General features: G+C 64.6%; 102 protein-coding genes and 3 tRNA genes. 58 read left to right on the forward strand and 47 right to left on the reverse strand.

Translation table 11 applies throughout. The annotated features are described in order from the left end of the window. The 4 genes from MTBLM5_RS03605 to MTBLM5_RS03620 form a co-directional block, all read left to right on the forward strand. On the forward strand, positions 1–1,293 hold a 1,293-nt coding region (locus tag MTBLM5_RS03605; RefSeq protein ID WP_217424965.1), incomplete at its 5' end, for a hypothetical protein. Between the two features lie 138 nt (positions 1,294–1,431). Further along, a complete protein-coding gene (locus MTBLM5_RS03610) occupies positions 1,432–2,817 on the forward strand; it encodes a hypothetical protein (RefSeq protein WP_217424966.1) in 1,386 nt (461 codons plus the stop codon). Further along, the gene (locus MTBLM5_RS03615; protein ID WP_173974440.1) at positions 2,814–8,279 is read left to right on the forward strand and encodes an ATP-binding protein; all 5,466 of its coding nucleotides are present in this window, start codon (positions 2,814–2,816) and stop codon (positions 8,277–8,279) included. Before MTBLM5_RS03610 ends, MTBLM5_RS03615 begins: the two co-directional genes overlap by 4 nt. 6 nt (positions 8,280–8,285) lie before the next feature. Beyond that, positions 8,286–8,717: a very short patch repair endonuclease gene (locus MTBLM5_RS03620; RefSeq protein ID WP_173974441.1), complete on the forward strand. Its 432-nt coding sequence runs from the start codon at positions 8,286–8,288 to the stop codon at positions 8,715–8,717. Positions 8,718–9,189: 472 nt separating this feature from the next. On the opposite strand, the gene MTBLM5_RS03625 is transcribed toward MTBLM5_RS03620, so the two are convergent. Continuing rightward, positions 9,190–9,280 (reverse strand) — tRNA-Ser (locus MTBLM5_RS03625). Between the two features lie 197 nt (positions 9,281–9,477). Between MTBLM5_RS03625 and MTBLM5_RS03630 the strand changes: the two genes are divergently transcribed. The 6 genes from MTBLM5_RS03630 (at position 9,478) to MTBLM5_RS03655 (ending at position 18,361) form a co-directional block, all read left to right on the forward strand. After that, positions 9,478–9,762, forward strand: a complete 285-nt coding sequence (locus MTBLM5_RS03630; protein ID WP_173974442.1) for a hypothetical protein — start codon at positions 9,478–9,480, stop codon at positions 9,760–9,762. Positions 9,763–9,876: 114 nt separating this feature from the next. Further along, a complete protein-coding gene (locus MTBLM5_RS03635) occupies positions 9,877–10,815 on the forward strand; it encodes a histone deacetylase family protein (protein ID WP_254430891.1) in 939 nt (312 codons plus the stop codon). Between the two features lie 4 nt (positions 10,816–10,819). Further along, positions 10,820–11,266: a bacteriohemerythrin gene (locus tag MTBLM5_RS03640; protein WP_173974443.1), complete on the forward strand. Its 447-nt coding sequence runs from the start codon at positions 10,820–10,822 to the stop codon at positions 11,264–11,266. A 166-nt stretch (positions 11,267–11,432) separates the two neighbouring features. Next, positions 11,433–12,380: a hypothetical protein gene (locus tag MTBLM5_RS03645; protein WP_173974444.1), complete on the forward strand. Its 948-nt coding sequence runs from the start codon at positions 11,433–11,435 to the stop codon at positions 12,378–12,380. Positions 12,381–12,445: 65 nt separating this feature from the next. Further along, a complete protein-coding gene (locus MTBLM5_RS03650; protein WP_173974445.1) occupies positions 12,446–14,506 on the forward strand; it encodes a CHASE2 domain-containing protein in 2,061 nt (686 codons plus the stop codon). Between the two features lie 24 nt (positions 14,507–14,530). Further along, the gene (locus tag MTBLM5_RS03655; protein WP_254430892.1) at positions 14,531–18,361 is read left to right on the forward strand and encodes a CHAT domain-containing protein; all 3,831 of its coding nucleotides are present in this window, start codon (positions 14,531–14,533) and stop codon (positions 18,359–18,361) included. Between the two features lie 77 nt (positions 18,362–18,438). Here the strand turns inward: MTBLM5_RS03655 and MTBLM5_RS03660 are convergent, their stop codons facing one another. The 10 genes from MTBLM5_RS03660 to MTBLM5_RS03705 all read right to left on the reverse strand — a co-directional run bounded on the left by MTBLM5_RS03660 (position 18,439) and on the right by MTBLM5_RS03705 (position 28,601). Next, positions 18,439–18,645, reverse strand: coding sequence for a cold-shock protein (locus MTBLM5_RS03660; RefSeq protein ID WP_173974446.1), 207 nt, complete (start codon positions 18,643–18,645; stop codon positions 18,439–18,441). A 214-nt stretch (positions 18,646–18,859) separates the two neighbouring features. Then, positions 18,860–19,258, reverse strand: coding sequence for a DUF1842 domain-containing protein (locus MTBLM5_RS03665; RefSeq protein ID WP_173974447.1), 399 nt, complete (start codon positions 19,256–19,258; stop codon positions 18,860–18,862). Between the two features lie 166 nt (positions 19,259–19,424). Next, positions 19,425–20,168, reverse strand: a complete 744-nt coding sequence (locus MTBLM5_RS03670) for an SDR family NAD(P)-dependent oxidoreductase (RefSeq protein ID WP_173974448.1) — start codon at positions 20,166–20,168, stop codon at positions 19,425–19,427. Beyond that, the gene (gene sppA / locus MTBLM5_RS03675; protein ID WP_173974449.1) at positions 20,165–21,916 is read right to left on the reverse strand and encodes a signal peptide peptidase SppA; all 1,752 of its coding nucleotides are present in this window, start codon (positions 21,914–21,916) and stop codon (positions 20,165–20,167) included. Before sppA ends, MTBLM5_RS03670 begins: the two co-directional genes overlap by 4 nt. A 73-nt stretch (positions 21,917–21,989) precedes the next feature. Further along, positions 21,990–23,318: a methyl-accepting chemotaxis protein gene (locus MTBLM5_RS03680; protein WP_173974450.1), complete on the reverse strand. Its 1,329-nt coding sequence runs from the start codon at positions 23,316–23,318 to the stop codon at positions 21,990–21,992. A 210-nt stretch (positions 23,319–23,528) separates the two neighbouring features. Then, positions 23,529–24,725, reverse strand: coding sequence for a hypothetical protein (locus tag MTBLM5_RS03685; RefSeq protein ID WP_173974451.1), 1,197 nt, complete (start codon positions 24,723–24,725; stop codon positions 23,529–23,531). Between the two features lie 71 nt (positions 24,726–24,796). Next, a complete protein-coding gene (locus tag MTBLM5_RS03690; protein WP_254430893.1) occupies positions 24,797–25,852 on the reverse strand; it encodes a hypothetical protein in 1,056 nt (351 codons plus the stop codon). Between the two features lie 307 nt (positions 25,853–26,159). Beyond that, positions 26,160–26,960 (reverse strand): type I methionyl aminopeptidase, encoded by an 801-nt coding sequence (map, locus tag MTBLM5_RS03695; RefSeq protein WP_068499715.1) that lies wholly within the window; start codon positions 26,958–26,960, stop codon positions 26,160–26,162. A gap of 10 nt (positions 26,961–26,970) precedes the next feature. Beyond that, a complete protein-coding gene (gene sfsA / locus MTBLM5_RS03700) occupies positions 26,971–27,684 on the reverse strand; it encodes a DNA/RNA nuclease SfsA (protein ID WP_173974453.1) in 714 nt (237 codons plus the stop codon). 5 nt (positions 27,685–27,689) lie between these two features. Continuing rightward, on the reverse strand, positions 27,690–28,601 hold the full coding sequence (locus MTBLM5_RS03705; RefSeq protein ID WP_173974454.1) for a methyltransferase domain-containing protein: 912 nt from the start codon (positions 28,599–28,601) through the stop codon (positions 27,690–27,692). Between the two features lie 40 nt (positions 28,602–28,641). Between MTBLM5_RS03705 and MTBLM5_RS03710 the strand changes: the two genes are divergently transcribed. Genes MTBLM5_RS03710 through MTBLM5_RS03720 form a run of 3 tightly spaced genes read left to right on the forward strand, consistent with a single transcriptional unit; the run spans position 28,642 to position 30,523 of the window. Then, entirely contained in the window at positions 28,642–29,379 is a 738-nt protein-coding gene (locus tag MTBLM5_RS03710; RefSeq protein ID WP_173974455.1) for a ComF family protein, read from the forward strand. Between the two features lie 40 nt (positions 29,380–29,419). Continuing rightward, the gene (gene grxC / locus MTBLM5_RS03715; protein WP_173974456.1) at positions 29,420–29,686 is read left to right on the forward strand and encodes a glutaredoxin 3; all 267 of its coding nucleotides are present in this window, start codon (positions 29,420–29,422) and stop codon (positions 29,684–29,686) included. Further along, positions 29,687–30,523, forward strand: coding sequence for a carbon-nitrogen hydrolase family protein (locus MTBLM5_RS03720; protein ID WP_173974457.1), 837 nt, complete (start codon positions 29,687–29,689; stop codon positions 30,521–30,523). A gap of 61 nt (positions 30,524–30,584) precedes the next feature. Here the strand turns inward: MTBLM5_RS03720 and MTBLM5_RS03725 are convergent, their stop codons facing one another. Next, positions 30,585–31,103 (reverse strand): bifunctional 2-polyprenyl-6-hydroxyphenol methylase/3-demethylubiquinol 3-O-methyltransferase UbiG, encoded by a 519-nt coding sequence (locus MTBLM5_RS03725; protein WP_173974458.1) that lies wholly within the window; start codon positions 31,101–31,103, stop codon positions 30,585–30,587. Between the two features lie 36 nt (positions 31,104–31,139). On the opposite strand from MTBLM5_RS03725, the gene MTBLM5_RS03730 reads away from it, so the two are divergent. Both MTBLM5_RS03730 and MTBLM5_RS03735 read left to right on the forward strand, forming a co-directional pair. Continuing rightward, the gene (locus MTBLM5_RS03730) at positions 31,140–31,553 is read left to right on the forward strand and encodes a DUF1178 family protein (protein WP_173974459.1); all 414 of its coding nucleotides are present in this window, start codon (positions 31,140–31,142) and stop codon (positions 31,551–31,553) included. Position 31,554: 1 nt separating this feature from the next. Then, on the forward strand, positions 31,555–32,592 hold the full coding sequence (locus MTBLM5_RS03735; protein ID WP_173974460.1) for an SGNH/GDSL hydrolase family protein: 1,038 nt from the start codon (positions 31,555–31,557) through the stop codon (positions 32,590–32,592). Between the two features lies 1 nt (position 32,593). On the opposite strand, the gene MTBLM5_RS03740 is transcribed toward MTBLM5_RS03735, so the two are convergent. The 4 genes from MTBLM5_RS03740 to MTBLM5_RS03755 form a co-directional block, all read right to left on the reverse strand. After that, positions 32,594–33,472, reverse strand: a complete 879-nt coding sequence (locus tag MTBLM5_RS03740) for an ABC transporter permease (RefSeq protein ID WP_173974461.1) — start codon at positions 33,470–33,472, stop codon at positions 32,594–32,596. A gap of 14 nt (positions 33,473–33,486) precedes the next feature. After that, complete coding sequence (locus MTBLM5_RS03745) at positions 33,487–34,461, reverse strand: ABC transporter permease (RefSeq protein ID WP_254430894.1); 975 nt, start codon at positions 34,459–34,461, stop codon at positions 33,487–33,489. After that, on the reverse strand, positions 34,434–36,080 hold the full coding sequence (locus MTBLM5_RS03750; protein ID WP_173974462.1) for a peptide ABC transporter substrate-binding protein: 1,647 nt from the start codon (positions 36,078–36,080) through the stop codon (positions 34,434–34,436). Before MTBLM5_RS03750 ends, MTBLM5_RS03745 begins: the two co-directional genes overlap by 28 nt. Positions 36,081–36,175: 95 nt before the next feature. Further along, a complete protein-coding gene (locus MTBLM5_RS03755) occupies positions 36,176–36,490 on the reverse strand; it encodes a hypothetical protein (RefSeq protein WP_173974463.1) in 315 nt (104 codons plus the stop codon). A 94-nt stretch (positions 36,491–36,584) separates the two neighbouring features. Between MTBLM5_RS03755 and MTBLM5_RS03760 the strand changes: the two genes are divergently transcribed. Beyond that, positions 36,585–37,208, forward strand: a complete 624-nt coding sequence (locus tag MTBLM5_RS03760; RefSeq protein ID WP_173974464.1) for an SUMF1/EgtB/PvdO family nonheme iron enzyme — start codon at positions 36,585–36,587, stop codon at positions 37,206–37,208. Between the two features lie 204 nt (positions 37,209–37,412). On the opposite strand, the gene MTBLM5_RS03765 is transcribed toward MTBLM5_RS03760, so the two are convergent. After that, entirely contained in the window at positions 37,413–37,841 is a 429-nt protein-coding gene (locus MTBLM5_RS03765; protein WP_216635783.1) for a response regulator, read from the reverse strand. A 200-nt stretch (positions 37,842–38,041) separates the two neighbouring features. Here MTBLM5_RS03765 and MTBLM5_RS03770 point away from each other — a divergent pair, with 200 nt between their 5' ends. Further along, complete coding sequence (locus MTBLM5_RS03770; RefSeq protein WP_173974465.1) at positions 38,042–38,839, forward strand: sulfite exporter TauE/SafE family protein; 798 nt, start codon at positions 38,042–38,044, stop codon at positions 38,837–38,839. A 294-nt stretch (positions 38,840–39,133) separates the two neighbouring features. Here the strand turns inward: MTBLM5_RS03770 and murA are convergent, their stop codons facing one another. From murA to MTBLM5_RS03785, 3 genes are all read right to left on the reverse strand, one after another. Next, a complete protein-coding gene (gene murA / locus MTBLM5_RS03775; protein ID WP_068499747.1) occupies positions 39,134–40,432 on the reverse strand; it encodes a UDP-N-acetylglucosamine 1-carboxyvinyltransferase in 1,299 nt (432 codons plus the stop codon). Between the two features lie 76 nt (positions 40,433–40,508). After that, a complete protein-coding gene (gene dcd, locus MTBLM5_RS03780; RefSeq protein WP_068499750.1) occupies positions 40,509–41,063 on the reverse strand; it encodes a dCTP deaminase in 555 nt (184 codons plus the stop codon). Positions 41,064–41,096: 33 nt separating this feature from the next. Continuing rightward, the gene (locus MTBLM5_RS03785; protein WP_173974466.1) at positions 41,097–41,294 is read right to left on the reverse strand and encodes a hypothetical protein; all 198 of its coding nucleotides are present in this window, start codon (positions 41,292–41,294) and stop codon (positions 41,097–41,099) included. A 126-nt stretch (positions 41,295–41,420) separates the two neighbouring features. Here MTBLM5_RS03785 and MTBLM5_RS03790 point away from each other — a divergent pair. The 5 genes from MTBLM5_RS03790 (at position 41,421) to MTBLM5_RS03810 (ending at position 45,587) form a co-directional block, all read left to right on the forward strand. After that, positions 41,421–41,496, forward strand: a tRNA-Thr gene (locus MTBLM5_RS03790). Positions 41,497–41,684: 188 nt separating this feature from the next. Then, positions 41,685–43,421 carry a hypothetical protein gene (locus MTBLM5_RS03795; RefSeq protein WP_173974467.1) on the forward strand — a complete coding sequence of 579 codons (1,737 nt, stop codon included), beginning with the start codon at positions 41,685–41,687 and terminating at the stop codon, positions 43,419–43,421. Between the two features lie 23 nt (positions 43,422–43,444). After that, positions 43,445–44,041, forward strand: a complete 597-nt coding sequence (locus MTBLM5_RS03800) for a hypothetical protein (protein ID WP_173974468.1) — start codon at positions 43,445–43,447, stop codon at positions 44,039–44,041. Between the two features lie 79 nt (positions 44,042–44,120). Then, positions 44,121–44,663, forward strand: coding sequence for a BPSL0067 family protein (locus tag MTBLM5_RS03805; RefSeq protein ID WP_173974469.1), 543 nt, complete (start codon positions 44,121–44,123; stop codon positions 44,661–44,663). A gap of 51 nt (positions 44,664–44,714) precedes the next feature. Next, a complete protein-coding gene (locus tag MTBLM5_RS03810) occupies positions 44,715–45,587 on the forward strand; it encodes a hypothetical protein (protein WP_173974470.1) in 873 nt (290 codons plus the stop codon). Positions 45,588–45,599: 12 nt separating this feature from the next. Here the strand turns inward: MTBLM5_RS03810 and MTBLM5_RS03815 are convergent, their stop codons facing one another. Next, positions 45,600–47,018 (reverse strand): MFS transporter, encoded by a 1,419-nt coding sequence (locus tag MTBLM5_RS03815; RefSeq protein ID WP_217424967.1) that lies wholly within the window; start codon positions 47,016–47,018, stop codon positions 45,600–45,602. 118 nt (positions 47,019–47,136) lie between these two features. On the opposite strand from MTBLM5_RS03815, the gene MTBLM5_RS03820 reads away from it, so the two are divergent. The 8 genes from MTBLM5_RS03820 to MTBLM5_RS03855 all read left to right on the forward strand — a co-directional run bounded on the left by MTBLM5_RS03820 (position 47,137) and on the right by MTBLM5_RS03855 (position 57,346). Further along, on the forward strand, positions 47,137–48,069 hold the full coding sequence (locus MTBLM5_RS03820; RefSeq protein ID WP_173974472.1) for a LysR family transcriptional regulator: 933 nt from the start codon (positions 47,137–47,139) through the stop codon (positions 48,067–48,069). Positions 48,070–48,306: 237 nt separating this feature from the next. After that, complete coding sequence (locus MTBLM5_RS03825) at positions 48,307–49,356, forward strand: extracellular solute-binding protein (RefSeq protein ID WP_173974473.1); 1,050 nt, start codon at positions 48,307–48,309, stop codon at positions 49,354–49,356. Next, positions 49,353–51,068, forward strand: a complete 1,716-nt coding sequence (locus MTBLM5_RS03830) for a diguanylate cyclase (RefSeq protein WP_173974474.1) — start codon at positions 49,353–49,355, stop codon at positions 51,066–51,068. Before MTBLM5_RS03825 ends, MTBLM5_RS03830 begins: the two co-directional genes overlap by 4 nt. Before the next feature lie 348 nt (positions 51,069–51,416). Next, positions 51,417–52,532 carry a site-specific integrase gene (locus tag MTBLM5_RS03835; RefSeq protein WP_173974475.1) on the forward strand — a complete coding sequence of 372 codons (1,116 nt, stop codon included), beginning with the start codon at positions 51,417–51,419 and terminating at the stop codon, positions 52,530–52,532. A gap of 397 nt (positions 52,533–52,929) precedes the next feature. Then, the gene (locus tag MTBLM5_RS03840) at positions 52,930–54,066 is read left to right on the forward strand and encodes a DNA adenine methylase (RefSeq protein ID WP_173974476.1); all 1,137 of its coding nucleotides are present in this window, start codon (positions 52,930–52,932) and stop codon (positions 54,064–54,066) included. Continuing rightward, positions 54,063–54,773 (forward strand): hypothetical protein, encoded by a 711-nt coding sequence (locus tag MTBLM5_RS03845; RefSeq protein ID WP_173974477.1) that lies wholly within the window; start codon positions 54,063–54,065, stop codon positions 54,771–54,773. The genes MTBLM5_RS03840 and MTBLM5_RS03845 overlap by 4 nt, the downstream gene beginning before the upstream one ends. Continuing rightward, entirely contained in the window at positions 54,694–55,749 is a 1,056-nt protein-coding gene (locus tag MTBLM5_RS03850; RefSeq protein WP_256367158.1) for a beta-ribofuranosylaminobenzene 5'-phosphate synthase family protein, read from the forward strand. The genes MTBLM5_RS03845 and MTBLM5_RS03850 overlap by 80 nt, the downstream gene beginning before the upstream one ends. After that, positions 55,739–57,346 (forward strand): non-canonical purine NTP pyrophosphatase, encoded by a 1,608-nt coding sequence (locus tag MTBLM5_RS03855; RefSeq protein ID WP_173974479.1) that lies wholly within the window; start codon positions 55,739–55,741, stop codon positions 57,344–57,346. Before MTBLM5_RS03850 ends, MTBLM5_RS03855 begins: the two co-directional genes overlap by 11 nt. 112 nt (positions 57,347–57,458) lie before the next feature. Here the strand turns inward: MTBLM5_RS03855 and MTBLM5_RS03860 are convergent, their stop codons facing one another. Genes MTBLM5_RS03860 through MTBLM5_RS03875 form a run of 4 tightly spaced genes read right to left on the reverse strand, consistent with a single transcriptional unit; the run spans position 57,459 to position 58,811 of the window. Next, on the reverse strand, positions 57,459–57,758 hold the full coding sequence (locus tag MTBLM5_RS03860) for an addiction module antidote protein (RefSeq protein ID WP_173974480.1): 300 nt from the start codon (positions 57,756–57,758) through the stop codon (positions 57,459–57,461). Positions 57,759–57,767: 9 nt separating this feature from the next. Beyond that, complete coding sequence (locus MTBLM5_RS03865; RefSeq protein WP_173974481.1) at positions 57,768–58,067, reverse strand: DNA-binding transcriptional regulator; 300 nt, start codon at positions 58,065–58,067, stop codon at positions 57,768–57,770. A gap of 59 nt (positions 58,068–58,126) precedes the next feature. Beyond that, positions 58,127–58,447, reverse strand: a complete 321-nt coding sequence (locus MTBLM5_RS03870; RefSeq protein WP_173974482.1) for an XRE family transcriptional regulator — start codon at positions 58,445–58,447, stop codon at positions 58,127–58,129. Position 58,448: 1 nt separating this feature from the next. Continuing rightward, on the reverse strand, positions 58,449–58,811 hold the full coding sequence (locus tag MTBLM5_RS03875) for a type II toxin-antitoxin system RelE/ParE family toxin (protein WP_173974483.1): 363 nt from the start codon (positions 58,809–58,811) through the stop codon (positions 58,449–58,451). 1,433 nt (positions 58,812–60,244) lie between these two features. On the opposite strand from MTBLM5_RS03875, the gene MTBLM5_RS03880 reads away from it, so the two are divergent. From MTBLM5_RS03880 to MTBLM5_RS03890, 3 genes are all read left to right on the forward strand, one after another. Next, on the forward strand, positions 60,245–61,297 hold the full coding sequence (locus tag MTBLM5_RS03880; protein WP_173974484.1) for a protein rep: 1,053 nt from the start codon (positions 60,245–60,247) through the stop codon (positions 61,295–61,297). Then, entirely contained in the window at positions 61,294–61,593 is a 300-nt protein-coding gene (locus MTBLM5_RS18705) for a hypothetical protein (RefSeq protein ID WP_217424968.1), read from the forward strand. The genes MTBLM5_RS03880 and MTBLM5_RS18705 overlap by 4 nt, the downstream gene beginning before the upstream one ends. A gap of 244 nt (positions 61,594–61,837) precedes the next feature. Further along, positions 61,838–62,143: a hypothetical protein gene (locus MTBLM5_RS03890; RefSeq protein WP_173974485.1), complete on the forward strand. Its 306-nt coding sequence runs from the start codon at positions 61,838–61,840 to the stop codon at positions 62,141–62,143. A 115-nt stretch (positions 62,144–62,258) separates the two neighbouring features. On the opposite strand, the gene MTBLM5_RS03895 is transcribed toward MTBLM5_RS03890, so the two are convergent. Then, positions 62,259–62,351: transfer RNA gene (locus MTBLM5_RS03895), tRNA-Ser, on the reverse strand. Positions 62,352–62,415: 64 nt separating this feature from the next. Beyond that, complete coding sequence (locus MTBLM5_RS03900; protein ID WP_173974486.1) at positions 62,416–63,033, reverse strand: glutathione S-transferase family protein; 618 nt, start codon at positions 63,031–63,033, stop codon at positions 62,416–62,418. Between the two features lie 363 nt (positions 63,034–63,396). Between MTBLM5_RS03900 and leuA the strand changes: the two genes are divergently transcribed. The 7 genes from leuA (at position 63,397) to MTBLM5_RS03935 (ending at position 70,187) form a co-directional block, all read left to right on the forward strand. Then, positions 63,397–65,055: a 2-isopropylmalate synthase gene (leuA, locus tag MTBLM5_RS03905; RefSeq protein WP_173974487.1), complete on the forward strand. Its 1,659-nt coding sequence runs from the start codon at positions 63,397–63,399 to the stop codon at positions 65,053–65,055. A 138-nt stretch (positions 65,056–65,193) separates the two neighbouring features. Then, positions 65,194–65,892 (forward strand): outer membrane protein, encoded by a 699-nt coding sequence (locus tag MTBLM5_RS03910; RefSeq protein ID WP_173974488.1) that lies wholly within the window; start codon positions 65,194–65,196, stop codon positions 65,890–65,892. A gap of 70 nt (positions 65,893–65,962) precedes the next feature. Then, positions 65,963–66,655 (forward strand): molybdate ABC transporter permease subunit, encoded by a 693-nt coding sequence (gene modB, locus MTBLM5_RS03915; RefSeq protein ID WP_173974489.1) that lies wholly within the window; start codon positions 65,963–65,965, stop codon positions 66,653–66,655. A 4-nt stretch (positions 66,656–66,659) separates the two neighbouring features. Further along, positions 66,660–67,754 (forward strand): molybdenum ABC transporter ATP-binding protein, encoded by a 1,095-nt coding sequence (gene modC, locus MTBLM5_RS03920; protein ID WP_173974490.1) that lies wholly within the window; start codon positions 66,660–66,662, stop codon positions 67,752–67,754. Between the two features lie 58 nt (positions 67,755–67,812). After that, positions 67,813–69,195 carry an ATP-binding protein gene (locus MTBLM5_RS03925; protein WP_173974491.1) on the forward strand — a complete coding sequence of 461 codons (1,383 nt, stop codon included), beginning with the start codon at positions 67,813–67,815 and terminating at the stop codon, positions 69,193–69,195. Continuing rightward, complete coding sequence (locus tag MTBLM5_RS03930; protein WP_173974492.1) at positions 69,192–69,641, forward strand: response regulator; 450 nt, start codon at positions 69,192–69,194, stop codon at positions 69,639–69,641. Before MTBLM5_RS03925 ends, MTBLM5_RS03930 begins: the two co-directional genes overlap by 4 nt. 108 nt (positions 69,642–69,749) lie before the next feature. Next, positions 69,750–70,187, forward strand: a complete 438-nt coding sequence (locus tag MTBLM5_RS03935; protein ID WP_173974493.1) for a hypothetical protein — start codon at positions 69,750–69,752, stop codon at positions 70,185–70,187. 70 nt (positions 70,188–70,257) lie between these two features. Here MTBLM5_RS03935 and purS read toward each other — a convergent pair whose 3' ends face one another. The 5 genes from purS to MTBLM5_RS03960 all read right to left on the reverse strand — a co-directional run bounded on the left by purS (position 70,258) and on the right by MTBLM5_RS03960 (position 74,957). Continuing rightward, positions 70,258–70,500 (reverse strand): phosphoribosylformylglycinamidine synthase subunit PurS, encoded by a 243-nt coding sequence (gene purS / locus MTBLM5_RS03940; RefSeq protein ID WP_068502868.1) that lies wholly within the window; start codon positions 70,498–70,500, stop codon positions 70,258–70,260. Positions 70,501–70,563: 63 nt separating this feature from the next. Beyond that, positions 70,564–71,328 (reverse strand): phosphoribosylaminoimidazolesuccinocarboxamide synthase, encoded by a 765-nt coding sequence (gene purC / locus MTBLM5_RS03945; protein ID WP_068502871.1) that lies wholly within the window; start codon positions 71,326–71,328, stop codon positions 70,564–70,566. Between the two features lie 128 nt (positions 71,329–71,456). Then, the gene (locus MTBLM5_RS03950; RefSeq protein ID WP_173974494.1) at positions 71,457–72,104 is read right to left on the reverse strand and encodes a hypothetical protein; all 648 of its coding nucleotides are present in this window, start codon (positions 72,102–72,104) and stop codon (positions 71,457–71,459) included. After that, entirely contained in the window at positions 72,101–74,116 is a 2,016-nt protein-coding gene (locus tag MTBLM5_RS03955) for a methyl-accepting chemotaxis protein (protein ID WP_173974495.1), read from the reverse strand. Before MTBLM5_RS03955 ends, MTBLM5_RS03950 begins: the two co-directional genes overlap by 4 nt. Before the next feature lie 97 nt (positions 74,117–74,213). Then, complete coding sequence (locus MTBLM5_RS03960) at positions 74,214–74,957, reverse strand: NRDE family protein (RefSeq protein WP_173974496.1); 744 nt, start codon at positions 74,955–74,957, stop codon at positions 74,214–74,216. A 121-nt stretch (positions 74,958–75,078) separates the two neighbouring features. On the opposite strand from MTBLM5_RS03960, the gene MTBLM5_RS03965 reads away from it, so the two are divergent. Next, positions 75,079–75,405, forward strand: a complete 327-nt coding sequence (locus MTBLM5_RS03965; RefSeq protein ID WP_068502878.1) for a DUF1476 domain-containing protein — start codon at positions 75,079–75,081, stop codon at positions 75,403–75,405. Here the strand turns inward: MTBLM5_RS03965 and MTBLM5_RS03970 are convergent. Both MTBLM5_RS03970 and MTBLM5_RS03975 read right to left on the reverse strand, forming a co-directional pair. After that, complete coding sequence (locus tag MTBLM5_RS03970; protein ID WP_173974497.1) at positions 75,402–76,037, reverse strand: YjbE family putative metal transport protein; 636 nt, start codon at positions 76,035–76,037, stop codon at positions 75,402–75,404. The genes MTBLM5_RS03965 and MTBLM5_RS03970 overlap by 4 nt on opposite strands. 33 nt (positions 76,038–76,070) lie before the next feature. Continuing rightward, on the reverse strand, positions 76,071–77,264 hold the full coding sequence (locus MTBLM5_RS03975) for a nucleoside recognition domain-containing protein (protein WP_254430895.1): 1,194 nt from the start codon (positions 77,262–77,264) through the stop codon (positions 76,071–76,073). A gap of 115 nt (positions 77,265–77,379) precedes the next feature. Here MTBLM5_RS03975 and MTBLM5_RS03980 point away from each other — a divergent pair, with 115 nt between their 5' ends. Genes MTBLM5_RS03980 through hrpB form a run of 3 tightly spaced genes read left to right on the forward strand, consistent with a single transcriptional unit; the run spans position 77,380 to position 80,756 of the window. Next, complete coding sequence (locus MTBLM5_RS03980; RefSeq protein ID WP_173974498.1) at positions 77,380–77,970, forward strand: hypothetical protein; 591 nt, start codon at positions 77,380–77,382, stop codon at positions 77,968–77,970. A 4-nt stretch (positions 77,971–77,974) separates the two neighbouring features. Next, complete coding sequence (locus tag MTBLM5_RS03985; RefSeq protein WP_254430896.1) at positions 77,975–78,256, forward strand: SemiSWEET family sugar transporter; 282 nt, start codon at positions 77,975–77,977, stop codon at positions 78,254–78,256. Between the two features lies 1 nt (position 78,257). After that, a complete protein-coding gene (gene hrpB, locus MTBLM5_RS03990; protein ID WP_173974500.1) occupies positions 78,258–80,756 on the forward strand; it encodes an ATP-dependent helicase HrpB in 2,499 nt (832 codons plus the stop codon). Positions 80,757–80,856: 100 nt separating this feature from the next. On the opposite strand, the gene MTBLM5_RS03995 is transcribed toward hrpB, so the two are convergent. The 3 genes from MTBLM5_RS03995 to purM all read right to left on the reverse strand — a co-directional run bounded on the left by MTBLM5_RS03995 (position 80,857) and on the right by purM (position 87,992). After that, on the reverse strand, positions 80,857–86,214 hold the full coding sequence (locus MTBLM5_RS03995) for a diguanylate cyclase domain-containing protein (RefSeq protein WP_173974501.1): 5,358 nt from the start codon (positions 86,212–86,214) through the stop codon (positions 80,857–80,859). Between the two features lie 84 nt (positions 86,215–86,298). Beyond that, the gene (gene purN, locus MTBLM5_RS04000; RefSeq protein WP_173974502.1) at positions 86,299–86,943 is read right to left on the reverse strand and encodes a phosphoribosylglycinamide formyltransferase; all 645 of its coding nucleotides are present in this window, start codon (positions 86,941–86,943) and stop codon (positions 86,299–86,301) included. Then, the gene (gene purM, locus MTBLM5_RS04005) at positions 86,943–87,992 is read right to left on the reverse strand and encodes a phosphoribosylformylglycinamidine cyclo-ligase (RefSeq protein WP_173974531.1); all 1,050 of its coding nucleotides are present in this window, start codon (positions 87,990–87,992) and stop codon (positions 86,943–86,945) included. The genes purN and purM overlap by 1 nt, the downstream gene beginning before the upstream one ends. 120 nt (positions 87,993–88,112) lie before the next feature. Between purM and MTBLM5_RS04010 the strand changes: the two genes are divergently transcribed. Genes MTBLM5_RS04010 through MTBLM5_RS04025 form a run of 4 tightly spaced genes read left to right on the forward strand, consistent with a single transcriptional unit; the run spans position 88,113 to position 91,712 of the window. After that, entirely contained in the window at positions 88,113–89,189 is a 1,077-nt protein-coding gene (locus tag MTBLM5_RS04010) for a DUF2066 domain-containing protein (protein WP_254430897.1), read from the forward strand. Beyond that, complete coding sequence (locus MTBLM5_RS04015; protein ID WP_173974504.1) at positions 89,186–90,250, forward strand: AI-2E family transporter; 1,065 nt, start codon at positions 89,186–89,188, stop codon at positions 90,248–90,250. Before MTBLM5_RS04010 ends, MTBLM5_RS04015 begins: the two co-directional genes overlap by 4 nt. After that, complete coding sequence (locus MTBLM5_RS04020) at positions 90,247–90,933, forward strand: DnaA ATPase domain-containing protein (RefSeq protein ID WP_173974505.1); 687 nt, start codon at positions 90,247–90,249, stop codon at positions 90,931–90,933. The genes MTBLM5_RS04015 and MTBLM5_RS04020 overlap by 4 nt, the downstream gene beginning before the upstream one ends. Further along, complete coding sequence (locus MTBLM5_RS04025) at positions 90,933–91,712, forward strand: SDR family oxidoreductase (RefSeq protein WP_173974506.1); 780 nt, start codon at positions 90,933–90,935, stop codon at positions 91,710–91,712. Before MTBLM5_RS04020 ends, MTBLM5_RS04025 begins: the two co-directional genes overlap by 1 nt. Before the next feature lie 57 nt (positions 91,713–91,769). Here MTBLM5_RS04025 and MTBLM5_RS04030 read toward each other — a convergent pair whose 3' ends face one another. After that, complete coding sequence (locus tag MTBLM5_RS04030) at positions 91,770–92,996, reverse strand: S41 family peptidase (protein ID WP_173974507.1); 1,227 nt, start codon at positions 92,994–92,996, stop codon at positions 91,770–91,772. Positions 92,997–93,055: 59 nt separating this feature from the next. Beyond that, positions 93,056–93,319 carry a hypothetical protein gene (locus tag MTBLM5_RS04035; protein WP_173974508.1) on the reverse strand — a complete coding sequence of 88 codons (264 nt, stop codon included), beginning with the start codon at positions 93,317–93,319 and terminating at the stop codon, positions 93,056–93,058. Positions 93,320–93,547: 228 nt separating this feature from the next. Between MTBLM5_RS04035 and MTBLM5_RS04040 the strand changes: the two genes are divergently transcribed. Together MTBLM5_RS04040 and MTBLM5_RS04045 are read left to right on the forward strand one after the other, a co-directional pair. After that, positions 93,548–93,847 carry a hypothetical protein gene (locus tag MTBLM5_RS04040; RefSeq protein ID WP_173974509.1) on the forward strand — a complete coding sequence of 100 codons (300 nt, stop codon included), beginning with the start codon at positions 93,548–93,550 and terminating at the stop codon, positions 93,845–93,847. Beyond that, the gene (locus tag MTBLM5_RS04045) at positions 93,828–94,241 is read left to right on the forward strand and encodes a hypothetical protein (protein WP_173974510.1); all 414 of its coding nucleotides are present in this window, start codon (positions 93,828–93,830) and stop codon (positions 94,239–94,241) included. Before MTBLM5_RS04040 ends, MTBLM5_RS04045 begins: the two co-directional genes overlap by 20 nt. Before the next feature lie 98 nt (positions 94,242–94,339). On the opposite strand, the gene MTBLM5_RS04050 is transcribed toward MTBLM5_RS04045, so the two are convergent. From MTBLM5_RS04050 to coxB, 4 genes are read right to left on the reverse strand one after another with little or no spacing between them, the layout of a single operon-like run. After that, the gene (locus tag MTBLM5_RS04050; protein WP_173974511.1) at positions 94,340–95,140 is read right to left on the reverse strand and encodes a cytochrome c oxidase subunit 3; all 801 of its coding nucleotides are present in this window, start codon (positions 95,138–95,140) and stop codon (positions 94,340–94,342) included. Next, a complete protein-coding gene (locus MTBLM5_RS04055; protein ID WP_173974512.1) occupies positions 95,137–95,676 on the reverse strand; it encodes a cytochrome c oxidase assembly protein in 540 nt (179 codons plus the stop codon). Before MTBLM5_RS04055 ends, MTBLM5_RS04050 begins: the two co-directional genes overlap by 4 nt. A 4-nt stretch (positions 95,677–95,680) precedes the next feature. After that, positions 95,681–97,255 (reverse strand): cytochrome c oxidase subunit I, encoded by a 1,575-nt coding sequence (gene ctaD, locus MTBLM5_RS04060; protein WP_173974513.1) that lies wholly within the window; start codon positions 97,253–97,255, stop codon positions 95,681–95,683. Beyond that, complete coding sequence (gene coxB / locus MTBLM5_RS04065) at positions 97,252–98,064, reverse strand: cytochrome c oxidase subunit II (RefSeq protein WP_173974514.1); 813 nt, start codon at positions 98,062–98,064, stop codon at positions 97,252–97,254. Before coxB ends, ctaD begins: the two co-directional genes overlap by 4 nt. Positions 98,065–98,242: 178 nt before the next feature. Here coxB and MTBLM5_RS04070 point away from each other — a divergent pair, with 178 nt between their 5' ends. Next, positions 98,243–98,617 (forward strand): rhodanese-like domain-containing protein, encoded by a 375-nt coding sequence (locus MTBLM5_RS04070; protein ID WP_173974515.1) that lies wholly within the window; start codon positions 98,243–98,245, stop codon positions 98,615–98,617. An 18-nt stretch (positions 98,618–98,635) separates the two neighbouring features. Here the strand turns inward: MTBLM5_RS04070 and MTBLM5_RS04075 are convergent, their stop codons facing one another. Next, positions 98,636–100,204 (reverse strand): ATP-binding protein, encoded by a 1,569-nt coding sequence (locus MTBLM5_RS04075; protein WP_173974516.1) that lies wholly within the window; start codon positions 100,202–100,204, stop codon positions 98,636–98,638. A gap of 266 nt (positions 100,205–100,470) precedes the next feature. Between MTBLM5_RS04075 and MTBLM5_RS04080 the strand changes: the two genes are divergently transcribed. From MTBLM5_RS04080 to MTBLM5_RS04095, 4 genes are all read left to right on the forward strand, one after another. After that, the gene (locus tag MTBLM5_RS04080) at positions 100,471–100,779 is read left to right on the forward strand and encodes a c-type cytochrome (protein ID WP_173974517.1); all 309 of its coding nucleotides are present in this window, start codon (positions 100,471–100,473) and stop codon (positions 100,777–100,779) included. Between the two features lie 15 nt (positions 100,780–100,794). Further along, entirely contained in the window at positions 100,795–102,069 is a 1,275-nt protein-coding gene (locus tag MTBLM5_RS04085) for an NAD(P)/FAD-dependent oxidoreductase (RefSeq protein WP_173974518.1), read from the forward strand. Positions 102,070–102,324: 255 nt separating this feature from the next. Beyond that, complete coding sequence (locus MTBLM5_RS04090; RefSeq protein WP_173974519.1) at positions 102,325–103,005, forward strand: c-type cytochrome; 681 nt, start codon at positions 102,325–102,327, stop codon at positions 103,003–103,005. Between the two features lie 107 nt (positions 103,006–103,112). After that, positions 103,113–103,616: a NapC/NirT family cytochrome c gene (locus MTBLM5_RS04095; RefSeq protein WP_254430898.1), complete on the forward strand. Its 504-nt coding sequence runs from the start codon at positions 103,113–103,115 to the stop codon at positions 103,614–103,616. 52 nt (positions 103,617–103,668) lie between these two features. On the opposite strand, the gene MTBLM5_RS04100 is transcribed toward MTBLM5_RS04095, so the two are convergent. Continuing rightward, a complete protein-coding gene (locus MTBLM5_RS04100) occupies positions 103,669–104,568 on the reverse strand; it encodes a sulfite exporter TauE/SafE family protein (RefSeq protein ID WP_173974521.1) in 900 nt (299 codons plus the stop codon). Positions 104,569–104,701: 133 nt separating this feature from the next. Between MTBLM5_RS04100 and MTBLM5_RS04105 the strand changes: the two genes are divergently transcribed. After that, a complete protein-coding gene (locus tag MTBLM5_RS04105; protein WP_173974522.1) occupies positions 104,702–105,379 on the forward strand; it encodes a response regulator transcription factor in 678 nt (225 codons plus the stop codon). After that, positions 105,366–106,736, forward strand: coding sequence for a HAMP domain-containing sensor histidine kinase (locus MTBLM5_RS04110; protein ID WP_173974523.1), 1,371 nt, complete (start codon positions 105,366–105,368; stop codon positions 106,734–106,736). The genes MTBLM5_RS04105 and MTBLM5_RS04110 overlap by 14 nt, the downstream gene beginning before the upstream one ends. Here the strand turns inward: MTBLM5_RS04110 and MTBLM5_RS04115 are convergent. Then, positions 106,717–106,893, reverse strand: coding sequence for a hypothetical protein (locus MTBLM5_RS04115; protein WP_173974524.1), 177 nt, complete (start codon positions 106,891–106,893; stop codon positions 106,717–106,719). The two genes, MTBLM5_RS04110 and MTBLM5_RS04115, sit on opposite strands and share 20 nt — an antisense overlap. Positions 106,894–106,963: 70 nt before the next feature. Next, entirely contained in the window at positions 106,964–107,284 is a 321-nt protein-coding gene (locus MTBLM5_RS04120; RefSeq protein WP_217424969.1) for a c-type cytochrome, read from the reverse strand. A gap of 147 nt (positions 107,285–107,431) precedes the next feature. Here MTBLM5_RS04120 and MTBLM5_RS04125 point away from each other — a divergent pair, with 147 nt between their 5' ends. Then, on the forward strand, positions 107,432–109,555 hold the full coding sequence (locus MTBLM5_RS04125) for a hybrid sensor histidine kinase/response regulator (RefSeq protein WP_173974526.1): 2,124 nt from the start codon (positions 107,432–107,434) through the stop codon (positions 109,553–109,555). Positions 109,556–109,557: the final 2 nt, after the last annotated feature.

A 109,557-nucleotide genomic window follows, 5' to 3' on the forward strand; every position in this document is an offset into this window, starting at 1 on the left:
CCGTTCTGCGGCAGCCGGAAGATACTGGCTGGCCGTCGCGAGACCGGATCACTGCTACGGATGCTGCGATGGTTCGAGTTGGGCACAGGCAAGCGGTGGACGTTCCGAGACCTCTTTTCCCTAATGTCCTACCTGCTAGCAGGCAATGGCGGGGGGCGCCGGGAGGGAGCGGCCGATCCGTGCGCCTGGGCCGCGGCCTTGGATAAGGCAGACAAGGAGCGCGCGCTGGGAAAGCCGCGACGGGAAACGTCGGCAGCGCTGTTCTGGCTTGCCGCCGCCCAGTACCAGCATGCGCTCTTTCATCGCTGGGATCGCGGGCTCGCCGCGTCGCTGCTCCAGGACATCAAGGAACTCGGCCTCCAGGACGACCATACTGCCATGGGGCTGTACTTCTTCCTGCAGTCCAGGAATGCCGGATGCGTTCCTGCGACCATCGCGCCGCTCTTGGATACGTTTGTCGAACTGCTGGACCCAGCCATGGCGCCGCCCGACGCGAAGATTGCCCTTTGGGGGGCGGAGGTGGCGCTCGGCGACTTCGATATCCGCTATAGCAGGTCGGTGCGCGAGGGGCTGGACTACTCGGCGAAGCACCGCGCACTTTCCCCAACTGAACGAGCACTCCTGGAACGGCTTTCCGCCCTCGACGAGCGCCTGGGCGATCCACGCGTGCGGAGAAAGCGCCCGACGGCGGCGAGTCGGATGCAGTGCATCCTCCGGGACTTCGCGTGCCGCCTTACGCGCCGGAGTGTCGGCGTCCGCCACGCCAGCGTCCCTGACGCCGACACGTTCGAAGCGTTCCAGCGGGTGGTTGCGGACGTGGACGGGCTTGGCCACGACCTCCGGGAGATCGCCATTCGCATCGAGGAGCTTCTGAACCACGACAAGAACTTCGAGGTTTCCCTGACGACAACGTTTGGCCAGCCCCTGCCGCCCCCGCGCCGCAGGGCAATGCTCATCGTACCTGGGCTGAGGGTCTACGCGAGGACATCTAGCCACGAGGGGCGGCCACGTCCCACGCTATGCTACCTCGATGTTGAGGCGGGGCGCTCACTGCAACCCATTGCCCTTACCTATGACCTGTTCAAGGCCGTCAGGGATCTGGAGCGTGGACTTTCGCCGGCTTCGCTTCCCAGCAGTGTCCTCGCCATGCTCGACACCACCCGTGCCAGGATGGCGGGAGTGATCGTCAGGGATAGGACAGTCCAGGACCGCCCGACAATCGTGCTTGGCGAGTCGGTAACCGTGGAACGACACCGCGGGCGGTTCATCTCCACCAAGCGGGGGGCGCGCTGATGAGCCTGGCGGAATTCAAAACTTCCCCCTGGGCCAAATCGCACCTGGGTTACTCTGGATCCACGCTTTCGCTCACGCCGGCGCCCGAGTATGCAAATTCCGAGGTCTTGGTCCACAGGTCTGTACCGTGCCATCGGCTTGGACGGCATCAGCGAAGGGATGGTCCCCGGCCTTGGCAAGGAGCTTGACCGACTGGTAGGGCAAAGCCGCGATCGCGGCACGAGCCCGGCCGGCGCATCCATGGACGGGGACGCGTTCCATTCATTGCTACGGGACGTGCTCGAGAGCCCAAAGCTTCCAAACCAATCGACGAAACGATTCCTCCAGGTTTCGCCCCTAGTCGGCGAGGCTGCGACCTTCTCCGGGTCGGCCCGCCTGGCGGGCAATCCATGGCCAGCGGGTGCCCTGGTCCGGCGGATGGTGTGGCTGGGCTCGCCTGACGCCGATAGCGCGGCGTCAACATGGGACATGCTCTTCACCGCGCTTGGCGTGGACGACGAGGATGACGTGTTCGCGCGCTTTCTCCGCGACGAGCTTGCCGCCTGGACCAACAAGCCGTGGGGCCCCAAATGCGTCCTGCCCGAACCTGGCAAGGTCGCGTGCCTTCCCGCCGGCGAGCTCACTGGGCTTGCCTCTCCGGCACGGCAGTTTGCCCGTGACCTCGGGGCAATCGTCGCAGCCAAGCCCCTGCTGACCCGGCGCCAGTGGATCAGCCTGCTCGAGGCCCTTGTTCGCATTGCGGCGGTTGCCCATGTCGCCTGGGCCTGCGAAGTCCAGAAGCACATTTGGGGGATGTTGCGCGGCGTACTCGCCGGTGATGCACGGCCGGACGACGTCCGGGCGAGGATCTATCCCCGTGACCTGGGGTACCTCCGCTATGGAACGAGCGCCGTGTCCGAATTGAAGGACCGCACGTCACGGTATCTCCGCGCACGTCTGGGGATAAACTGCCTGCTGTGGTCCCTGGAGGATGCCGGGGTTCCATTCGAGGGGAGCCTTTCATCCGCCAATGAAGTCTCGGCGCTGTGCAGGCACGTCGAGGATTGCCGCTCGGTTCTTGGCGAGGTGATCCCGCTGGCCGACGACTTGGCGGACCGGGAGGCCCGGGCGCTGTTGTGTGGCAAGGGCGTGGGGTCGAATGTCATGGAGTTCGCGCGCCACGTACTCTACCAGCGGCAGGCAGCAAATCCACTCCTTAGGGGTTACGACCAGGGCTACGTGCTCCGGAAGCGCAGTGCCGCGAAGTCAAGCCAATGGATCTGCGCCCCCGGCCCGGTGGCGGTCCTGGCCCTGGTCCACTGCTCCCTCGCCGGGCTCGCCGGGCCACGTTCGGTACACCGTCTCGCACAGCACATGGCTGCGTATGGGATCGTCGTGGACCACCGCGAGATTGCCAAGAACGAGCTCGGCCACCAGCTTCGCATGCTCGGGCTTGTTCTGGATAGCCCGGATGCCGAAAGCGGCATGCTCCTCGTTCCGCCGTTCCAGGGCGTGCAACCTGGCCAGAAAGGGGGACGGGCATGAGCGCCCTGGCAAATTGGCTCGCTGGCCTTGTCCGCGCACGAGTGACTGAACTCGCACCGGCCGGGGAAGCGCGTTTGATCTTCCACGGGCCGCCGCTAGAAATTCTCAATCAGGTTTACGATTGCCTTGCAGTCGATCCGGTGCCGGTCGGACTGCCCGTGCTGCTGCACGTGCCGGAGCTTGAGCCTGGGCAGGCAAATCCCGCGATCGGCCATTCGGGCCATTGCGACGAAAGTCATCTCCTCGACCTGCGGAATTCACCAACCGCGTCCAGCTACCTCGCGCTGGTGCCGCCAGGCCAGCATGCCATCCTCTCCGTGTCGTCGACGACCGACGAGTTCGGCATGTCGGCCGCCAGCAGCGGCGGGAACGTGACCTTCGAGGATTGGTTCGCCGATCCCTTTGTCCAGCGAGTTGTCGAAGCCGCCCTTGAGGCGACTGGCGTCGTACCGGGCCAGTTCGACGAGGCTCGCGGCCTTGTCGTGAGGGCATTGCGGTCGGTGGACGATGTCAACCTCAACCCCGAGAGGCACGCCCGTCGCTCCGCCTGGCGGCTCCTGTCCCGCCTCTTTTCCGCCCGTGGCATTGCACTGCCTGCCGCGCGCGCGATCAGCCTCGCCTGCGGGGTTCCCCCCATGGAAGCGGACGTGCTGTCGGCAAGCCAGCAGCACGCCAGCCTGGGTGGCGTGACCTCGGCCCTGTCGGAGGGGTTCTGCTCAGGCTTGCAGGACGCGATGGAGAATGCGACGCCGGAGCAGAGGCTGTGGCTCGAGGGCTTCCTGGCACACATCCGCGTCTGCGACGTGCCCACTGCCTTGGAGCGGGCGCCCGAGGCATTCTACGCGCCCAGCGCCGACCTTGAACTGGTCGCCCCGCCCGCCTGGTGGTCGGGGCTGACGGCGGAGCTTTGGGCTGAACTTCTTAGCGACGAGCCCGAAATTAGCGGGGACATCCGCATCGAATGCAGCAATCCCTTGCTGCCTGCCTCCAAGGGGATTCCCCTTCTGGTCGAAGGGACGGTGGAGCTTCTTGTCCAGGTCGATACCCCCGACGCCCGCCAAGTTACGGTCACCCTCAGCCGGACTCCAAAGGGCCCGAGCGGATTCCCGGCGGAGATTGATGTCGAGGGCGAGGTTTCGTTTAGGGACGACCAACCTCCGGTGCATCGATCGCCGATCCATTACAAGGCCGCCGCCAAGGACTTTCGTCCGGCATCGATCAGGGTGATTTCGCTCGCGACCTGGCGCCCCGGGATCTTCGTGGCCTGCAGGGTTGCCCGCAAGATCGCGGCGCCAAAGGCTCCCGCCCGCCGTGCACGGGTGCCCAACTGGGAAACCAGCATCGCCCTTCCCGGGCCCGGGCGGTATGAACTGCTCGTCTTCCTGGCGCCGGGGAGTTCCATTGCCAGCCAGGCAATTGGCACTGCCAGCGGCGAGGCAAACGGTAGCGAGGAACAACAGGAGCTAGTGATACGGGAAATGCAGCCCGGCCTTCACCAGATGGAGGTCGAGGCGGATGGCTCCTACCAGATCGACATCCCATTCGAGCGATCGCAGCCGGACGGAAAGGCGATCGCCGAGACCTGCCGCGTGTTCCTGACCTGCGAGGATGTCGTCGAGGAGGGTTGCCAGAGCGAGTTCGAGCGCCTAATCAAGCTAAACAGGCGGCAAGTGGCCCCTTCCGGAGCCAAGTCCGTCGTCCAGTTGAACCGGAGCGCCCGGACGAGCAGCCTCCAGGGCTGGATGCTCCAGGAGGACGCGGTCGACCATTCGTTCCTGCCATTGGTGATCTCCGACGATTACTCGGAGCACTGGATGCAGCCAAAGTGGTCAGAGGAAAGTGGCCGGGGCCGTATCCTCTCCAGCGGTGCCTTCCTCAAGGACCCTCGCCCTGCCACAAGCGACTTCCAGCCGCCACAGCAATTTGTCTCGGCGCGCAGGGCCCTTGCGTTGCTCATCCGCGGCGAGGACGACCAGTCCGGCCTGCTGGAAGCCGCCCCCCTCGGCGAGTGGCTGCGGCGGCACGAGACGTTCCCGGGGCTCGTCGAAAGTTATCTCGATGCCTATGCAAGCTGGCTGAGGGCCTGTCCAGAGGTCGCAACCTGGGTCGATGTCGTTGCAGTTTGCTCCCTTGAAGCTGGCGGCCGTACGCTCTCCCGCGTGCCGGATGCACTCCTGCTTTCCCCCCTCCATCCCTTGCGCCTCGCCTGGCATGCCGTCGCGCAGGGCGTACTGGAGGAGGCCGCCACGGGCAGCCTGCCTTGCCCCGCCGCTGGCATCCTCGATCCGGGCATGGTGCCCGATGTCCTCAGGATGCCGCTGGTCTCTCCCGAGGGCATAGAATGGGTAACCTTCCTGTCGGCCGAGTCCAATTCCGATTATTGGTCCGTCCTTTGGAACGGCACGCGGCTTTCCAGCTTGCCTGAGCGCTCAAGGCAGCCACCCTTCGGCGGTGCCCTGGGCCTGTCTGTTGGCGGTGTCTCGACAGGGTTCAGCGCCGGTCAGGTAGCGAGGGCACTTGACGACGTTTCCAACGTACTTTGCGCAAAGCCAGTCATCGGGGTTGTCGTGGCAAGCGCCGGAGCTGCGACCGATTCGTGCAATGACGGGCTTGTGGCCTGGTCCGCCGCTCGCTATTCCGAGGGCGACCGGCCAAACCGGCGTTCCTCGTCGGGCCCCCGCCGCCTGGATATCTACGATACCCGCGACGAGGGTTCGCGGCCAGACGAGGCAACGATCGCGAACCTGTCCGAGGATACTGGCAACAGCGTCCGCTGGTTCGCCGGCTCCCCAAGGAACGTCCCTCTCGACCTTGGGATCATCGCGCAACTTGATTCGTCCGAGCCAGAGGCAGCCCAGACTACAACCATGTCGGCCCTGGGCGCCGGTGGGCTAATCCGCCACCGCGTTCGTCGCCAGCTCCCAAATGCGTTCCTGAGCGAGTCGCGGCAGGCCCGGACCGCGGAACCGTCGGGCGACCCGCTTGCGGACAAGGTCGCCGCTTGCCTGGCCGCGATGGAGAACATGGGCGACCGGCCGATCGGCCTCCGCTTCGCCCCCAACGTCCACGCGATAGGGGAAATGCTTGATGAAAACCGCGCTGACTTCGTCGCGGTGTCGTCCTCGTCCGTGGACCCGGCATGCTTCCTCGGCGACTGGCTCCCAAATTCTTACTTGTGGGACTACGACCTGCCTTCGTATTCGCAGCGGGCCGGCGACACAAATGGCTACTATCTGCTTTCCCGGGTCAAGCCGTCGGACCTTGACGGCCTGAGGAAGGTGATCTCCCGCCTTCCAGGATGCGAATCGCTTGGAGACGAGGAGGTCGGGAGAATCCTGCTGGAGGTCGCCCGCCGCGGAATCCCGACCATCCGCGGCCTATCAGGCGATGATACCGGGGCCATAGGCGATCTTGGCCTGTTCGTCGCCGCCCGCCTCCTACAGGACCGTTTCCGCATTGGTTCTTGCCCTGACAGCCTACTGCCTGTCGTTGCCGGGACCAGGGACGAGCCGGAAATAGCGCTGCTAATGCCGGTCGACCCATTTCGCGGCTACCTTGACGACCTTGCGCGCGCCATTAACAAGGACCGAGTAGAATTCTCGCTGAACAGGCCAGACCTCCTTGTCGTCTGCGCTACCTTGAATGGCGGGCGAGCCCGAATCCACCTCACTCCGGTGGAGGTAAAATGCCGCCTCGGGCAGCCATTTCCCCCGGGTGAGGTCGCAGACGCCCTCGGGCAGGCGCGGGCACTATCCGATCTCCTGGCGAAGCTGGCTTCCCATTCCGACCGGCTGTCGGCCTGGCGCCTCGCCTACCAGCACCTGCTGCTGTCGATGATAGGCTTTGGCATGCGCGTCTACAGCCAGCACGGTGATATCGCGGGGACGTCAGCCGAGTGGGCGAGCTTCCACGAACTAATTGCCAACGCCATCCTCGGCGACGACACAGCGGTGACGGTCGATGGACGAGGCCGTCTGGTAATCATCGACGACAGCCTTGCCAGCGACGCTCGCGACAGCGACGGCGACGGCTTCGAGGAGACGATCGTCATTGGCATGGAGGATGCGGGGCGCATCGTGGCAGGCGACGCCGATGCGTTCTACGAGAGTGTGCGTGCGCGGCTGGGCGACTGGCATTTCCGGGGGGCTTCCCTCGTCTCGGCCTCCGCAGGAGCCCAAGGAGCTGGCGATGCCCAGGGCGAGGATGCGGCCCCGGTGGAAGAGGACCCGCGCCCTGAGGCCGAGGCTCCGCCAGCATCCTCGCAAGCGGGGCAGCCGGATCAGTCTCCACGTCCGGAGCCCCCCGCCCAGGCGATCGCGGCCGGCGGCGCGGGGGTCGCCCTCGCGGTGGGGAGCACCGTCGATGGCTTCGAGCGGAGGCAGGTTTCCCTTGCGCTTTCCGATACGCGCCTCAACCAGCTCAACATGGGCGTTGTGGGCGACCTCGGCACCGGAAAGACCCAGCTCCTCAAGTCGCTGGTGCACCAGATAGCCTCGGCGGCTCCCACGAATCGCGAGATCCGGCCACGCATACTGGTCCTCGACTACAAGCGGGACTACAGCAGTCCGGATTTCGTCGAGGCAACCGGCGCGCGGGTCGTCAGGCCGCATCGCCTTCCCCTGAACCTTTTCGATACGAGTGTGATCGGCGAATCAACTGTGCCCTGGCTGGATCGATTCCGCTTCTTTGCCGACGTGCTCGACAAGATCTACTCCGGTATTGGGCCGGTGCAGCGGGACAAGCTCAAGAAGGCGGTCAAGTCTGCCTACGGGCGTTGCCCTGGAGGGAGCGCGCCGACCATCTACGACGTTCACGCAGAGTATGCGGCCTTGCTCGACGGGAAGTCCGATTCGCCTATGGCGATCATCGACGACCTCGTGGACATGGAGATTTTCGAGCAGGCAGCGGACAAGACCCGTCCATTCGGCGACTTCCTCGACGGCGTCGTCGTTGTTTCCCTCGATGCGCTGGGGCAGGACGACCGCAGTAAGAACATGCTCGTCGCCATCCTGTTGAACATGTTCTACGAGAACATGCTCAGAACGCCCAAGCGGCCGTTCATTGGCACGGCACCACAGCTCCGGGCGATCGATTCCTACCTGCTGGTGGACGAAGCCGACAACATCATGCAGTACGAGTTCGACGTATTACGAAAGCTTCTGTTGCAGGGTCGGGAGTTCGGCTGCGGGGTGATCTTGGCTTCCCAGTACCTCCGGCATTTCAAGGTCAATGCCACGGACTACCGCGAGCCCCTCCTGACGTGGTTCATACACAAAGTACCAAACATCACTCCGGGCGAACTCGGCGCGCTTGGGCTGGCGGCCTCGGCGGCCGAGGTCGCCGAGCGGGTGAAGGCGCTGCCGAACCATCATTGCCTTTACAAGTCTTTCGATTCACCCGGGCAAGTCATCCGGGGGTTGCCGTTCTTCGAGTTTGTGTCGGCCGGTGGAGCGGGGGCCTAGCATGCCATGGCCGACTTTCTCTCGCCGGAACAACGCTCGGAAAGGATGTCGCGGATCCGCTCCAAGGACACCATCCCCGAACTAGCGCTTCGCCGCGAGCTCCACAGGCAGGGGCTGCGCTACCGCCTGGACAACTCCCACTTGCCGGGCAAGCCTGACCTGATGTTCCCGCGCCATCGAGCCGTGGTGTTCGTCCACGGATGCTTCTGGCATCGTCATGTAGGCTGCAAGGTCGCCAGCATGCCCAAGTCCAACACGGACTTCTGGAAGGCCAAGTTCGAACGCAACGTGGAACGGGACAGCCGAGTAGCGAAGGCGCTCGCCGCAATGGGCTGGCGTGTATTCGTAGCCTGGGAATGCGAACTCCAGTCAAAGGCCCCGATCCAGATAACAGCGGAGCGAATTGCCCGTGAAATTTCCGCGGAAGCATCCAGGTGAAGAGATTTCAGCCCCCTCTGTGTCAATCGGCAGCGAAAGCTGCCCCCCTTTGGCCCTGGAATCGGCGTGCTATTTTGACCCCCTGTCCGGCGGTAGCGGCTTGCCCAGGTAGGTAGCCCATAGGAGGTGTCCATGTGGACGGGGACAACACGTCCTCGGAGGTCTGGGGGGTAACCGTGAACTACGGCCTCCCCCAATTCGTCTCCGGCATCCCCCGCCAGTCAGTAAAAACTGCGGAAAGGTCAACAGCTTGGCGCGCTGCAACCCATTGATTCTCCAGGCATCTGCAAACCCGTATCGTTTGGCGGCAGTCAACAGCTCGCGGAGAATACGGGGCAGAGAGAAGAGAAAATTGGCCGAAATTCGGTCGCCACAAGACCACACGGTCAACAGCCACTGGCCGCGAACGGCGCGGAACCTGGGGATTTCGCCCCAGGCACTCGGCATCAGAGATTCTATTCTTTAGAAATAGTGGCGGAGGGAGTGGGATTCGAACCCACGATACGCTTTTGACGTATACACACTTTCCAGGCGTGCGCCTTCGACCGCTCGGCCATCCCTCCGCATGCGGGCGGGTGTGACACCCGGCCGGCAAGGTTGCGGAACATACACGCAAGGGCAGGGGCGCGCAACCCCGTTCAGGGATAGATCCTGTCTGAAAAAACACCAGAATTCGACGAAAACTATTGAACTTTCAGTCGGTAGGGTGCAAACCTGATGCCCTGTATAAAAACAGCGCACTATTGCCGCCGGGTGTCGAATGGTTTTCGGTCGAATCCTTGGGTGGGTCCTGCTTGTCTTTACCGGCGTGATGGCCTCGGCCGACGCGGTGATGGCGTTGGGGCCAGCCGATTATTCCAGCATCCTGACCTCGGATGTGCTGACCCTGCTGACCGGCGGTGCCGCCGAACCGGCCGAATCCAGCCCGACCTTCGCCGCGCGCCTGTTGGACCTGCCGGCCTGGGTGGTGATGGGAACCCTGGGCACCACCTTGCTGGTGGCCTGCCGCCCGCGCACCAAGCGCTATCGCTTCCGCCGCAAATAGCCATGCGTGGATATCGGGGCTGATCGGCGGGTGTTCCCGCTTGTCGAACGATTCAAAAAGGGCCACTCTTTCTCCCCTATTCAACAAGGATAGATTTAGGGAGGGGGAGGTTCATTGTCTTCGACGGTGATCTATACGCATCCCGTGTGTCTGGACCATGACACCGGCGAGTACCACCCGGAATGCGCCGACCGCATTCGCGCCATCAACCACATCCTCGACCACGAGGAATTCATGTACGTCCCGCGCGAAGAGGCCCCGCCCGCGACGGTCGAGCAGATTCTGCGCGCCCATCCGCAAGGCCATTACGACCGCGTGATGGCGGCGGTGCCGGCCGACGGCTTGTTCGAGATCGACGGCGACACCATGCTGTCGCCCCGTTCCGGCGAGGCGGCCTTGCGTTCCGCCGGCGGCGCCTGCGCGGCGGTCGATGAAGTGGCGACCGGACGAGCCCGCAACGTCTTCGTCGCCACCCGCCCCCCCGGACACCACGCCGAACGCGAGCGGCCGATGGGGTTCTGCCTGTTCTCGAATGCCGCCATCGCCGCGCTGCACGCCCGCGACGCCCACGGCTTCAAGCGGGTGGCGGTGGTGGATTTCGACGTCCATCACGGCAACGGCACCCAGGACGTGCTGTGGGACAAGCCGGGCACCTTCTACGCCTCGACCCACCAGGCCGACGCCTTTCCCTATACCGGCACGCCCGAGGAAACCGGCGGCGAGGGCGGCGCGGTGGTGGTCAATGTCCCGCTGCCCGCCGGCACCGGACCCGAGGCCTTCCGCGCCGCCTATACCGACATCATCCTGCCCAGGCTGGCGGCCTTTGCGCCCGACTTCCTGATTCTTTCGGCCGGGTTCGATGCCCACGCCGCCGACCCGATGGCGCATTTCCGTCTGCAGGTCGGCGATTTCGCCTGGCTGACCCGGCAATTGCTCGACATCGCCAAAGCCCATGCCGGCCGGCGGGTGGTGTCGTTGTTGGAAGGCGGTTACGACACCCGCGCCCTGGCGGCGTCGGTCGCCGCCCATATCCGTGTCCTGATGGAAGGCTGACGCCATGAGTTTTATCGAATGGACCGAGGAGATGTCGGTCAAGGCGCCGGTGCTGGACGGCCACCACCGCATGATCATCGATTGCCTGAACCAACTGCACCCATTGTTGGAGACCAAGGGCGACGGGGCCGACATCCGGGCGGTGATGGCCAAGCTCGAAGATTTCGTGCTGGTCCACTTCGCCGAGGAAGAGCGCGAGATGAAGCAGGCAGGCTTCCCCGACTGGCGCGCCCACAAGGACCTGCACGACCGCATGTACGACGTGGTCTTTTCGCTGAAGTCGGACATCGAGCGCGGCAAGGTGCTGGATGCCCGCCACCTTTTCGATCTTCTCAACGACTGGTTGGTCACCCACATCCTGGGCGAGGACCAAAAGTACGTTCCGTTCATCGCCGGGCACGATCATCAGCCGGTGGCGCAGTGGCGGCGGTCCAACGGAAAGGACGTCTGACCCGACGGGAATAAAAATCATCGCCTCTAGGGTCTTTGCTCTGTGTCACGCACAGGGGAAAATCTGGTATCCTTGGGGCACCAGTGAACTCTACCGCCGGAACGGGGCGACGTGTCCTGGGTGTCGGCGTCTTCCATCAACAGAATGGCGAAGGGGAGAACCCACCATGATCAGACTTATGAAGGCCTTTGTCGCGCTGGCTATCGGGGCGACCGTGGCCGGATGGGCGGCTGGGGCTCTGGCCGCCGATCCGCCTGTTTCGATGCTGATTCAAGCGACCGGTACGGTCGAGGTCAGCAAGGACGGGGCCAAGTGGACCCCGGTGACCCGCAACAAGTTCCTGTTTGCCGGCGACATGGTTCGGACCGGCGCGGACGGCGGCGGCAAGCTTGTCGATCAGGCCAGCAACATGGCCCAGAGCGTCGGCGCCAATGCCGAGGTCAAGGTCGAAGCGACCGGAATCAAGGCGGTGAAGGGTGCCCTGTCGGCTCCCGAGCCGGCGTCTGGCGATCTGGTCGCCGGTCTTGGCAACCGCTTCGCCGAGGCCCAGCGCTATACCACCGTGCGCCGCGCCGTCGCCAAGGATGCCGGCGAGATCAAGCTGCGGCTGATTTCGCAGGTCACGCTGTCGGCGACCTATCCCGACCTGGTGTGGGAAGGCTATGGCAAGCAGTACGGTTACGTTCTGTCCATCGGCGGCAAGGACATTCCCGTGGCCGGCGCCGAGGGCGACATGGTCCGCTTCAAGGTGCCGGAATTGGCGCCGGGCAAGCACACCTTTACCGTCTCGGTCACCGAGGGCGGCAAGAAGGTCGCCGACGCCGAGAAGGAAGGGGTCATCGTGTGGCTGTCGGCCGCCGAGGACAAGGCCCTGGCCGACGAACTGGCCAAGGTCAAGGCCGCCACCGGCTCCGACGACTTCACCGCCGCCAGCTTGCTGGATTCCAAGGGTGTGACCGTCGCGGCGATGGACCTTTACCGCAAGTACTTCGACGCCAACAAGACCGACAACGAAATGCGCCCGTTGTTGATCAAGGCCTACAATGACCTCAAGCTCAAGGACTTGCGGCAGAAGGAAGCCCTGGTCTACAACGAGCAAATGCAGGCCAACTGACGGCTTGGCCGAAACGCCCCGCCGGTTCGCCGGCGGGGTTTTTTGTCGGATGGATGGGGGGCGGGATGGGGAACTTGTTCAAGCGCTACGATGTCCTGATGACGATCGTGCTGTTCTTGCTGGCCATACCGGCCCAGCATTTCGAATGGTTCGCACTGATCGAGGACCAGACACTGTCGTTTCGTCACCAGCTGCGGCTGGCCTATGGCGATCCGAAGGAATTGGCCTTCTCGAAGAACGACATCGTCCTGGTCAACACCGACGAAGCCTTCTTCCGCGCTTATAAGAGCTTTCCGCTCCGGCGCACCGACATTGCCCAGATCATCAAGAACGTCCACGACCTTGGCGCCAAGACCGTCGCGGTCGACATGCTGATGGACTTCCCCAGTTCCTATGGCGAGGACCCGGCCTTGGCCGAGGTGCTGGCCGGGGCCGGCAACACGCTTCTGGTGGCCCAGGCCGAGTTCGACCACGGCAAGTTCGTCAAGATCAACCGGCCGGCGCCGACCCTGGATGCCGCCTCGCGCAGCGCCTATACGAATATCAGCTCGAATTCGACCCTGCTGACCATGCTGTCGCGCCTGAAGGTGTACCCCGAGGTGGCGAAGCTGGAAGACGGCTGGCCGTTCTCGGTGCAGGCGGCGGCGATGTATCTGGGGGTCGAGCCCAAGCTGGTCGGTACCGATCTGATGCTGGGCGAGTTGAAGGTACCGCTGGACAGCGGCAACCGCCTTTACATCGACTTCCCGCCGCTGCCCACCGGCAGCCGGTTCCTGTCGCAGACGTCGGGCATCAGCGCGCTGGAGTTCCTGGACATCTCGGCCCTGGACGAGAACGAGCGCGAGGAACTGGCCTATTGGGTGCGCGACAAGATCGTGATCATCGGCGACACCTCGGAAGTGTCGCACGATTGGTTCGACACCCCGGTCGGCATGGTCTACGGGGTGGAAATCATCGCCGACACCATCCACACCCTGCTGAAGGGCGGCCCGCTGCGGCCGCCATCGTCGGAAGTCGAGGCCCTGGCCATCATCGTCATCCTGGCCCTGATGCTGGCGGTGGCGCGGATGCGCAGTCCGCTGCTGCGCGGCCTGTCGGCCGGCACGATCCTGCTGGGATGGAGCTTTGTCGCCAGCATGGCCTATGCCAAGGCCGGCACGGTGCTGCCGATGTCCTATGTGCTGCTGGCCGCCTTTCTCAGCTATCTGTGGATCGAGTACCGCTATTACATGCTGGAACGCGACCAGAAGCAGCAGATTTCCAAGACCTTCGGCCAATACATCCCGTCCGAACTGGTGGCCGAGATGAACAAGAGCGGCCAGCAGGTTTCGGTGGGCGGCGAATCGCGCGAGATGACCGTGCTGTTCTCGGACGTGCGCGGCTTCACCACCATCTCGGAAGGTCTGTCGCCGCAAGAGCTGACCACCTTGATGAACGCCTTCCTGAGCCCGATGACCCACATCATTCATGACCATCGCGGCACCATCGACAAGTATATGGGCGACGCCATCATGGCCTTCTGGGGGGCGCCGCTGCGGGACGAGGACCATGCCCGCCACGCCATCCAGGCGGCGCTGCGCATGCATACCGGCATGGAGGAACTGGCCGAAAGCTTCGTGGCGCGCGGCTGGAAGCCGTTGAAGATCGGCATCGGCCTCAATACCGGCGTGATGAATGTCGGAAACATGGGATCCGACTTCCGACTGGCCTATACGGTGCTGGGCGACGCGGTCAATCTGGGCTCGCGCCTGGAAAGCCTGACCAAGCAGTACGGCGTCAACATCATGATCAGCGAGTTCACCAAGGCCAAGGTGCCAGATCTGATCACCCGCGAACTGGATTGCGTGCGCGTCAAGGGCAAGGACACGCCGGTCCGCATCTTCGAGCCGGTCGGCTTCGAGGGCGAGGTCGATGCCGAGACGCTGTCGCGCATCAACCGCCACCAGGAAGGCCTGCACCTTTACACCCAGCAGAAATGGGACGCCGCCCGGGTCACTTTCCAGGGCCTGCTGACGGAAGAGCCGGATCGCAAGATCTACCAGATCTATCTCGACCGCATCGAACATTTCGTCGCCGAGCCGCCGGGGGCGGATTGGGACGGGGTCTATACCCACAAGGAAAAGTAACGGGCTTCAACGGGAGAAACCGGTATGGCCGCACGTCGCACCCTTGCCTTCCTCGCCTGCGCCACCGCCTTGGGGGCGGTGCTGGCGGTCGCATCACCCCAGCCGGCCTTCGCCCAGGGGGCGGCCCCGGGGCTGGCGGACCGGGCCAAGCAGGCGCTGGGCAAGGGCAACGCGGCCGAGGCCTTCACCTTGTACAAGAAGGCCCACGAGGCGGCGCCCACCAACCTGGATTACGCCCACAACGCCGCCGCCCTGGCCATGCAGTTGGGCGATGTCGAATCGGCGGCCAGCCTGTTGCAGGCCGCCCACAAGATCGCCGTCGGCGCCGGCAAGCGCGACGATGCGGCGGCCTATGCCGCCGAGGTGGCCAAGCTGCGGGAAGCGGTGCCGCCGGCCATGGCCGAGCGCCAGGCCAAGGCGTCGGCCGTTCCCGCCGGCCGCGAGTCCGCGGTCGGCATGTGGAACCGCATGCGCCAGGCGGCGATGGCCGCCGCCAGCCAGGGCAATCTGGACCGCGCCCAAGAAGTGGGCGCCCAGGCCCTGTCGGTCGCCACCGACAATTTAGGCCCGGACCATATCGCGACCATCTTCAGCGGCTCGGATCTGGGGCAAATCCAGATGGCGGCCGGCAAGATCGAGCCGGCCGGGGCCAGCCTGAAGGCGGCCATCGCCGCCGCCGAGCGCGCTTTGGGGGCGGGGCATCCGGAAACCTTGAAGATCCAGGGACATTTGGCCGCCCTGGAAACGGCCCAGGCCCGTTTCCCCCAGGCCGCTCATATTCAGGGCGAGATGGCCAAGGCCGCCGGCCAGGCGCTGGGGCCGATGCACGATCTGACCTTGTCGGCCCAGGCGGCGCAGGCCCGCTCGCTACAGAATTCCGGGCGCTATCCCGAGGCTGAAAAGCTGCTGAACGCCGCCTGTGCGGCGCGCGCCAAGTCCTATGGCGAGGTCCATCCCAAGACCGGCACCTGCGTCGCCCAACAGGCCGAACTGGCCCGCCAGATGGGCGAGTACGACAAGGCCCAACCCTTGATCGCCAAGGCGCTGTCCATTCAAGACAGCGCGCTGGCCGCCGGCGACCCGGCCGGCTTCTCGACCCGCTCGGAAGCGGCCGCCATCGCCTTTCGCATGGGCCGGCTGGAGGAAGCCCAGGCCATGATGGAAGCCCTGGTCAAGGATGCCCAAACCGCCGGCGACGTCGAGACGGCGATGGCCATCAAGGGCGAGTTGGCCGAGGTGGTCGACGAGCGCGGCGACCATGCCCGCGCCGAAGCCCTGGCCAAGGAAGTCCTGGACCATCAGACCAAGACACTGGGCAACGCCCACCCCAATACCGTCGCCACCTTGTCGTCCTTGGGCGCGATTTATCGCAAACAGGGTCGGCTGGCCGAAGCCGAGGCGGTGTTCAAGGAAGCCTATGAGCGCTTCGAGAAGGTGCTGGGCCTGGACCATCGCTCGACCATCGTGGCGGCCAACAATCTGGGCGAGATCCTGGAGAAGCAGGGCCTGTACGATCAGGCCGAGCCTTACCTGCGCACCGCCGTCGAGGGCAGCCGCAAGGTGCTGGGCGATTCCCACCCCTCGACCCTGGTCAGCATGAACAACCTGGCCCTGTTGAACGAGAGCCAGGGCAATTTCGACAAGGCCGAGGCGTTCTATAAAAGCGCCATCATCGTCTTCACCAAGAAGATGGGGGCCAATCACCCCGACACCTTGGCCTTCGTCAACAATCTGGCCTACCTCTATCTGCTAAAAGAGGAATTCGCCAACGCCGAGCCCTTGTTCCGCCAGGTGGTGGCGGCCTGGACCAAGTCCTATGGTCCGCGCCACATCAACACCTTGAAGGCGCGCAACTCGCTGGCCCGGACCATGCACCGCCAGGGCAAGCTGGCCGAGGCCGAGGCCTTGTTCCGCGAGGTGTTGAAGGCCAGGTCCGACGTGCTGGGGCCGAAGCATCTGGACGTGCTGCGCTCGCAGATCGACCTGGGCAACTTGCTGCGGACCGCCAAGCGGCTGGACGATGCCGATTCCATGCTGACCAAGGCCGCCGCCATGGGCGAAGAGGTGCTGGGGCCGCTGCATCCCTATACCTTCGAGGCGATGAACGGCCTGGCCGACGTCAAGGTGGATAAGGGCGACCTGAAAGGTGGCCTGGGGGTGCGCTCGACCATCTTCGCGCGCCGCACCGACTTCCTGAACCGTATGCTGTACGTCACCGGCGACAATGCCCGTGAAGGCTATGTCCGGCTGCATCAGCCGGAACTGGCGGCCTATATGGAGCTTTTGTCGCGGCTGGATCCGGAAACCGCCGGCAAGGGGTTGCTGGAAGTCAGCCTGAACCGCAAGGGCATCTTGTTCAAGGTGGCGTCCGAGCTGGCCCAGTTGGGCCGCCTCAGCAAGAACCCCGAACTGGACAAGCTGAATTCCGAACTGACCGAGGCGCGCAAGAAGCTGGCGGCGCTGACCCTGTCGGGGCCGACCGAGGAAACCAAGGACCGCCACGCCGAGATCCTGCACGAGCTGGAAGAGCGGATCAACCGCCTGCAATCCGACCTGGGCCGCGCCAGCGTGCGGTTCCAGAAGACGGTCGAACGGATCAAACTGGAAGAACTGGTCGAGTTCCTGCCCGAGGATTCGGTACTGGTCGATTTCCAGCTGTTCACCCATGCCGGCAAGCAGAAGCTGGTGGCGGCGACGTTGCGCAAGGACGGCGGCAAGCCGGTCTACAGCATGATCGCCTATGACGATCCGGCCAAGATCGACGCCGCGATCCAGAAATACCGCACCGACATCCAAAGCGAAGAAATCGACCTCGATGAGCTGCTCGAGGTCGGGCAGAAGACCTATGGCCTGATCTGGGCGCCGTTGGCCGACAAGATCGGCAAGAAATCGTCGGTCTTCCTGATTCCCGACGGCATGCTGAACATCCTGCCCTTCACCGCCCTGGTGGAAAAGAACGGCAAGTACCTGATCGAGCGTCTGGACCTGCACATCTACACCACGGCGCGCAACCTGCTGCCCAACAAGCTGCCGCCGGCCACCGGCGGGATCATGATCAATGCCGGCCCCGACTATAATACCGAGGCGGTGACCGGGAAGGAGAACCTGGAAAAGGCCCGGTCGCGCGGCTCGTCGGTGGCGGGCGGCCTGCGCGGCATGTCGTCGGGCATGCGCGGCCTGAAGTTCGACCCGCTGCCGGGTGCCGAGAAGGAAGGCCAGCTGATCCGTCAAAAGGTCACGGTGGTCGGCAAGACCAGCACCATCTACAGCAAGCTGGACGCCCAGGAGCGCGTGCTGCGCGACATGGAACGCCCGCCCGAGGTGCTGCACATCGCCACCCACGGCTTCTTCCTGAAGCCCGACGATACCCTTCGGAAGCGCCTGTTGAAGCTGCAGCGCGGCGGCGACATCCAATTGCCGCCGCCGGGCGACAACCCGCTGCTGCGATCCGGTCTGGCCTTTGCCGGCATCAACGCCAACGCCCAGCTGCTGGGCGAGATTGACACCGACAATGACGGCGTGTTGACCGCTCTCGAGGTGCTGGGGCTGGATTTGACCGGCACCAAGCTGGCGATCCTGTCGGCCTGCGAAACCGGCCTGGGTGAAATCCATGAAGGCGAGGGCGTCTACGGCCTGCGCCGCGCCTTCCAAGAGGCCGGGGCAGGTTCGGTGGTGTCGTCCCTGTGGGAAGTCAGCGACGCCGGCACCCAGACCCTGATGAACGCGCTGTATGGCCGCCTGCTGGCCGGCAAGAGCCCGCATCAGTCCCTGCGCGAGGCCCAATTGGAGATGCTGCGCATCGGCCAATGGAGCTCGCCCTATATCTGGTCGGCCTTCTTCATGGTCGATGGCTGATCGACTGGGGCGGTGGTCAACGAAAAAGGCCCGGTCCCCAAAGGGGCCGGGCCTTTCCGTTGGCTAAGCCTGACGGCTTAGACGGCGCGGATGTTCACCGCAGCCATCTTGCCGGTGCGACCACGCTCCAGCTCGTAGGACAGCTTCTGACCTTCGTTCAGGCCGCTCATGCCGGCGCGCTCGACGGCCGAGATGTGGATGAACACGTCGGCCGAGCCGTCCTCGGGCTGAATGAAGCCGAAACCCTTGGTGCTGTTGAACCATTTCACGGTGCCAGTGGACATTAGATCCTCCATTGCTGGCGTGGCTCCGCGCCCGGTGGTGCGGAGCATCAAATCAGGTATGGGGAAGTCCAGGAGTGGCGGCCTTCGAAAAGGCGGCGTCGCGGGGGTTGCCCTAACTATTCGACCCGCAGATGGTGACAGCTTCCGACTCGTTTCGCAAGGGCGAAATAGAATCGCCGGAAGGGCGGCCCGTGCCACCCTTCCGGCGACGGCTCTATTCCGCGGCGACCTGACCGATGGCCGGGGCGGTCTTGATCGGCGTGGTGAAGCTGATGGTGCCCTGGGCCGTGTCGGTGAACAGGTGCACATTGGCGACGCCGGTCTGCCAATCCTCGCCGACCACGGCCATGACCGACAGGTTGCGGCCCACCATGCCCGACTGGCTCTGCAGATCCATGCGGAAGTGGGTGTTGTTGGGCATCACCGTCATGGTGATCACCGGGCCGCTGACCGGCATGCGCACGTCCAGCGGCGGGTTGGTGGCCTGGGTGACGGTGGCGATGCCCGACGCGGTCTTGTGCACGGTATCGACCACCAGCTGCATCGACAGCACGCAGCCGCCGGGCATGGTTTCGGACGAGACGTAGGAAACGAGGAACGTACCGACAGTCATGGTGTGTGTCCTTCCTGCATGTTGTTTTCCTTGATGCCCGAAGGGTGGATGCAGCCACCGCTTTAGGTGGGAACATGCTAGCTCATACACACGTCAAAATAGAGTCCAATAATGTGACAAATCAGTACCGATTGCATGCGGTTCGATGCAATCGAAAGTGGAATGGCTAATAGAGGTGCTGGCCGCCGGTGACGAAGATCTCGCTGCCGGTGACATAGTCGAAGTCGGGACCGCACAGGCGGAACACCGTGCCGGCGACGTCTTCGGGAGTACCCATGCGTTCCAGCGGGATGCGCGGGACCAGCGCCTCGTATTCGGCGGAAATCATTTCGGTGCGAATTTCGCCCGGGGCCACCGCGTTGACCCGAACCCCCAACTGAGCCAGTTCCACCGCCATCTCGCGGGTCAGGCCCGACAGCGCCGCCTTCGAGGTGGAATAGGCCGAGCCGGCGAAGGGGTGAACGTAATGGCCGGCGATCGAGGTGATGTTGACGATGGCCCCCTTGCCCTTGTGCAGCGCCCTGGCGAAGCCGCGCGCCAGCCGAAGGGGCGCGAAGAAGTTCAGCTCGAATACTTCCTTCCAACCGTCGATGGGGCCGTTCAGCACCCCCAGTCGTTCCTTATAGGGGGTCTTGGGGCTGACGCCGGCATTGTTGACCAGCGCGTTCAGCGGCGCGTCGCCCAACCAGGCATTGGCGGCGGCGATGAAGGCGTCGGTGCTGGCCGGATCGGCCAGGTCGGTGACGACGTGATGGACCCAGTTGGGGTCCGATCGGCACGCCGCCGGCATCTCGGCCCGGGCGCAGGTGATCACCCGCCAGCCTTCGGCCAGGAACCGCCGGGCGATGGCGTGACCGATGCCGCGGCTGGCTCCGGTGACGACCGCTGTCAGCGGGCGCTGATCACTCATGGCCGCACCGGCATGCGCAAGGTGCCGGCCTGCGGGTCCAGAATATCCATCTGGTCGGCGACCGGGACGATGATGCGGGCGATCCTGGCCATGGCGCGGGTCGATTCGTCGCTGGCCAACCCGCCGCCCAGCACCTTGCCCAGCATTTCCCACGGCTTTTTCGGCTCGGGGAAGGCGACCAGCTTCACCGGCGCGTCGCGCTCCAGCCCGGCCACCTCGCGAACCTGTTCCAAGGTGGTGTTCCAGCCGCCCAACACATCGACCAGCCCGACATTCTTGGCGTCGGCGCCGCTCCACACCCGGCCTCGCGCGACGGACTCGATCTTATCCTGGGCGATCTTGCGGCCGTCGGCGGCCTTATGGGTGAAGTCGGCATAGATGTGGTCCATCATGGCGTTGACCCGCTCCAGCGCCTGGGGCGAGAAGGCGCTGTTGGTGCTCCACATGGTGGCGTTGTCGCCCCGGTGCAGTTCATCCCAGCTGACCCCCAGCTTCTGCCAGAATTCGGTCAGAACCGCCTTGCCGGAAAACACCCCGATCGAGCCGGTGATGGTCCCCGGCTGGGCGACGATGCGGTCGGCGCCCATGGCGACGAAATAGCCCCCCGAGGCGGCGGCCCCGCCCATCGAGGCGACCACCGGTTTGCCGGCGGCGCGGGCCCGGCGCACCTCGTTCCAGATGGTGTCGGAGGCCACATACGAGCCCCCGGGGCTGTCGATGCGCAAGATGATGGCCTTGACCGCCGGATCCTCGACGGCGTCGCGGAAGGCCTGGGCGATGGTGCCGGCATGGAAGCCCTGCTCGGTGCCGAACGGGCTTTCTTCATCGCCACGGACGATGGTGCCGCTGCCGGTGATGACCGCCACCTTGGTCCCGCTCGCCTTGGGCTGGCGGGCGCCATAGGCGGCCAGGTCGACCTTCTTGATCTTGGAATCGAAGGCGGCGGCACCCCATGCCTCGTCACGATAGCCCAGATGATCGACCAGGCCGGCCGACAGGGCCTCGGCTGCCAGGAACGGGCCCTTGCCGAACAGGGCGCGCACCTTTTCCGCAGGCATCTTGCGGCTTTCGGCGATGCCTTGGATGACCTGATCGCTCCAGGAATCCAACAGGCCGTTCAGCGTCTCGGCCTGGGCCGGCGAATAGCGCTTTTCGGTGAAGGTTTCGGGGGCGGTCTTGTATTCCTTGCGGGCGACCACCTGCGGCTGGATGCCCAGCATATCAAGCGTGCCCCGGAGGAACGGCGATTCGGCGGCGAAGCCGGTCAGGCCGACATCGCCCGACGGCTGCAGCCACACCTTGCCGAAGGCCGAGGCGACATAGACCGCCAGCGTGCCGTTGCCGAACTCGCCCATGGATTCGGCGAACAAAACCGCCTGTTTGCCCGATTCCTTGAAGCGGCCGACGGCGGCACGAATCTCTTGGGCTTCGGCCATCGACAAGTGGGTCTGGCCGATGGTGGCGAACAGGCCGGCCACCTGCGGGTCGCGGGCCGCCGCGTCCAGGGCCTGGACCAGCTCGCGCAGGACGTATTCGCGTTTGCCCGACAGCATGGCGAACGGATCGGCCGAGGCCGTCTCGTGGATCTTGGATTCAAGGTCCAAGGTCAGGACCATCTTCTTGGGCAGGGCCGGCTCGACCTTATCGTGCAGCGCGGAAAACCCCCAGACGGCGCCGATCAGTCCGGCGACCACCAGAAGGCCGATCACCGCGAAGGTGCCGACGATGAAACGAAGCACACGGCGCATGATCGGCTATCCTTGCAATGACGAACATCCGCCATCGGGTGTAGGCGCAGCCGGGCCCTCGGTCAATGGGGCGTTAACTATAAACCGCGGCCAACTCGTCCAGCAGACGCTGCACTTCCTTCGACGGCTCCTCGATGGCGGCGACCAGTTCGACCGCGTCCTCGAACTTTCCATCGGCGTACAATTGCGCCGCCTGGATGCCCATGTCGTGGACGCGCTTGTGCGGGGCTTCCAGCGCCAGAAAGGCCGGATGGGACTTCATCGACGCGTCCTGGACCTGATCGTACCACTTGCCCAGGCGGCATTGGTGGTGGTTGGCCAGTTCGTGCGGATTGAGCTTGGCCCGGTCCACCAGCATCTCGGCCAGGCGGCGACGCCACACCATGTGGTCGGACTTGGCCAGCAAGATCACCGCGTTCTTCATCTCGACTTCGATCAGGCTGGTCAGCATGTCGGTCAGGCTGGCGCTGGCGACCGACGCGGTATCGATCAACTTGTTGATGGAATCGGTGTCGGACTTCGACCGTTCGGTGGCCAATTCCAGGTTGCTGGCGATTTCCTGGGCGGCCTGGCGTTGCTGGCCCAGATGGTCGGCGATTTCCTGCATAAGCGCGGTGACGTCGCGGATTTCCTCGGAAACCTGGCGCATCTTGCCGACCGAGGACAACACCGCCTGCTCGCCCTGGCGCACCGCTTCGGCGCCTTGTTCCATGCCGGCCAGAATGGCGTCGGTTTCGGCCTTCAGGCCGCCGATGCGGTCGCGGATATCGGTGGTGGCCGTCGCCGTCTGGTTGGCCAGGGCCTTGACCTCGTTGGCGACCACGGCGAAGCCCTTACCGGCCTCGCCGGCACGGGCCGCCTCGATGGTGGCGTTCAAGGCCAGCAGGTTGGTCTGGCGGGCGATCTGTTCGATCTGCTTGACGATGGCGCCGATCGAGGCCGAGGTTTCCGACAGCCGCGCCACCCGTTCGGCGGTGTCGTTGACGGTGACCACCATGTCGCGCATGGTCGAGACCACCAACTCGTTGCTGCGCGCCCCTTCGTCCGAGATGTCCTGCACCGAATGCGCGTTCGAGGCCGCCAGTTCCGAGGTGCGGCTGATGGCCTGGACGGTGGCGACCATTTCCTCGGTCGAGGCCGAGATGGTGGCCATACGCTGGCTCATCTCGCGAATCGACCGCATGGTCTGCACCGACTGGGTGACGGTGTCGTTCAGGAAGATCGACATGCCGACCGAGTGGCGCAAAAGCCCCTTCGAACGACTCTCGAGCTTGTCGGCCAGTTCGCGCAGCTTGGTCGGAAGGCCCTCGGGGCCATCCGGCAGCGACAGATACTTGCCGTCGATCAGGCGATCGACCAGATCGTTCAGGTCAGACAAAGGCACAGGGGGTTCGGCATTCATGCTGGGGCTCCATGCATGGAATTTGCCAAACCATACCCCCGGAGCGCAGGAACGCAAATAAAAGCTACGCTAAAATTAGAGTAATTCGAAACTGGTGGGGTGATTCTGAAAAACGCGGCCTTCTGCGAATTTCAGAATCACCCCACAATTCAACAAGATAGTGGCCTGCTTATCCCCGGAATTCGCGATGCGAATTTCGGGGGCAGGACACTAGCCGGTCTTCTGGGCGGCGGCGGCGAACAGGCGGGTGATGAAGTCGGCAATCTGACGGTTGGTGCTGGCTTGGCCCAAATTCGCCGCTTGCGCGCGCTGGACGATCTTGGCGACATAATCGGGGCGGCCGGGCACGCCGAAGGCTTTCTCGAAATTTTCGTCACCCAGGGCGGCGTTGGCGCTCATCAGGAACACCGCCAATTGATCGACGCGCAGGGCGAGGTCGCCCACCAGCTTCTTTCCGACCGATGCGCTGACGATGCCCAGCTTGCCGGTGACGCTGATGGCGTTGGCGGCGTTGGGAATGACCTCGCGGACCTTGGGGTCCAACAGGGCGTTGGCGAAGGCCTTGGCCTGCAGCCGCTTGCCGTCGGGAGTCAGGATTTCCGACAGCCGGGCTCGCTCGTCCTTGTCGGCGCTTGGGCGGCTGATCTCGATCTTGGCCATGCCGTCACTCAGCCGCTCGGCCCCGGTCACGGAAACCGGCAGCGAGGCGGGGGCGGTGGGGGCGACCTGGAAGCCCGCGGTCTGGGCGTCGCTGACCACCGGAGTCGGAGGCGGCGGGTTGTCGGGGTCCGAGCGCAGGCGCCGAATGTCCTCGGGCAGGCGGTATTCCAGCAGGCGCTCGCCCAGCCGGCGGACCATGCCGGGATTCATCTGGACATATTCCGGGATGATCGGCACCTGCCAATCATGCAGCAAATATTCCTGAAAGGCGTTGTAAAGAACCTCGCCCTGGGTCAGCGGCCCCGATGTGGTGCGGGGGTGGTGGCGGGTGACCAGCGAGCGCAGCTTGGCGAACAGACCCCGGCGCGAGTTGGGGGCCTTTCGTTTCCTGGGCTTGGTCGATCCGTCCAGGCGCAGGCGGAAGTGGCGCTTGGCGGCGGTGCGCACCACCATGGCGATGACGTCGTCCAAGCTGCGACCGCATTCCAGCAAGGCGTCGGCGTCTTCGACGGTGACCTTGTGGCGGTCCACCAGCAGGTGGCGAAACTGATCGGTGTTGGCGCGAAACGCCATGAAACAGCGGTTCAGCAGATCGACATCGTCCAAGATGGTGTCGAGTGCGGTGCGGCGCGGCAAAGCGCGCACCTCGGGCACCAGTTCGGCCAAGGCGCCGACCACCGGGCCTTGCAAAGTGGCGGTGATCTTTCTGACGACGTTCAAATGGTCGCGCGACTGGTTATCGGGCATCAGGGTGCTCGTGGATCTGCCTGTTGCCGATCATGTGGGAATGACCTTACTTAATCGCTAGCGCTGGCGACCTATGACTGACGGACGAACAACCGCCGGGTGAAGGCGGCGCAATCGGCCAGACTGGTCTTTTGCGAAATGCCTTGCTGGCGGGCCTTCTGGGTCAGACGCATCAACATCGCCGGGTCGCCGGGATGGCCGAAGACGCGGGCGAAGGTGTCGGGGCCGGCCACTTCGTGGGCGACCAGCAAGATCAGCGCCAGTTGGTCCATGCGCAGCCCCAGTTCGGCGACCAGGATCTTGGCGGTGCCGCCGCCGACGGCGCTCAAGGCCTCGGTCATCAGCGACATCCGCCGGCCGCTTTTGACCAGCGAGCGCAGGGTTTCCTCGCGCAGGGCGAAGTTGAAGGCCTCCGTGCGCAGGCGTTGGCCCCCCGGGGCCAGAATGTCGGACAGGCGCGCACGTTCGTCCTTCGAGCCGGCGGTGGGCGGCTCGGGCGCGTCGGGGACGTCGAACAAGGCGGCGGCCTCGGCCGGGTCGTCGACGATGCGGCGCAGATGATCGGGGTCGCGCAGTTCCAGGATTTTCGGCCCCAGGGCGCGGGCCAGGTTGGGGGTCATGTCGGCATAGGTCGGCACCAGCGGCACCTGCCATTCGTGCAGCAGGTTGGCCTTCAGCGCGTCGTACAACTCGTCGGCGCGGGCGCGCTGGGCGGCGTCCGCAGCCGGCGGTGCCTTGGGCTTGGCCGGCGCGCAGGGGCCGACCTTCAGCATGGCGGCGACCTTGGTCATCAGTCCGACCGGCTCGGATTCAGCCATCTGGGGGCGCGGGCACAGCCGGGCGCGGAAATGGCGCTTGGCGGCGGTGCGGACGATCATCGCCACCACCTGTTCCAGGGTGCGGCCACACGACAACACCGCGCCGTCGTCGGTCACCGGCATTTTTGCGGCATCGACCAGGACCTGCGAAAACTTGGCCCGTTGTGCGCGGAAGGCGGAAAAGCAGCGCTCGAGCAACGTCAGATCGCCGAGCGCCCGCTGATAGGCCTGATCGCGCGGAATGTTTTTCAATTCCGGGACGAACGGCGCCAGGATTTCGACGACGGAGCCCTGCAGGGTCTCATTCACACGGCGAACCGCTTCGCCAGCATCAACCGATAATGCCCCCACCGACATGCTGCCCCCACAATCTCGAAGCCCCATCCCCCCGGATAGTCGCTTGGCCTTCTTGATTTTGGCGGAAATCCTGAGACTTTCGCATAGGTAATATTCCGCACCTGTGCGTTCCATGTCAATAGAATGTAAACCCAGTGTCCTGCCCCCCCGAAATTCGCATGGCGAATTCCGGGGATGAGCAGGCCACTATCTTGTTGAATTGTGTGGTGATTTTGAAATGCGCAGAAGGCTGCGTATTTCAAAATCGCCACACTAGACGCTAGTAGGGGGGGCAGTGCAGCCCGGCCGGCGAGGCGGTGAAGATTTCGCAGCCGGTGGCGGTGACGCCGATCGAGTGTTCGAACTGCGCCGACAGCGACTTGTCCTTGGTCACCGCCGTCCAGCCGTCGGCCAGGATCTTGGTGTCGGCGCGGCCGGCATTGATCATCGGCTCGATGGTGAAGAACATGCCTTCCTTCAAGACGATGCCCTGTCCGGGCACGCCGTAATGCATGACGTTGGGCGGCTCGTGGAAGGTGCGGCCCAGGCCGTGGCCGCAGAAGTCGCGCACCACGCTGAAACGCTGCTTCTCGACATGGTTCTGGATGGCCCAGCCGATATCGCCCAGGGTGGCGCCGGGCTTGACGATGTCGATGGCCAGCATCAACGCCTCGTAGGTGATTTCCACCAGCTTGCGCGCCTTGATGCCGACCTTGCCGACGTAATACATGCGGCTGGAATCGCCGTGCCAGCCATCGACGATGGGGGTGACGTCGATATTGACGATGTCGCCGTCTTCCAGGCGCTTGTCGCCGGGAATGCCGTGGCACACCACGTGGTTGACCGAGGTGCAGATCGAGCGGGGAAAGCCGCGATAGTTCAAGGGCGCCGACACCGCGCCGCGGGCGGCGATGAATTCGGCACACAGGCGGTCGATCTCGGCGGTGGTGACGCCCGGCTGCACGAAGGGGGTGATGTAGTCCAGCGTCTCGGCGGCCAGCTTGCCAGCCTTGTGCATGGCGTCGAAATCGGCCCGGGGGTGCAAGATGATCCGGCTCGCCTCGCGGTCTTCGCGTTCCATGGGATGCTGCTTAACTCGTCTGTTCCAAATGCAGGGGCAGGGGCGATCCGATGTCGATGCCGTCCAGCCCCATGCGGCAGGTATAGCAGATCGTCTCGACGCCGTCGCCTACCGCCTTCTTCAGTCCGGCGGCATAGGTCGGGTCGATGTCGGCGGCCGGGCGGAAGCCAGAGCAATCCTCGCGCTGGACCAGATACAGCATGACCGCGCGGTCGCCCAAACGGACCTGGTCGGCCAGTTCCTCGAGATGCTTGGCGCCGCGCTGGGTGACGGCATCGGGAAATTCCGCCCAGTCTCCCCGCTTCAGGTGGACGTTCTTGACCTCGACCCAGCAGGGCGGGCGGCCGTCGGCCTCGAGCAGCAGGTCGATGCGCGAGTTGCGGCTGCCGTAACGGACCTCGCGGCGGACCCGGTCATAGCCGGTCAGTTCCGGGATCGATCCGGCGCTGATGGCGTCGGCGGCGATGCGGTTGGGGTGGGCGGTGTTGACGCCGACCAGATGGCCGTCGATCTCGACCAGTTCCCAGCTCCAGGCCAGCTTGCGGGTCGGGCTATCCGAACGGGACAGCCACACCCGGCTGCCCGGCTCCGAGGTGCCCAGCATCGAGCCGGAATTGGCCAGGTGCGCGGTGATTTCGGCTCCGTCGTCGAAACGGACATCGGCCAGGAAGCGCTTGTAGCGCTTGATCAGGGTGGCGGGCACCAGGGGTGTGGGAAAGCGCACAGGCATCAATCCGTCTGTGGCCGAAGCGGCGCGCAGGGGTTGTTCAGCGCGGTGACCAGCGAGGTCTGGGCCGAACCGGGAGCCAGCGGCTTGGGCTGGCTGGGGTGCGGCTTCCAGGCGGTCATGGTCAACAGCTGGAAGGTGGCCGGCATCCGGCCCGAGGCGTCGGCGAAGCGTTCCGGATAGCGGGCCAGGGCGGCAAACAAGGTGGCGCGCCGGGTCAGGCCCTTGCGCTGCTGGGCCACCGCGTTGGTCTCGCCCATGCCGCGCAGGTCGGCCAGCAGGCTCATCGGGTCGGCGTAGCTGATGGTCAGATGCTCGGAATCGGCCACCGGCAGGGCGAAGCCCGCCCGCTGCAGCAGGCCGCCCAAATCGCGCACCTCGGCCATCGGCGACACCCGGGGGCTTAAGCCGCCTTCGACGCTGATCTCGGCGTCGGCCAGGGCCTGGCGCAGTTCCATCAAGGTGTCGCCGCCCAGCATCACCGCCAGGAACAACCCGTCCGGCTTCAGGACCCGGCGGATCTGGACCAGGGTGCCGGGCAGGTCGTTGACCCAATGCAGCGACAGGCACGACAGCACCAGATCGAAGGAATCGTCGGCGAAGGGCAGCCATTCCTCGTCGGCGGCCAGGGTGATCCGTCCGCTTCGCGCCGCGCGCCCGGCCATGGCCGGCGACAGGTCGCATTGCACCAGCGTCTCGATGCCGCCGCGCTTGCCCAGCGTCTGGCCCAACTCGCCGGTGTGACACCCCAAATCCAGGGCCACCGGAAAGCGCCGGGTGACGTCGTCCAGGCGGTCGGCCAGGCGCTCGGCCGCCTCGCGCACCAGGAAGTCGTGGGACGGGAAGGTCTTGGCGGCGCGGTCGCGCCGCTTGCGCAGCAGCGAGCGGTCGAAAATGGTGATAGGATCAGCCATCCATCCATATGACATAGTCGGTGCTGCGGGGGGAAGTGGGATGAGGGGGGCAAGACGGTGGGTCAGGCTTGCGCTCGACGCAGTGCTGCCGCCCTTGTGCCCGTCCTGCGGGGCCATGGTCGGCGAACCCGGCGCGCTGTGCCCGGATTGCTGGGGGCAAATCACCTTCCTGTCCGCGCCCTGCTGCGACGCTTGCGGCCATCCCTTCGAAATCGATGCCGGACCCGGTTCCCTGTGCGGCCTGTGCGCGCGCGCCGCGCCGCCATGGGCGCGGGCGCGGGCGGTGTTTCGCTATGACGATGCCTCGAAGCCCTTGGTGCTGCGCTTCAAGCATGCCGACCGGCTGGAAGGGGCGCCGACCTTCGCCCGCTGGCTGGCGCGCTCGGGTGCTGATCTGATCATGGATGCCGATTTGATCGTGCCGGTGCCGCTGCATCGGCTGCGGCTGCTGTCCCGGCGCTACAACCAGGCGGCCGTGCTGGCCAATGAATTGGGCCGGCTGACCGGCAAGCCGGTGGCCCCCGATCTATTGGTGCGCACCCGCGCCACCCCGGCCCAGGGCCATCTGGGCCGCGATGAACGCGCCGCCAACGTCAAGGGCGCCTTCGCCGTGCGCCCGTCCTGGCGCCACCGGCTGACGGGAAAGCGGGTGCTGCTGGTCGACGATGTCTTGACGACGGGCGCGACGGTGGGCGAATGCGCCCGAATCCTGGTCACGACCGGCGCGCATGGCGTCGATGTCCTGACGCTGGGGCGCGTGGTGTTGCCCCACGCCTGACCCGCGCTATATAAAGGACGCCTGATTGACGGAGTATCAGATGCCCGCCCTTGAGATCGAAATCTACACCACCCGCGTCTGCCCCTATTGCGTCCGCGCCAAGAAGCTGTTCCAGAAGAAGGGCGTTTCCTACAAGGAAATCGACGTCTCGGACGACGAGCAGATGCGCGAGTTCATGATCAACCGCTCGGGTGGCAAGCGCACCGTGCCGCAGATCTTCATCAACGGCACCCATGTCGGCGGCTGCGACGATCTGTACGATCTGGACTCCGATGGCAAGCTCGACCCCATGCTGGCGGGCGCCTAGGTGAAGGGCGAGGTCTTCAAGGCGGCCTGTCTTCAGGTCAACGCCAGCAACGATCTGCAGGCCAATATCGACGAGGCCAGCCGCCTGTGCGTCGAGGCCCGCGCCGCCGGCGCCGAGCTGATCTTGATGCCGGAAAACGTGGCGATGATGGAATGGGGGCGGTCGAACATCGTCCTCAAGGCCATGCCCGAGGACCAGCATCTCGCCCTGAAATCCTTCCAGTCCCTGGCCCGCGAGCTGGGCTGCTGGCTGCATGTCGGCTCGCTGGCGGTCCTGGTCGATGACGGCATGGTCGCCAACCGGACCTATGTGATCAATCCGTCCGGGCTGATCTCGGCCAAGTACGACAAGATCCACATGTTCGACGTCGATCTGGGCCTGGGCGAGGTCTACAAGGAATCGGCGACCTTCCGCCCCGGCGACAGTGCCCAGGTGGCTCGTCTGCCGTGGGGGCGGATGGGCCTGTCGGTGTGCTACGACCTGCGGTTCCCCCATCTGTACCGCGCCTATGGCCAGGCCGGCTGCAGTTTCCTGGCGGTGCCGGCGGCCTTCACCCGCACCACCGGCCGCGCCCACTGGCATGTGCTGCTGCGCGCGCGCGCCATCGAGACCGGTTGCTACGTTTTCGCCCCGGCCCAGTGCGGCACCCATGTCAACAATCGCGAGACCTATGGCCACGCCCTGATCGTGTCGCCGTGGGGCGAGATTCTGGCCGATGCGCCGGAACAGCCGGGCTTCGTCATCGCCGACATCGACATCAAGGACGTGATCGAGGCCCGGCGCAAGGTGCCGTGCCTGGAACATGACCGCCCGTTTTCGCTGCCGCCCAAGGGCTGATCAGTCGTTCGTGCAAAAGTCCCTCGGCTTCGCCTCGGTGTACTTTTCCCCGACGAACCGATCACGACAGGGCGAACGGCCCCGGCCCGTTGACGGCGCAAATGCGCTGGATGACGGCGCGGCCGTCCCTGATGCCGTGCTCGTAGGCGACGATGGTCAGGCCAGAGCAGGCTTGCAGCAACTCGCCGGGGGCCAGCAGGAAATCGGGGTTGCGTGGCCGGCCGAAGGCCTCGTTGCCGTGGGCGAAGGTCTCGTAGATCAGCACGCCGTCGGGGGCCAGGGCGGCACGGATCGCCGGCAGCAGCGGCCGCCACAGATAGTTGGTGACAATGATGCCGGCGAACTGGCGCCCGGCCAGCGGCCAGCCCGCATCGGTTTCCATGTCGGCGCCGATCAGTTCGGCGCCGTCGGCGCGGGTGTCGGCAATGTCGCGGTCGATGCCGGTGACCGGGTGGTCCAGGTCCCGAAACAGGCGGCAATGGCGCCCCTCGCCGCAGGCGACGTCCAGCACCGGGCCGCCCCGGGGCACCAACGGCGCGAAACGCCGGACCCATGGAGAGGCGTCGGAATGGTGGGGCATGGACGAAGCCTTTGCGAATGAGGTATGGAAGGAACCATGATCCTCTTCGAATTGCGTTGCGGCAACGACCATCATTTCGAGGCGTGGTTCCGCGATAACGCCACCTATGATTCCCAAGTCGCATCGGGGGCCGTCGCCTGCCCGGTGTGCGGCGATGTGCGGGTGTCCAAGGCGATCATGGCGCCCCGGCTGAACCGGGCCACCGGCGCCAAGCTTGACGCCCACGACACCGCCCAGGAAATGCGCCGCCTGCTGGGCCAGATCCGCTCGGCCGTCGAGGCCAGTTGCGACTATGTCGGCGACAAGTTCGCCGACGAGGCCCGCAAGATCCATTACGGCGAGGCCGAAGCCCGGCCGATCTATGGCGAGGCCACGGCCGACGAATCCAAGGCGCTCGAGGAAGACGGCGTCGATTTCGCCCGCATCCCCTGGGTCGGGCGGGAAAATTGACGTGCGCCACGCGGCTCGGATCATCGCCGTCAACCTGGGCCTGCTGCTGGCCGCGATCATCGCCGCCGAGGCCGTGTTCGGGACCTGGCTGATCGAGGACCCCTTGAGCCGGGTCAATATCCAACGCAACGCCTTCGTCAAGGTCGATGCGCGCGACCTTTACCCGGGTGGGGCGGTGTTTCACTTCACCCGGGATGAATTCGGCGTGCGGGGCGGCGGGGGCGCCCCTCATGCCATCGATATCCTGACCATCGGCGGCAGCACCACCGAGCAGCTTTATCTGCCCGACGACTTGACCTGGCAATCGGTGCTTTCCCGCGAGTTGAAGGCAGCGGGGCGGCCGGTGACCATCGCCAATGCCGGCATCGATGGTCAAAGCACCATCGGCATGCTGCGCAATTTCGAGGCGTGGTTCCCCCATGTCCCGGGCTTGCGTCCTCGGCTGGTGCTGGCCTATGTCGGCATCAACGACGCCTATTTGCGGCCAAAATCCACCGACCGGCTGGGATTTTCCAGCCACTTCAAGAAGCTTCAGCAGAATTCGGCGGTTCTCAGGCTATGGGAAACCGCGCTGGGGGCGCTGAATGCCCGGAAAGCCAAGCTGAATCATGGCCGTGTCGATTGGTCCCGCGTGGAATGGAGCGAAACCGCGCGCTTTTCCGACACCCGCTCGGCCTGGCCGGACTGGCAGCCGGCGGCCTATCGGCAAAGGCTGACCGACATGGTCGCCGCCATCCGCTCGATGGGGGCGCAGGCGGTGCTGGTGACGCAACGCCGGGGCGACATCCGGCAGCGGGACGGACGCCTTGAAGGGGTGGTCGGCGAGGATGGGCTGACAGGCCTGGACCATGCCCGATTGCTGGCCGAGGCCAATCAGGTCACCCTGGAGGTCTGCGGCGAGACCGGAGCGATCTGCCTGGACCTTGCCGCCGAGATCGATTTCGGCGACGGCGATTTCTACGATTTTTTGCACAATACGCCGAACGGGGCGGACAAGATCGGCCGCTGGCTGGCCGGGCCGCTGCTGACGCTTCTGTGACCTAATCGCGCGATCGCTGGTCCAGGGCGCGTTGCAGCCCGTCACCCACGCGGTTGACGGCCAGCACGGTGACCAGAATGATCAGGCCCGGCCACAAGGCCAGGGTCGGGGCCGAGGCGACGGTGCCGACCGCGCCGGTCAGCATGTTGCCCCAGCTGGCCAAGGGCGGGCGCACGCCCAGGCCCAGGAACGACAAGGCGCTTTCGATCAAGATGACGTGGCCGACGCTCAGGGTGGTGGCGACGATCACCGGCGACGCCACATCCGGCAGGATGTGACGAAGCATGATGCGCACCGGGCCGGCCCCGATGGCGCGGGCGGCGCGGACATGGTCGCGGGCCTGCACCGACAAGGTCTCGGCCCGCACCAGGCGGGCCACCTGGGTCCAGCCGACCAGGGCGACGATAAAGACGATGCGGCCGATGGCGAAGCCTTCCGAGTTCACGGTCTCGGCGGACAGGCCCAGCTTGGCCGGATCGATGGCCGCCAGCACGATCAGCAGCGGCAACAGCGGCAGCGCCATCACCCCGTCGGTCAGCCGCATCAGCCCGGCATCGACGCGGCCGCCGAAGGTTCCCGACAGCAAGCCGATCAGGGTGCCCAACAGGGCCGCCAGCGCCGCGGTGGCGCCGGCGACCGCCAGAGACACCCGCCCGCCATGGAGCAGGCGGGCGGCGACGTCACGGCCCAATTCATCGGTTCCCAGCGGATGCTCCCACGATGGCGCGGTCAGCATCGCCGTCAGGTCCAGCGCCTCGGGGTCCTGGGCCAGCCAAGGCGCGGTCAGGGCGGCCATGGTCAGGGCGGCCAGCACGGCAAGTGCTGCCAGGGCCGGGCGGTCGGCCAGGAAGCGGGCCAGGATGCGCTGTCTTGGACTCATGCGCTGTCTTGGACTCATCGGCGGCGCACCCGGGGGTCGAGCCAGGCATAGGCCAGGTCGGCCAGGATCGAGCCGGCCAGGGTCATGGCGGTCGCCAGCAGCAGGCCCGACAGCGCCAGATTGAAATCGTTGCCCATCACCGCCTCGAAGATCAGCCGGCCCATGCCCGGCCAGGCGAACACCGTCTCGGTGATCAAGGCCCCCGAGAACAGGCCGCCCACTTCCAGGGCGACGATGGTGGTGACCGGAATGGCGGCGTTGCGCAATTGGTGATGCAGCAGCACGCGGGTCGGGCCGCAGCCCTTGGCGATGGCGGTGCGAATGTAATCAAGCCCGGCCTGTTCCAGCATGGCGGCGCGCATGTGGCGGACATACTGGCCGGTGCCCGCGATGGCCAGGGTCAGCGTCGGCAGCACCAGATGGCGCAGACGGTCCACCAGCCCGCCGCCGCCATCCTCCAGGCTGTGCATGCCGCCGGCCGGCAGCCAGCCCAGTTGCACGGCGAACAGCACCATCAGCATCAGCCCCAGCCAGAAGGTCGGCACCGACACCGAGACGAAGGCCAGCAGGTTGGCGGCGCGGTCGATCCAGCCGCCCGGCCGGCTGGCGGCCCAGATGCCCAACGGCAGGGCCACCATCAGGGCCAGGACCAGCGCGGCCACCATCAAAAGGGCGGTATTGGCGATGGCCGGGGCCAGGATATCAAGGACCGGGCGGGCGAACAGGCGGGAATAGCCCAGCTCGCCCTGGCCGATCTGGGCCAGCCAGCGCAGATAGCGCTCGGTCCACGGCCGGTCCAGGCCGTAAAGGGCCTTCAGGCGGACGGCATCGGCGGCGCTCAGGTGCGGGTCGGCGGCGATCATCAGGTCGATGGGGTCGCCCGGCATCAGCCCCATCAAGCCGTAGATGACGAAGCTCATCACCAGCAAGACGGCGGCCGACTGGCCCAGGCGGGCGGCGATCACCCCCACCGCCAGGTCTCGATCCACAGGGTGCTGGGGTCCTGGTGGCCGGTCGGCGTCACCCCCTTCAGGGCCTTGGGCAGGATGAAGGTGTCGGCGCGGAAGAACAGGGGCAGGGCCGGCAATTCCTCGGCATAAAGATGCTGCAACTGGCGCCACAGCTCGACCCGCTTGGTGCGGTCCAGCTCGACCTCGATGGCGTCGAGCAGCTGGTCCATGCGCGGATTCTTGTAGCCGGGATAATTCTGGCCGGCCCAGGCATTGGCTTCGGCCGGGATCTGGCTGGAATGCAACGTGGTGCGCGGCACGCTTTCGGGCGCCGAGTACCAGGCATACATCACCAGGCCGGGGAAGCGGCGCTGGGTCAGGGTCTGGCCGAACAGCACGCGCGGCGGCTCGGTCCTGATGCGCAAGTCGATGCCCAGCTTCTTCCATTGCGCCTGCAGCACCTGGGCCACCAACTCGCGGGTGCGGTTGCCGGCGGTGGTGGCCAGTTCGATATACAAGGGCTCGCCCTTGGCGTTGCGGCGGATCGGCCCGCTTTGCATTGTCCAGCCGGCTTCGTCCAGCAGGCGGGCGGCCTTGGCCGGGTCGAAGGAATATTTCGGCACGTCGTCGGCATGAACGCCGTCCAGCGGGTTGACGGCGGTATGGGCCACCGGCTGGCGGCCGTCGAACAATTGCTTCGAGATCGCCGCGCGGTCGGTGCCGTACATCAAGGCCTGGCGCAGCCGCAGGTCGGCCAGCATCGGTACCGACAGGTTGGCGTCCAGATGCTCGTAGACCAGGCTGGATTTGTAGGTGATGGCGAAGCGCGGATCGTTGCGCCTGGCGAACGCGATGGCCTGGTCCAAAGGCAGGCCCAACTCGCCGGGGATCATGTCGATGCCGCCCGACAACAGATTGGCTTCCAGGGCCGGAGTGTTCTCGACCGTCTTGACGACGATGCGGGCGAAGGCCGGTTTGGCGCCCTTCCAGTGGGAATTGGGTTCCAGCACGATATGGCTGCCCTGCACCGCCTGGGTGACGCGGTAGGGGCCGTTGTAAAGGCCCGGGTTGGCGCTGTCCTGGTCGTAGGCGGTGCGGTTCCGGTACTCGGCCGGCGCGGCCAGGAAACGCTTCTTCTCGACATGGGCCGGCAGCAGGGCGAAATCGTTGATGGCGTTGTAGTCGAAGGTCAGGCGGTCGAGATGCAGCACGAAGCTCCGCTTGTCCTTGGATTCGATCTTCAGGATGCGGCGATAAAGCTCGGCATTGGCGATGCCCGATTGCGGGTGGCGGCCGACCTCCCAGGTGAAGACGACGTCGTCGGTGGTGACCGGGGTGCCGTCGGCCCAGACGGAATCGGCCCGCAGGGTGTAGGTGAGCGCCACGCCCTGTTTGCCGTCGGCGGTCTTTTCCGGCACCGCCAGCTTGTTGTCGATGGTGGGAAGCGTCTCGCACAGCATGCAGATCAGCTTCCAGTCGGGGCCATAGGCGGTGATCGGCCGCCGGGCCATGGCCAGCACATAGGTCTTGGCCAGCATCGATTCGATGCCCGGATGCAGCGTCACCGGATATTGGGTGATGCCGATAACCAGATCGTCCTTCGCCCGGGCCGGAACGGCCAGCAGCAAAAGCGACAACAGGGCGAGCAGGCGGATCATGCCGGTCTCCGGGCGAGGTGGACTGGCCCGATCCTACACCGGCCGATGGCCCAAACAAAGCTGTGCCGCCCCGGCCGGAGCGGCACAGCGATCGATTACTTGGTCGGAGCCTGCTGGTTATAGGGGCACCAGGCCGGCAGCTTGGTGGTATCGACGGTGCCGTCGGCATTCAGCGGCGGACCCATGCGGCCGGGGCCGAAGGTCTGGCCGGGGGCGGCGGCACGGTTCATCATCATCGGTCCGGGGCCGAACTGGCCGCTCTGGCGGGCCTTGATCATTTCCTCGTGGCGCCAGCCGGGGCCATAGCCGGGGCCGACACTCTTCGGGGCGGTATCTTCGGCGGCGGCGGCGCAGCCGGCCAGAAGCAGCAGACCGGCGAAGGCGGCGATGGTCTTGGTCAGGGTCTTCATGGCATCCTCCTGTGGTCCAAATTCTTCCTTGGATCCCATGAGACGCCTTGCCGGTAACGCCATGACGGGCCGGTTGGTAACGGAGTGTAACGCGGTGCTTCGACTGGTTTTGGCGATGGTTCTGCTGGCCGTTCCAGCCATTGCCGCCCCCTATCCCGACATGGTGGACCTGCCCGGCCGCCCGCTGGCCATGGCCCGTACCGAGACCACCGTCGGCCAGTGGCGGGCCTGCGTCGAGGATGGCGGCTGCCCGGCCAAGCCGACCTTGCGCTGGTCCGAGCCCGATCACCCGATGACCGACGTCACCCTGGCCGATGCCGAGGCCTTCGCCGCCTGGCTGAGCCGGGCCACCGGCCGTCACCACCGCCTGCCGACCATCGAAGAATGGGAAATCGCCGCCCGCGCCGGCACCACGACCGCCTTTGCCTGGGGCGAGACCATGCAACCCGGGCGCGCCGTTTGCTACGGCTGCGATCCCCGCTTCGACCACCGCCCGGCCCCGGTGGCGACCATGGCCGCCAATCCGTGGGGTCTGTTCGACATGCATGGCAATGTGTGGGAATGGACCCAGACTTGCGCCGATTCCGGGTGCCGGACCCGCTGGGTGGCCGGCGGCTCGTGGTATTTCGTGCCGCACCAGTCGCGATCCGATGGCCGCTCGGCCCAGGATGCGCGGCTATGGAGCTACGACATCGGCTTTCGGGTGGTCAGGGATTAAGCCTTACCAGGCTGCGGAAAAACTCGGCGTTCCTGTCAGTTTGCTCAATCCGTCATGGCCGGGCTTGACCCGGCCATCCACGTGTCCTCGCAAAAATTCCATTGAAAACAGATAGTTATGCGGCGCCGCGTGGATGCCCGGATCAAGTCCGGGCATGACGAAGAGGGGCTTTCGGACACCAGATCGGTGTTTTTCCGCAACCTGTTACGCCGCGTGCGGATGGGGCAAGGTGGCGACCGACAGCCAGAATTGCTTGAACTGGCGCACCGTGTGGATGAAGTCGTCCAGATTGACCGGCTTCGAGATGAAGGCGTTGACCCCGGTGGAATAGCAATAATCCACGTCCTCGCGCTGGGTCGAGGTGGTCAGCGTCACCACCGGTATGGTTTTCAGCGACGGGTCGGACTTGATGGCGCGCAGCACCTCGCGGCCATCCATCTTCGGCATGTTGAGGTCCAGCAGCACGATATCGGGGCGCGGCTTGTCGGCATAGGCCCCGTTGCGATGCAGGAAGGCCATGGCTTCGACGCCATCGATGACATGGTGAAGGGTGTCGAGCGGCGCTTCCTCCCGCAGGGCTTCCTTGACCAGGCGCGCGTCACCCCGGCTGTCGTCCACCAGCAAGATTTCCATGGGACGGCTCCCCACCATACTGAATCGGCCTCTCGATACGCACAATCTATCCATTGATTAGGATAGGGGAAAAAACCAGATACTTCAACGGTCCGGCCGGGGCGGGCGAATATCCCCATAAAATGCACGGGGAAAAACATCTTAACATCACCAGATTGATAGAGTAGTCTGGTGAACAAGGTGGAAATCTGGAAAAGCCCATGATCGAGCTGTTGAATGGCCTCAACCCCCTTTATTCCCTGTCGGGTCTGGGTGTCGGCATCCTGGTCGGCCTGACCGGGGTCGGGGGCGGCTCGTTGATGACGCCATTGCTGATCCTGGCCTTCGGCTTCCATCCGGCCACCGCCGTCGGCACCGATCTGCTGTATGCCGCCGTCACCAAAAGCGGCGGCACGGTCGTCCACGGGATGAACCGCAACGTCGATTGGCGGCTGGCCGGCTGGCTGGCGTTGGGCAGCGTGCCGGCGACCGCGGCGACCTTGGCCCTGCTGTTTCACTTGGGCGTGACCGGCAAGCAGGCCGGCGGATTGATGTCGGCCGGGCTGGGGGTGGCGCTGCTGCTGACCGCGCTGGCGATCTTCTGTCGCGGCCGCCTGCTGCGCTGGGCCGAAAGCCGGCCGCGCCGGCTGTCGCCAGGCGCCACCATCCGCACCACTGTCTTGCTGGGCGCCATCATGGGGCTGTTGGTTTCGGTATCGTCGGTGGGTGCCGGCGCCATCGGCGTGACCGCCCTGTTGCTGCTTTATCCCGGCCTGCCGACCGCCCGCATCGTCGGCACCGACATCGCCCACGCGGTGCCGCTGACTTTGGTGGCCGGCATCGGCCATTGGATGCTGGGTTCGGTCGATTGGCTGTTGCTGATTTCGCTGCTGGTCGGTTCGCTGCCCGGCATCGCCATCGGCTCGGCCCTGGCGGTGCGGGTGCCGGAAGCAGTGCTGCGCCCGCTGCTGGCCACCGTGCTGGTGGTGATCGGCGGCAAGCTGCTGCTGTCGGCTTAAGGGGCTTTGTGCGCGAAGCGCTGCCCGTGCCGGGCCGGCTCAAACGCCGCCGGGCTTGATGCTGTGCCAAAAAGCCCGAGCGGCGATTGAGCCGCCCGGGATCGGGCGTGCCAAAGGCATAACAACGAAGCGCGCCCGTGCCGGGCCGGCTCAGACGCCGCCGGGCTTTGTGCTGTGCCGGAATTTGGCGCTGCGCCAAAAAGCCCGAGCGGCGACTGAGCCGCCCGGGATCGGGCGTGCCAAAGGCATAACAGCGAAGCGCCGCCCGGCACGGGCGCGCCACAGGCAAAACCCTTACTCGGCGGCGTCGCCCTTCAAGCGTTCGATTTGCGCGCCGCAGGCCGCCAGCTTTTCTTCGACCCGTTCATAGCCGCGATCCAGGTGATAGACGCGGTTGACGATGGTCTCGCCTTCCGCCGCCAGGCCAGCCAGGATCAGGGACGACGACGCCCGCAGGTCGGTGGCCATCACCGGAGCGCCCGACAGCCGGGGCACGCCCCGCACGATCGCCGAGGCGCCATGGACATTGACCCGCGCCCCCATGCGCATCAGTTCGGGAACATGCATGAAGCGGTTCTCGAAGATGGTTTCGGTGATCATGCTGGCGCCCTTGGCGGTGGCCATCAGCACCATCAACTGGGCCTGCATGTCGGTGGGAAAGCCGGGATAGGGCTCGGTCATGATGTCGGTGCCGACCAGGTCGCCGGTGTCGGCCTTGACCCGCATGCCGCGCGGGGTTTCTTCCACCGAAACGCCGCATTCGGTCAGGGTCTTGATCACCGCTTCCATCAGGTCGAAGCGGGCGCCGACCAGTTCGACGTCGCCCCGGGTGATGGCGGCGGCCACCGCGTAGGTGCCGGTCTCGATCCGGTCGGGCACCACCGAATATTCGGCGCCATGCAGGCGATCGACGCCCTCGATGCGCAGCGTGCCCGATCCGATGCCGGAAATCTTCGCCCCCATCGCCACCAGGCACAGGGCCAGGTCGGTAACCTCGGGCTCGCGGGCGGCGTTGGCGATCACTGTCTCACCCTCGGCCAGGGTGGCGGCCATCATCAAATTCTCGGTGCCGCCGACGGTGATCTGCGGGAAAATGATGTGAGCGCCCTTCAGGCGGCCCTTGACCCGGGCATTGATATAGCCTTCCTGCAGCTCGATCTCGGCACCCATCTGCTCCAGCGCCTTGAGGTGCAGATCGACCGGCCGGGTGCCGATGGCGCAGCCGCCGGGCAGCGACACCTTGGCCTGGCCGCAGCGGGCCAGAAGCGGCCCCAGCACCAGCACCGAGGCGCGCATCTTGCGCACCAGATCGTAAGGCGCGGTGGTGTTGGTGATGGTGCCGGCGGTCAGCTCCAGCACCCGGCCGGTATGGCCGCCATGGCGGGAATCGCCATTCAGCGCCAAGGTCACGCCGTGCTGGGCCAGCAGATTGGCCATGGTGGTGATATCGACCAGATGCGGCAGGTTCGACAGCGCCAGGGTCTGGTCGGTCAGCAGGCAGGCCGGCATCAGGGCAAGGGCGGCGTTCTTGGCGCCGCCGATGGCGATGGTGCCCTTCAGCGGAACGCCGCCGTGGATGCGGATCCTGTCCATATGTCGCGTTCGTCCTGGTCGGGTGGAAAGGGCAAGGGTTTAGCCCCCGGCCAGGGGCCGGGTCAAGCCTGCCGTGCTAAAGCTTCGGCAGGGTCACGCCCTTCTGGCCCATATATTTGCCGGCGCGGTCGCCATAGGACGTCTCGCACGGCGAATCTCCCTTCAGGAAGATGAACTGGCAAGCACCCTCGTTGGCATAGATCTTGGCCGGCAGCGGCGTGGTATTGGAAAATTCCAGCGTCACATGGCCTTCCCATTCGGGTTCCAGCGGGGTGACGTTGACGATGATGCCGCAGCGGGCATAGGTCGACTTGCCCAGGCAGATCACCAAGGTATCGCGCGGGATGCGGAAATATTCCACCGTGCGGGCCAGGGCGAAGGAATTGGGCGGAATGACGCAGACGTCGGTCTCGCGGTCGACGAAGCTCTTTTCCGAGAATTGCTTGGGGTCGACCACCGCCGAATCGACGTTGGTGAAGATCTTGAACTCGGGCGCCACCCGGGCGTCATAGCCATAGGACGACAGCCCGTACGAGATCACGCCTTCCCGCTGCAGCTTCTCGGTGAACGGCTCGATCATGCCCTTGGTCAGGGCCATTTCACGAATCCAGGTATCGGGCATGACGGACATGTGCGGGCGCTCCCCTCGAAGGTCTCGGGCTTTTTACCGTTTGGCCCGGTCCAGCGCAAGGTCGGCCTGGGCCGACGGCGCGGCCTCCGGTTCGGTGTCGGCGCGCTCGCGTTCTTGCTGTTTGCGCCGGGCCAGATTGGCGCGCAGCGCCTCGGCCTGACGCATCTTGCGCAGTTCAGCTCCGGTCGGCGGCTTCGGCTTGGCGGCGGGCGGGCGGGGGGTGTCGGTCATGGCCGCTATTTTCCGCCGAAAATTTCCTTGGTCAATGGGGGAGGAATCCCGCTTGACGTTATGAAAGGGGGTGTGGCATAAAGCGCCCCTCTTCGGGGGGGCACCCTTTGCCCCCGTGAACGAGATGCTGCCGTAGCTCAGTCGGTAGAGCATACCCTTGGTAAGGGTAAGGTCGATGGTTCGATTCCATTCGGCAGCACCATTTTTCTCCTGAGAATTCAGGACAGAAGGCCGGGCCAGAAGCCCGGCCTTTTTGCTGTGCGCAGCCTTCTCATGCGAAAATTCCGCAAAAGGGAAAAAATACCTTTACTTTCCCGGGCCGCGACGTTACCGTCCCCCATGTTCGGCGGCCGAAGGGCCGTTTTTCTCGGCCCTTGAAAGGAACAAAACATGTACAATAATCCACTCGACCAGGGGTTCGGTTTCGGCCGCAATCAATCCTCCTCCGACGACGACTTCTTTTCGCTCGGTGCCCCGGTGGGGCCGGGTCAGCCCAACCGGCGTGAGGACGTCATCAAGGTCGAAACCATCCTCGGCAATACCGGCCATCACGACCTTGCCAAGACCGACGGCCCGTTGGGCTGGTGGGGCGATCGGCAGGAAAAGGCGGTCAAGGACTGGCAGGGGGAGAACGGTTTGAAGGTGGACGGAATGCTGAAGCCGAACGGCCCCACCATCTCCAGCCTGAAACAGGCTGCCGGCGGCCTGCTGGGCGGTTTCAAGCCCCCAAGCCCGGACGAGGTGGACGACCACCACGATCGCCTGGGGCGTGGCGAGCCGGGTATTCTCAACACCCGCCCGGCGCGCCTGTCGATCCCGGTACCGGAGAAGGTGCCCGAGTTGGACGAGCAGACGCTCGCCTTCAACGCCGACAGCGCCCGGGCGCTGACCCGCACTAGCGTCGATGGCGAGGTGCCCAACATCTACGCCAATTATCTCAAGCAGGCCGGCGCGGACGGCCATACCACCGTGCTCGATCTGGTCGATCAGGTGAACAACACCGAAGGCCGCGACCGCGCCGAGCGCGTGCTGCACGGCATCCTTGGACAAGTGCCGCCCGAACAGGCCAAGGCCTTTCTGGGTGGCGAGGTGCCGGCCAAACGTCCCATCGGCGTGCGCATGGCCGATCTCGCCGATGACGACAAGGTGCCGCTGTTCGCGCGGGCGGCGGCGGTACCGGCGGCCGAAGCGCCGAAGCCGGTCCAATTGGCCGAGGCCGATACGGGCTCAAGGACCGATGCGGCCCCGGCAAGTGCTCCGCAGCTCCCGATCACCCAATCGGCCGAGTCCTCACCGCCCAAGCCGGCTTCCGCGCCGGAAGCCAAGCCCGAGCCCGAGCGGATGCCCGCGCCGGGCGGCACGCCGGCCCCGCAGCCGGAAGGCGGTACCGATACCGAGCGCCTGTTGGGCATGCCCATTCCCGACGACGAAGACGCCCGCAAGGAAGCCCGCGCGACACTGGAAAAGGTCCGTGACCGCGGCAAGGCCTTGGGTCAGGACAAGGCCAGCGAATTTCTGGAACGTTACCTCAATGGCGATGGCTCTCCGGTCACCCTCGACAAGGATTGGGTGCGCGGCCACAAACCGGTGCAAGAGGCTGAACGCAAAGGCGAAGGGCATTTCGAGAACTGGCTGTCGGGCAAGGGGCGTCCCGACACCGAATTAAAGACGATCAACGACCACATTCCCCGCGACGGTGAGACCACCGAGATCAAGGGGTTGAAGTGGGATGCCGCCGCCGACAATTCGGTGTGGAAGGCGTTGGACGATCGCAGCAACGCGCTGGGGGGCCTCAGTGTCAAGGGCGTTGGCGACCTCAAACTCGAACGCCGCGGCGACGAGGTCATCGTCACCGGCAAGGTCACGCAGAGCGCCGAAGACCGGTACGATTTCAGCAAGGGCAAGACCGAGGAGGAGAAGAGGAAATACGCGGGCGAGGTCCTGCCCCAGGGTGTCGCCGGTGGAAACTTCAACCTTACCCGCGGCCAGATCGACCAGCTCGAAGCGGCCGGCGGCGCCAAACCCTTCAACATCCTGACCGACCCTTGGACCAAGGAACTGGTCGGCCGTCTCAAGCTGGACAAGGACGGGCGCGTCATCGGCTCTACCTTCGAGTGGAAACGTTGACGCCCTGCGCGTAGGATGCGTGCATGAGTTTGCGCCGCTTCCTTCGCATCACCCTGGCCGCTACCGCCCTTCTGGCGGTGGCGGCCCTTGGCGGGCTGGGCTGGTTCAACTGGTGGATCCGCCACACCTGGATGCCCATCCATCCCGTCTGCTGGGATGGCGAAGCCCTGGTGCAATTCACTGAGCCCCTAACCCCTGAGGCACATGAGCTGTTCTTGCGCTATGTTTCATGGACTCGTGCGCGAGATGCCGAGAAATACAGGGCGCAACGCGCCACTTATGTCCGCGTGATCGGCTCCCAAGCCTATGTCCGCACATGGTTTTGGCTGTTGGGACCGGTGGAGATGATGAACCTCCAGGCCTACTTCGAGAACGACCTTGAGAAAAGGTTCAACAAAGGGGAAATCGTAACCTGCCTCGGCCTCGCGAGGATCGCCACCATCCGCCGCTCCGACCATTACGCCACCGAACCCTACATCTCGGATAGCACCAGCGAGATCCTCACGCCTTTCACCTTCGGCGTTGAACGCGAGCGCGAGGGGGAATACTCGCTGGTGGGCCGCCTTTTCCAGCACTTCGACGATATCCCGCCTCAGCCGTCGAGCGGAAAGCGCCATTAGCATGCGCCTATCGAGATTTGCGATACCTTCGAAGTGGTGATTGAGTTTCGGTAGCCGAGGGCGCCAAGAAGGACCCGCAATGGGGGGGCAGCATGCTCGCGATGTCAGCCGCGAGGTCTACAAGGACAACCCTCAGGCTGCCGAGGAAATGGTCCGCCAGGGAGAGAAAGCCGGGGTGAAGGTCGGTCTGTATGCAGATGGGCATCAGGCGAGCAAGGGCATCGATGAGTTGCTCAAGGACGCGAAAGGCGGTCATCTGTCATCCGGTCCTGACGCCGGCAGCAGGGAATGTGTCGCCCTGGTCAAGCACGCCACCCCCGAGCTGCAGGGTATTCGCGCCAGCGACTGGAAGGAGGGCGAGAAGATCAAGGGGGCGGGCGACCCGCCGCTGAAGCCGGGCACCGCCCTGGCCACGTTCGAGGACGGAAAATACCAGAACAAGCCCACCGGCAACCATGCGGTGGTGTTTGAGAAGTACGGCACTCAGGGCGGTAAGCAAGGCATGTGGGTGTTGGACCAGTCCGACAGGCAATCTGCCGACCGCAGGTTCATTCCGTTCGACAATCCTGGCGGCAAGCGCACATCCCAAGCGGACAAATATTCGGTGATCCGCAGACCGTGAGTGGGTATCCTCCCCGACAGAGTGTGGCACCTCGTTGGGGGAGGGTTTCATATGCGTCTGCCGGTATTGATCAGCCTCCTCAGCCTCTTGCCTTTGGCTGTCGCCCATGCAGATCCCGTTGTCGCGGAATGTCCGGCGGAATGGAGTTTCGGCGCCGAGAGGCTCCCCCTTTTTTGGGCGAACATATGGGCAGACTATCAGGTTATCGATGATGAGTTTGGCGAAACGTCCGATGTTCCAGGGCGGGCAAGCGTTCAAATCGAGCTGAAAAAGGTGGACCGGCGCCCTCTCTTCTTGTTTTGCCGTTACAAGGAAATGTCCGGGTTTAACGTAGCCGTCTCGATCCCCGAAGGGGCTAAGACCTGCATGGTCGAATGGCAGGGGGCCAAGTGGGACGCCCGGGAGAAGGTCAACCGCGATTACGTGCGCGCCCTTCGCGCCGAATGCCGTGGAACGCTGCAAGGGGAGCCGTCGCAGGCTTTTCCTGCGGAGATTCCCTCGCTGACCAGCGATGTCGAAGGGCTGCGTTTGCGCCAGCCTGCCGATGAGTTGAAGGCATTGGTGTTGTCCCGAGGGGGCAGTTGGACCCAATGGGCCGTGGGAGCGCCGGCCGAAATCGCGTTGGGTGACGCGCGGCTGAGGGTGGTGTTCTCTTCGGCCACCGGTCTGTCGCGCAAGGTCGTTCTTTACGGCCCACCCTGGCCGCCGCGTGATCCGGGATTCTACGCGGCAATCATCCAGCGCTTCGGCTTACCCGAGCATCCGTATGCCGCTCAATGCACCAAGGCCTGGAACACCTATGGTCAAAACAACGACATCCAGGTGGAATGGTATCGCCCCTGCAAAACCGACAGCCCCAGCGCGCCCCAGGAGATGAGGCTGGTGGACATGGCCGATCCTGAGTCGAAGAAGGAACGCGAATAGGCTTTGCGTGTCTCAAGAAAGGCCGCCGCGTCCGGTGCGATGCCGGAGAAGGTGCGCGCGTGCCGCGATGCCCAGCGCCAGGGTCAGCAAAAGCGTCGCCGCGGCGAAGGTCGTGCGCGTTCCGGCCGCGATCGCCGCCGGAGCGGCCAGGGTGATGTCGCCGCCTCCCGCCCCGAAGGCGAAGATCGCCCCCATCACCGAGGCCCCGGTGATCAGGCCCAGATTGCGCGACAGGCTCAGCATCGCCGAAACCGCGCCGCGCTGATCGGCGTGGATGCCGGTCATGATGGCGGTGTTGTTGGCCACCTGGAACAGGGCGTAGCCGGTGGTGACGAGTGCCAGCGGCGCCAGATAGCCGCCGATTCCCCACATTTCAGGGATCACGGCCAGGGCCAGGCAGCCCATGGTCATCGCCGCCAGCGCGCCGACCATCATCCGCCGCGAGCCAAGGCGATCGACCGCCCGGCCCGCCGGCAACCCGGCCAGCGCCGCGACGACCGGTCCGAACGCCAGGGCCAGGCCGGCCATGGCCGTCGGCAGGCCCAACCCGTGGGCCAGGTGGAACGGCCCCACCACCAGCGTCGCCATCATCACCGTCGCGACCACCGCGCTCATGCCCAGGCTTGAGCCGACCAACGGGCTGCCAAGAATAGCCGGCCGGATCAAGGGCGAGGCGACCTTGGTCTGGCTCCGCAGGAACAGCCCGCACCCGACGGCCGACGCCAGCAGCAAAGCGAGATTGAGCGGCCCGAAATCCCCCTGCCCATTGGTCATCGCCAGCGCATACGAGGCAAGGCTGGCGCCCAGCAGCAAGGTGCCGGGGACATCGAAGCCGGGTCGCTCGGTCGGGATATGGTCGCGGGGAAGGGCGCGGCGGGCCAGGGCCAAGGTCAGTCCACCCAGCGGCGCGAGGACCAGGAAGATGGCTCTCCAGCCCAGTTCGGCCACCATGATGCCGCCCAGGGCCGGCCCCAGCGCGGTGCCGGCCGCCGACATGGTCGCCAGCAGCCCCATGGCGCTGCCGGTCCTGGCCTTCGGCACCGTTTCCCCGACCAGCGCCACCGAAAGCGCCATCATGATGGCCGCGCCCAGCCCCTGCGCCGCGCGGGCGGCGATCAGCACGTCCAGCGTCGGGGCCAGCCCGCCCAACACCGAAGCCGCCGAGAACAGGGCGATGCCGACCAGCAGCAGGCGTCGGCGGCCGATGATGTCGGCCAGCCGGCCCACGCTGACGATCAAGGTGGTGATGGCCAGCAGATAGGCCAGGACGATCCACTGGACGTCCTGGAACGAGGCCGCGAATGTCCGGGCCAGAACCGGCAGCGCCACGTTGGCGATGCTGGTGCCCAGCGACGGCAGCAGCATGGACAGCGACAGGCTGGCCAGGCTCCATGGCAGGGGAACGGGTTGGGTTGAGGTGATCCGGGGCATCTCGGCCTCCTTGGAAGGAATGGTCTCCTTGAAGGTAAGGCCTGGCATGACATGGCGGAACGCGCAGCATTCGCACTGTATTCGTGCGTCCGGCGCCCTATTAGGTTAGGATGGCGTCATGGCGATGCCCGATCTCAATCTGCTGGTGACCCTGGACGTGCTGCTTGCCGAAGGCAGCGTCGCGCGGGCGGCCAAACGTCTGCGCCTCAGCCCATCGGCCATGAGCCGGGCGCTGGGCCGCCTGCGCGAAACCACCGGCGATCCGCTGCTGGTGCGGGCCGGGCGCGGCCTGGTGCCGACGCCTCGGGCTGTGGAACTGCGCGACCGGGTTCATCACCTGGTGCAGGACGCCGAAAGCGTGCTGCGTCCCGCCCAGGCGGTGGATCCGGAGCGGCTGGTCCGCACCTTCACCCTGCGCACCAGCGAGGGGTTCGTGGAAAGCTTCGGGGCGGATCTGGTGGCCCGTGTCGGCGCCGTCGCGCCCGGCGTGCGTCTGCGCTTCGTGCCCAAGCCCGACCGGGGCAGCGGGCCGCTGCGCGATGGCGACGTCGATCTGGAAACCGGGGTGGTGGGGGCGATGACCGGCCCTGAAGTGCGGGCTCAGGCCCTGTTCCGCGACCGCTTCATCGGTGTGGTCCGCCCTGACCATCCGCTGGCCGGGGAGGCGATCACCGCCCAGGCCTATGCCGCCGGCCGGCATGTTCTGATATCCCGCGACGGCCGTGACGAGGGGGGCATCGACGGGGCCTTGGCCGCCCTGGGGCTGGAACGGAAGATCGCCGCCATCGTCGGCGGCTTTTCCGGCGCGGTGGCGCTGGCCCGCGGTTCGGACCTGATCGCCACCGTTCCGGAACGCCATACCGTGGCCTTGCGGGCGGGGATGGCCTTCTTCCCCGTGCCCCTTTCCCTGCCCGAGGTCACCGTAAGTTTGCTGTGGCATCCCCGACTGCATGCCGATCCCGCCCATCGCTGGCTGCGCGGTCTTGTTCAGCAGACCTGCGCGTCCAATAGGGGGTGCTCTGACCGTGCGGGCGCCGGTACGCCTGGGTGAAAATAACCGGCGCCCGTTCAATCTGTGAGACTCATTGAATCTAGGACGTTTTTCGAGATGCTCTCGGGCCGCCGAGGGCATCACCGGCGCCGCCTCGCGTCCGTTTCGCTCCATCGTGTGTGGAATTACAACTTTGGTCGTGGTTCACTATCAGTCTGCCTGTGGCAGCCAGCCAGGCTGGGCCGTTTCGATGGTCTTGGGGGCCGACTGGAGTGGGGTGTAAAGGATCGGTGCTGCATGCGTGGAGGCTGGTTCGTCACATTTCTGCTGGCGCTGACGTTGTCGGCAATCGGGGCTTCCGTGGCTGCTGCGGACAAGCGTCTGCGCGTGCTGGCTTGGCCCGGATACGCCGATTCCGACTTGGTAAAGGCGTTCGAACAAAGCACCGGGAGCCGTGTCGAGGTTTCGATCGTCGATAACGACGCCCAACTCTGGGAACGGGTCAACCAGAACGATGGCGGCGATTTCGACGTCTTCGCCGTGAATACCGCCGAGTTGCAGCGTTACCTCGACAAGGGATTGGTGGCGCCCATTGACGAAAGCGCGATCCCAAATATCGCCCACCAATTGCCGCGATTTCGCGATATCGCCGAGGTACCTGGCTTGACCCGAGGTGGAAGGCGCCAAGCGGTGCCCTATACCTATGCCGAGATGGGGCTGATTTATGACCCCGGCCAGGTGGATGCGCCGCCGACCTCCATTGCCTCGCTGTGGGATCCCCGGTACCGGGGCAAGGTGCTGCTGTACAATGGCGGCAGCCACAATTTCTCATTGGCCGCCCAGATTTTGGGAAACCGGAATGTCTTTCAGCTTCAACAGAGCCAATGGTCCGATGCGGTCAATCAGTTGATCGACATGCGGCGCAATGCCGGAGCCTATTATACCCAGCCAGAGGAGTCGGCGGCGCTTTTCAGGCAAAAGCATGCGGCGATCATGTTTGCCAATTACGGCTCGCAGCAAATCAAGTTGTTGAAATCATCGGGCATCGATGTCGGCTATGCGATCCCCAAAGAGGGCGCGTTGGCCTGGTTGGATTGCTGGGTGATCGTCGGCAGGGCCCGCGATATCCCCCTTGCCCATCAATGGATCGACTTCATGCTGGGACCCGCCGCCGGGCAGGCATTGCTTGAACGCCAAGGTCTCGCCAACACCACATCGCCATCGCCCTTCGTGGCGGATTCTGACCATATCATCTGGCTGGAGCCCGTGGAGAACGTTTCACGCAGGGAATTGTTGTGGGAGCGCATCATGGCCGGCTACCGGGCCAGCAAGGTGCTGGTACAATGAGTTTTGGCTATGCCGCTCGCCTTGGCTGGGTGCTGACGATATCCTGCATCCTTATTACCGGAATTATCGGGCTTTATGCCTATCGAGCCAGCAATGACCTGCTGGTCGCCGGCGCCATCGAGGCGCTGTCGGTCAATGCCGTGGTGATGAAGGACCGCCTGTCAGCTCTGCGTCGCAATGTGGCCCGAGACTTGGGCGTGCTGGCAAATCACCCATCCAGCCGCGCCGTTTTGCAACAAAATCAGGGCCGCCCGGTCGCTGACGTCGAAGCCTTATTCAAGCTGCTGATGCAGCAAAACCCGTCCTATCTGCAGATTCGCCTTATCACGGAACACGATTTCGGGCTCGAATTGGTGCGCGTCGATCGAGACCTGGAAGACCTGGTAAGCGTGACCGGCGACGAGCTTCAGGAAAAGGGGCATTTTCTCTATGTCTCGGAAACGCTGAAGCTAAAGTCTGGCGAGATCTATATTTCGCCGATCGTTATTAATCACGAGCGCGGTTCCCACGCCGGCCTGCACCAGCCCACCTCGACCTTTGCGACCCCGGTCGTCGATAACGACGGTCGGGTGCTTGGCGTGATCGTGCTGAACCTTGACCTGAACAATGCGTTCCATGCGCTCACAGCCGATTTGCCCCGCCATTTCCGGCACTTCCTGACCAACCAGCTCGGAGATTTTCTGATCCATCCGGATCCGAGCCGGGCCTTCGGGTTCGATCGTGGCCAGCGGATCCTGGTGCAAGACGAATTTCCGGCTACGGCGGCGCTGATCGATAGCGCGACAGTCAACAACATCGTGGAGACCCAAACCAACGACTCGGAAGGTCATTCGCTGGTCACGATTTTCATTCGGGATACCGATCCGATGTTTTTCGGGGCCAACACGCTGTTCCTTGGCGTGGGCGCCCCCAGGGAACTGGTGCTCGTCAAAGCCGACGAAATGGGACGGACCATTCTGGTCATCATCGGGGCGATCTCTTTCGGGGGTGTTCTGCTGGCGGTGGCGCTGGCGCGCTATATGACATTGCCCATAAACCGGTTGACCGACGCAGTCAGGCACTTCGAGGTCAACCGCGACATTTCCGCCCTGCCAACCGAGCGGACCGATGAACTGGGACAATTGGCGTGTAGCTTCCTGGACATGCAAAACAAAATCCGCCAGCAATTCGAGCAGTTGCAAAAAAGCAATGCGGAAATGGAGACCCTGGCGCAGCATGATGCGCTGACCGGTCTATTCAATCGCAGAAAGCTGGACGAGACGTTGGAATGCGAATTCGCCCGTTCCCAACGATTCGAGAACGCGATATCGGTGATCCTTCTCGATATCGATCATTTCAAATCGGTCAATGACATCTTTGGCCATCAGGTCGGCGACGCCGTTCTGCGACATTTGTCCGATGAACTTAAGGGACAAATCCGGGAAACCGACATGCTCGGTCGTTGGGGCGGAGAGGAGTTTCTGATTATTTGTCCCGGAAACGATCTGGACGGCGCGACCATGCTGGCCGAGAAACTGCGTCGGATCGTGCGCGAGTGCGAATTCCCGATGGTCGGCAGAAGAACGTGCAGCTTTGGCGTCGCAAGCCGCCATCCGGGCGAACGGGAAAATGAACTCATCGCAAGGGCCGACGCCGCCCTTTACCAGGCCAAGCGTCAAGGTCGCGATCGTGTCGTTCAGGCCAATGGTGCGGAACGAAGGGTGAGTTCGTAGCCCGTGCCAAGGGCACAAGATCGGGCTGTGTCGGATCAGGGCGTTTGCCTGCCCGCAACCGACCGGACCGGTCCATCACGCCCCTGCGGATCACTCGGTAGCATCGGGCCTGATCTGCAACAAGCCCGATTTCTTGTCCCACGGAAAAAGAGATCGGCCGGTACCGTGCGGTATCGACCGTAAGCTCAAGTGCTTGAAAAGAAAGGGTGGCGGAGGGAGAGGGATTCGAACCCTCGGTAGAGGTTTACCCTCTACGACGGTTTAGCAAGGCGCCTGAAACGCGCTTGTTTACAGGGTTTATTGCGGCTGATATCATTTTTGTCCCAGCATTGTCCCATGGGATTCGCCATGCCGCGCATCAGAACCCGCAACGGCCGCCATACCGCCGAAGTCCGCTATAAGGGCGTGGTGATCGCCCAGACCTTTCACAGCAAGACCGCCGCCGACGTATGGGGCAAAAAGGTCGAGGTCGCCATCGAGGCGGGCAAGTGGCCCGACCCCGACTTGATCCCGCCGCACCTGCGCGGCAAATGGGGTCTGGTCGAGGCGGAGGCCGCCCCCATCGACGACAGCCAACCGCACCCCGGCTGGACCTTGGACCAGGCGTTGGACCATTACCTGCGCACGGTGACCGAGGGCAAGAAGGGCTATCAGCAGGAAAAGACCCGCATCGCCTGGTGGCGCCGCCAGGACTTGGCGGCCAAGCGCCTGGACGAGGTGACGCCCGAAGACATTCAGGCCCATGTCGGCCGCCGCATGGCCGAGGGCCGGGCCAGCAGCACGGTCAGGAACGAGGTGTTCCTGATCTCGGGCCTGTACGAGGTGGCGCGCGAACGCCCGACCCAGAACGGCTGGGGCCTGACCGACCTGGTCAACCCGGCTCCCCTCGTCCGCCTGCCCGAACCGCCGGCCCCGCGCAAGCGCCGGTTGGAGGACGCCGAACACGACGACGGCCAAGGCGAGGAGGTCCGCATGCTAGACGCGGTACGGGCCGGCGCCGATGGCGAGGAAATGGCCCTGGTGTGCATCCTGGCCTTGGATACCGGCATGCGGCTGTCCGAATTGCTGGACATCCGCGTCGGCCAGATCAAGCGCACCCGTGGTGGCCGCTATATCCAACGCCCCGATTCCAAGAACGGCCACGCCCGCAAGGTGGTCCTGACCAGCCGCGCCGCCGCGACCCTGGACACCCTGCTGGCCGCCCTGCCCAAAGACGCCGCCAAAGATCGCCGCCTGTTCACCCTGGATGCCAACCAGGTCGATTACCGTTGGCGCTCCGCCCGCAAGGCGGCCGGCGTGATCGGGTTGCATTTCCACGATTTGCGCCACGAGGGGCTTTCCCGCATGGCCGAGAAGGGGCTGACCATCGGCGAGTTGGCCGAGCAGTCCGGGCATCGGACGGCGCAGGTGTTGCTACGTTACGTGAATGCGAAGGTGTCGGAGGTGGCGAAGAAGCTGGGGTGAGGGGGCTGGATCGCGGCTAGATCGGCTGTAATGCAGTCGTGAATGAGCCCGAAGGGGACTGGCAGGTTTTGGGAAAACGTGTAGAACAGCAGTCGGTCCTTTGATGCCTCTGGCAGTGATCTGCGTGCATGGCCTGTGCTCGACTTCGCACGGGCTTAAGGAGCCGGAAGGGGCGCGCCGTATACAAGCTATGTCAGTCCTAGGCCGACGAGGTGGCCAAGGCAAACGCCGGCTCCTCAATCTCTTCAGCTTTACGAGCAATTTCCACAAGGCTGCGCCCGACCGGAGAATATAGAGATTGGCGCGCTACTTTAACTGACCTATCATTGCGGACTTCGCGGCCATCCTAACTGCCACTATCTCTGCGGCGATACGGCACGGTTGCGACGGAGGGAGCATGGAAACAGCGATCGCCAGACAGATTAGCCGGTGCGCGCGCGAGCAGGAGATACCAACTGTTGCGCTCCGGCGGATAGAGCCGCTGACCGAGGCAATCGCGCGATTTCCATCGACCCGTTACTACGGCAGCAAGCGTAGATTGTTGGGTTGGATGTACGGGCATCTTGCCGGATTACGCTTTGAAACCGTACTCGACGCCTTCGGCGGAACTGGTTCTGTTTCGTTGCTGTTTAAGGCAATGCGCAAGCAAGTTACCTATCATGATGGTATGCGCTTCAACGAGGATGTTGCACAAACTTTGCTTGCGGATGATCTGGCGTTTGCCCGCACTGAGCTTGAATCGTTACTGGCAAGCGTTAGTCCATGCACCGCAACAATAGCGCGCCGGTTTGACGGGGTATTCTTTACAGCCGCAGAAAATTGCTGGCTCGACGGGTTTATCGAGGCCCTCGCGGAAGCAGCGCTGAGCGCCAAGTATGTCGCGCTATCGCGCTATTTGCTCTACCAGGCATGCCTCAAGAAGCGTCCATTCAATCTGTTCCACCGCGCCAATCTAGGCCTGCGGACAAGAAGCGGTGTGAAGCGTAGCTTCGGTAATGCCGTGACCTGGGAGCGTAGTTTTGCGGATCACATGGTTCAGGCCTATGACGAATTGGCCCGGCTAGCGTTACCGCGCACGCGTTGTGCAAGCATTCTACCGGCAAGTGATCCAAATCTGATTTCACCAGGCTATGACCTTGTGTATGTCGATCCTCCATATATCAATCGCGAACAGCGCTATAATCGCGATGATTACTGGCGTCGCTACCATTTTCTTGAGGGACTGGCATGCTACCAGAACTGGGAAGAACAGATCGATCCCGCTTCTGAGATCGGGCTTTTTCCGGCCCCTGACTGGTTCGGAGAATGGGGGCGCATCGGCGCGTTCAAGGATCGGTTGTTCTCGTTCGTCGATGCGCATCGACGTTCGATCGTAGTTTTGTCCTATGTCTCGGGCGCGCATCCATCCGAGGCAGAAATAAAAGCTCATTTTGAGGACAGATTTTCCGAGGTATCAGTGCATTCTGCGCCTCATCACCACGCATTAAGCAAATCGCGCAAGCGAGAGCTCCTTTTTATCGGGCGACCTAAATGAACTTGGAAACAGGCGCAACCCGCGTGCCGATCTGGATTCTTGTGGCCAGCGGGGTGATTATTGTAATAGCAGTACTAGGGTACTGGTATTACAAGGCTGATCCGGCAGAAGCAAAGCTGGTCGGGTTCCTGGGGGGTGTTGTCACTGGGCTGGTGGTCTATCTCGCGACTTTCCTCTCGGTATTGGGGCCGCTACGCGAACTCGACCGATTTCATCGAATGGGGATCAGGGGGTTGCTCGCCAACCGACATGACAAACTCTATTATCGGAGCCTAGTGAAGAAAAGCCGACAACGGGTCGATGTCATGGGGGCCTCGTGTAATCGTTTTGTGCGCGATTTCCTGGACCCCGATGCTGACGATAAAGTTCTGGTCGATGCGCTCAGCAAGCATAATCAGCTTCGCGTCCGGCTGATGATCCCCGATGACGAGCATATGACCGATGAGGCACGCGATATCGTCAAGCACATGCTACCGGGTATTAATAAATTGCGCATGAGCTTCGGTGATCGTGTCGAGGTGCGGCGGTTCAATGATCGCGCACGGCACAGCTTCGTGCTAGTCGATGGCGACCTCATAGCGGGACCGGTGTTCGACGGCGACCGCAGTCGCCATGCGCCTGCCGTGCATGTCGCGCTTGAGACGCTGTTCGGACAGAAGTACAGCGCCTACTTCGACGAGTTGTGGCGTGCTTCGCCCACTGCGTAGCGTGATTATCCGAGTTCGCCCGCGTGTTCATATCGGCCTTCTGTCGATGCACGCAGGCGCACCGCGGATGAACGGAGGGATCGGCTTTTCCGTCGAGGCGCCGCTGGCACGGCTTGATATAAGCGCGGCAGATCGGACTGCTATCTGCGATAGCCGCCCAGTCCCAATGGGCGCGGATGAACAGGCGCAACTCATCAAGGGGATCTCGCATTTCGCCGACATGCATAAAATCGTGCAAGGGGTCCATATCGAGATCACTGGAGCGATGCGTACACATGTGGGGATGGGGTCGGCGACTGCGCTGCGCCTCGGATCGATTGAAGGATTAGCGAAACTAAATGGCCTGCAGCTTCCCCGCGATGCGCTGATTAAGGCCTCAGGGCGCGGCGGCACATCTGGAATCGGGATCAATAGCTATTTCGAGGGCGGGATGATCTGCGACCTCGGCCGCGCTGCCGATGGTGCACGTCACGCGCCTTCGTCGATCGTGCTCTCTGCGCATTCGCCACTCGCTTTACCTATGATTGAAATGCCGCCCTGGCCGATACTATTGTGCATCCCGCGAGCGATTGTGCCAAAGAGCCAAATCGAGGAGATCGCGTTTTTCTCTCGTACCGCGCCGCTGCCAGCGCCAGCAAGCTTCAAAGCCTGTTATATCGCACTGTTCGGCATTTATGCAGCAGTTCGCGAGCGCAACTATACAGCATTCTGCGATGGAATAGACGCGATGCAGGATACCGACTGGAAGCGTGCCGAACGTGCAGAATATGGTGACACGCTTGCCGGGGTCTCGACCGTGTTGCGAGCGAACGGCGCGGATTGTGTCGGTATGTCGAGCTTGGGCCCAATGCTGTTCTGCTTTGCACCCGCACAGCGGATGGCAGCCTTAGTCGCGGCCGCGCATGTGCTGGATTGCGACAGCTATTTGACTGTGCCTGCCAATCAAGGACGGGAAGTCATTTACAATGATGCGTGAACTGACCTTTTTCACGAGCAACCAAACCAAGCTCGCGCACGCTCGGTACCTTGCCGAAGGTCGACGGATTCGCATCAAAGGGTTCCGACAGCGTACCTATCATGCCGGTTATAACGAGCCGCGCCTACATTCTCGGGCTGAAATCCTCAAGCAAAGTTATCTGAGCGCGCTCGAGCAAATCGGCAAGGCGCGACTGCCCGCCGCCAGCCACGCGTTTATTCTAGAAGATACTTCTGTGCGCATTGATGCATTGAGCGATGCAACGCACGAGGTGCCGGGTGTCGATATTAAATACTGGATGGAGGACCGCACTTTCGAGAGCGTTGATGCCCTACTCAAAGCTGCAGGCAATGATCGCGGTGCCAGTGTGCGCTCAGACATTTTACTGCACATTCCGGGGAATTTCGCGAAGACCTGGGGAATTGACGAAGAATATCTGGTGTTTACCAGCGAGCAGCGTGGCAGCATCATCGACAGGGAGCATGTATTTGACTCTAACCCGGTCTATCCTTGGCTAGACAATCGTTCGTTCAACAAATGGTTCGTACCGGAAGGCTGCGACGCTCCGCTCGGCGCGCTGCCGATTGCGCGTGCCGATCAAGTTGATTTCCGGCGCGGGGCGTTTGAGCAGTTATTCGATTTTCTCGAGACGCGCCGTTATTTTCCAACGCCCACAATCCAGCTTGCGCTTCATTTTGAGCGCAAACCAAATATCCTGCTATGTGGTTATACATGCTCTGGTAAGACCACGGCCAGTCAACACCTAGCTCGACGCTTTGGCTATCTGCATGTCGAGGCAAGTGACTTCATGCATCTGAGTTATTACTACCGGCATGGATTTCGCGGCCCGACCCCTATTGGCGACTTCGCTGAACGTGCGCTCGCCGAGAAGCCGACGATAGCGGCGGAAAAGGCGGTCGAATATATGCTCGCTAATTTGGCCGAACCATTGGTGATCTCGGGCTTCCGCGCGCCGGCAGAAGTTACCTTCCTAGACGCGACAATGCGCGCACATGGTAAGGAGTTCACTCACTATTTTGTCGAGGCGGATGAAGCAAGCCGGTTCGCGCGGCTCCGTGCCAGGGCTCGACCTGGCGACGATCTCGATGCACAGGAGTTCCACGACCGCGATTTGCAGCAACAGCGGATGGGACTCGATGCGATCCAGCAGCTCGAAACAATGCAGCCACTGAGCAATCACGGCGATCTCGCTACATATCTGGCGAAAATCGATTTGCTGGTAGGCGATGCAGGCGAGGGGGAGATCGATATCGCGGCGCGTCTCACCGGCCTTCCCACCATTGGCGAAATTGGGCTACAGGATGCGATCCTAATCGCACTACTGCGTGTGTGGGAAGAAGATGAAACACGGCGATTCTACACCACGACTGAGATTGCGGCGCTGATTTCTGGGGCATTTCCTGCAATCCATCCCAAGCACAAGGACAATGTAAGTAGATATTTCAATCAGGACTTCTATGCTTATTACGAGATTTCCGAAGGCACCGGCGCTGCGGCGCGCAAATATCGCCTCTCGAACACCGGCTACGGCATGTCGATTCGCGTTTTGCGCGACCTCGCGAGCAGTAGGCGCTAACGCGGCAGCGAAGTGCTTTCGTCGAGTGAGCTAACGAGCGGTTTTTAGGGCAAACTTTGATAAGCTAAACGGCGGCCACGGGCGCAAACAGACATCTGTGCCGCTTAAGCGGTTACATCGGTTGATGTTCCGCCAAGGCGTGCAACCTCAGCCCCAGAGCCCGCACCACTTTCAAGATCGTGCTGAATTCCGGGTTGCCCTCGGGCGACAGCGCCTTGTACAGGCTCTCGCGGCCCAGGCCGGTTTGGCGGACGATATCGGTCATGCCTCGGGTGCGGGCGATATCGCCCAGAACGGCGGCGACCAAGCCGGCATCGCCTTCCTCAAGAGCGGCATTCAGGTATTCGACAATGCGCCCATCGCTGTCCAGGCTTTCGGTGATGTCCCAGGGATGGGTTGCGGTGGTGCCCATGCGAATCACTCAGGCCGCGCTCAGCGCCGCTTCGACGGCTTGGGAGTTGTTCGCGATCACCGTGAGGTCGGCCCGCGCCGCTCGATCCGGGCGGCGGCGCTTTTGCTCCCAGTCTTGGACGGCGCGCACGTCCAAGCCGAAGCGGCGGCAGAAGGCGGGCCGCGTCAGGCCCAGGCCCTTGCGGATGGCCTCTACGTCCACGTCGTTTGGGACCATCACCACATGCTCGGTGGTGGTGCCGGGTTGGCCCTCGGCATGGGCCAGAGCTTCGCGCATCGACGCCTTCAGTTCGTCGGCAAACTTACCCATGGGCAATCTCCGGGAGTTCGGCCATTTGATGGTGCCCACTTTTTCAGTCCTTACGGCGGTCAGGAGTGGAGGTCGCCGATCCCCGTCAAGCGAATCGTCCCCTTTCCCGGAAGATTGACCCGAAGCTCCAGGGTTCCTCCGGCCGCCTCGATGAACCGACGCAGCGTCGAGAGGTAGAGGTCCGCCTGCCGTTCGATCTTGTGAACCGAGGGCTGCTTGATGCCAAGCCCGTCGGCAATCTGCTCCTGGCTGCGTTCGGCCAGAAGGCGGAGTGCCCGCAGGCCCTCCACCTCGTTCAGCAGTTCCTCCGCCCGAGCCTCGACGGCCTTGCGGCGTTCCGCCGGCAGACCGGCCATCACTTCGTCAAGGGTCCGTCCCATCTTACGTCTCCCTCTTGCGCAAGGTCGCAAGGTGTTGGTCAAACCGTTCGTCGGCCCGTTCGATCAATGAGCGATAGAAGCGCTTTTCCGATACACCGCTCTTGTCCCCGGCCACCATCAGCACCGCCGCGCGGGTCGGGTCGAAAGCAAAGGCAACGCGCCACACACCATCGGCCGCGTCGAACCGCATTTCCTTCATGTTGGCGTGTTTCGACCCCGTCAGGGTATCGACATGGGGCCGCCCGAGGGTCGGCCCGATCTGCGCCAGCACCTTGGCATGAGCCAAGAGCTCGTCCTGCACCTCAATCGGCAGGGCCGTGAATTCGGGCTCAAACTCATCGTGGAAGCGAACAGTCCATGCCATAGAGAAATATAGCCATAAGGCTATGTTTCTGTCAATAGCCTGCGGGCTATGTGTGCGCTTCTTGTCGTGCGGCGCCCTTGTATGTTGATGGCATCCCGTTCTTGATGATCGGGAAGGGCAGGAGAAGGTGAGCCGTCACACCCGGCATCTTCCGAAGTTCCGGCCGTCGATCTTCCTGATATGCCGTACCTTCCCTAGGCCAGAGGCGAAATCCAAAGCGCTTTCGCTTATGCCGCTTTCACCATGGACCAGGCATCTTTGGTGCCCAATTTGGCGAGGGTGTTCCCCCTCGCGCTCCCCCATCTCGCCGATGGGCAGGGGTGAGGGCGTTGCTCTCACCCCCAGGGCCAGGCTGAGTGGGGTGCGCCGTCAAGACGCTTCCACCCCGCTTCCGCGCCGGCCCGGCCGGCTTGTGCAGCCGGGTCCCTGCGAAGCGTCTGGACGAATGGTAGAAGGTAAATTTGTTTATAATGACTAGACTGCATAGAAATGTGGAAATAATGAATTCATGAAAGAATGCATTCATTAGAGGTCTGAAATATTAATTGTTGACACTCACTGCTGTTCCGTGGCGATCTTGTATTGTCTTTGGTCCTCATGTGATCTGTGGTGGGTGGCGATGTCGTCCAGTTCTATGCCTGTCTACCTCTCGCTCGATGAATTGGCTGCGATGCTCAAACGGTCGCCAACCACAATCCTCAACGACCGAGTTCGGAATCCCAGGGCGGTTCCGCCGGCCATAAGACCTCCGGGAACCAAGACCCTTATCTGGGAGCAATCGGCCGTGGTGGCCTGGTTGGCGCAGTTCACTGAGGCGCAAGCGCCCGAACCTGCCCAACCCCGCCGCCGGGGCCGCCCGCGCAAGCAGGGCTGATCGAGATGCTTCGCAGAAATCGCGGCCCGCCTTCTGTGCCTGTGGCCGCGATCCCGTGTTCCGCCAACGAGGGGACACGGAAAAGGGCCGGTGGTTGCAGCCGCCGGCCCCTCCTGAAATCGCAACAGGCCACCATCCGGTAAAGCTGACGGCCTGGAGACGACTCGAGTAATCCGACTCTAGGCAACCGAACGACGCAGGGCAAGGGAAAGCCCCCTTGGCGTGCGGGCGTTCCCCCTTTGCCGGATGGCGGCCCTCTGACCCGAGGTGCGCCATGATGCTCCAATCCCCTTTGTCCGTCTGTCCCACTCCGTCCGTCGTCAAGGGACCGGAACGCCTCTTCCCCCCAGCCGCCAACGAGCGGCTGGCTCGGGGAAGAGAGTGTTTCGAAGCCCTTGACGTCCCCCCGATCCATCACGCTTCCGGTCAGGGTGTGGGTGAACTTGTTTCGCCCGCACCCTTGCCACGCGGCGAGCGGGAGAGCGCGAGGGGAACACCTCGCCTTGGCGCTAGCGGCGCCCTAGGAACTATGGCGGGATCGGTTGAAGGCTGCGCCGAGATGCGCCGGTCTTCCCGCCGTCTGGTGTCCGCCGTCCAGGACGTGGCGGCCCGGCTGTTGCCGGCCGAGCGTGTCGCCGGCTGTGGGCGCCGCCCCAATGGCTCCGCCGTGGCGATCCATGTGCAGGACGGGCGGGGCGTGGTGGTGGGCCTGCAAACCTGCGGTTCGGTTTGGCTGTGCCCGTGCTGCGGCCGGGTGGTCAGTGGTCAGCGTCGGGCTGAACTGAACCGCCTGTTGGCTTGGGCAAGGCGGCAGGGCTTGCAGGTGGTGATGATGACCCGCACGGTGCGGCACCATCGGGCGATGGCTCTGGATTGGTTGTTATGGGCACTGCGGGCGGCGACTAAGCGGTTCTATCAGTCGAGCGACTGGCGGGCGATCAAAGGCCGGATCGCCGGCCACGTCACCGCCACCGAGTGCCCGTGCGGCCCCAACGGCTTCCATCCGCACACCCACACCATTTTGCTGGTCAGGGCCGAGAGCGAGGCTGAGGCTGTCGCCTTGCTGGGTGGTTTGCGCACGGCATGGGAGCGGGCGCTTGCCAAAGAGGGCCTGGACTGTAACGACCACGGCTTTGATGTGCGCGGCCATGCCGGGACTGGGGACTACATCGCCAAATGGGGCGTTGCAGAAGAACTGACGTTCAGCCAAGCCAAGGATGACAGCAACCCGCGTCAGGGCCGCACCCCTTGGCAGCTTCTCGCCATCGTCGCCGGGCTCCGCCGCGATTCGCTGTTGTCACCCCAGGTGGCCCGGCTGCGCTGGTTGGAGTTTGCCCGCGCCATCAAGGGGCGCCGGCAATTGGTATGGTCGAGGGGACTGAAGGACCGCGCCGGCATCACCGAGCGCTCCGACGAGGACATTGCAACCGATCCGCCCGAGCTTAGTCCTGACACCGAGATCGGCCGCCTGTCGGCGCCGGAATGGCGGACCATTGTTCGACGCGGATTGCGGGTTGTCCTGTTGGAACGGGTAGAGGCCGAGGGCCGCGCCGGGTTCGAGGCGGTGCGCCGCTTGGCCCTTGCGCCGCCCCAGCGGAGGGCTGCGGCATGACCCACAGCGGCAAGCCCGACTACAACCGCAACGTCAAGCTGGCCTGCCGGTGCTGTGGCTATATCGCTCGCACCAGCCGCAAGTGGCTGGACCAGGCCGGGCCGCCGCATTGCCCCGATCATGGCCCGATGGAGGTGGTAGGGGCGGTGAACGGCGTGCTGGTCCGTCGTGTCCTGCCGTCCCCGTCGCCGTCTTCCGTCGGTGAGGCGTTGCGCTTCTTGCATTTGGTTGGGGCGTGGACCGAGCCGTGTGACGGCCGAATTTCTGCCTGTGACACTTCCTTGAGGGAGGTGTGACGGGGGCAATTGGGGTCTGTGACGGGGAATCGAGGGGCATTCGGGGCTCTGTGACAGGATGCCCGATATCGCCCCGCCGATGGTCTGGGGGCAACGCCTTGAAAAGGCGCTGCTTTGGGCTAGGCGGCTGATCGATCTCCTCAAGGCAGGATACGCAATGTGAACACACAAATGGGGCACATACCCCATTCGTGCGTCTTTGCTGGGGGCGACAGCCTTCGGCATCTCAAGGAAGGAGAACGGTATGACCATTCCCAGGCGCATTCAGCGGATCAACATTCGGGTCAAGGAGTCGCTGCGCACTGCTATCGACGAAGCGTCGAGGGACATGGGGTGTTCCTTGTCCCAAGCGGCGCGCCTTCTGTTGGTTGAAGGCAGCGCCTCATGGCGTAAGTCTGATTCTGGACCGGAGTTCGCCACGGCTTCGGAATTGCTCGACCACTTGGCGGTGTTGGAAGCCCGCGCCGGTCGGATGGGAGGGGCTTATTATCTTGGACAGGAGGTATCGATGCTGTTGCGACGTTTCCGGCCGCCGCCGCCTCGCGCCTGAGCTGCTACAGCCACGCTACAAGCTTGTCCCTTGTCCCACTATTGTCCCACGGAAAAAGATATCGGCCGGTACCGTGCGGTATCGACCGTTACGCTAAGTGCTTGAAAAGAAAGGGTGGCGGAGGGAGAGGGATTCGAACCCTCGGTAGAGGTTTACCCTCTACGACGGTTTAGCAAACCGTTGGTTTCAGCCACTCACCCATCCCTCCGCGAGATGACGGGGCGGTTTGCCCCGTGGCCGGAGGGCTTTTCTAGCCGAGGGGAACAATAAGGTCAACCCGGAACCGCCATGCCGCGTCGAACCGCCGGACGGGCCGCGATCTTCTCGGCCCAGCGGGCCACCCGGGGGAATTGGGTCAGGTCGATGCCCTGCCACTCGGCCCGGGTCACCCACGGATAGGTGGCGATGTCGGCGATGGAATAGTCGCCGGCCAGATAATCGGCCTCGCCCAGCCGGGCCTCCAGCACGCCGTAAAGACGCCTTGTCTCCTTGGAATAGCGCTCGATAGCATAGGGTACCGGCTCGGGGGCGAACTTGCGGAAATGATGGGTCTGGCCGAACATCGGGCCGATTCCGCCCATCTGGAACATCAGCCATTGCAAGGTGAGGGCGCGCCCGCGCGGATCCGACGGCAACAGGCAGCCGGTCTTTTCCGCCAGATAGATCAAGATGGCCCCCGATTCGAACAGGTTCAGCGGCTGACCTCCGGGGCCGTCGGGATCGATGATCGCCGGAATCTTGGAATTGGGATTGATGGCGAGGTAATCGGGGGCGAACTGGTCGCCCTTGGTGATGTCGATCGGGTGGACCCGATAGGGCAGGCCGCATTCCTCCAGCATGATGCTGACCTTGCGGCCGTTGGGGGTGCCCCAGGTGTAAAGCTCGATCATGGTTGCTCCCGCTGGCTGTTCCGCCAGGATATGGGGCGCGCGACGGCCATTGACGAATCCTTTTTCGATCTGGCACTCTAACCCCATGAGCCAATGGACCACCGCCCTGCTGCTGCTTACCGGCCCGGTGTCGTAGATCGACGCCGGGGTTTCGTGTTGGCATTGTCGCAACAGGTCGAGTCCGAGGGTTCCATGTCTTCCAACAGCAACGTTTTTCGCCCGCGCCGCGTCGGTCTGGTCGCTTCCGCGCGACTAATCGGCGGCCGCCGGATCTGACGCCCTTGGCGTGCGTCCCGGCGGTCGTGATGTCCCGCGCCAGCCACCCCATATAAGACCTCGCGTTTCGCAAAGGATGAACCGGCCATGAAGACCGCCGCTTCCGAGAAATACCGCCCCTATCCCGCCATCCGCCTGACCGACCGCACCTGGCCCGACCGTGCCATCACCCGGCCGCCGGCCTGGTGTTCGGTCGATCTGCGCGATGGCAACCAGGCACTGATCGACCCGATGGACACGCCCAGGAAGCTGCGGCTGTGGAACACCCTGGTCGGCATGGGCTTCAAGCAGATCGAGGTGGGCTTTCCCGCCGCCTCGCAGACCGATTACGACTTCATCCGCTTCCTGATCGATGGCGGCCACATCCCGGACGATGTCACCATCCAGATCCTGACCCAATCGCGCGAGGACCTGATCCGCCGCTCGTTCGAGGCGCTGGATGGCGCCAAGCGGGTGATCGTGCATCTGTACAACTCGACCTCGGAAGTGCAGCGCCGGGTGGTGTTCGGCTTCGACCGCCAGGGCTGCATCGACCTGGCCCTGGCCGGCACCCGGCTGGTGCGCGAACTGTCGGCCCAGCGGGCCGGCGGCGAGGTCACCTTCCAGTACAGCCCGGAAAGCTTTACCGGCACCGAGCCCGATTTCGCGGTTCAGATCGTCGAGGCGGTGGCCGAGGCCTGGGGCGCGGCAAAGGGCCGCGAGATGATCGTCAACCTGCCGGCGACGGTCGAGATGAGCACGCCGAACCTGTACGCCGACACCGTCGAATGGTTCTGCCGCACGGTGAAGAACCGGGCCAACCTGATCATCTCGGTTCATCCGCACAATGATCGCGGGACCGGCGTGGCGGCGGCCGAACTGGCGGTGATGGCCGGCGCCGACCGGGTCGAGGGCACCTTGTTCGGCAATGGCGAGCGCACCGGCAATGTCGATGTCTGCACCCTGGCCCTGAACCTGTTCACCCAGGGTGTCGATCCCGGGCTGGACCTGTCGGACATCGATTCCATCCGGGCGGCGGCCGAGGAATGCACCGGCTTGGCCATCCATCCTCGCCACCCTTACGCCGGGGAACTGGTCTACACCGCCTTTTCCGGCTCGCACCAGGACGCCATCAACAAGGGCTTCAAGGCGCGCGAGAAGGCCAACAGCCCAGTGTGGGAAGTGCCCTATCTGCCCATCGACCCGGCCGATGTCGGCCGCACCTATGAAGCGGTGATCCGCATCAACAGCCAGTCGGGCAAGGGCGGCGTCGCCTATGTGCTGGAGCGCGATTACGGGCTGGAACTGCCCAAGGCGATGCAATCGGAATTCTCGAAGGTGGTGCAGGCCGTCGCCGACCGCGAGGGCCGCGAATTGTCGCCGGCCGAGATTTACGCCGCGTTTCAGGCCACCTATCTGGATGGCGGCGCCATCCAGGTGGTCGATTATTCCACCGTGCCGGTGTCCAGCAAGGGCACGCGGGCGCTGACCGCACAGCTGGTCGTGGATGGTGCCGAACGGATCATCCAGGGCGTCGGCGCCGGCCCTGTCGATGCGTTCGTCCATGCCCTGCAAAAGGATCTGGGCCTGTTCATCACGGTGCGCGACTACCACGAGCACGCCATCGGCGAGGGGTCCGAGTCCCAGGCCGCCTGCTATGTCGCCATCGACGGCAAGGCAGGCGTTGTGCACGGTGCCGCCATCGATGCATCGGTCACCATGGCGGCGCTGAAGGCGGTGGTCGGCGCCATCAATCGGCGGGGATAGGCAATAAACGTAAAGGCTGTGCCTGGCCTGACATGACTCCCTTCCGGTTAGGGCGCTGTTAATCTTTTTGGTGGCATTTTCCCCGTCAGGGCGGCGTCATGGTGATCCAGCCCGGATGACGAGCTGACGGGGGGATGCATGATGATGCGGACGTTGCTGCTGATCGCTGCCGGAATCGGCTTCGGGGCGGGGGCTGCGCTGGCCCAGGACCAGGGCCAGGCGTCGATGAAGTCGGGCAATTTCTATGCCGGGGTGATGGCCGGTGTGGTGATGCCCGAGGACGTGAGCTTCAGTTCCAACGCCTCGCAGGGCGGCACCACCGTCACCGCCTCCGGCAAGTTCGAGTACCAGCCTGGCTATTCGGCGTCGGCCTATATGGGTTACCGCTTCAATCCCTATCTTCGGGGCGAGGTGGAAGGCGCTTATGCCCGCTTCGACTACGACAAGATTTCCGGCAACTTCACCCTGACTCAGGGTTCGACCAACGTGACCGTCAGCGGCTCCGCCGATATGGACGGGGAGGTGCAAAGCTGGTTGGGCCTGGCCCGGGGTGTCGTCAGTCCGCTGGGCAAGAGCAAGATCCAGCCGCTGTTGGGCGGCGGCGTCGGCGTCGCTCGCCACGAAGAGAAGATCACCAGCATCGGCGGCACGGCGGTATCGGCCAAGGCCGACGGCACCGACCTCGCGCTTGAGGGGATGGCCGGACTCGAGGCCGAGGTGTCGTCGTCGATCGACCTGGGAATCCGCTACCGCTATTTGTGGATCGACAGCGGCGACAAGGGCTTCGACGATTCCACCGCCCACAACGTGGTCGGCAGCGTGTCGTACCGGTTCTGACCGCCTGTTTGATTCCCGGACGGCCGGCGTATAGGGTGGGGCGATCGAACCCCACCCGGAGCCTGGCCGGTTGTTCACCCTGACGCCTTTGGAAATCGAAGCCCTGTCCTTGTCCCTGCTGGTGTCCGGCTGGGCGGTGGCCGGGTCTTTGCCGCTGGGGCTGGCTTGTGCCTGGCTGCTGGCGCGGGGGCGCTTTCCCGGCAAGACCTTGCTGGATGGGGTGATCCATTTGCCGCTGGTGCTGCCGCCGGTGGTGGTGGGCTATGGGCTGTTGGTGCTGCTGGGGCGGCGCGGCCCGGTCGGGGCGTGGCTGTATGACTGGTTCGGCATCACCATCGCGTTCACCTGGAAGGGGGCGGCGGTGGCATCCGCCGTGGTGGCGTTCCCGCTGATGGTCCGCGCCATCCGGCTGTCCCTGGAAGGGGTCGATCGCGGTCTGGAACAGGCGGCCCGCACCCTGGGCTGCGGGCCGGTGCGCACCTTCCTGACCGTCACGTTGCCGCTGATGGCCCCGGGCCTGCTGGCCGGCGTGATCCTGGCCTTCGCCCGGTCACTGTCGGAATTCGGCGCCACCATCACCTTCGTCTCGAACATTCCCGGCGAGACCCGCACCCTGCCGATCGCCCTTTATGCCCTGACTCAGGTGCCGGGTGGCGACGATCCCGCGTTTCGGCTGTGTGTGATTTCGGTGGTGGTGGCCTTCGCGGCCCTGCTGGCGTCCGAGGTCCTGGCCCGGCGCATGCAGGCGCGGTTGAAAGGCTAGGTCGATGCTGGAATTGTCGCTTAGGCGCCGTCAGGGCCAGTTCCTGGTCGATACCCAGTTGATGGCCGGGCCGGGGGTCACTGCCCTGTTCGGCCCGTCCGGGTCGGGAAAAAGTTCGGTCATCGCCATGGTGGCGGGGCTGTCGCGGCCCGATTCCGGGCGGATCGTCGTCGATGGACGGGTGTTGTTCGACAGCGAGGCCGGCATCGACGTGGCCCCCGAAGGTCGCCGGCTGGGCGTGGTGTTCCAGGACGCCCGGTTGTTTCCCCATCTGTCGGTGGCCGCCAACCTGGATTTCGGCCGCAACCGCACCCCCGCGGCCCAGCGCACCATCGATCGCCGCGCGGTGATCGAGGTGCTGGGGATCGGCCATCTTCTGGATCGGCGGCCGGCCAACCTGTCGGGCGGCGAGAAGCAGCGGGTGGCCATCGGCCGTGCCCTGCTGACCAGCCCGCGCATCTTGTTGATGGACGAACCTCTGGCGGCGCTGGATCCCAGCCGCAAGGCCGAATTGCTGCCGTTCATCGCCACCTTGTCGCGGCGATTCAACATACCGGTTCTTTACGTCAGCCACGCCATGGACGAGGTCCTGCGCCTGGCCGACACGCTGGTCCTGATGCAGCAAGGCCGCGCGGCGGCGGTGGGCCCGGTCGAGGATCTGTTGGCACGTCCCGATCTTCGGGCCTTGACCGGACGGGCCGATGCCGGGGCCGCCATCCGGGCGGTGGTGGCCGGTCACGAGCCGGATTACGGCATCACCCGGCTGTCCTTCGGCGGTGGCGCCCTGGTCGCCGCCGGAATGGACCTGGCGGTGGGAACCGAGGTGCGGGTGCGCATCCATGCCCGCGACATCAGCATTGCCCTGACGGCGCCCCAGCGCATATCGGTTCGCAACGTCTTGCCGGTGGTGGTCCGTTCGGTCGAGGCGGCCGACAATCATTCCTGCGACGTCATGCTGGATTGCGGCGGTGTCGTCTTATGGGCGCAGATCACCGCCTTTGCGCAATTGCAGTTGAAGCTGGTTCCCGGCATGCGCGCCTTTGCCCTTCTCAAGGCGGTTACGGTGACGCGAGAGGATATTTCCGATCATTCTAATTAGATCGAAAGCCTTTCCATTCTTTCCGAGCCCCGTTATTGTCCGGAACGGAGGCCAAATCTTGATAAACATCAACGATGCGTGGCAGGACATTGCAGCCCGGGTGGCCCGCTTGGCGTGCGCGCTGGTGGTGGGTGTGGGGATTGGCCTTGGTACTTCGCCGGTGTCGGCCCAGACGGTCGAGCGCTTGTCGCCGCAACTGGAACGCCACACCTCGATCGCCCTGCTGATCGATCCGGCGACGGGGCGGATCGTTGACGCCAATGCGGCGGCCGAGGCGTTCTACGGCTATCCCGCCGCCACGCTACGCACGATGGCGATCCAGGAGATCAATCGCCTGGGGCCCGAGGAAGTGGCGGTCGAGCGGGCCAAGGCGGCCCGGGAGCAGCGCGACTATTTCATCTTTCCCCATAAGATCGCCGACGGCTCGATTCACACGGTCGAGGTCTATTCCTCTCCGGTGAAGGGAGACGGCGGCAAGACCCTGCTGCTGTCGATCATCCACGACATCTCGGGCAAGGCGGTTGCCGAAGAGGAACTGACCGCCTATCGCACCCGGCTCGAGGAACTGGTGGAACAACGGACCGCGCGTGCCAGGGTCGCCGAGGAACGGTTGCGGTTCTGGCTGATCGGCGGCCTGGCGGCGCAGGCGTTTCTGATCGTCTTGCTGGCGTTGGCGGTGTTGGCTCGCCATGCCACCGTTCGCCAGTTGCGGGCCGAGGTCGACAGGCGCACCAGCGCCGAGACGCGCCTGGCCAAGGCCAAGGCCGATCTGCAGCGTTTTGCCGAGATCAGCGCGCACCATCTGCGCGAGCCGACCCGGCACCTGATGATCTTCTCGCAGAAGCTGAGGAAACGCCTGGGCAGCGCCGCCGACGAGGACATGGAATTGTCCTTGTCGACCATCGAAGCCGAAGCGGCCTATCTTCATGCGCTGGTGCGCGACGTCCAGGTCTATCTGGCCGCCGACATGCCGCTGGGCGTCCCCGGGGCGGTCGATCCCGCCGAAGTCGCCCGCGCGGTGGTCGCCGGCATGGGCGGCGTGCTGTTGGAAAGCAAGGGGACGGTGGTGATCGGCCGGCTGCCGCCCTTGCCGGTGGATTCCGTTCGACTGAAATATCTGTTCGGCGCCTTGATCGACAATGCGGTGCGCTATCGTCATCCCGACCGCGCGCCGCAGGTGATGGTCGAAGGGCACAGCGATGGCCGACAGACCGTCCTGACCATCACCGATAACGGGGTTGGGATTCCCGACGAGTACCGCCAGCGGGTGTTCGAGGTGTTCGAGCATCTGGGCGGGCGGCAAGACGGGCAGGGGACCGGTCTGGGGCTTGCCGTGGCGCGCCGGATCGTCGAAAGTTGCGAGGGTTCGATCCGTCTGGAGCCGGCCGAGGGGGGTGGCACCCAAGTCGTCATCGAGTTTTCCGGGAAGGAGCATCCATGAGCGATCTCGACAGCACGAGGAAATTCGTGGTTCTTTTGGTGGAAGACTCCAATGTCGATGCCCGCCTGACCCGGGCGGCGCTCGAGGAAAATCACTTCAATGTCGAACTGCACCACGCCATCGACGGTCGCGAGGGCATAGCCTTCCTGCGTCGCGAGGCTCCGGCCTATGCCGACGCTCCCCGGCCGGACATGATTCTGCTCGACCTCAACATGCCGCGCATGAATGGTCGCGAATTCCTGGCCGAGCTGAAGACCGAGGCGGGGCTGGCCGACATTCCGGTGGTGGTGTTGACCACCTCGGATGTCGAGCAGGATGTCGTCGCCTCGTATCAGCTGGGGGCCGCCGGCTTCGTCACCAAGCCGGTCGATCTGGACCAGTTCATCCAGGCGGTGCGCTACCTGGGCGATTATTGGTTCAACCTGGTGCGGATGCCCCGGGGCTAGATCGTTCCCCGCCTGTGGCAAAAAATCCTATTATCAGACTTTTGTCTTGATTCCGCGCGGCGCAATTGCTAAAAGAACAAAGAGCGAACTAAAGCGCGGAGACGGAATATGTTTTGGGATATCTTGACGGCCGCGACGACGGTGGCCTCGCAGGTGGCGCAGCGCCAGCAGCAGGACGCGGCCATACGGTCGCAACAGCAGCAGGCCGCGTTGCAAAGTCAGATGATGTGGCGCCAGGCCGAGCAGCAAGCCCGCCAGCAGCGGGATTTGCTCAAGCGGCAATTGGCCGCCAACCGGGCCGCCCTGGCCGGGGGTGGAATGGGCTTCGACGGTGGGTCCGGCGCGGCGCTGATGGCCGGCATGGCGCGGCGGACCGAACAAGATCTCGGCGACCGTCAAGAGGCCCTGGCGCTGCAGCACCAGGCCCGGTTCGGCACCGGCGAAGGCTCGGGCAATGCGCTGGCGCAGGGGCTGCAGGCCATTCGCCAGGGCCAAGAGATCTATGGTGCGATGCGGCCGCTGTTCGAGATTGGCGGCAAGGCCTGATGAGCGTTCGCCATAAACAAAATGGCCGGAAGGTTTCCCTTCCGGCCATCGCAGATCGATATCGGTCGGATCAGTCGACCAAGTCGATGGTGTAGTTCTCGATCACGGTATTGGCCAGCAATTGCTTGCACATCTGCTCGGCCGCGTCGCGGGCCTTGGCCTTGTCGGTCTCGGCCAGGTCCAGTTCGATGAACTTGCCCTGGCGGACATCCTTGACGCCGGCAAAGCCCAGCGAGGCCAAGGCGTGGCCGACGGCCTTGCCCTGGGGGTCGAGAACACCGTTCTTGAGGGTGATATGAATTTTCGCCTTCACGGGAATTCGTCCTTTAGCGGGGATTGCTGCAGGGTTGACGGCCCCATTGGGGCCGGCACCCAATTACTGCATGGTTGCCGGGCCCTTGAGGTCGCGGGGGCCGCCTTCCGGCAGGATGCCAAGGCGGCGGGCCACTTCCTGATAGGCTTCCTCGACATTGCCGAGGTCGCGGCGGAAGCGGTCCTTGTCCATCTTCTCGCCGGTCTTGATGTCCCACAGGCGGCAATTGTCGGGGCTGATCTCGTCGGCCAAGACGATCTGCATGTCGTCGCCATTATACAGGCGGCCGAATTCCAGCTTGAAATCGACGACGCGGATGCCGATGCCCAGGAACAGGCCGGTCAGGAAGTCGTTGACCCGAAGCGACAGGCTCATGATCTCGTCGAGATCGGTGGTGTTGGCCCAGCCGAAGGCGGTGATGTGCTCTTCCGAGACCATCGGATCGCCCAGGGCGTCGGACTTGAAATAATATTCGACGATCGAGCGCGGCAGCGGCGTGCCTTCGGACAGGCCGAAACGCTGGGCCAGCGAACCGGCCGAGATGTTCCTGACCACCACTTCCAGCGGAATGATCTCGACCTCGCGCACCAGCTGCTCACGCATGTTGAGGCGGCGCACGAAATGGGTCGGAATGCCGATTTCGGCCAGGCGCAGCATCAGATATTCACTGATGCGGTTGTTCAGCACGCCCTTGCCGGTGATGGTGCCCTTCTTCTTGTTGTTGAAGGCGGTGGCGTCATCCTTGAAATACTGGACCAGGGTGCCGGGCTCGGGGCCTTCGAAAAGGACCTTGGCCTTGCCTTCGTAAATCTGTCTGCGTCGGGCCATGACAATCATTCCGGATGGTGTGGGGCAGGCGAACACGCCGCCAGCCTGGAGATAAGACATCGTTGGGCCGAGGCAGGCCCCGGCCGGTCGGTTTCATATAGCAGGTGTGCCGGCCTGAAACAACGAAGTCAGACCTGCCATTCGCCGCGCCACTCGCCATAGGGCTGGATCAAAGGCTCCTCGCCGTTGGCGCCCGGCCAGGAATCCACCACCCAGCTATCGTTGGTGTCGATTTCGATGATCTCGACGGCGATGTGCTGCAAGATGAGCGTGAAGCGGATCACTTCGTGGCTGACATCGTGGCGAAGGATCAGTCCGGCCAGGGCCAGGCGGTCGAGATAGGTCAGGGTGTTGACCGTTTCGGCGACGCAATCCAGTTGGCCGGTCAGGTCCCAGTCTTGATGGTTGTTGGCCGGCTGGTCGTTCCAGGTCCCCAAGGTGGGCGCGACCAGGCGCTCGAGATGGGCGATGGCGCCGCCGATGCGGGCACGCTCGTCTGGTGCGTTGATCGGAACTGGATCGAAGTGGGCTCGCACCGACTGGATGGCGTCGGGATCCAGGCGAACCTCGACGGTCGACGGGCAGCCGGGCGATCGGCACAGAAGCATCGGCGCCGCCAGCGGATCGTCGGCTTCCAGACCGGCCCAGCGGTTGGCGTCGGTGGTGGCGCGGATGTCGGCGTGCCAGTCGCTGGAAAGCGGGGGCACTGCCGACACGTCCTGGCCGTAAGCGGCGGAGGCCCATGCCATCGAGATGACCGCCAGGGCCCGGATCATGCGGTCCGGCGCTGACGATGGTGTTCCGCGATGAACCGGGCCAGGGCTTCCTTGTCGATGGCGCTTTCGTCGAACCGGATGCGGGCTCGGCCTTGGTGAACCTCGACCACCTCGAACGGAATCGCCGGAGGCAATCCATCGACCTGAAGCTGGCCGTGGACGGCCATGTCCTCGTCGATATCCAGCTCGAATTGGCCGCCGCACAGGGAAATGTCCAGCATCTTGGTCGAGACCGTACCGTTATTCAGTTCGACAACGGCCGAGCTATCCAGATTGATCCGGGGGTTGCGACGCCGGTTGACTTCGGGCGTGGCGGTGCGGACGGCGGCGTTGAGCATGCGGCGCAGATCGACGATTTCGGCGGTCATCGCCTCGAGAAGGGCCTGGACCTCGGTGGCCCGTTCGCCGGTGCGCGACGCCTCGGTGGCGACCTCGCCGATATGGTCGGAAACCTCGCGGGCGGCGTCGCTGGTTTCGACGACGTTGCGCACGATTTCCTGGGTGGCGGCGTCTTGCTCCTGCACCGCCGCGGCGATCGAGCCGGACACGCTGGAAATCTGGGTGATCGCGGCCAGCATCTCATCGATCTCGCTGGCGACCTTGGTCCCGACCGAGCGCAACTCGCCGATCTGACGGGCGATCTCCTCGGTGGACTTGCCGGTCTGTTCGGCCAGGTGCTTGACCTCGTCGGCGACCACGGCGAAGCCCTTGCCGGCCACGCCGGCGCGCTGGGCCTCGATGGTGGCGTTCAGGGCCAGCATGTGGGTGCGCCGGGCGATGTCGCCGATCAGGCCGGCGACATCGCCGATCCGTTCCATCGCCTGGGTCAGCGACACCACCGTCTCGCCGGCCTGCTGGCCGGTATCGACCACGTCCTCGACCATCTGGGTCGAGGTTTCGACCCGGCTGGCGATCTCGCGGATCGAGGCCGACAATTGCTCGGCGGCCCCGGCCACGGTCTGGGCATTGGCCAAAGCGTGTTCGGCGGCGTTGGCCACCGTCTGCGAATGGGTGCCGACGCTGACCGCCGACCCGGCCATGGCGGCGGCGGCCTTGGCGACCCGGGTGCCCTCGCCGGCGACTCGCTCGACGGCGGCGGTGGTTTCGACCTCGACGGTGTCGGCCATGTTGCGAAGCGCTGTCTTGCGGGCTTCCTCGGCCTCCAATGCGGCTCGCTCCCGTTCGGCCTGCATGGCGGCGACTTCTGACCCCCGTTGGCGGAACAGCGCCAGCGCCCGGGCGATCGGGCCGAACTCGTCCTTGCGGTCGGGCGACAGCGCCGGGATGGCGTCGAAGCGGTCGGCCAGGGCGTCATCGACATCCTTGTGCAGGGCGGCAAACGCCCTGCCGGCGAAGGTTCCGATCAGCACGGCGATCACCAGGGCGGCCAGGGACGCCAGGGCCGACAGCGCCATCTGCCAGCGGATCAGTGTCTGGTTGGAGTCGTGCACCGCCTGGGTGTGCTCGAGCAGCGCCCCCATTTCCTCCCAGGTCTGGTTGCTGACGACTTCGGTGATTTCGTCCAGGCGCTGCAGCAAGATCACCGCCAACTCGTCGAAATTCTCCATCAAGGCGTTGCCGGCATCGCGCCCCTTTTCCTTATAGGCCTTGGCCATCGCCTTGCCGTTGCGCAGGAACGGCGGGAAGACGCCCTCGATGCGTTCCAGGGTGTTGACGTGGTCTTCCAGTCCCATCCGCTCGGCCAGGCCCTTGGCGGTGTCCAGATGCTCGTTGAAACGGGCGACCCATTCGTCGGCTTCGGCCAGGGCCTCGTCATTGCCGGTGGCCGAGGCGTCGGTCAGGAATTGCTGGACCTGGATGATGTCCAGACGGATGTCCTTGATGGCCAACAGCAGCGGGATGGTGTTGTTGGCGACGCGGTCGGCGCGGGATTCTATGTCGTCGATCGGGCCTGTCTGGCTGCTGACCGACGACAAGGTCAGTGCCGACAGGCCGACGATGACAAGGATGCAGGCGGCAAATCCGCCCAGGATGAGGCCGCGAAGGGACATGGGTGCCTCTTGTCTGGGAGCTTGATGTGATCGCAACCTAATGGAATAGGGTGAAGCCGGCAAGCGCCCAGACTGTGCGCAAATCCTCAAAGTCGCCCTATACGATGGGAGTATATTGAGCGTCGCTCGGTTTTCCCGGAGAAAACAGCCAAAGCGGTCGGGTCGTCAAATTGTCGGCCGGCAAGGCGATCAGCGACGACGATACTGTTCCGAAGCCGTCGGCGCGGGTGAAGCACATCGCCGCGTGCTCCTCGCCGTCGGAATCCTCGCCCGGGTCGGCCATCAGCGCCATCCATTCCGCCCAGTCGCCTTGGCCGGGATCGGGAATCGTCGCCCCCTGGAATCGCGGCAGATAGGCGGCGACGCGCGGGCTGACGCCATCGTCCAGATCATAGGCGGTCAGCATGTGCACGCCGATCGGGATCGGGGCGACGGTGACGCGGGCTTGGCCGTCTGCCTTGATCCAGAAGGCGTCGCGATTGTCGGCCACCACCATGTTGAACGGGCGCCAGGACCGGGAATCGAGGTCGGCCAGGGCCTGGACGGCCAGACTGGCGTCGGCGTGATCCAGCGCGTCGAGGACCAGTTCGCCCCGCGAACGCTTGCCGGGCGCCGGTCCCAGCGTGCCCATGCGGTTCAAGATGCCGGCGAACAGGCCGTGGTCGTTGACCCCCATCCACGAGCCGCCGGCCAATTGGTCCAGGCCGGCCACCACCTCGGCGCGGTCGGGCCAGTGGCGAGCCGGCGCCAACCATGGCCGGCCGGCCATCTCGTCGCGATTGGCGGCGACGATCACCGGCCAATCGGAATGCGGTCGGTGGCAGATGATCAGGGTGCACATGCGAAGAATCCCGTTTCGAGGTCACGCGCCGGCGGTTATAACTCGGTCAGCCGCTGGTGCGGGGGCCGAACGACAACCACATCGATGAATGTGGGGCTTATAACAAGGAACTCTGTGGAACATGACCATCTTCGATGATCGGGAAAAGGCCTTCGAGGCCAAGTATCGGAATGATCAGGAAACTCAGTTCAAGATCAACATCCGCCGCGACAAGCTGCTGGGTCTGTGGGCCGCGGCCAAGCTGGGGCTGGACGGTGACGCCGCCAAGGCCTACGCCCTGGCGGTGGTCGATGCCGAGTTCAGCGAACCCGATCACGACGCCAGTCACAAGGTGGTGCGCGATTTCGCCGCCGCCGGCATCACCATCGCCGAAAAGGACGTTCAGATCGAGATGAGCCGTTGCCGCGAGCAGGCCCGGGTCGAGATCCTGGAAGCCTTGAAGGGCTAGATTCCCGCCACCTGCATCAGTTCGCGGCCGCCTTCCCACATCATCACCAGCGCCACGTAAAGGATGATCAACAGGCCGACATAGGCGATCCAGCGGTGCTTGGTCAGCAGATGGGCGATCAGGTTGGCGGCCAGGCCCATCAGGGCCACCGACAGGGCCAGGCCGATGATCAGCACGATTTCGTGATCGCGCGACGCCCCGGCCACCGCCAGCACGTTGTCCAGCGACATCGACACGTCGGCGATGACGATCTGGGTCACCGCCTCGCGGAACGACTTTTCCTTCTGGGTGGCGACCGACTGGCCGTCCAGGACCGCTTCGGCCTCGGCCTCTTGTTCGTGGCCGCCGCTCGACAATTCGCGCCACAATTTCCACGACACCCACAACAGCAGCACGCCGCCGGCGAACAACAGGCCTACGATCTGCAGCAACTGCACCGTCACCGAGGCGAAGGCGATGCGCAAGATGGCGGCCGCCGCGATGCCGATGATGATGGCCTTCTTGCGCAACAGCGGCGACAGGCCGGCGGCGGCCATGCCGACCACGATGGCGTTGTCGCCGGCCAGCGCCACGTCGATGGCGATCACCTGGAACAGGGCGGTCAGGGCTTCGATGTTGAAAAGCTCGTTCATGGTTGCCTTGCGTAAAACGGCGTGGACACTTCGTCAAGCAATCAAAAGGCGACAGGCGATCACCGCCGCCACCAGCCCGGCGGCGTCGGCGATCAGCCCGCAGGCCAAGGCGTGGCGGATGCGGCGAATGCCGACCGCGCCGAAATAGACGGCGATGACGTAGAAGGTCGTCTCGCTCGAGCCGTAGATGGTGCCCAGCAGAACCCCGGAAAAGCTGTCGGGGCCGATGGCGGCGTTCTTCATCTGCTCGGCCAGCAGCCCGAACGAACCCGAGCCCGACAGCGAGCGCATCGCCGCCATCATCACCGCCTCGGCCGGCACGCCGACCAATTGGGTGAGCCGGCCCAAGGGCTCCAGCACCAGGGCCAGCGCCCCCGAGGCCCGCACCATGCCCACCGCCACCAGGATCGCCACCAGATAGGGGATAATTCTGACCGCCACCCTGAAGCCCTCGCCGGCACCTTCGACGAAGGCGTCATAGATGGCGACGCGGCGCCACAGGCCGAAGCCCAACAGGGCCACCACCAGCGACGGGATGATCCAATGGCCGATGGTCTGGCCCCAGGCGACCAGGGCGGCGATCAGCCCGGCCAGGCCCAGCCCGGCGACGGCCAATCCCCAGACCGGCGCGGTCGTCTTGGTGACGGCCGGGACCGAGCGGCCCCCTTGCAGCAGACGGGCCGACAGAATGGCCACCCCGGTCGAGACCAGGGTGGCGATCAGGGTCGGCGCCACCACCGCCGCCGGGTTGGCCGATCCCAGGCCGGATCGCAGGGCGATGACGCTGGTCGGCAAGATGGTCACCGAGGCGGTGTTGATGGCCAAAAACAGCACCTGGGCGTTGGTGGCGGTGCCCTTGACCGGGTTCAGGCTTTCCAGGTGTTCCATGGCGCGGATGCCGAACGGCGTCGCGGCGTTGCCCAGGCCCAGCAGGTTGGCGGCGACGTTCATCACCATCGCCCCCATGGCCGGATGGTCGGGCGGTACCTCGGGGAACAGGCGGACCAGCAGCGGCGACAGCACCCGCGCGGTGGCGTCCAGCAAGCCGCCCTTTTCGGCCACCTTCATCAGGCCCAGGAACAGGGCCATCACGCCCACCAGCCCCAGGGCCAGCGGCACGGCGCCCTCGGCGGCGGCCAGGGTGGCCGCCGACAGGGTTTCCATGCCTCCCGTCCAGGCCGCCACCACCAAAGCGGCGGCCGGCAGCAGGAACAATACCCAGTTCACGCCCGATCGCCCCCTTCCTGTCCACCGCCCAGCCTAACAGATCGATCCGGGCCGCGCACTCTTGCCGCCATGGTCGGCCGGCGTTAAGGTCGGGGCGCGACTTCTGGGGGCTTGCATGGGCGGTTGGACACGAATTCTGGCGCTGACGGGATCAGCGGTGATGATGGCGGGCGTGGCCTTGGCCGACGATGTCCCGGCCAAGCTGGATGCCGCGCGGGCCGCTTATGCCAAGGGCGACGTGGCACGCGCCGCCCGCGAGCTGGAAGCGGTGCTGACCGGGTTGCATCAACGCCTGGGCAAGGCGCTGGCGGAAACCTTGCCTGCCGCCATGGCCGGTTGGCAGGCCGAGGCGCCGGAAATCCAAGGCCTGTCCCAGGCCGGCGGCGGCCTGTCGGTCAGCCGCGCCTATGCCAAGGGCGATTCCTCGCTGAATGCCACCTTGATCCTCGACAGCCCGGCGGTCGATGCCGCCATCGGCCTGTTCGCCAATCCGGCGGCCCGGGCCGGCACCCGGAAGGTCAAGGTCGGACCGGAAGACGCTTTGCTGCGCTACGATTCCTCGACCCATGCCGGCGAGGTGACGCTGGTCATCGGCAACCGCGTGCTTCTGGAGATCGAGGGCGACGGCATCACCAACGGCGAAACCCTGGTGGATGCCGCCAAGGGCTGGAACACCGCCCGCATCCGCACCCTGGTCGGACTGTGAGCCGGTGGAGCAGATCACCCTGATCGACGTGGTCGGCACCATCGCCGCCACTTTGACCACCATCGCCTTCCTGCCCCAGGTGACCAAGACCTTGCGAACAAGGCGGACCCGCGACATCTCGACCTCGATGTGGACGCTGTTTTCCGCCGGCGTCGCCTTGTGGCTGGTCTATGGCCTGCTGCTGATGGCCTGGCCGCTGATCATCGCCAATGTGCTGACCTTGGTGCTGGCCGGCATCGTGCTGGGCATCAAGCTGTCCAATCGCGGCAAGGAAGACCGCGACTAGCATGGCCGGCCTGCCGATCGACGCGGTCCTGCCCGCCATCCGCTCGGCCCTGGAAGGCTCATCGGGTCTGGTGCTGCAAGCACCGCCCGGGGCCGGCAAGACCACCGGCGTTCCCCTGGCCCTGCTGGATGCCGCCTGGCTGGCCGGGGCCAGGATCGTCATGCTGGAACCCCGGCGGCTGGCGGCGCGCGCGGCGGCGGCGCGCATGGCCCAGACCCTGGGTGAAAGCGTCGGCCAGACCGTCGGCTACCGCATCCGCCAAGACAGCAAGGTCGGCCCGGCCACCCGCATCGAGGTGGTGACCGAAGGCATCCTGACCCGCATGCTGCAGGATGATGCCGGCCTGCCGGGCATCGGGCTGGTGATTCTCGACGAATTCCACGAACGCTCGCTGAATGCCGATCTGGGTCTGGCTTTGTGCCTGGAAGCCCAGGGCGCGCTGCGCGACGACCTGAAGCTGCTGGTGATGAGCGCCACCCTGGATGGCGGCCCGGTGGCCCGGCTGATGGGCGGCGTGCCGCTGGTCACCAGCGAGGGCCGGGCCTTCCCGGTCCAGACCCGTTTCCTGGCCCGGCCCGAACCCCGCAAGCTGCCCGATTCCATGGCCGCCGCCATCCGCCGCGCCCTGGCCGAGGACGACGGCGACCTGTTGGCCTTCCTGCCCGGTTCCGGAGAGATCCGCCGCACCGAGGCGCTGCTGGCCGGCGACCCGGCCCTGGCCGACATGGTGGTGGCGCCGCTTTACGGCGACCTGGACGGCCCGGCCCAGGACCGCGCCATCCGCCGCGATGGGGACGGGCGGCGCAAGGTGGTGCTGGCCACTGCTATCGCCGAGACCAGCCTGACCATCGACGGCGTCGCCATCGTCGTCGATGGCGGCCAGATGCGGGTCCCGCGCTTCGATGCCAGCACTGGCATGACCCGGCTGGTCACCCTGCCGGTCAGCCGCGCCGCCGCCGACCAGCGTCGCGGCCGCGCCGGCCGCCAGGGTCCGGGCGTGTGCTGGCGTTTGTGGTCCGAGGCCGAGGACCGCGCGCTCCAGGCCTTCACCGCCCCGGAAATCGCCGATGCCGATCTGGCGCCGCTGGCCCTGGACCTGGCGCAATGGGGCATCATTGATGCCGGCCAGTTGGCCTGGCTGGAGCCGCCGCCCGCCGCCGCCCTGGCGCAAGGACGCGAATTGCTGGCCGAACTGGGCGCCATCGACGGGGATGGCCGCATCACCGCCCACGGCCGGGCCATGAACCGGCTGGCCATGCATCCGCGCCTGGCCCACATGGTGATGGTGGCCAAGGATCAGGGGCTGGGCGGGCTGGCCTGCGATCTGGCCGCCTTGTTGTCGGAACGCGACATCGTCCGGCCCGGCCGCGAGGCCCGCGATTCCGACATGCGCCTGCGGCTTGATCTGTTGAAGGGCGGCCGCGAGGGGGCGCACATGGTCGATCGGGGCGGTCTGGCCCGGGTGCGCCAGACCGCCAAGGACTGGCGCCGTCGCATCGGCATCCGGGCCGGCGAGGATGATGGCGGCCAAGCCGATTGCGGCCCGGTCCTGGCCCTGGCCTATCCCGACCGCATCGCCAAGCGCCGCCCCGGCGGCGAGCCCCGCTACGCCCTGTCGTCGGGCGGCGGCGCCCATTTCGCCCAATACGAATCCCTGGCCGCCGAGGATTGGCTGGTGGCGGCCGAAACCGACGGCGACCGCCGCGAGGCCCGCATCTTCCTGGCCGCCCCCCTGACCCTTTCCGACATCGAGACCCAGTTCGAAGGCGCCATCCGCACGGTGGACGAGGTCGGCTGGGACCGCCGCGACGAAGTGGTGGTGGCGCGTCGCGCCCGCAAGCTGTTCGCCCTGACGCTGGACGACAAGAAGCTGACCCAAGTGCCGCCCGACCGATTGGTCCAGGCGATGGCCGAGGGCATCCGGGCCATGGGCCTGGAATGCCTGCCCTGGACCGACGACTTGCAGAAGTTCCGCGCCCGAATCGCTTTCTTGCGCGCCCACCGGCCCGACGATGGCTGGCCCGATTTGTCGGACCAGGCCTTGCTGGATGGGCTGGAGGACTGGCTGGCCCCGTACCTTTCCGGCATCACCCGGCGCGCCCATCTGGCCCGGCTGGATCTGGCCCAGGCGCTGCGGGGAATGCTGGAGTGGGAGCAATCGCGCCGGCTGGACGATGTGGCGCCGACCCATGTGACGGTGCCCTCGGGCAGCCGGGTGCCGATCGATTATTCCGGCGAGAATCCGGTGCTGGCGGTGCGGTTGCAGGAAATGTTCGGCTGCGCCGACACGCCCCGCATCGCCGGCGGTTCGGTGCCGCTGCTGCTGCACCTGTTGTCGCCGGCGCGGCGCCCGGTCCAGGTCACCCGCGACCTCGCCAGCTTCTGGGCCAACGCCTATCACGCGGTGAAGGCCGACCTGAAGGGCCAATATCCCAAACATTGGTGGCCCGACGACCCGATGCAGGCGGAACCGACCGCCCGCGCCAAGCCGCGGAAATAGGACCCCGTTCGGAAAGACAGAGCGGTCGCCTGCGACCGGGCAGCATGGCCCCATTCCCAGGTGCATTCACACCCGATGTCAAGCCTTTGTGGGCGAAGGCTTATTCCTGATCGGGGGTGTGGAACCGGAAGGTGTTGCGCCCGCCGCGTTTGGACTCATAAAGCGCCGCATCGGCCTTCAGGATCAATTCATCCTGGTCCAGACCATTTTCCGGATAGATCGCAATGCCGATACTGGCACCGATCGCCAGTTTGTGCCCAAGAACCGTCATTTCCTGGCTGACGTCGCTGATGATGCGCTGGGATATCTTGGCAACGGCATCACGGCTTTCCGGATTGACCAATATGATGGCGAATTCATCGCCGCCAAGCCGCGCCACAAGGTCGGTTTCTCGGGTGTTTCGCAGAAAGATCGACGCGACGGATTTCAGCAATTCATCGCCGACGATATGGCCGAACGTGTCGTTCACCGGCTTGAATTTGTCCAAATCCACCAAAACCAAGGCAACGTTCTTTTCCTCGCGCTTGGCCAGCTTCAGGAATTCCTTGAACCGCGCATGGAAATGAGTGCGGTTGGCAAGGCCGGTCAAATGGTCGGTCATGGCCAGGCGGTGAATTTTTTCTTGGGTCAGCTTGCGCTCGGTGATGTCCTCGACCAGCCAGATGGTGCCCTTGGACAGGTCATGATGATCGATGGCAGCGCCGACCAGACGGCCGAAACCGTTTTCCCTGCTGCCCCGCCGAATGGCGTGCTCGCCCACATAGGTCTCGCCCCTGGCCAGGACTTTATAGGCTTCGCCGGCCGCATTGAATTCCGTGTCCGATGGCCATACGACGCGGGTGTCCAACCCGACCATGCCGCCGGCAGGATAGCCGAACAGCCTTTCGGCGGCGCGGTTGGCGCGGTGGATAATGCGGGCACCGCTTTTATCAAGCATGACCACGACGATCCCCAGCGAGGCGTTTTCCAGGATGATTTCCTGCTCGGCCAGGATCTCGTCCAACTGTTCCTTTTTCTGGCGCAGTTCCGCCGTGCGCTGGGCCACCGTGCGTTCCAGATTGTCGTACAGGATCGCATTTTCCAATGAGATGGCCGCCTGAGAGGCGAGAAGGTCCAAGACCATGACGTGATTGGCGGTAAACGCATGCGAGACCTGGCTGTTTTCAAGGTACAGCAAGCCGATCAGCCGCGATTGCTTGACCAGGGGCTGGCACAGGACCGACCGCACGGTCCCTGCCCGGAAATGCGGGTCCGTGCCGAAATCGGGAGCCTTGCGGGCGTCGTCCAGCAGGACCTTGTCCTGGGTTCGCAGGGCGTAGTTCACGACACTGAGGGCAAGCGCGGGCTCTGCGATGGTCTGGTTCAGCATTTCGAACGAGACGGCGCCCCCGCCGACCCTGGCCTCGGCAACCACGGTGGGGCGGCCGGCCAGGTTCACCACCAGAAGGCCGCGATCCGCGCCGGCGTTTTCGATGGTAATGCGCAACAAGGTCTCGACCAGACGATCCAGCGCGATCTCGCCGGAAACCGCCTGCGAGGCCTTGATGACGCTGAGCCCGTCCAGGCTTTGCGCCAAGTCGTTGCCATCGGGCCGAACGTCGGCGCGCGTTTCCGGTTCCAGACGCGCGACTTTTATATGCGCCCCCCAGCGGTCGTAACGGTTCCGTGCCTTGGCCAGATAGGTTTCGGCGATCAGATCAAATCCAGCCTGACGGTAGAAGGCGGCCGCGCGCTCGTAGGCCAGCGCCTCGACATGGACGGTACCGGCTTCGTGAGCGGCCTTGATCGCCTCTTCGTACAAGGCCCTGGCCCCGGCATCGTCAGTGCCAATTCGCGCCATTTCCGCCTTGGCCAGCAGATAGCGAGCTCGGAAATTGGCGGGACTTTCCTTCGCCCGCTTTTCCAGAAGGGCAAGGTGCTTCTTCAGGCGCTCGGCGATATCGGGGAACTCACCGCGAAATTCCGGCCCATCCAGATTTGTCAGCGCCAGAACCGCCAGGAAGTGGTAGCTGGCTTCGCCGACCCAGCCGGTCAGACCTTTCAAGTTGGGCGCCACATCCTCAAGGCGTTTGAAGGCGTGGCGATCGTCGCCTGCCAGCAAAGCGACCAAGGCCTCCATCATCGAAAGGTAACACTTGCAGACATTCTGCTTCGCCCGGGTCACGGCTTCATCGAACCCGCGGTTGGCAATGACGAAATCTTCGAATGTGGTTCGTCCCTGAAGGGCCGCGACAAAGGATTCCTCGGCCAGCAAGACGGCTTCCACCCCCAGGTTCCGGCTTTTTTCGGCGAAGGGAATGTAGGTGGCGGCGGCCGAGGCGAAGTCCGCCAGAGGTGCGCCGCGTTCGAAGGTCATCCACACGATCTCTTGCGCGGCATAGGACGCATAGGCGAAATCACCGGCGTTCAGGCAGTCGACAAACCCTTCGCGCAACATGTCGATGGTGGATTGAAGCGAATTTTGCCGTGGATTGACGAAGACACCGTAGCGCACCAAAATCCGCCCGCGAAGATCAGGGCGGCACAGCTTTTCTTGCAGTTTGAGCGCCAGATCGGCATACGCCACGGAATCGGCGATCTCGTCGTACATGCTGACCATCAGAATGGCACAGCCCATGTAAACGGCACAGGAATCGGCGGTATTGCCGTTCTCCAGCGTGACCTTAAGCGCATTCAGGACCAGCCACGCATAAAGCTCGGTCCGCCCCATATAGGCACAGGGCATGGCATCGACCAGAACGCCCAGCAGGGCAAGCGCCTCTTCGTCCATCATTGCCGGAGCGTTGATCAAGGCAGGAATTCCGCCTTCGCCCAACCTCGCCGCAATGCTGCGCCGCAAGTCCTCGACCTGAGAATCGACATCGGCTTGACGGTCGGGGCAGACCAGACCGAACTGGCGTAATGCCTCGATGGCGGTATCGACCCCTTCGCCGTTGAGTCCGGCAACCTGATTGCGCAGAATCCGCTGGCGATAGGCCTTGGCCCGGTCCGCCTTCGTGCGAGCGCGGGAGAGGATCAGCGGCAACAGATCATCAACCACCTGGTGATTGCCGGCCAGCAACTCGCAACTCGACCAGTCCAGGTAAAGTTGGACGGTGTCTTGGTAGTCCTCGTCCCAGGCATTGGCGGGCAGCAAATCCACGGCCTGGGCGAAAAAGGTCCGGGCCGTCGCATAGGCGGCGGCGGCCTTGGCCTTCCGACCGGCGGTGATGTTCAGGCGGCAGACACGCTGACGTTCTTCGAAATCATCAATCAACCGAAGACCCCGGTTGAAATGGTTGACCATTTCGAAGATGTCTTTGTCATCGGCTTGGCCACCAAGGTCCGCGAACAGGCTTCGACCGATGCTTAGGTGCTCGAATTCGCGCGCCTCGACCGGCAAAAGGGAATAGGCGGCCTCTTGAATGCGATCATGGGTGAAGCGGACGATTCCATTTCGTTGCGTCAGGAACGAACCGGCGAAGGCGCCCTCAAGATCGGCTTCAAGCGCCTCGATGCCGCCGCCGGTCAGCCGCGCCAGCCTTTCGAACGGAACCGCGTTTCCAAGAAAAGCCAACCGACACAGGGCTTGGCGACAATGATCGGGCAAGCGGCCAATCTTCCTGGCCATCAGCTCGATGACGTTGTCGGTGAACTCCTTTTCGGCGATTTCAGCATCGTCCCAACGCCAACCTTCACCGCTGGGCCTTAGCACGCCATCCTCGAACAGCCCTTCCAGAAACTGGATGGTGAAAAAGGGATTGCCGGCCGTCTTGTCCATGATCACCTGGATCAAGGGCGCGGCAACCGAGGGCGTGCACCCCAGCGCTTCGGACACCATCAACCCCAGGGATTTGGGCGACAGCGGTTTCAGGTCGATGCTTTCAACCGGCTGGTGGCTTTTGATCGCCTCGATTGCCAGCGCGAAGGGATGCGAGGAATCGACCTCGTTATCCCGATAGGCGCAGATCAGCAGCAAATGGCCAAGGTCGCCCTGGGCCGACAGATATTCCAGGAATTTCATGCTTCCCGGATCAACCCATTGCAGGTCGTCCAGGAACAGAACCAAGGGGTGCTCTGCCGTGGCCCAAACCGACAGGAAGCGGCGAACGGTGCTGAAGAAGCGAACCGCGGCATCATTCGGCGGTAGATCGGGAAGGACCGGCTGAGTGCCGATCAACAGGCCCAGTTCGGGGACCAGATCGGTCAGAAGGCGCCCATGACCACCAAGCGCGTCGCGAATTCGGTCGCTCCAAAATCCAAGTCGATCGTCGCTTTGCCCCAGAATGCTGCGGATCAATCCCTGGAATGCCTGGGCCAGTGTGGCATAGGGGATGTGGCGCTTGAACTGATCGAACTTGCCCGAAGCGAACAGGGCCGTCGGCTTGATCAGCACCTTGTGCAATTCGCCGACCAAGGCCGACTTGCCGACCCCGGAATATCCCGACACCAACACGAACTCGAACCGGCCTTGGTCCGTCACCCGCTTGGCCGCTTCCAGCAACGTGGTCAGTTCGGCTTCGCGGCCGTAGAGCTTTTCCGGGATGTACAGCCGGTTGGGATGATCGCTTTTGCCCAAGATGAAGGCCGGAACATCCCCGGTTTCACGCCAGCTATCCAGGCAGTGGCGAAGGTCGCTCACCAGGCCGGCCGCCGTTTGATACCGGCTCTCCGCGGCCTTGGACAGCAACTTGACGATGACGTCCGAGACCCCTCGGGGAATATCCTTGCGCACGAGTTCCGGCGACGGCGGTTGCAAAGCCACATGGAAATGAACCAGTTCCACCGGATCGTCCGACAGGAACGGTCTGCGGCCGCAAAACATCTCGAAAAGCAAGACGCCAAGGGCATAAAGGTCGGCGCGGCTGTCCACGGATCGATTCATCCGCCCCGTTTGCTCGGGCGCCATGTAGGCGAAGGAACCGTCGATGGTTTCCACTGGTTCCGGAGCCTGCCTGAGACGGGGAAAGGACGAGGCGACACCGAACCCGGTAAAGCGCGCACCCTCGCCCGGGGGGGTGATGACGACATTCGAGGGGCGGATATCCTTGTGCAAGATGCCTGCGGCATGCATCTTCACCAAGGCCTCGGCAATGTCGATGGCAAGGGTCAAATGGGTTTCAATATCGAACGGGCCGTTCTCTGGTTGGCACGCCAGCAGGTCTTCCAGCAGCCGTCCGTCGGTGTTCGCAAACACCAGCGTTACGGCTTCGTCGGATTCCTCAAGGGACAGCGGCAACACCGCCCAATCGGCGCTCAACTTATCCCGAAAGCTGAATTCCCTTTTAAGGAAGGCAACTTTCCGTTTAGTTGAAGCGACCTTGGTCGGTGCTAAAATCGTTACCGAGCCAGTGGAATCACATGAAGGCCAAGAAAGGGCCATCTGATTATCCCCGGGCAAGGAACTTGATTTTTCAGACATCGCGTCCCCAGGATTTACGACACATTCTAAAAATAGAACACCCTTGTTATTTATCATGCCCGTGACTTGGCAGCCAGAGCGCCATCGAGTGAAATAGGTATTTCATTGATGAAGGGGATGCCCCCGTCGTGGGGGGGCGATTCAAACCGCCGGATTGACCAGCGCACCTTCGCCTGCGGCATCGATGACGGCGCGGTTGCCGTCCACGCGCACCTTGCCCTCGGCCAGCAGCTTCAGCGCCAGCGGATAGCAGCGGTGTTCCTGTTCCAGAACCCGGGCGGCCAGGCTGTCCTCGGTGTCGTCCGGCAATACCGGCACGGCGGCCTGGACCAGGATCGGGCCGGCATCCAGGTCGGGGGTGACCAGATGGACGGTGCAGCCGTGCAGCTTGACCCCTTCGTCCAGCGCGCGGCGGTGGGTGTGCAGCCCCTTGAAGCTGGGCAGCAGGGCAGGGTGGATGTTGATCATCCGGCCGGCCCATCCTTGGGTGAAGGGTGCCGACAAAAGCCGCATGAAACCGGCCAGGCAGACGATTTCGACACCGGCTTGCCGCAGCTCGGCATCCATCGCCTGGTCGAACGCCTCGCGGCTGGCAAAGCCCTTGTGCGGGATGGTGCGCGTGGCAATGCCGGCCCGTTCGGCCCGTTCCAGCGCGTAGACCCCGGGCACGTTGCTGATCACCAGCACGATCTCGGCCGGGAAGGCCGGATCGGCGCAGGCATCGATCAGGGCCTGCAGGTTCGACCCCCGGCCCGAGACCAGCACGCCGACCTTGGCCCGGCTCATCAGCCCCACGCCTCGGTGCCCAAAACCTGGCTTTGCGCTTCGTCGCCCCCTCGTGCCCGCATGGTGCCGATGGTGAACACCGTCTCGCCGGCCTCGGTCAGGATGCGCACCGCCTCGGCCGCCTTGTCGGCCGGTGCCACCAGCACCATGCCGATGCCGCAATTGAAGGTGCGGGCCATCTCGTGCGGGACGATGCCGCCCTGCTGGGCCAGCCACTTGAAGACCGGCGGCAGCGTCCAGGCCTTGGCGTCGATGGAAGCGACCACATCGTCGGGCAGCACGCGCGGCACGTTCTCGATCAGGCCGCCGCCGGTGATGTGGGCCAGCGCCTTGATGGTGCCGGCGCGGATGGCGGCCAGGCAGGATTTGACATAGATGCGGGTCGGCGCCAGCAAGGCGTCACCCAGCGTGCGGGCCGGATCGAACGGGGCCGGGGCGTCCCAGGCGATTCCAGCCCGTTCCACCACGCGCCGCACCAGCGAATAGCCGTTGGAATGCACGCCCGACGAGGCCAGACCCAGCAAAACGTCGCCCGGGGCAACGCTTTCCAGCGGCAGCAATTGGCCGCGCTCGGCGGCGCCGACCGAGAAGCCGGCCAGATCATAGTCGCCCTTGGCGTACATGCCCGGCATCTCGGCGGTTTCGCCGCCGATCAGCGAGCAGCCGGCCTGGCGGCAGCCTTCGGCGATGCCGGCGATGATGGCGCTTCCGTGGGCCACGTCCAGCTTTCCGGTGGCGAAATAATCCAGGAAGAACAGGGGCTCGGCGCCCTGGACCACCAGATCGTTGACGCACATGGCGACCAGATCGATGCCGACGGTATCGTGGCGGCCCGATTCGATGGCCACCTTCAGCTTGGTGCCGACGCCGTCGGTGGTGGCGACCAGGATCGGGTCCTTGAAGCCGGCGGCCTTGGGGTCGAACAACGCGCCGAAACCACCCAGGCCGGCCGAGGTGCCGGACCGGACAGTGGACTTGGCCAAGGGCTTGATGGCGTCGACCAGGGCTTCGCCGGCGTCGATATCGACGCCCGCATCGCGGTAGGTCAGACCCTGCTTATCGTCGGGGGCGGGAATGGTCTTCCTCGTGGCTTTGCGTGTGATATGGTGTGGCCCATTTCAGGGGGGCCGATCTCGGCGCCGAAGATACTCCAACCCGAACGGTTTGCAATGCCTTCTCTCCGCCTGCTGTGTGTCTTGGGGCTGCTGCTGGGCCTGTCCGGTCAGGTCTTGGCGCAAGGTGCGGCCGATGCCTTCACCGTGCGCGGCGTCGAGGTCGATGTCTCGGCCGCCAATGTCCAGGCCGCCAAGGATCAGGCCGTCGCCGAGGGCCAGCGCCAGGCCTTCCGCCAGTTGCTGGACCGCCTGACCCAGCCGTCCGACCATGCCCGCCTGCCCAAGGCCGACGGGCTGGATTACGTCCGCGATTTCACCGTCGATCAGGAACGCGCCTCGGCGACCCGCTATCTCGCCAGCCTGACGGTGCGTTTCAACGCCGCCGCGGTGAAGAAGCTGCTGCAGAATGCCGGGATTCCCTTCGCCGACGCCCGCGCCCGCGGCGTGGTGATCGTGCCGGTCTACAAGCCGGCGGCCGGGTCCCGGCCGGTCCTGTGGGACGATCCCAATCCGTGGCGGGTCGCCTGGGTCGGCCTGGGCGGCGGCGGGCTGGTGCCCCTGACCGTACCGGCCGGCGAGGTGGGCGATGTCGCCGCCATCACTCCGGAACAGGCGCTGGCCGGTTCGGCCGATGCCATGCGCGCCATCGGCAGCCGGTGGAAAAGCCCCGACGTGCTGGTGGCGGCCGCCGCCCTGTCGCCGACCGGCAAAAGCCTGGACGTCGCCCTGCTGGCCGAGCCCGGCACGCCCAAGCCGTTCGACACCCTGTCCTATTCCTTGAACGACGGCGAAAGCCTGGACGGCTTGATGCGCCGCGCCGCCCGCGACATCTCGAAGGCCATCGACCAGCTGCACAAGCAGCCCAATCTTTTGCATTTCGACCGCGCCGGCACGGTGTCGGCGCTGGTGCCGTTGTCCAGCCTGGCCGACTGGCTGGCGGTGCGCGACCGCCTGGCCAAGGTGTCGCAGGTCCGCCGCTGGGAACTGGTGTCCCTGTCCAAGGTCGAGGCGGCGGTGACCTTGCACACCGTCGGCGAGGCCGAGCAGGTGCGGTCCGCCCTGAACGGCGCCGGCTTGAAGATGGACATGGTCGATGGCTTCTGGACCATCCGGCCGGTGGGGGTGAAATGACACAATCGCAGCGCCTGCGCTTCTGGCTGATCGGACTGGCGGTCTTTCTGGCCCTGCTGTGGCTGCTGAAGGGCATGCTGCTGCCCTTCGTCGCCGGCATGGTCATCGCCTATTTCCTGGACCCGCTGGCCGACCGGCTGGAAGCCTTGGGCCTGTCGCGCACGCTGGCCACCGCCATCGTCACCGGCGGTTTCTTCCTGGTCTTCTTCGGCATCCTGGTGGTGCTGCTGCCGCTGCTGGAACATCAAGTCGTCGAGTTCGTCCACCGCGTTCCCGGCTATATCGACACCCTGGAAGCCCGGATCGAGCCCTTGATCCTCGAGATCAAGCGCAAGCTGTCCAAGGGCGATATCGAGAAGCTGCGCAGCTCGGCCGGCGAATATGCCGGCACGGCCGTCACCTGGGGCATCGGCGTGATCAAGGGCATGCTGAGCGGCGGCCTGGCGATCTTGAACCTGTTGTCCTTGCTGTTCATCACCCCCATCGTCGCCTTCTACCTGGTCCATGACTGGGATGTCATCAAGGCCAAGATCGATAGCTGGCTGCCGCGCGACCATGCCGACACCATCCGCGCCCAGCTGCGCGAGATCGATCGCACCATTTCCGGCTTCGTGCGCGGCCAGGCCAGCGTCTGTCTGGCCATGGCCGCCTTCTATGGGCTGGGCCTGTCGCTGGTCGGGCTGGACCTGGGTCTGGTCATCGGCCTGGGCGCCGGATTATTCTCGTTCGTGCCCTATCTGGGGGTGATCTCGGGCTTCGTCGCCGGTGTCGCCCTGGGCTTCGCCCAGACCCAAGGCTGGGAACTGCCCGGACTGGTCGCCATGGTGTTCGCCGCCGGTCAGGTGCTGGAAGGCAATTTCCTGACGCCCAAGCTGGTGGGCAGCAAGGTCGGGCTGCATCCGGTGTGGATCATCTTCGCCCTGTTGGCCTTCGGCAGCCTGTTCGGCTTCGTCGGTCTGCTGCTGGCGGTGCCGCTGGCCGCCGTCATCGGCGTGCTGGTGCGCTTCGCCATGGGCCGCTATCTGGTCAGCCGACTGTATCACGGCGACGGCGTGCCGTGACTGGCGGTCAACTGCCGTTGACGCTGCCGCATCGGCCCGCTTTGGGGCGCGAGGATTTCCTGACCGCCGCCTGCAACGAGCAGGCGGTGGCCTGGCTGGAACGCTGGCCGGACTGGCCGGTCCATGCCTTGGCGCTGTTCGGGCCGCCCGGCTGCGGCAAAAGCCACCTGCTGGCCGCCTTCGCCGCCGCCCAGGACGGCGTTGTCATCATCGACCGGGCGGCACTGACGGTGGCGATGGTGCCCGATCTGGTCGAGAAGGCGCGGGTGGTGGCGGTCGATCGGCTGGACGAAAGCGACGACGGCGAGGACGCGCTGTTCCATCTGTGGAACCTGACCAAGGAAACCGGCCGTCACCTGCTGCTGGCCGGGCGCGAGGCGCCGGCCCGGCTGGGCGTGCGCCTGCCCGACCTGCGGTCCCGGCTGTCGTCGGTGCTGGCCGTCGGCATCGGCGCGCCCGATGAATCCTTGCTGGCCGCCGTGCTGGTCAAGCTGTTCGCCGACCGTCAACTGAAGGTGACGGCCGATTTGGTCAGTTATACCTTAAGCCGGTCGGAACGCAGCTTCGCCGCCATTGGCCGGGTGGTGGACGCGCTGGATCGCGCCTCGCTGGCGGCGCATCGCGCCGTCACGGTGCCGCTGGCCCGCGCCGTGCTGGAATCCTTGGACACGGAGGAACGCTGATGGATCTGGGGCTTTCGGGCCGGCGCGCCCTGGTTTGCGCCGCCAGTCGTGGGCTGGGCAAAGCCTGCGCCCTGGCCTTGGCCGCCGAGGGCTGCGAGGTGTTGATCATCGCGCGCCGCCCCGACATTCTGGCCCATGCCGCCGACGACATCCACCAACAGACCGGCGCCAAGGTGGAAGCCGTCGCCGCCGACGTCACGACGCCGGAAGGCCGGGCCCGCGTCCTGGCGGCGATGCCCGACCCGGACATCCTGGTGACCAATGCCGGCGGCCCGCCGCCCGGGGATTTCCATGATTGGGATCGCGACACCTGGATCAAGGCGCTGGACGCCAACATGCTGGCCCCGATCGAGCTGATCAAGGCCACCATCGATTCCATGATGGTTCGGCGCTGGGGCCGCATCGTCAACATCACCTCGGGTGCGGTCAAGGCCCCGATCGACGTGCTGGGCCTGTCGAACGGGGCGCGTTCCGGCCTGACCGGCTTCGTCGCTGGATTGGCGCGGGCCAGCATCCGCCACGGCGTCACCATCAACAACCTGCTGCCGGGCCCGTTCGACACCGACCGGCTGGCGCAGGTATTGGCGGCCCAGGCGGCCAAGGATGGGGTCGCGGTGGAAGAAGCCGCGCGGCGCCGCGCCGGGGCCAATCCGGCGGGGCGCTTCGGCGACCCGGCCGAATTCGGCGCCTTCTGCGCCTTTCTGTGTTCCGATCAGGCCGGCTACATGACCGGTCAGAACATCTTGCTGGATGGCGGCGCTTATCCGGGGGTGTTCTGACGTGCTCGGGGAACAGTACACCGAGGCGAAGCCGAGGGACTTTTTCCCGCAGCAGCCTTACTGGCCTCGGACCACCTTCAAGGCGCGGTCCAGTTGCGGGTCCGATCCCTCGACCGGTTCGGTGACGATGTCGGGGGTGATGCCGACCTTATCGACCGGCTGGGTGCTGGGGCGCAGATAACGCGACGTCGTCACCCGCATGCCGCCTTCCGACAGGTCCAGGATGGTCTGGACGCTGCCCTTGCCGAAGCTTTTCTGGCCGACCAGAACGGCGCGGCGGTGATCCTTCAGGGCGCCGGCGACGATTTCCGAGGCCGACGCGCTGCCGCCGTCGATCAACACCACGATGGGCAGGCCAGGCATGATCTCGCCGATCCGGCCGCTATAGACCTGGCGGTCCTGGCTGCGGCGCCCGGTGGTCGAGACGATGGGGACGTCACCCAGGAACAGGTCGGCGACGGCGATGGCCTGGTCCAGCAGGCCGCCCGGGTTGCGGCGCAGATCCAGGACGATCCCCTTGAGCCGGCCACCGGCCGCCTTTTCCAGATCCAGCAGGGTCGAGCGCAGGTTGGCGGCGGTGCCGCCGGCGAACTGGGTGACGCGGACATAGGCGACGTCGGACCCGTCCAGACGGCCCTTGACCGCCTGCAACTGGATGATTTCGCGCTTCAGGACCACGTCGCGGGTGACGCCGTTGGTGGTGGCGAGCGTCAAGGTGACCGGGGTGCCGACCTTGCCCCTGATCTTCGACACCACCTGCATCAGGGATTGGCCGGCGGTCGGCGTGCCATCGACCTTCAAGATACGGTCGTCTACCTTGATGCCGGCGCGGGCGGCGGGGGTGTCGTCGATGGGGGCGACCACCACCACCTGGTCTTCCTTCATGGTCAGTTCCATGCCGACGCCGCCGAACTGGCCGGAAAACGACGTCCGCATGTCGTCCATGTCGGCCGGGGTCAGATAGGCGGTGTGCGGGTCCAGCACCTCGCTCATCGCCGTGGTCGCCGCCTTGAAGGCGTCGTCGGGGCTTTGCGGCGGCTTCAACTCGCGGACCGCCTTGGCGGCGGCCTCGCTGATCTGGTGCGATTCCTTGGGCTCGACATAGACCTCGACGATCTTGCTGATCATCTCGTCCAGCAATTCCGCCTTGGCCTTGGCCTTGGGCGTCTCGAGCCCGGCCTGGCTGAAGGCCTGGGTCAGCAAGGCGCGGTCGGCACGGTCCGCCAGCGAGGCGCCGGAAATCAGGATCAGAACGGAAAATGCGGCCAGGAACAGTCTGTTCATGACCGCATTGTGACGCAGGCGGCGGGGAAGGAAAACCCCCCGCCGACAAAATCTAGGGATCAATGTCCCAATTCGGGATGGGCAAGGCGGAATTCGCACAATCCGTGGGCGCAGTCCGCCGCGATGGCCAGGTGATGGTCGCAGGCCAGCTTGGCCTCGGCCTCCAGCACCGCCTCGATTTCGGCCGGGCCGTCGGGACGGTCCAGCACCTCTTCCGCCCATTCGGCGGCGACGATGGTGGGGATGTGCTTGAAACAGGCGACGGAATCGACCTGTTCCGGCGTTAGGCCACTGAAGGCGATGCAATCTACCAGGGACAACATGGGCGGCACTCCCCTGATCGTTTCCGAATGGGAGGCTCGGGTTCGTTCCCGGGCCCGGAATGGTGAAGAAAACACTAACACAGACGCCGGGTTTCCAAGAATGCAAAAAGTTGATGGGTAGGATGAATTTCGAACTACATATTGCGGTGCACCTAAGAATGTTTGCCAAATGCTGCAGGTGCTTCTTGGCCTTGTCGAACAAATACGGACGAATGTTCTTTTCTATGCTTGGCGGCCAGCGCGGCCTTGACCGGGGCGGTGCGGGCGCGTCACACTTGGCGGATGTTCGGGAAAATCCTGCTGACCGTCGCGGTCGTCGCCATCATCTGGTTCGGTTTCAAGTTCGCCCAGCGCCTGTTGGAGCAAAAGGCGAGGCGCGACCCGGACCAGCCGGCCGCCGGGCCGCGCCCGGTGTTTCGTCCTGATCCGGACGGCGAAAGCGTTCAGGATCTGGTCAAGTGCCCGGCCTGCTCGACATGGCGGTCGGCCAAACAGGGGCATTGCGGCCTTGAGAAATGTCCTTACTAGCCTGATCCTGCTGGCCTTGGCGGGCTGCAGCCTGCCGGCGCCCGACCAGCCGGCGTGGCACGGCCGCATGGGCCGGTTTATCGGCCTGGTGGCCCAATGCGGCTGTTCGGATATCACCCCCGACCGGGCCGTGGCCGATTATCTCAAGGCGGTGGACGGACGATACGCCCAAGCCGATCTGGTGGCGATGAAGGGCTATGTCGCCGACGGCGCTGTCGAGCGCTATGACAACCAGATCGAAATCTGCAAGGAAGTGTGCGGCCAGGCCTGCATGGTCAACGCGGTGGCCCAGCCGATGGGCGGGCGCACCATCCCCGGCGTGGCCGCCTGCCCGGTATCGGAACGCGACCTGCATTTGACCCCGGGCCGGTTCGACGGGCCGAACAGGCTTTAGAGCGGCGCGCCTTTCATCAGAGGCGGGCCGCTCCGGCGAGCATTGAGCGAGCGGCCAAGCCGCCGGAGGCGGCGCCCGGCGAGGGCACTTGAAAATGGCTAGCTGTTGCCCCACCAATAGACCCAGACGAACAGGAACAGCCACACCACATCGACGAAGTGCCAGTACCAGGCGGCGGCCTCGAAGCCGACATGCTGCTTGGGCGTGAAGTCGCCCTTGACGGCGCGGGCCAGGCACACGGCCAGGAAGCACACGCCGACGAAGACGTGGAAGCCGTGGAAGCCGGTGGCCATGTAGAACACCGACGGATAGACGCCGTCCTGGAAGCCGAAGGTGGCCTGGCCGTATTCATAGACCTGCAGCGACAGGAACAAGGCGCCCAGCACGACGCTGAGCGCCAGCCCGCCTTTCAGGGCGGTGCGGTTGCCTTCGCGCAGGCCGTGATGGGCCCAGTTCACCGTCGCCCCGGAACTCAGCAGGATCAGGGTGTTGATGAAGGGCAGGGTCCAGGTGTGCAAGGGCTCGATCCCGGCCGGCGGCCATTCGGGCACCAGTTGGTTGACCCCCAGGGCGGCGTTGAAGAAGGCCCAGAAGAAGGCGGCGAAGAACATCACCTCGCTGGCGATGAACAGCGCCATGCCGACCCGCAGGCCGTGCTGGACCTCTGCCGTATGGTCATGGCCGGAATTGGCCTCGCGCACCACGTCGCGCCACCAGCCAAGCCCGGTCAGCAGCACCAGGCCCAGGCCGACCAGCAGCCACAGGCGGTGGGCGTGGTCCTGGAAGTACTGGACCGCGCCATAGGCCAGGACAAAGGCCGCCACCGAGCCGACGAACGGCCACGGGCTGGGATTGACCAGATGATAGGGGTGATCGTGGTGCGAGGGGGATGCGCTCATGACCGGCCCTGCCTTTCGGGAACAAGGTAGAAGGTATAGGACAAGGTCACCGTGTCGACGTCCTCGGCCAGGCCGGGATCGACGAAGAAGCTGACCGGCAGTTCGGCGCTTTGGCCGGGCTCCAGCCGCTGCTCGGTGAAGCAGAAACATTCGGTCTTGTTGAAGGATTGGCCGGCCTTGTCGGGTGTCACGTTGAACACCGCCGTCCCCACCAAGGTCCGGGGCGAGCGGTTGGTGGCGCGATAGAAGGCCAGACTCGGCTCGCCCAGATGCACGCGCATCTGCCGCTGGATTGGCACGAACTCCCAATCGAGCCCCTTGGCCAGCCCCTTGGCCAGCGACGCATCGAACCGCACCGTCACCATCCTGGCCGAGGCCTCGGGCGGGACGTCCGTGGCGACACGCGGCGTGCCGCCGGCTCCGGTCAGCCGGCAGTAAAGACCGTAAAGCGGCACGCTGGCGGCCACCAGCCCGATCATCGCCGCCACGCCGGCCAGCGTGGCCAGGACGACGGGGCGATGGCGGCGCCGGTCCATGGGGCTACTCCGCCGCCCGGTCGAAGCGGGGCAATTGTTCGAAGGAATGCAAAGGCGGCGGCGAACTGACCGTCCATTCCAAGGTGGTGGCGCCCACCCCCCATGGATTGGCGGCCACCTTGGCGCCGCTCGAGAAGGTGCGCCAGCAGATGAACACGAAAAGAAGTGCCGCGGCGAAAGCGATGTAAGCCCCGATCGAGCTGACCAGGTTCCAGCCGTGGAAGGCGTCGGGATAATCGGGGATACGGCGCGGCATGCCGGCAAGGCCCAGGAAATGCTGCGGGAAGAAGGTCAGGTTGACGCCGATGAAGGTCAGCCAGAAATGCAGCCTGCCCAGCCCTTCCGGGTATTGGCGTCCGCTCATCTTGCCGATCCAGTAATAGAAGCCGGCGAACATGGCGAACACCGCGCCCAGGCTAAGGACATAGTGGAAATGGGCGACGACGTAGTAGGTGTCGTGCAGGGCGATGTCGATGCCGGAATTGGCCAGAACCACCCCGGTCACGCCCCCGATGGTGAACAGGAAGACGAAGCCTGCCGCCCACAGCATCGGCACCTTGAACTCGATGGATCCGCCCCACATGGTGGCGATCCAGGAAAACACCTTGATGCCGGTGGGGATGGCGATGACCATGGTGGCGGCGGTGAAATAGGCCCTTGTATCGACGCCCAGGCCCACCGCGAACATGTGATGCGCCCACACCACAAAGCCGATTCCGCCGATCGAGACCATGGCATAGGCCATGGCCAGATAGCCGAAGACCGGCTTCTTCGAGAAGGTGGCGATGATGTGGCTGATGATGCCGAAGGCCGGCAGGATCATGATGTAGACTTCGGGGTGGCCGAAGAACCAGAACAGATGCTGGTACAAGATCGGGTCGCCGCCCTTGGCCGGGTTGAAGAAGCCGGTGCCGAAATTGCGGTCGGTCAGCACCATGGTCAGGGCGCCGGCCAGCACCGGCACCGCCAGCAGCAGCAAGATGGCGGTGACCAGCATGGCCCAGGCGAACAGCGGCATGCGGTGGAAGCCCATGCCCGGCGCGCGCATGTTGACGATGGTGGTGATGAAGTTGATGGCGCCCAGGATCGACGACACGCCGGCGACATGAAGGGCCAGGATGGCGAAATCGACCGAGATGTCGGTGTGCCCGGTGACCGACAGCGGCGGGTAAAGGGTCCAGCCGGTGCCGACCCCGGCCCCGGTCAGCGCCGACAGCATCAACAGGGCGAAGGCCGGCGGCAGCAGCCAGAAACTGATATTGTTCATGCGCGGGAAGGCCATGTCGGGGGCACCGATCATCAGCGGCACGAACCAGTTGCCGAAGCCGCCGATCAGGGCCGGCATCACCACGAAGAACACCATGATGACGCCGTGCGCGGTCAGGATGACGTTGTAAAGGTGGAAATCGCCGTCCAGGTATTGGATGCCGGGGTCCTGCAATTCCATGCGCATGAACACGCTCATGGCGCCGCCGATCAGGCCGGTGATCACCGAGAACACCAGGTACATGCTCCCGATGTCCTTGTGGTTGGTCGAATAAAGCCAGCGGGTCAGGCCATGCGGATAGGCGCTGCTCATCGGGCGCTCTCCCCTGAAAGGGCCACTTGCGGGGGTCTGGCGGCGAACTTGGTGCGGGCCTCGTCCAGCCAGGCGGTGAATTGCTCCTTCGGCACCGCGTGGATCATGATCGGCATGAAGCCGTGGTTGACGCCGCACAGTTCGGAACATTGGCCGTAATAGGTGCCGGGCCGGTCGATGCGCACCCAGGTCTCGTTCAGGCGGCCGGGGACGGAATCGGTCTTCAGCCCCAGGGCCGGCACCGCCCACGAATGGATGACATCGTCGGCGGTCAGCTGGACCCGGATCGCCACGCCCACCGGCAGCACCACCGGATTGTCGGTGGTCAACAGCCGCAACTGCCCGGGCCGCAGGTCGGCCTCCTGGGTCATCAGCGCGTCGAACTTCAGATTGTGGTCGGGATAATCGTAGCTCCAGTACCATTGGTGGCCGGTGACCTTCAGGGTCATCTCGGCGGCCTGGGTGCGGTCCATGAAGTAAAGCAGCTTCAGCGACGGAAAGGCGATCAGGAACAAGATCAGGGTCGGAATGGCGGTCCAGGCTATTTCCAGCTTGGTGTTGTGGGTCCACGTCGCCGGGACGGGGTTGCGCTTCTCGTGATAACGCCACAGGCACCAGCCCAGCAGGGCGGTGACCAGGGCGACGATGGCGATGATCACCACGTTCACCAGCGTCGCCAGCTCGGTGATCCTGGCCATGGTCGGCGAGGCGGCGGCCTGGAAGCCGAAGGCCCAGGGGACCGGTTCGCTGGCTTGTGCCGCGGCCGAAGCCAGGAACAAGGCAAAGGCGTAATGGAAGGCCCGGGTCATCGGTGCGTCTCCGCCTGTCGTCCATGGGACAACCATAGGAGTGGGGATTGCGGTCAGGCCTGCCAATAGCTGGGGTGAAAAGAATCCCGGGCGAGGGGCTTGAAAAATTTGCTGCATATGCTATATAAGAAACATCTAATTATTAGGGCGAAGGCCCATCCCTGGAGTGGTTCGATCCATGCTCAATCGCCTGTTCGGTCAGATGTTTTCCGCCCCGGCCCAGCCCGAGAACGTCCATATGGTGTCGCCGGTCGAGGTGCGCCAATGGCTTGATTCCGGGATTGCGGTGCTGGTCGATGTGCGCGAGCCGAACGAGGTGGCGGCCGAGACCATCGCCGGGTCGATCAACCTGCCGTTGTCGTCGTTCGACGCCGCCAAGTTGCCGAAGGTCCCCGAGGGCAAGAAGCTGGTCCTGCATTGCCGTTCGGGCCAGCGTTGCGGCATGGCCGCCGCCAAATTGGTCCAGGCCGGCTATACCGGCGAGATCAACCGCATGGAAGGCGGCATCATGGGCTGGCGCATGGCCGGCGGCCCGACGCGCCCGGGCGCCTGATCCGGCCGGGTGCCGCGGTCACGGCAGGGTAAAGGCGAAGGTGCTGCCCTGTCCGGGGCGGCTCTCCACCTCGATGTTGCCGCCATGGCGTTCGACGATCTTGCGGCACACCGCCAGGCCGACACCGGCGCCGTCAGCATATTCGGCCGGGTGTAGCCGCTGAAACACCTTGAACAGACGGTCGAACTGATCGGCGTCGATGCCGATGCCGTTATCCGAGACGGCGAAGCGCCAGCCGCCATCGGTCGGCCTGGCCGACACCGTGATCAGCGGAGCACGGTCGGGGGCGCGATATTTCAGGGCGTTGCCGATCAGGTTCTGGAACAGGCGCACCATCTCGTTGGGGCTGGCGGTCAGGATTGGCCAGTCTCCTTCGATGCGAATCTCGGCCTGGGCCTCCTGGATGGCCGGGGCCAGATATTGCAGGGCTTCATCGACCTGGGCGCGGCAATCGGTCTGGACCATCGGCTCGCCCGAGCGGCCGACGCGGGAATATTCCAACAGCGAGACCAGCATCTGATCCATGCGCGACGCCCCCGAGCGCACATAGTCGAAGAAGGTGTGCTCGTCTTCCGCCAGCCGCTCTTTCAGGCGGGTGTCCAGCAGCTTGACGTAGCTGGCGATCATCCTGAGCGGCTGACGCAGGTCGTGGGAAATGATATAGGCGAATTGCTCGAGCTCTTCGTTCGAGGCGGCCAGCGCCCGGCTTCGTTCCTCCAGCTGACGGGTGCGCCGTTCGACCTCGTCGCGCAAGTTCGCCCGCATGCGGTGCTGCTCGTCTTGCAGCAACCCCATGTACAAGACGGCGATGCCGACGCCGATGATCGTCAGGTTCAAGACGACGATGGCCTGGGCGGTGCCTTGCCCCCGAAGCGGTCCCAGGTCGAAGGCCGCCTGCACCACCATCACGGTCGCGCACACCAGATTGCCGGCGGCGGCACCGGGGAACTGGAAGATGAAGGCCATCAGCGCCAATCCCAGCAAGGCCAGCGGCGCCAACAGCGGGTCGATCGCCGAAACCGCCACCTGGGCGACGGCCAACAGGGCCAGGGCGGCCGGCAGCCGCATCCGAGGCCAGCCGGCCGAGAACGCCACGATCACCGGCACCACCAGGAACAGACCGCTGGTGTCGGCCAGCAGCAGCATCGAGGTGCGTTCCAGGAAGGCGTGCGCGGTCAGTGGGCCGGCAGTTCCGGCCAGGTCGTGGATCAGCGGCAGAAGCCACACGGTCGCCAGCGGCGGGATCAGGCAAATCGACGCCAGCGCCCGCAGGCGGCGGGGATCGTGGACCGGGGCGCCGACCAGAGTGTCCCAGTGGCGGCCAAGCAGGGCCCAGCCCAGCCAGGATTGCAAGGAATCGACCAAGGCCGACAGCAGGGTGGCCAGCAAGACCTGTCCCTGGTCGCCCATCATCAGGCCGTTGGCGGTGAAGCTGGCGACGGCGACAAGGATCGCGCCCCGTTGGCCCAGGACCCGCAAGATGGCGACGCCTACGCCCGCCGGCAGCCAGAACACCGTCAGGTTGCCCGGCGGCAGGCTGGCCAGGGTCATGCCGCCGATGGCGGTGGCGATGTAGGCGGCGAACAATAGGGCGGCAGCCGCCCCGCGAGAGTGCCGAAAAGGCAAGATGCGGTCCCGGGTATGAAGCTCAGATCGAAACAGTCTACGCCAAACGGGTGGGGGCGCAATCGGTGATGAATTCCCCCTTTTGTTTCAATGGTTTTTGCAGTGCGGCCAAAAAAAGGTGGCGTTTCCTTGATCCTGGTCAGGCCAACCCGCTTGTCAGAGCCTTTTTGCGCTGTTAGTTTAACCTAATATAACCGTAAAAAATCTCCAGGGAGGAGGAAGTGACCATGAGGGGTATCCCCACTACGCTCGCACTTTGCCTTGCTTTCGGGCTGGCGATCCTGCCGGCTGCCGCCAAGGCTGCCGATCCTGTCGCCGTGATGGCGGATGCCTGCTCGGGTTGCCACGGCACCGACGGCCATTCCATCGGCGGCATGCCGGCTTTTTCCGGCAAGAGCGCCGACGAACTGAAGAAGTTCCTGCGTGACTACAAGTCGGGCGCCCGCGAGGCGACGGTCATGGACCGCATCGCCAAGGGCTACAGCGTCGAGCAGCTCGACGCCATCGCCGCCTACTTCGCCAGCCGCAAGAAGTGATCGGGGGACGCCATCATGTTCAATATTTCTCGTAGGACTTTCAACGGCCTGATGGGCGCCGCCGGCGCCCTGACCATGGCTGGCGGTCTGTCGGCCTGCTCGGGTGGCGCCAAGGTGGTGGTCATCGGCGGCGGCTTCGGCGGCGCCACTGCGGCCAAGTACCTCAAGCGTTACGACCCCAGCCTCGACGTCACCCTGATCGACGCCGACAAGACCCACTTCACCTGCCCGTTCTCGAACACCGTTCTGGCCGGCATGAACGACATGGCCTATATCGAGCGCAAGTTCGATACCCTGGTCAACAAGCACGGCGTCAAGGTGTTCACCGACCTGGTGGTCGCCATCGACGGCGCCGCCAAGGTGGTCAAGACCAAGAGCGGCCAGACCTTCGCCTACGACCGTCTGATCGTGTCGCCGGGCATCGACTTCAAGTGGAACGCCATCCCCGGTTATGACGAGGCCGCCAGCCACATCATGCCGCACGCCTGGAAGGCCGGTCCGCAGACCGTGCTGCTGAGGAAGCAGCTGGAGGCCATGCCGGCCGGCGGCCTGGTGGTTATCTCGGCGCCGGGCAATCCGTTCCGCTGCCCGCCCGGCCCGTACGAGCGCGCCAGCCTGATCGCCGCCTACCTGAAGAAGCACAAGCCGAAGTCGAAGCTGCTGATCCTGGATTCCAAGGACGCCTTCGCCAAGGACAAGCTGTTCAAGGAAGGCTGGGAAAAGCTGTACGACGATATCATCGAGTGGGTGCCGGCCGCCAAGAACGGCAAGGTCACCAAGGTCGATGCCAAGGCTGGAATCGTCGAGACCGACTTCGAGAAGTTCAAGCCGGCCGTCGCCAACATCATCCCGCCGCAGACCGCCGGCAAGATCGCCATCGATGCCGGCCTGGCCGACAAGTCGGGCTTCTGCCCGGTCAATCCGATGACCTTCGAATCGACCCTGATCAAGGACGTTCATGTCATCGGCGATGCCAGCATCGCTGGCGAGATGCCGAAGTCGGGCTATTCCGCCTCGTCGCAGGCCAAGATCACCGCTGCCGCCGTGGTCGCCCTGCTGAAGGGCGAAAAGCCCGGCGAGTTCTCGGCGATCAACACCTGCTACTCGCTGCTGGCTGCCGATTACGGCATCTCGGTCGCGGGCGTGTTCTCGATCCAGGACGGCAAGATCGCCAACGTCAAGGGTGCCGGTGGCGTCAGCCCGATGGGCGCGAACTACCAGTTCCGCAAGAAGGAAGCCGACTTCGCCGTCGGCTGGTACCAGAGCGTCTGCCAGGATAGCTGGGCCTAAGCTCGGCCCGGTCCTGTTCAATCACGGCCCCACCTTCCCGCAAGGGAAGGTGGGTGCTGTTGTTTGACAATTCGCAATCCGATGCTGACTTTGACCTTATTCCATTTCGCAAGCTTAAATATCGCGCAGCATAGAGGGGATTCCCTACTTGCAGTGTCCGATAGATTTTTGGCATATTAGAAAAATGCGAACCGAAGGCAGGGTTAACCTGCTCCAGGGCTTCCGACTTGAAACGGTCTTAGGGGAAACATCCACATGATCTCGCGTCGCTTGAGCTTCGTCGCTGCCGTGCTGGTGGCGCTTGCGGCCGGTGGGGCCGCTGTCCCGGCGTCTGCCGCCGAGACGGAAACCGCCGTCGCCCGTGGCGGCCGTCTTTACGACAATTGGTACAAGGAACTGAAGACGACGCGGCCCGACAGCACGCATCCGTCTTATCCGGCCTCGGGCAAGTCGCCGAAGAATTCCTGGCGTTGCAACGCCTGCCACGGATGGGACTACCAGGGCGACAAGGCCATGGGCATCAAGGGCATCGGCGGCGCCAAGGGCAAGCCCGAAGCTCAGATCGTCGCCGTCCTGCGCGACAAGACCCATGCCTACACCCCGGACCTGCTGCCCGACGTCGCCGCCAATGAACTGGCGATGTTCGTCTCGAAGGGCCAGACCGACATGGCGAAGTTCGTCGATGCCGCCGGCAAGCCCAAGGGCAACGCCGCCAAGGGCGAGGTCTATTACAACTCGCTGTGCGGTGTCTGCCATGGCGCCGACGGCAAGAAGGTGTCGACCGGCATGGCGCTGGGCCAGGCGTCGGAATATCCGGCCGCTGTCGTCCACAAGGCGCTGAACGGCCAGCCGGCCGAGGCGATGCCGATGCTGCGGGCGTTTGATCATCAGGTCACCGCCGACATCGTCGCCTATTCTCAGTCGCTGCCGAAGTAAGCGCGATGACCGCTCAGGGCTCGCACGACCCGCAACCCGGTGGTGCCGCGCATGCGCGGCACCCTCGGCACCCCAGCCACAAACCGTTCTGGCGTAAGGCTATCCTGGTGTGGATCGGCGTGGCGCTGGGCCTGTTCGGCATGGCCGGCTTCGTCACCGCCATCGAATGGACCAATCGGACCGAGTTCTGCACCTCGTGCCACGGCATGGTGCAGAACTACAACGAGTACAAGGAAAGCGTCCATTACCTGAACCGTAGCGGCGCCCATGCCCAGTGCGCCGATTGCCACGTGCCCAAGGCCTTGGGGCCGAAGCTGGTGCGCAAGATGTTCGCCGTCAACGACATCATCGCCGAACTGAAGGGGACGCTGGACACCCCGGAAAAGATGGAAGCCATGCGCCCCATCCTGGCCGAACGGGTGTGGAAGTACATGGCCGACAGCGACTCGCGTGAGTGCCGTAACTGCCATTCCTACGATTCCATGAGCACCACCAAGCAAACCACCACGGCGCGCCGCAAGCACCCCGAGGCGGCCTTGGAAGGCAAGACCTGTATCGCCTGTCACAAGGGCGTGGCCCACAAGCTGCCCTCGTCCAAGGACGATCTGTAGGGGTCTTGGCACTCGCTGGACACCAAGGCGGCCGCCCGGCGACGGGCGGCCGTCAGTCCATCGAGAACAGGTCAGACGGCGCCGACGCCAGGTCCAGCCCCAGTTTGAAACATACGCCCAGCACGATCAGCGCCAGCAGCAGCCGCAGGGTCTCGGCCCGCAGGCGGTCGCCGAACTTGGCGCCGATCTGGGCGCCGACCACGCCGCCCACCAGCAATGTCAGCATCGGCACCGCATCGACGGTGTGGGTGCCGACCGCCTGCAGGAAGGTGACGTTGGCGGTGACGAAGATGATCTGGAACAGCGAGGTGCCGATCACCACCGCCGTCGGCATTTCCAGCACATAGATCATCAGCGGCACCATCACGAAACCGCCGCCGACCCCCATGATCGCCGCCAACAGGCCGCCAAAGGCACCGACGGCGATGGGCAGCAGCGCGCTGATGTAAAGGCCCGAACGACTGAAGCGCATCTTGAACGGCAGGCTGGTGCCGATGTGGCGATGGCGCTTGCGCAAGGCCTGGCTGCCGGGTTTGCGCAGCAGCGCCTGCAAGGATTCGGCGGCCATGGTGGTGCCGATGAAGCCCAGGAACAGCACATAGGAAAGCGCGATCACCAGATCGATCTGGCCCAGCGACTTCAGCCAGGCGAACAGCCATATCCCGCCGCTGGAACCGGCGAAGCCGCCGGCCAGCAGCATCAATCCCATGCGCAGATCGACGGTGCGTCGCCGCCAATGGACGATCAGCCCCGACACGCTGGCGCCGACCACCTGATTGGCGCCGGTGGCGACGGCGACCGGGGCCGGCACCCCCAGGAACATCAGGAACGGCGTCAACAGGAAGCCGCCGCCGACGCCGAACAAGCCCGACAGGAAGCCGACGCCGCCGCCCAGGGCCAGCAAGGTCAGCAGATCGACGGGGATTGCGGCGATGGGCAGATAGATGTTCACAGGGCGTCCCCCATATTCGGCGTCAGGCGCGTGGATTTATAACAGGGACATCTCATATACTCCTGCAGGCGGGACGAGCGTGAGTTAACAAATGGAAACTCGCCGCCGCCGGGAATTTGGAGCAGCATAAGCCATGCGCATTCTGCTGATCGAAGACGATGGGGCGGCCGCCCAAATGCTGGTCCAGGGCTTGGGCGAGGCCGGGCACGGGGTGGATGTCGCCGCCACCGGCTGTGCCGGTCTGGAGCTGGCCGAAGCGGTCGCCTTCGACGCCATCGTCCTTGACCGCATGCTGCCGGACGGCGACGGCTTGACGGTGCTGACCGACCTTCGCGCCCGTGGCGACACCGTCCCGGTCCTGATGTTGAGCGCCCTGGGCGAGGTCGATCAACGGGTCGAGGGTTTGCAGGGCGGGGCCGACGATTATCTGGCCAAGCCGTTTGCCTTCCGCGAGTTGCTGGCCAGGCTGGACGCGGTGGCGCGCCGCCGCGACCCCACCCCGCCCGAGGCGGTGTTACGGCTGGCCGACCTGGAAATCAACCTGATCACCCGCACCGTCACCCGCCAGGGCCACGAGATCGCGTTGCAGCCGCGCGAATTCCGCCTGCTGGAATTCCTGGTCCGTCGCGCCGGCCAGGTGGTGACCCGCTCGATGCTGCTGGAAGGGGTGTGGCAATACCGCTTCGCCCCCGAGACCAAGGTGATCGACGTCCAGGTCAGCCGTCTGCGCCAAAAGATCGACCGCGACTTCCAGCCGCCCTTGATCCATACCATCCGCGGCATCGGGTATCGCGCCGGTGTCCTGGCTTAGTTCGTTTCGCACCACCACCTTCCGCATGGTCGCCCTGGCGGCGGGGGTGTTCGCGGTGCTGGGGCTGGTGCTGATCCTGGTGCTGTCTTTCCTGTTGGAAACCGTCTCCGATCAGCGTTTCGACCGGGTTGCGGCGACCAGCGCCCAGGCGGTGCTGGCCGCCCAAGAGCGGGGCGGCTTCAACGCCCTGCGGGCCGAAGTGGCCGACCGCGCGGCGCGGACCTCGCCCAGCCTGCGGCTTTATCTGCTGGAAGACCCCAGCGGGACGGTGGTGGCCGGCAACCTGCCGACCTGGCCGCGCGACCTGGCGCATCAGGCCGGCAGCGCCACCATCGGGGTGGATCAGGACGGCATCCTGGTTGCCCGGGTCTCGACGATTCCGGTGGCCGGCGGCGGCTTCTTGTTGGTGGGCACGCCGATCCCGGAACGCCAGCGGATCATGAACCTGGAAATCGAGGCACTGGCGGTCATGGCCGGCTTGATGGCCTTGATCGGCACGGCGGCCGGTCTGGTGATCGCCAAAAGGGTGCTGGGCCGGCTGGACGTGGTCAACCGCACCGCCTCGACCATCCTGGCCGGAAATCTAGCGCAGCGTGTGCCGGTGTCGGGGCGTGGCGATGAATTCGATTCGCTGGCCGCCAACATCAACATCATGCTGGATCGCATCGAGGGGCTGTTGGCCACCGTCCACAGCGTCACCCATAACATCGCCCACGACCTGCGCGCGCCGTTGAACCGGCTGCGCGGCCGGCTGGAACTGGCGTTGATGACCCAGCGCTCGCCCGACGATTACCAGCAGGCGCTGGCCGCAGCCATCACCGAGGCCGACGAGATCATCAACACCTTCAACGCCATGCTGGCGATCGCCCGGCTGGAAGGCGGCGCCTCGGGCGCGCGCTCGGACCCGGTCGATGTCAGCGAACTGGTCGAATGCCTGGCCGACCTGTACCAGCCCCTGGCCGAGGAGAACGATCTGACCCTGGCGGTGGAAGTCTTGGCCGGGCAATGGATCCGGGGCGACCGCCACCTGTTGTCGCAGGCGCTGAGCAATCTGGTCGACAACGCGATCAAGTACAGCCCGCCGGGGGGGCGTTTGCATCTGGGGGTCGAGCGGGTCGGCGATTGGGTCCGCCTTTCCGTCAAGGATGACGGCCCCGGCATCGCCGCCGATCAGCGCCAGGCGGTGTTGCAGCCGTTCGTCCGGCTGGACCCGGCGCGCAGCACGCCGGGCTCGGGCTTGGGATTGTCGCTGGTGGCGGCGGTGGCCGAGTTCCACAATGCCCGCCTGACCCTGGCCGATAATCAGCCGGGTCTGGCGGTCTTCATCGATTGTCCGGTCAGTTCCGCGCCCCGGTGAAATAGGGCGAGGTGTCGTAGGGGCCGCGGGCGACCAGGTCGGCCTTGGTGGTCGGCGCCTCGTACCGAGCGGTCGGGAGCGTGTCCAGCGAGGGATCGTAGACGCCGGTGCAGCCGGCCAGCAACAGCAAGCCAGCCATGGCCATCAGGGCTTTCATAGTCGAACCTCCGTAAAACATTCGCGTCGGGCCATGGTAACCCCATGGGGCTCCGTGGGAAAGGCTGCCCTTATTCCAGGGTCAGAATCCATTTCACCAGGGTTCGGATATCGTCTTCCTTGACCCGCTTGTTGGGCGACATCACCTCGGTCCCCCAGGCGCCGGTTCCGCCTTCCTTCACCTTCTTGACCAGCGGTTCGACCATGTCGGGACGACCGCGATAGCGCTTGGCCACCTCGGTCCAGGCCGGGCCGCTGATTTTGGTCGTGAGGTCGTGGCATTGGAAACAGCGGCTTTTGTCGGCCAGTTCCATCATCGCCGGATCGGGAGGCGCGGCTATGGCAGGCGCCGCCACCATCAGGGCCGCGACTAAAGGCAAGGAGAAACGCATCGGCATGGCCCTCCTGGTCGGGGGTGTTCGTTCCAAATGTACGATGGGGCACGGGCTGGCGCAACCAAGGTGGCGACAACTTCAACTTGCCACTTGACGCCCCCGACGGGGGCATGTCCAACTCGGCGTTGGGGAAGAAGGTTGATCATGGCGTTTCGCTCTATTCGTTCGACGGTGTTGATTCCGGCCCTGGTCCTGATCCTTGGGACCGGGATCGGGACGGCTGCCTTGTCGTTCCTGAACGCCCGCTCGGCCGTCAACCATATGGGACACGAATTGCGGGCCGAGTTGTCGCTTCGCGTGGTCGAGCGGCTGCGGTGGTTCCTGTCCCAGGCACCGGGCATGCTGCGCGCCAATGTGCGATTGCTCGAGGCCGGGTTGATCCCGATGACCGATTCCGGCTTGCTCCAGCGTCATTTCTGGGGGCAGGTGCTGATCAACGACGCGGTCACCACCATCTATCTCGGCAACCAGGCCGGCGGGCTGGTCGGGGCCGGCCGCGACGGTCCGGGCGGCAAGCTCTATCTTACCGGCACCGAGAATTTCGCCGCCGGCCCATGGGCCAAGGTCTGGGTCGATGACGACGGCAATCCGGGATCGCGGTCGATGCGGATCGCCAATTTCGACGCCCGCCTGCGCCCGTGGTACCAGGGCGGTGCCAAGGCCGCCGACATCGCCTGGGGCGACATCTTCGTGCTGTTCACCGGCGATGACATGGCGCTGGCGCCCAGTCTGGCCGTTCATGACGACCGGCACCAGGTGGTCGGCGTTGTCGCCACCGACATCTTCATCTCGCATATCGCGTCCTTCCTGCGCGATCTGCAAGGGGCTCGCCCGGGCATGACCTTCATCCTCGAGTCCGGTGGCCTGATGGTGGCGTCGTCGGCCGACGAACGGCCGCTGGTGGCCGCGGGCCAGGGATTGGCGCCGCGCCGTCTGATGGGGGCCGACATGCGCACCCCGGAAATCTCGCAGGCGGTGCGCGCCATCGAAAGGGAGGTCGGGTCGCTTGGGGCCGTCGTCGGTTCGACGCAACTCTCGACCGAGATCGCGGGCCAGCGCCATTTCGTCGAGGTTACGCCGTTCTCGGCCATTCCCGGCCTGTCCTGGCTGGTGGTCACGGTCGCCCCCGAGGACGCCTATCTGGGCCGCGTCACCAAAGGCAACACCACCACCTTGGCGGTGATCGCCGGCATGCTGATGCTGACGCTGATGATCGGGGTCAGGCTGGCCGGCAGCATCACCGTGCCGATCCGTCGCATTCGCGAGGCGTCGCAGCGAATTTCCGCCGGCGACCTGGCGGTGCGCATCGAGGATTCCCGTCATGACGAGTTGGGCGAACTGGCGCGCGCCTTCAACACCATGGCCACCACCCTGGCCCGCGCGGCCGAGACCCAGGTGGCGCAATTGCACGAACTGCGCGATGCCGAGACCCAGGTGCGCCGGCTGAACCAGGAACTGGAGCAGCAGGTGAGCAAGCGCACCGAGCAATTGGTCGAGCGCATCGAGCAGGACCTGCTGACCCAGGAGGAATTGCGCAAGGCGAAGGAAGAGGCCGAGCGCGCCAGTCGCGCCAAGAGCGAGTTCCTGGCCAATATGAGCCACGAATTGCGCACGCCGTTGAATTCGATCGTCGGTTATTCCGACGCCATCCTGAGCGGGACGTTCGGTCCGATCGACAATCCCAAGCATGCCGAATATGTGCGCGACATCCACCGGTCCGGCCGCTACCTGACCGATTTGATCAACGACATTCTGGACCTGTCGGCGGTCGAGGCCGGCAAGGTCGAACTGAAGGATGGATTGTTCTCGGTCGCGGAACTGGTCGCCGCCACCCGCCCGCTGATCCAGGCCCGCGCCGTCGAGGCCGGCGTGGAGCTGGTCTTCGACCTGCACGACGATCTGCCGGCGCTGTTGGTCGATGAGCGCCGGGTCAAGCAGATGCTGCTGAACCTGATGTCCAACTCGGTCAAGTTCACGCCGGCAGGCGGGCGGGTAACGGTCTCGGCCGCCGAGGTCGGCGACGGCTTGACCCTAAGGGTGGCCGACACCGGTATCGGCATGACCGCCGATGAAATCGAGCGGGCTCGCACCCGCTTCGGCCGGGTCGATTCCCATCTTACCCGCGTCCATGCCGGGACCGGGTTGGGGCTGCCGGTGACCGAAAGCCTGATCGTCCTGCATGGCGGAATCATGGATGTCGACAGCGTCAAGGGCCGGGGCACCACCGTCTCCTTGTGGTTCCCGCCGTCCCGCGTGGTCCGCGTTTAGCA

The sequence above is a fragment of the Magnetospirillum sp. LM-5 genome, from assembly GCF_902729445.1.
Lineage (GTDB): Bacteria > Pseudomonadota > Alphaproteobacteria > Rhodospirillales > Magnetospirillaceae > Magnetospirillum.

Bases quoted from the DNA above. Each gene is read 5' to 3' on its own strand.
- MTBLM5_RS03615 (WP_173974440.1), top strand. From the start codon at position 2,814: ATGAGCGCCCTGGCAAATTGGCTCGCTGGCCTTGTCCGCGCACGAGTG.
- MTBLM5_RS03620 (WP_173974441.1), top strand. From the start codon at position 8,286: ATGGCCGACTTTCTCTCGCCGGAACAACGCTCGGAAAGGATGTCGCGG.
- MTBLM5_RS03630 (WP_173974442.1), top strand. From the start codon at position 9,478: ATGGTTTTCGGTCGAATCCTTGGGTGGGTCCTGCTTGTCTTTACCGGC.
- MTBLM5_RS03640 (WP_173974443.1), top strand. From the start codon at position 10,820: ATGAGTTTTATCGAATGGACCGAGGAGATGTCGGTCAAGGCGCCGGTG.
- MTBLM5_RS03645 (WP_173974444.1), top strand. From the start codon at position 11,433: ATGATCAGACTTATGAAGGCCTTTGTCGCGCTGGCTATCGGGGCGACC.
- MTBLM5_RS03650 (WP_173974445.1), top strand. From the start codon at position 12,446: ATGGGGAACTTGTTCAAGCGCTACGATGTCCTGATGACGATCGTGCTG.
- MTBLM5_RS03655 (WP_254430892.1), top strand. From the start codon at position 14,531: ATGGCCGCACGTCGCACCCTTGCCTTCCTCGCCTGCGCCACCGCCTTG.
- MTBLM5_RS03660 (WP_173974446.1), bottom strand. From the start codon at position 18,645: ATGTCCACTGGCACCGTGAAATGGTTCAACAGCACCAAGGGTTTCGGC.
- MTBLM5_RS03665 (WP_173974447.1), bottom strand. From the start codon at position 19,258: ATGACTGTCGGTACGTTCCTCGTTTCCTACGTCTCGTCCGAAACCATG.
- MTBLM5_RS03670 (WP_173974448.1), bottom strand. From the start codon at position 20,168: ATGAGTGATCAGCGCCCGCTGACAGCGGTCGTCACCGGAGCCAGCCGC.
- sppA (WP_173974449.1), bottom strand. From the start codon at position 21,916: ATGCGCCGTGTGCTTCGTTTCATCGTCGGCACCTTCGCGGTGATCGGC.
- MTBLM5_RS03680 (WP_173974450.1), bottom strand. From the start codon at position 23,318: ATGAATGCCGAACCCCCTGTGCCTTTGTCTGACCTGAACGATCTGGTC.
- MTBLM5_RS03685 (WP_173974451.1), bottom strand. From the start codon at position 24,725: ATGCCCGATAACCAGTCGCGCGACCATTTGAACGTCGTCAGAAAGATC.
- map (WP_068499715.1), bottom strand. From the start codon at position 26,960: ATGGAACGCGAAGACCGCGAGGCGAGCCGGATCATCTTGCACCCCCGG.
- MTBLM5_RS03705 (WP_173974454.1), bottom strand. From the start codon at position 28,601: ATGGCTGATCCTATCACCATTTTCGACCGCTCGCTGCTGCGCAAGCGG.
- MTBLM5_RS03710 (WP_173974455.1), top strand. From the start codon at position 28,642: ATGAGGGGGGCAAGACGGTGGGTCAGGCTTGCGCTCGACGCAGTGCTG.
- grxC (WP_173974456.1), top strand. From the start codon at position 29,420: ATGCCCGCCCTTGAGATCGAAATCTACACCACCCGCGTCTGCCCCTAT.
- MTBLM5_RS03725 (WP_173974458.1), bottom strand. From the start codon at position 31,103: ATGCCCCACCATTCCGACGCCTCTCCATGGGTCCGGCGTTTCGCGCCG.
- MTBLM5_RS03730 (WP_173974459.1), top strand. From the start codon at position 31,140: ATGATCCTCTTCGAATTGCGTTGCGGCAACGACCATCATTTCGAGGCG.
- MTBLM5_RS03740 (WP_173974461.1), bottom strand. From the start codon at position 33,472: ATGAGTCCAAGACAGCGCATCCTGGCCCGCTTCCTGGCCGACCGCCCG.
- MTBLM5_RS03750 (WP_173974462.1), bottom strand. From the start codon at position 36,080: ATGATCCGCCTGCTCGCCCTGTTGTCGCTTTTGCTGCTGGCCGTTCCG.
- MTBLM5_RS03755 (WP_173974463.1), bottom strand. From the start codon at position 36,490: ATGAAGACCCTGACCAAGACCATCGCCGCCTTCGCCGGTCTGCTGCTT.
- MTBLM5_RS03765 (WP_216635783.1), bottom strand. From the start codon at position 37,841: ATGGAAATCTTGCTGGTGGACGACAGCCGGGGTGACGCGCGCCTGGTC.
- MTBLM5_RS03770 (WP_173974465.1), top strand. From the start codon at position 38,042: ATGATCGAGCTGTTGAATGGCCTCAACCCCCTTTATTCCCTGTCGGGT.
- murA (WP_068499747.1), bottom strand. From the start codon at position 40,432: ATGGACAGGATCCGCATCCACGGCGGCGTTCCGCTGAAGGGCACCATC.
- dcd (WP_068499750.1), bottom strand. From the start codon at position 41,063: ATGTCCGTCATGCCCGATACCTGGATTCGTGAAATGGCCCTGACCAAG.
- MTBLM5_RS03785 (WP_173974466.1), bottom strand. From the start codon at position 41,294: ATGACCGACACCCCCCGCCCGCCCGCCGCCAAGCCGAAGCCGCCGACC.
- MTBLM5_RS03795 (WP_173974467.1), top strand. From the start codon at position 41,685: ATGTACAATAATCCACTCGACCAGGGGTTCGGTTTCGGCCGCAATCAA.
- MTBLM5_RS03800 (WP_173974468.1), top strand. From the start codon at position 43,445: ATGAGTTTGCGCCGCTTCCTTCGCATCACCCTGGCCGCTACCGCCCTT.
- MTBLM5_RS03805 (WP_173974469.1), top strand. From the start codon at position 44,121: ATGGGGGGGCAGCATGCTCGCGATGTCAGCCGCGAGGTCTACAAGGAC.
- MTBLM5_RS03810 (WP_173974470.1), top strand. From the start codon at position 44,715: ATGCGTCTGCCGGTATTGATCAGCCTCCTCAGCCTCTTGCCTTTGGCT.
- MTBLM5_RS03815 (WP_217424967.1), bottom strand. From the start codon at position 47,018: ATGCCCCGGATCACCTCAACCCAACCCGTTCCCCTGCCATGGAGCCTG.
- MTBLM5_RS03820 (WP_173974472.1), top strand. From the start codon at position 47,137: ATGGCGATGCCCGATCTCAATCTGCTGGTGACCCTGGACGTGCTGCTT.
- MTBLM5_RS03825 (WP_173974473.1), top strand. From the start codon at position 48,307: ATGCGTGGAGGCTGGTTCGTCACATTTCTGCTGGCGCTGACGTTGTCG.
- MTBLM5_RS03830 (WP_173974474.1), top strand. From the start codon at position 49,353: ATGAGTTTTGGCTATGCCGCTCGCCTTGGCTGGGTGCTGACGATATCC.
- MTBLM5_RS03835 (WP_173974475.1), top strand. From the start codon at position 51,417: ATGCCGCGCATCAGAACCCGCAACGGCCGCCATACCGCCGAAGTCCGC.
- MTBLM5_RS03840 (WP_173974476.1), top strand. From the start codon at position 52,930: ATGGAAACAGCGATCGCCAGACAGATTAGCCGGTGCGCGCGCGAGCAG.
- MTBLM5_RS03845 (WP_173974477.1), top strand. From the start codon at position 54,063: ATGAACTTGGAAACAGGCGCAACCCGCGTGCCGATCTGGATTCTTGTG.
- MTBLM5_RS03850 (WP_256367158.1), top strand. From the start codon at position 54,694: ATGTCGCGCTTGAGACGCTGTTCGGACAGAAGTACAGCGCCTACTTCG.
- MTBLM5_RS03855 (WP_173974479.1), top strand. From the start codon at position 55,739: ATGATGCGTGAACTGACCTTTTTCACGAGCAACCAAACCAAGCTCGCG.
- MTBLM5_RS03860 (WP_173974480.1), bottom strand. From the start codon at position 57,758: ATGGGCACCACCGCAACCCATCCCTGGGACATCACCGAAAGCCTGGAC.
- MTBLM5_RS03865 (WP_173974481.1), bottom strand. From the start codon at position 58,067: ATGGGTAAGTTTGCCGACGAACTGAAGGCGTCGATGCGCGAAGCTCTG.
- MTBLM5_RS03870 (WP_173974482.1), bottom strand. From the start codon at position 58,447: ATGGGACGGACCCTTGACGAAGTGATGGCCGGTCTGCCGGCGGAACGC.
- MTBLM5_RS03875 (WP_173974483.1), bottom strand. From the start codon at position 58,811: ATGGCATGGACTGTTCGCTTCCACGATGAGTTTGAGCCCGAATTCACG.
- MTBLM5_RS03880 (WP_173974484.1), top strand. From the start codon at position 60,245: ATGCGCCGGTCTTCCCGCCGTCTGGTGTCCGCCGTCCAGGACGTGGCG.
- MTBLM5_RS18705 (WP_217424968.1), top strand. From the start codon at position 61,294: ATGACCCACAGCGGCAAGCCCGACTACAACCGCAACGTCAAGCTGGCC.
- MTBLM5_RS03890 (WP_173974485.1), top strand. From the start codon at position 61,838: ATGACCATTCCCAGGCGCATTCAGCGGATCAACATTCGGGTCAAGGAG.
- MTBLM5_RS03900 (WP_173974486.1), bottom strand. From the start codon at position 63,033: ATGATCGAGCTTTACACCTGGGGCACCCCCAACGGCCGCAAGGTCAGC.
- leuA (WP_173974487.1), top strand. From the start codon at position 63,397: ATGAAGACCGCCGCTTCCGAGAAATACCGCCCCTATCCCGCCATCCGC.
- MTBLM5_RS03910 (WP_173974488.1), top strand. From the start codon at position 65,194: ATGATGATGCGGACGTTGCTGCTGATCGCTGCCGGAATCGGCTTCGGG.
- modC (WP_173974490.1), top strand. From the start codon at position 66,660: ATGCTGGAATTGTCGCTTAGGCGCCGTCAGGGCCAGTTCCTGGTCGAT.
- MTBLM5_RS03930 (WP_173974492.1), top strand. From the start codon at position 69,192: ATGAGCGATCTCGACAGCACGAGGAAATTCGTGGTTCTTTTGGTGGAA.
- MTBLM5_RS03935 (WP_173974493.1), top strand. From the start codon at position 69,750: ATGTTTTGGGATATCTTGACGGCCGCGACGACGGTGGCCTCGCAGGTG.
- purC (WP_068502871.1), bottom strand. From the start codon at position 71,328: ATGGCCCGACGCAGACAGATTTACGAAGGCAAGGCCAAGGTCCTTTTC.
- MTBLM5_RS03950 (WP_173974494.1), bottom strand. From the start codon at position 72,104: ATGATCCGGGCCCTGGCGGTCATCTCGATGGCATGGGCCTCCGCCGCT.
- MTBLM5_RS03955 (WP_173974495.1), bottom strand. From the start codon at position 74,116: ATGTCCCTTCGCGGCCTCATCCTGGGCGGATTTGCCGCCTGCATCCTT.
- MTBLM5_RS03960 (WP_173974496.1), bottom strand. From the start codon at position 74,957: ATGTGCACCCTGATCATCTGCCACCGACCGCATTCCGATTGGCCGGTG.
- MTBLM5_RS03965 (WP_068502878.1), top strand. From the start codon at position 75,079: ATGACCATCTTCGATGATCGGGAAAAGGCCTTCGAGGCCAAGTATCGG.
- MTBLM5_RS03970 (WP_173974497.1), bottom strand. From the start codon at position 76,037: ATGAACGAGCTTTTCAACATCGAAGCCCTGACCGCCCTGTTCCAGGTG.
- MTBLM5_RS03980 (WP_173974498.1), top strand. From the start codon at position 77,380: ATGGGCGGTTGGACACGAATTCTGGCGCTGACGGGATCAGCGGTGATG.
- hrpB (WP_173974500.1), top strand. From the start codon at position 78,258: ATGGCCGGCCTGCCGATCGACGCGGTCCTGCCCGCCATCCGCTCGGCC.
- MTBLM5_RS03995 (WP_173974501.1), bottom strand. From the start codon at position 86,214: ATGATAAATAACAAGGGTGTTCTATTTTTAGAATGTGTCGTAAATCCT.
- purN (WP_173974502.1), bottom strand. From the start codon at position 86,943: ATGAGCCGGGCCAAGGTCGGCGTGCTGGTCTCGGGCCGGGGGTCGAAC.
- MTBLM5_RS04010 (WP_254430897.1), top strand. From the start codon at position 88,113: ATGCCTTCTCTCCGCCTGCTGTGTGTCTTGGGGCTGCTGCTGGGCCTG.
- MTBLM5_RS04015 (WP_173974504.1), top strand. From the start codon at position 89,186: ATGACACAATCGCAGCGCCTGCGCTTCTGGCTGATCGGACTGGCGGTC.
- MTBLM5_RS04025 (WP_173974506.1), top strand. From the start codon at position 90,933: ATGGATCTGGGGCTTTCGGGCCGGCGCGCCCTGGTTTGCGCCGCCAGT.
- MTBLM5_RS04030 (WP_173974507.1), bottom strand. From the start codon at position 92,996: ATGAACAGACTGTTCCTGGCCGCATTTTCCGTTCTGATCCTGATTTCC.
- MTBLM5_RS04035 (WP_173974508.1), bottom strand. From the start codon at position 93,319: ATGTTGTCCCTGGTAGATTGCATCGCCTTCAGTGGCCTAACGCCGGAA.
- MTBLM5_RS04050 (WP_173974511.1), bottom strand. From the start codon at position 95,140: ATGAGCGCATCCCCCTCGCACCACGATCACCCCTATCATCTGGTCAAT.
- MTBLM5_RS04055 (WP_173974512.1), bottom strand. From the start codon at position 95,676: ATGGACCGGCGCCGCCATCGCCCCGTCGTCCTGGCCACGCTGGCCGGC.
- ctaD (WP_173974513.1), bottom strand. From the start codon at position 97,255: ATGAGCAGCGCCTATCCGCATGGCCTGACCCGCTGGCTTTATTCGACC.
- coxB (WP_173974514.1), bottom strand. From the start codon at position 98,064: ATGACCCGGGCCTTCCATTACGCCTTTGCCTTGTTCCTGGCTTCGGCC.
- MTBLM5_RS04070 (WP_173974515.1), top strand. From the start codon at position 98,243: ATGCTCAATCGCCTGTTCGGTCAGATGTTTTCCGCCCCGGCCCAGCCC.
- MTBLM5_RS04080 (WP_173974517.1), top strand. From the start codon at position 100,471: ATGAGGGGTATCCCCACTACGCTCGCACTTTGCCTTGCTTTCGGGCTG.
- MTBLM5_RS04085 (WP_173974518.1), top strand. From the start codon at position 100,795: ATGTTCAATATTTCTCGTAGGACTTTCAACGGCCTGATGGGCGCCGCC.
- MTBLM5_RS04090 (WP_173974519.1), top strand. From the start codon at position 102,325: ATGATCTCGCGTCGCTTGAGCTTCGTCGCTGCCGTGCTGGTGGCGCTT.
- MTBLM5_RS04105 (WP_173974522.1), top strand. From the start codon at position 104,702: ATGCGCATTCTGCTGATCGAAGACGATGGGGCGGCCGCCCAAATGCTG.
- MTBLM5_RS04115 (WP_173974524.1), bottom strand. From the start codon at position 106,893: ATGAAAGCCCTGATGGCCATGGCTGGCTTGCTGTTGCTGGCCGGCTGC.
- MTBLM5_RS04120 (WP_217424969.1), bottom strand. From the start codon at position 107,284: ATGCGTTTCTCCTTGCCTTTAGTCGCGGCCCTGATGGTGGCGGCGCCT.
- MTBLM5_RS04125 (WP_173974526.1), top strand. From the start codon at position 107,432: ATGGCGTTTCGCTCTATTCGTTCGACGGTGTTGATTCCGGCCCTGGTC.